At 60.5% G+C, this 112,679-nt stretch carries 105 protein-coding genes and 5 pseudogenes (2 of these 110 running past the window's edge); 56 read left to right on the top strand and 54 right to left on the bottom strand.

The features are described from left to right. Positions 1–1,324, top strand: partial view of a DNA ligase D gene (gene ligD, locus E3Z29_RS20190; RefSeq protein WP_134786742.1) — the 3' portion only. It extends 1,295 nt beyond the left edge of the window; 1,324 of the gene's 2,619 nt are visible here — the last part of the coding sequence; its start codon lies off the left edge, out of view; the stop codon is at positions 1,322–1,324. Here ligD and E3Z29_RS20185 read toward each other — a convergent pair whose 3' ends face one another. Both E3Z29_RS20185 and E3Z29_RS20180 read right to left on the bottom strand, forming a co-directional pair. Beyond that, entirely contained in the window at positions 1,325–1,747 is a 423-nt protein-coding gene (locus E3Z29_RS20185; RefSeq protein ID WP_134786741.1) for a hypothetical protein, read from the bottom strand. It lies immediately after the preceding gene. Positions 1,748–1,815: 68 nt separating this feature from the next. Then, positions 1,816–2,130 (bottom strand): DUF2388 domain-containing protein, encoded by a 315-nt coding sequence (locus E3Z29_RS20180; RefSeq protein WP_007962425.1) that lies wholly within the window; start codon positions 2,128–2,130, stop codon positions 1,816–1,818. Positions 2,131–2,320: 190 nt separating this feature from the next. Here E3Z29_RS20180 and E3Z29_RS29965 point away from each other — a divergent pair. The 3 genes and pseudogenes from E3Z29_RS29965 to mqo form a co-directional block, all read left to right on the top strand. Further along, positions 2,321–3,028, top strand: a pseudogene (locus E3Z29_RS29965) (MCP four helix bundle domain-containing protein); the annotation flags it as partial. Positions 3,029–3,070: 42 nt separating this feature from the next. Continuing rightward, entirely contained in the window at positions 3,071–3,934 is an 864-nt protein-coding gene (locus E3Z29_RS29960) for a methyl-accepting chemotaxis protein (RefSeq protein WP_372241225.1), read from the top strand. Between the two features lie 448 nt (positions 3,935–4,382). After that, a complete protein-coding gene (gene mqo / locus E3Z29_RS20170; protein WP_007962427.1) occupies positions 4,383–6,029 on the top strand; it encodes a malate dehydrogenase (quinone) in 1,647 nt (548 codons plus the stop codon). A gap of 69 nt (positions 6,030–6,098) precedes the next feature. On the opposite strand, the gene E3Z29_RS20165 is transcribed toward mqo, so the two are convergent. From E3Z29_RS20165 to E3Z29_RS20150, 3 genes are all read right to left on the bottom strand, one after another. After that, on the bottom strand, positions 6,099–6,530 hold the full coding sequence (locus tag E3Z29_RS20165; protein ID WP_098964502.1) for a nuclear transport factor 2 family protein: 432 nt from the start codon (positions 6,528–6,530) through the stop codon (positions 6,099–6,101). A gap of 607 nt (positions 6,531–7,137) precedes the next feature. Continuing rightward, on the bottom strand, positions 7,138–8,004 hold the full coding sequence (locus E3Z29_RS20155) for a CAP domain-containing protein (protein ID WP_134786739.1): 867 nt from the start codon (positions 8,002–8,004) through the stop codon (positions 7,138–7,140). 262 nt (positions 8,005–8,266) lie between these two features. Further along, positions 8,267–9,040 carry an alpha/beta hydrolase gene (locus E3Z29_RS20150; protein ID WP_134786738.1) on the bottom strand — a complete coding sequence of 258 codons (774 nt, stop codon included), beginning with the start codon at positions 9,038–9,040 and terminating at the stop codon, positions 8,267–8,269. 112 nt (positions 9,041–9,152) lie between these two features. Between E3Z29_RS20150 and E3Z29_RS20145 the strand changes: the two genes are divergently transcribed. Further along, positions 9,153–10,112: an aldo/keto reductase gene (locus tag E3Z29_RS20145; RefSeq protein ID WP_177416197.1), complete on the top strand. Its 960-nt coding sequence runs from the start codon at positions 9,153–9,155 to the stop codon at positions 10,110–10,112. A 4-nt stretch (positions 10,113–10,116) separates the two neighbouring features. On the opposite strand, the gene E3Z29_RS20140 is transcribed toward E3Z29_RS20145, so the two are convergent. Then, positions 10,117–11,010 carry a LysR family transcriptional regulator gene (locus E3Z29_RS20140; RefSeq protein WP_096796479.1) on the bottom strand — a complete coding sequence of 298 codons (894 nt, stop codon included), beginning with the start codon at positions 11,008–11,010 and terminating at the stop codon, positions 10,117–10,119. A gap of 97 nt (positions 11,011–11,107) precedes the next feature. On the opposite strand from E3Z29_RS20140, the gene E3Z29_RS20135 reads away from it, so the two are divergent. Beyond that, positions 11,108–11,584: a cupin domain-containing protein gene (locus tag E3Z29_RS20135; RefSeq protein ID WP_115985080.1), complete on the top strand. Its 477-nt coding sequence runs from the start codon at positions 11,108–11,110 to the stop codon at positions 11,582–11,584. Positions 11,585–11,765: 181 nt separating this feature from the next. On the opposite strand, the gene paoC is transcribed toward E3Z29_RS20135, so the two are convergent. The 4 genes from paoC to E3Z29_RS20115 form a co-directional block, all read right to left on the bottom strand. After that, the gene (gene paoC, locus E3Z29_RS20130) at positions 11,766–13,961 is read right to left on the bottom strand and encodes an aldehyde oxidoreductase molybdenum-binding subunit PaoC (RefSeq protein ID WP_134786737.1); all 2,196 of its coding nucleotides are present in this window, start codon (positions 13,959–13,961) and stop codon (positions 11,766–11,768) included. Further along, complete coding sequence (locus E3Z29_RS20125; RefSeq protein WP_134786736.1) at positions 13,958–14,914, bottom strand: xanthine dehydrogenase family protein subunit M; 957 nt, start codon at positions 14,912–14,914, stop codon at positions 13,958–13,960. The genes paoC and E3Z29_RS20125 overlap by 4 nt, the downstream gene beginning before the upstream one ends. Next, positions 14,911–15,534, bottom strand: coding sequence for an aldehyde dehydrogenase iron-sulfur subunit PaoA (gene paoA, locus E3Z29_RS20120; protein ID WP_097088855.1), 624 nt, complete (start codon positions 15,532–15,534; stop codon positions 14,911–14,913). Before paoA ends, E3Z29_RS20125 begins: the two co-directional genes overlap by 4 nt. A gap of 431 nt (positions 15,535–15,965) precedes the next feature. Continuing rightward, positions 15,966–17,720, bottom strand: coding sequence for an L-lactate permease (locus E3Z29_RS20115; RefSeq protein WP_134786735.1), 1,755 nt, complete (start codon positions 17,718–17,720; stop codon positions 15,966–15,968). Positions 17,721–17,961: 241 nt separating this feature from the next. Here E3Z29_RS20115 and E3Z29_RS20110 point away from each other — a divergent pair, with 241 nt between their 5' ends. Next, positions 17,962–18,168, top strand: a complete 207-nt coding sequence (locus E3Z29_RS20110) for a hypothetical protein (RefSeq protein WP_096796473.1) — start codon at positions 17,962–17,964, stop codon at positions 18,166–18,168. 45 nt (positions 18,169–18,213) lie between these two features. Here the strand turns inward: E3Z29_RS20110 and E3Z29_RS20105 are convergent, their stop codons facing one another. Further along, complete coding sequence (locus E3Z29_RS20105; RefSeq protein ID WP_098964487.1) at positions 18,214–18,486, bottom strand: hypothetical protein; 273 nt, start codon at positions 18,484–18,486, stop codon at positions 18,214–18,216. A 315-nt stretch (positions 18,487–18,801) separates the two neighbouring features. Here E3Z29_RS20105 and E3Z29_RS20100 point away from each other — a divergent pair, with 315 nt between their 5' ends. Both E3Z29_RS20100 and E3Z29_RS20095 read left to right on the top strand, forming a co-directional pair. Next, the gene (locus E3Z29_RS20100) at positions 18,802–19,881 is read left to right on the top strand and encodes a hypothetical protein (protein WP_134786734.1); all 1,080 of its coding nucleotides are present in this window, start codon (positions 18,802–18,804) and stop codon (positions 19,879–19,881) included. 2 nt (positions 19,882–19,883) lie between these two features. Further along, positions 19,884–20,237 carry a DUF1428 domain-containing protein gene (locus tag E3Z29_RS20095; protein WP_134786733.1) on the top strand — a complete coding sequence of 118 codons (354 nt, stop codon included), beginning with the start codon at positions 19,884–19,886 and terminating at the stop codon, positions 20,235–20,237. Positions 20,238–20,355: 118 nt separating this feature from the next. On the opposite strand, the gene E3Z29_RS20090 is transcribed toward E3Z29_RS20095, so the two are convergent. Beyond that, positions 20,356–20,550 carry a hypothetical protein gene (locus E3Z29_RS20090; RefSeq protein WP_098964483.1) on the bottom strand — a complete coding sequence of 65 codons (195 nt, stop codon included), beginning with the start codon at positions 20,548–20,550 and terminating at the stop codon, positions 20,356–20,358. Positions 20,551–20,655: 105 nt separating this feature from the next. Between E3Z29_RS20090 and thpR the strand changes: the two genes are divergently transcribed. Next, the gene (gene thpR, locus E3Z29_RS20085; protein WP_134786732.1) at positions 20,656–21,195 is read left to right on the top strand and encodes an RNA 2',3'-cyclic phosphodiesterase; all 540 of its coding nucleotides are present in this window, start codon (positions 20,656–20,658) and stop codon (positions 21,193–21,195) included. Between the two features lie 246 nt (positions 21,196–21,441). Here the strand turns inward: thpR and E3Z29_RS20080 are convergent. From E3Z29_RS20080 to E3Z29_RS20060, 5 genes and pseudogenes are all read right to left on the bottom strand, one after another. Continuing rightward, a pseudogene (locus tag E3Z29_RS20080) lies at positions 21,442–22,540 on the bottom strand (polyamine ABC transporter substrate-binding protein). Between the two features lie 223 nt (positions 22,541–22,763). Further along, a complete protein-coding gene (locus E3Z29_RS20075; RefSeq protein WP_134786731.1) occupies positions 22,764–23,636 on the bottom strand; it encodes an ABC transporter permease subunit in 873 nt (290 codons plus the stop codon). Next, a pseudogene (locus E3Z29_RS20070) lies at positions 23,633–24,552 on the bottom strand (ABC transporter permease subunit). Before E3Z29_RS20070 ends, E3Z29_RS20075 begins: the two are co-directional and overlap by 4 nt. Further along, positions 24,549–25,691: a polyamine ABC transporter ATP-binding protein gene (potA, locus tag E3Z29_RS20065; RefSeq protein ID WP_041073459.1), complete on the bottom strand. Its 1,143-nt coding sequence runs from the start codon at positions 25,689–25,691 to the stop codon at positions 24,549–24,551. Before potA ends, E3Z29_RS20070 begins: the two are co-directional and overlap by 4 nt. A 368-nt stretch (positions 25,692–26,059) precedes the next feature. Then, positions 26,060–26,821 carry a gamma-glutamyl-gamma-aminobutyrate hydrolase family protein gene (locus tag E3Z29_RS20060; RefSeq protein ID WP_097088867.1) on the bottom strand — a complete coding sequence of 254 codons (762 nt, stop codon included), beginning with the start codon at positions 26,819–26,821 and terminating at the stop codon, positions 26,060–26,062. 281 nt (positions 26,822–27,102) lie between these two features. On the opposite strand from E3Z29_RS20060, the gene E3Z29_RS20055 reads away from it, so the two are divergent. The 5 genes from E3Z29_RS20055 (at position 27,103) to E3Z29_RS20035 (ending at position 33,841) form a co-directional block, all read left to right on the top strand. Further along, entirely contained in the window at positions 27,103–28,479 is a 1,377-nt protein-coding gene (locus E3Z29_RS20055; RefSeq protein WP_027611689.1) for a glutamine synthetase family protein, read from the top strand. A 258-nt stretch (positions 28,480–28,737) separates the two neighbouring features. Beyond that, positions 28,738–30,228 (top strand): aldehyde dehydrogenase, encoded by a 1,491-nt coding sequence (locus E3Z29_RS20050; protein WP_134786730.1) that lies wholly within the window; start codon positions 28,738–28,740, stop codon positions 30,226–30,228. A gap of 51 nt (positions 30,229–30,279) precedes the next feature. Then, positions 30,280–31,563 (top strand): FAD-binding oxidoreductase, encoded by a 1,284-nt coding sequence (locus E3Z29_RS20045; protein WP_134786729.1) that lies wholly within the window; start codon positions 30,280–30,282, stop codon positions 31,561–31,563. 357 nt (positions 31,564–31,920) lie between these two features. After that, positions 31,921–32,469 (top strand): cupin domain-containing protein, encoded by a 549-nt coding sequence (locus E3Z29_RS20040; protein WP_003226097.1) that lies wholly within the window; start codon positions 31,921–31,923, stop codon positions 32,467–32,469. A gap of 238 nt (positions 32,470–32,707) precedes the next feature. After that, positions 32,708–33,841 carry a hypothetical protein gene (locus E3Z29_RS20035; protein ID WP_134786728.1) on the top strand — a complete coding sequence of 378 codons (1,134 nt, stop codon included), beginning with the start codon at positions 32,708–32,710 and terminating at the stop codon, positions 33,839–33,841. 80 nt (positions 33,842–33,921) lie between these two features. Here E3Z29_RS20035 and E3Z29_RS20030 read toward each other — a convergent pair whose 3' ends face one another. Further along, positions 33,922–34,209: a fructose-bisphosphate aldolase gene (locus E3Z29_RS20030; protein WP_134786727.1), complete on the bottom strand. Its 288-nt coding sequence runs from the start codon at positions 34,207–34,209 to the stop codon at positions 33,922–33,924. A 580-nt stretch (positions 34,210–34,789) separates the two neighbouring features. On the opposite strand from E3Z29_RS20030, the gene E3Z29_RS20025 reads away from it, so the two are divergent. Further along, positions 34,790–35,074 (top strand): hypothetical protein, encoded by a 285-nt coding sequence (locus E3Z29_RS20025; protein ID WP_134786726.1) that lies wholly within the window; start codon positions 34,790–34,792, stop codon positions 35,072–35,074. A gap of 77 nt (positions 35,075–35,151) precedes the next feature. Here the strand turns inward: E3Z29_RS20025 and E3Z29_RS20020 are convergent, their stop codons facing one another. Further along, positions 35,152–35,583: a hypothetical protein gene (locus E3Z29_RS20020; RefSeq protein ID WP_098964471.1), complete on the bottom strand. Its 432-nt coding sequence runs from the start codon at positions 35,581–35,583 to the stop codon at positions 35,152–35,154. A gap of 166 nt (positions 35,584–35,749) precedes the next feature. Between E3Z29_RS20020 and E3Z29_RS20015 the strand changes: the two genes are divergently transcribed. The 3 genes from E3Z29_RS20015 to E3Z29_RS20005 all read left to right on the top strand — a co-directional run bounded on the left by E3Z29_RS20015 (position 35,750) and on the right by E3Z29_RS20005 (position 37,740). Continuing rightward, positions 35,750–36,139 (top strand): hypothetical protein, encoded by a 390-nt coding sequence (locus tag E3Z29_RS20015; protein ID WP_134787602.1) that lies wholly within the window; start codon positions 35,750–35,752, stop codon positions 36,137–36,139. A gap of 15 nt (positions 36,140–36,154) precedes the next feature. Further along, complete coding sequence (locus E3Z29_RS20010; RefSeq protein ID WP_134786725.1) at positions 36,155–36,577, top strand: HD domain-containing protein; 423 nt, start codon at positions 36,155–36,157, stop codon at positions 36,575–36,577. 143 nt (positions 36,578–36,720) lie between these two features. After that, a complete protein-coding gene (locus tag E3Z29_RS20005; RefSeq protein WP_134786724.1) occupies positions 36,721–37,740 on the top strand; it encodes an AbrB family transcriptional regulator in 1,020 nt (339 codons plus the stop codon). Between the two features lie 160 nt (positions 37,741–37,900). On the opposite strand, the gene E3Z29_RS20000 is transcribed toward E3Z29_RS20005, so the two are convergent. Then, positions 37,901–38,677: an NAD(P)H-dependent oxidoreductase gene (locus E3Z29_RS20000; RefSeq protein WP_134786723.1), complete on the bottom strand. Its 777-nt coding sequence runs from the start codon at positions 38,675–38,677 to the stop codon at positions 37,901–37,903. A gap of 84 nt (positions 38,678–38,761) precedes the next feature. Here E3Z29_RS20000 and E3Z29_RS19995 point away from each other — a divergent pair, with 84 nt between their 5' ends. Both E3Z29_RS19995 and E3Z29_RS19985 read left to right on the top strand, forming a co-directional pair. Continuing rightward, complete coding sequence (locus E3Z29_RS19995) at positions 38,762–39,655, top strand: LysR family transcriptional regulator (RefSeq protein ID WP_177416196.1); 894 nt, start codon at positions 38,762–38,764, stop codon at positions 39,653–39,655. Positions 39,656–39,907: 252 nt separating this feature from the next. Further along, entirely contained in the window at positions 39,908–40,693 is a 786-nt protein-coding gene (locus tag E3Z29_RS19985; RefSeq protein WP_134786721.1) for a DeoR/GlpR family DNA-binding transcription regulator, read from the top strand. A 377-nt stretch (positions 40,694–41,070) separates the two neighbouring features. Here the strand turns inward: E3Z29_RS19985 and E3Z29_RS19980 are convergent, their stop codons facing one another. The 8 genes from E3Z29_RS19980 to E3Z29_RS19945 all read right to left on the bottom strand — a co-directional run bounded on the left by E3Z29_RS19980 (position 41,071) and on the right by E3Z29_RS19945 (position 49,280). Next, entirely contained in the window at positions 41,071–42,354 is a 1,284-nt protein-coding gene (locus E3Z29_RS19980) for an FAD-binding oxidoreductase (RefSeq protein WP_134786720.1), read from the bottom strand. A 150-nt stretch (positions 42,355–42,504) separates the two neighbouring features. Then, a complete protein-coding gene (locus E3Z29_RS19975; RefSeq protein WP_134786719.1) occupies positions 42,505–43,869 on the bottom strand; it encodes a glutamine synthetase family protein in 1,365 nt (454 codons plus the stop codon). A 465-nt stretch (positions 43,870–44,334) separates the two neighbouring features. After that, positions 44,335–45,678, bottom strand: a complete 1,344-nt coding sequence (gene chrA / locus E3Z29_RS19970) for a chromate efflux transporter (RefSeq protein WP_134786718.1) — start codon at positions 45,676–45,678, stop codon at positions 44,335–44,337. 419 nt (positions 45,679–46,097) lie between these two features. After that, the gene (gene moaE, locus E3Z29_RS19965) at positions 46,098–46,559 is read right to left on the bottom strand and encodes a molybdopterin synthase catalytic subunit MoaE (protein WP_098964456.1); all 462 of its coding nucleotides are present in this window, start codon (positions 46,557–46,559) and stop codon (positions 46,098–46,100) included. Positions 46,560–46,561: 2 nt separating this feature from the next. Then, the gene (locus E3Z29_RS19960) at positions 46,562–46,813 is read right to left on the bottom strand and encodes a MoaD/ThiS family protein (protein WP_003226078.1); all 252 of its coding nucleotides are present in this window, start codon (positions 46,811–46,813) and stop codon (positions 46,562–46,564) included. Further along, positions 46,810–47,295 carry a cyclic pyranopterin monophosphate synthase MoaC gene (gene moaC / locus E3Z29_RS19955; protein ID WP_134786717.1) on the bottom strand — a complete coding sequence of 162 codons (486 nt, stop codon included), beginning with the start codon at positions 47,293–47,295 and terminating at the stop codon, positions 46,810–46,812. Before moaC ends, E3Z29_RS19960 begins: the two co-directional genes overlap by 4 nt. After that, entirely contained in the window at positions 47,292–48,137 is an 846-nt protein-coding gene (gene fdhD / locus E3Z29_RS19950) for a formate dehydrogenase accessory sulfurtransferase FdhD (RefSeq protein ID WP_134786716.1), read from the bottom strand. Before fdhD ends, moaC begins: the two co-directional genes overlap by 4 nt. Positions 48,138–48,380: 243 nt before the next feature. After that, the gene (locus E3Z29_RS19945; protein ID WP_098964452.1) at positions 48,381–49,280 is read right to left on the bottom strand and encodes a LysR family transcriptional regulator; all 900 of its coding nucleotides are present in this window, start codon (positions 49,278–49,280) and stop codon (positions 48,381–48,383) included. Between the two features lie 285 nt (positions 49,281–49,565). Between E3Z29_RS19945 and moaB the strand changes: the two genes are divergently transcribed. Continuing rightward, positions 49,566–50,105 (top strand): molybdenum cofactor biosynthesis protein B, encoded by a 540-nt coding sequence (gene moaB, locus E3Z29_RS19940; RefSeq protein ID WP_098964450.1) that lies wholly within the window; start codon positions 49,566–49,568, stop codon positions 50,103–50,105. Next, complete coding sequence (gene glp / locus E3Z29_RS19935; RefSeq protein WP_134786715.1) at positions 50,102–51,307, top strand: gephyrin-like molybdotransferase Glp; 1,206 nt, start codon at positions 50,102–50,104, stop codon at positions 51,305–51,307. Before moaB ends, glp begins: the two co-directional genes overlap by 4 nt. Before the next feature lie 257 nt (positions 51,308–51,564). Here glp and E3Z29_RS19930 read toward each other — a convergent pair whose 3' ends face one another. Then, positions 51,565–52,464 carry a bestrophin family protein gene (locus E3Z29_RS19930; RefSeq protein ID WP_098964447.1) on the bottom strand — a complete coding sequence of 300 codons (900 nt, stop codon included), beginning with the start codon at positions 52,462–52,464 and terminating at the stop codon, positions 51,565–51,567. A 35-nt stretch (positions 52,465–52,499) separates the two neighbouring features. After that, the gene (gene moaA, locus E3Z29_RS19925; protein WP_134786714.1) at positions 52,500–53,498 is read right to left on the bottom strand and encodes a GTP 3',8-cyclase MoaA; all 999 of its coding nucleotides are present in this window, start codon (positions 53,496–53,498) and stop codon (positions 52,500–52,502) included. 357 nt (positions 53,499–53,855) lie between these two features. Here moaA and E3Z29_RS19920 point away from each other — a divergent pair, with 357 nt between their 5' ends. The 5 genes from E3Z29_RS19920 (at position 53,856) to E3Z29_RS19890 (ending at position 59,977) form a co-directional block, all read left to right on the top strand. Continuing rightward, positions 53,856–56,180 carry an FdhF/YdeP family oxidoreductase gene (locus tag E3Z29_RS19920; RefSeq protein WP_134786713.1) on the top strand — a complete coding sequence of 775 codons (2,325 nt, stop codon included), beginning with the start codon at positions 53,856–53,858 and terminating at the stop codon, positions 56,178–56,180. 106 nt (positions 56,181–56,286) lie between these two features. Beyond that, positions 56,287–57,690, top strand: coding sequence for a cytochrome ubiquinol oxidase subunit I (locus E3Z29_RS19915; RefSeq protein WP_134787601.1), 1,404 nt, complete (start codon positions 56,287–56,289; stop codon positions 57,688–57,690). Positions 57,691–57,693: 3 nt separating this feature from the next. Then, the gene (gene cydB, locus E3Z29_RS19910) at positions 57,694–58,710 is read left to right on the top strand and encodes a cytochrome d ubiquinol oxidase subunit II (RefSeq protein ID WP_134786712.1); all 1,017 of its coding nucleotides are present in this window, start codon (positions 57,694–57,696) and stop codon (positions 58,708–58,710) included. After that, positions 58,697–58,852, top strand: a complete 156-nt coding sequence (locus E3Z29_RS19905) for a DUF2474 family protein (RefSeq protein WP_134786711.1) — start codon at positions 58,697–58,699, stop codon at positions 58,850–58,852. The genes cydB and E3Z29_RS19905 overlap by 14 nt, the downstream gene beginning before the upstream one ends. Before the next feature lie 666 nt (positions 58,853–59,518). Beyond that, a complete protein-coding gene (locus E3Z29_RS19890; protein ID WP_098964443.1) occupies positions 59,519–59,977 on the top strand; it encodes a transposase in 459 nt (152 codons plus the stop codon). 571 nt (positions 59,978–60,548) lie between these two features. Here E3Z29_RS19890 and E3Z29_RS19880 read toward each other — a convergent pair. Beyond that, a complete protein-coding gene (locus tag E3Z29_RS19880) occupies positions 60,549–61,400 on the bottom strand; it encodes a CAP domain-containing protein (RefSeq protein WP_098964441.1) in 852 nt (283 codons plus the stop codon). 199 nt (positions 61,401–61,599) lie between these two features. On the opposite strand from E3Z29_RS19880, the gene E3Z29_RS19875 reads away from it, so the two are divergent. Further along, positions 61,600–62,220, top strand: a complete 621-nt coding sequence (locus E3Z29_RS19875; RefSeq protein ID WP_134786709.1) for a cell wall hydrolase — start codon at positions 61,600–61,602, stop codon at positions 62,218–62,220. Here the strand turns inward: E3Z29_RS19875 and E3Z29_RS19870 are convergent. Then, positions 62,217–63,104, bottom strand: a complete 888-nt coding sequence (locus E3Z29_RS19870; protein ID WP_027611719.1) for a LysR family transcriptional regulator — start codon at positions 63,102–63,104, stop codon at positions 62,217–62,219. The genes E3Z29_RS19875 and E3Z29_RS19870 overlap by 4 nt on opposite strands. Before the next feature lie 103 nt (positions 63,105–63,207). Here E3Z29_RS19870 and E3Z29_RS19865 point away from each other — a divergent pair, with 103 nt between their 5' ends. Further along, on the top strand, positions 63,208–64,596 hold the full coding sequence (locus E3Z29_RS19865; protein WP_134786708.1) for an MFS transporter: 1,389 nt from the start codon (positions 63,208–63,210) through the stop codon (positions 64,594–64,596). On the opposite strand, the gene E3Z29_RS19860 is transcribed toward E3Z29_RS19865, so the two are convergent. After that, positions 64,544–65,257, bottom strand: a complete 714-nt coding sequence (locus E3Z29_RS19860; protein ID WP_027611721.1) for a murein L,D-transpeptidase catalytic domain family protein — start codon at positions 65,255–65,257, stop codon at positions 64,544–64,546. The two genes, E3Z29_RS19865 and E3Z29_RS19860, sit on opposite strands and share 53 nt — an antisense overlap. Before the next feature lie 150 nt (positions 65,258–65,407). Between E3Z29_RS19860 and E3Z29_RS19855 the strand changes: the two genes are divergently transcribed. From E3Z29_RS19855 to E3Z29_RS19840, 3 genes are all read left to right on the top strand, one after another. Continuing rightward, positions 65,408–67,024 carry a murein L,D-transpeptidase gene (locus E3Z29_RS19855; RefSeq protein WP_134786707.1) on the top strand — a complete coding sequence of 539 codons (1,617 nt, stop codon included), beginning with the start codon at positions 65,408–65,410 and terminating at the stop codon, positions 67,022–67,024. Between the two features lie 380 nt (positions 67,025–67,404). After that, positions 67,405–68,313, top strand: a complete 909-nt coding sequence (glsB, locus tag E3Z29_RS19845) for a glutaminase B (RefSeq protein ID WP_003226050.1) — start codon at positions 67,405–67,407, stop codon at positions 68,311–68,313. A gap of 200 nt (positions 68,314–68,513) precedes the next feature. Continuing rightward, a complete protein-coding gene (locus tag E3Z29_RS19840) occupies positions 68,514–70,016 on the top strand; it encodes an aldehyde dehydrogenase family protein (RefSeq protein WP_134786706.1) in 1,503 nt (500 codons plus the stop codon). Between the two features lie 155 nt (positions 70,017–70,171). On the opposite strand, the gene E3Z29_RS19835 is transcribed toward E3Z29_RS19840, so the two are convergent. The 3 genes from E3Z29_RS19835 to cynS form a co-directional block, all read right to left on the bottom strand. Then, positions 70,172–70,831 (bottom strand): carbonic anhydrase, encoded by a 660-nt coding sequence (locus E3Z29_RS19835; RefSeq protein WP_134786705.1) that lies wholly within the window; start codon positions 70,829–70,831, stop codon positions 70,172–70,174. 12 nt (positions 70,832–70,843) lie between these two features. Continuing rightward, positions 70,844–71,080, bottom strand: coding sequence for a DUF2790 domain-containing protein (locus E3Z29_RS19830; RefSeq protein ID WP_097090279.1), 237 nt, complete (start codon positions 71,078–71,080; stop codon positions 70,844–70,846). Positions 71,081–71,162: 82 nt separating this feature from the next. Next, positions 71,163–71,630, bottom strand: coding sequence for a cyanase (cynS, locus tag E3Z29_RS19825; RefSeq protein ID WP_097090280.1), 468 nt, complete (start codon positions 71,628–71,630; stop codon positions 71,163–71,165). A gap of 119 nt (positions 71,631–71,749) precedes the next feature. Between cynS and cynR the strand changes: the two genes are divergently transcribed. Beyond that, on the top strand, positions 71,750–72,628 hold the full coding sequence (gene cynR, locus E3Z29_RS19820; RefSeq protein ID WP_098964429.1) for a transcriptional regulator CynR: 879 nt from the start codon (positions 71,750–71,752) through the stop codon (positions 72,626–72,628). Between the two features lie 185 nt (positions 72,629–72,813). On the opposite strand, the gene E3Z29_RS19815 is transcribed toward cynR, so the two are convergent. From E3Z29_RS19815 to E3Z29_RS19805, 3 genes are all read right to left on the bottom strand, one after another. After that, positions 72,814–73,143 carry a hypothetical protein gene (locus E3Z29_RS19815; protein WP_007966852.1) on the bottom strand — a complete coding sequence of 110 codons (330 nt, stop codon included), beginning with the start codon at positions 73,141–73,143 and terminating at the stop codon, positions 72,814–72,816. Between the two features lie 511 nt (positions 73,144–73,654). Next, complete coding sequence (locus E3Z29_RS19810; RefSeq protein ID WP_134786704.1) at positions 73,655–74,158, bottom strand: GNAT family N-acetyltransferase; 504 nt, start codon at positions 74,156–74,158, stop codon at positions 73,655–73,657. 208 nt (positions 74,159–74,366) lie between these two features. Continuing rightward, positions 74,367–76,298 (bottom strand): DNA topoisomerase III, encoded by a 1,932-nt coding sequence (locus E3Z29_RS19805; protein WP_134786703.1) that lies wholly within the window; start codon positions 76,296–76,298, stop codon positions 74,367–74,369. 278 nt (positions 76,299–76,576) lie between these two features. Here E3Z29_RS19805 and E3Z29_RS19800 point away from each other — a divergent pair, with 278 nt between their 5' ends. After that, entirely contained in the window at positions 76,577–77,983 is a 1,407-nt protein-coding gene (locus E3Z29_RS19800) for a serralysin family metalloprotease (RefSeq protein WP_134786702.1), read from the top strand. A 187-nt stretch (positions 77,984–78,170) separates the two neighbouring features. Further along, complete coding sequence (locus tag E3Z29_RS19795) at positions 78,171–78,539, top strand: DUF427 domain-containing protein (RefSeq protein ID WP_098964421.1); 369 nt, start codon at positions 78,171–78,173, stop codon at positions 78,537–78,539. Positions 78,540–78,688: 149 nt separating this feature from the next. Here the strand turns inward: E3Z29_RS19795 and E3Z29_RS19790 are convergent. Together E3Z29_RS19790 and E3Z29_RS19785 are read right to left on the bottom strand one after the other, a co-directional pair. Then, a pseudogene (locus E3Z29_RS19790) lies at positions 78,689–80,312 on the bottom strand (MFS transporter). Positions 80,313–80,437: 125 nt separating this feature from the next. Continuing rightward, on the bottom strand, positions 80,438–82,105 hold the full coding sequence (locus E3Z29_RS19785) for a GMC family oxidoreductase (protein WP_134786701.1): 1,668 nt from the start codon (positions 82,103–82,105) through the stop codon (positions 80,438–80,440). Between the two features lie 133 nt (positions 82,106–82,238). Between E3Z29_RS19785 and E3Z29_RS19780 the strand changes: the two genes are divergently transcribed. From E3Z29_RS19780 to E3Z29_RS19750, 7 genes and pseudogenes are all read left to right on the top strand, one after another. Then, entirely contained in the window at positions 82,239–83,123 is an 885-nt protein-coding gene (locus E3Z29_RS19780; protein ID WP_134786700.1) for a LysR family transcriptional regulator, read from the top strand. Positions 83,124–83,257: 134 nt separating this feature from the next. Further along, positions 83,258–83,383: pseudogene (locus tag E3Z29_RS19775) on the top strand (LysR family transcriptional regulator); the annotation flags it as partial. A 185-nt stretch (positions 83,384–83,568) separates the two neighbouring features. After that, a complete protein-coding gene (locus E3Z29_RS19770; protein WP_134786699.1) occupies positions 83,569–83,916 on the top strand; it encodes a metalloregulator ArsR/SmtB family transcription factor in 348 nt (115 codons plus the stop codon). 25 nt (positions 83,917–83,941) lie between these two features. Then, on the top strand, positions 83,942–84,412 hold the full coding sequence (locus E3Z29_RS19765; RefSeq protein WP_103368888.1) for an arsenate reductase ArsC: 471 nt from the start codon (positions 83,942–83,944) through the stop codon (positions 84,410–84,412). A 12-nt stretch (positions 84,413–84,424) separates the two neighbouring features. Further along, complete coding sequence (gene arsH, locus E3Z29_RS19760; RefSeq protein ID WP_098964416.1) at positions 84,425–85,123, top strand: arsenical resistance protein ArsH; 699 nt, start codon at positions 84,425–84,427, stop codon at positions 85,121–85,123. 72 nt (positions 85,124–85,195) lie between these two features. Further along, a complete protein-coding gene (locus E3Z29_RS19755) occupies positions 85,196–86,035 on the top strand; it encodes an AraC family transcriptional regulator (protein WP_134786698.1) in 840 nt (279 codons plus the stop codon). Positions 86,036–86,103: 68 nt separating this feature from the next. After that, positions 86,104–86,682, top strand: coding sequence for a LysE family translocator (locus E3Z29_RS19750; RefSeq protein ID WP_134786697.1), 579 nt, complete (start codon positions 86,104–86,106; stop codon positions 86,680–86,682). Here the strand turns inward: E3Z29_RS19750 and E3Z29_RS19745 are convergent. The 7 genes from E3Z29_RS19745 to E3Z29_RS19715 are packed head-to-tail and all read right to left on the bottom strand — an operon-like array spanning position 86,653 to position 92,974. Beyond that, positions 86,653–88,047, bottom strand: coding sequence for an ATP-binding protein (locus E3Z29_RS19745; RefSeq protein ID WP_134786696.1), 1,395 nt, complete (start codon positions 88,045–88,047; stop codon positions 86,653–86,655). The genes E3Z29_RS19750 and E3Z29_RS19745 overlap by 30 nt on opposite strands. After that, a complete protein-coding gene (locus E3Z29_RS19740) occupies positions 88,044–88,706 on the bottom strand; it encodes a response regulator (protein ID WP_098964413.1) in 663 nt (220 codons plus the stop codon). The genes E3Z29_RS19745 and E3Z29_RS19740 overlap by 4 nt, the downstream gene beginning before the upstream one ends. A gap of 11 nt (positions 88,707–88,717) precedes the next feature. Next, positions 88,718–89,362: a tetratricopeptide repeat protein gene (locus E3Z29_RS19735; RefSeq protein WP_134786695.1), complete on the bottom strand. Its 645-nt coding sequence runs from the start codon at positions 89,360–89,362 to the stop codon at positions 88,718–88,720. After that, the gene (locus E3Z29_RS19730; RefSeq protein ID WP_098964411.1) at positions 89,359–90,168 is read right to left on the bottom strand and encodes an SDR family oxidoreductase; all 810 of its coding nucleotides are present in this window, start codon (positions 90,166–90,168) and stop codon (positions 89,359–89,361) included. The genes E3Z29_RS19735 and E3Z29_RS19730 overlap by 4 nt, the downstream gene beginning before the upstream one ends. After that, complete coding sequence (locus E3Z29_RS19725; RefSeq protein ID WP_098964410.1) at positions 90,155–90,829, bottom strand: TenA family transcriptional regulator; 675 nt, start codon at positions 90,827–90,829, stop codon at positions 90,155–90,157. Before E3Z29_RS19725 ends, E3Z29_RS19730 begins: the two co-directional genes overlap by 14 nt. Then, the gene (locus E3Z29_RS19720) at positions 90,826–92,307 is read right to left on the bottom strand and encodes an AMP-binding protein (protein WP_134786694.1); all 1,482 of its coding nucleotides are present in this window, start codon (positions 92,305–92,307) and stop codon (positions 90,826–90,828) included. Before E3Z29_RS19720 ends, E3Z29_RS19725 begins: the two co-directional genes overlap by 4 nt. Next, a complete protein-coding gene (locus E3Z29_RS19715; protein WP_098964408.1) occupies positions 92,297–92,974 on the bottom strand; it encodes a thermostable hemolysin in 678 nt (225 codons plus the stop codon). Before E3Z29_RS19715 ends, E3Z29_RS19720 begins: the two co-directional genes overlap by 11 nt. A 207-nt stretch (positions 92,975–93,181) precedes the next feature. Between E3Z29_RS19715 and E3Z29_RS19710 the strand changes: the two genes are divergently transcribed. The 5 genes from E3Z29_RS19710 to E3Z29_RS19685 all read left to right on the top strand — a co-directional run bounded on the left by E3Z29_RS19710 (position 93,182) and on the right by E3Z29_RS19685 (position 96,587). Then, positions 93,182–93,730, top strand: a complete 549-nt coding sequence (locus E3Z29_RS19710) for a cytochrome b (RefSeq protein ID WP_098964407.1) — start codon at positions 93,182–93,184, stop codon at positions 93,728–93,730. Between the two features lie 189 nt (positions 93,731–93,919). Beyond that, positions 93,920–94,831 carry a tetratricopeptide repeat protein gene (locus E3Z29_RS19700; RefSeq protein WP_134786693.1) on the top strand — a complete coding sequence of 304 codons (912 nt, stop codon included), beginning with the start codon at positions 93,920–93,922 and terminating at the stop codon, positions 94,829–94,831. 64 nt (positions 94,832–94,895) lie between these two features. Then, positions 94,896–95,774, top strand: a complete 879-nt coding sequence (locus E3Z29_RS19695; RefSeq protein ID WP_167734156.1) for a tetratricopeptide repeat protein — start codon at positions 94,896–94,898, stop codon at positions 95,772–95,774. A gap of 107 nt (positions 95,775–95,881) precedes the next feature. Further along, entirely contained in the window at positions 95,882–96,094 is a 213-nt protein-coding gene (locus E3Z29_RS19690; protein ID WP_134786691.1) for a DUF4287 domain-containing protein, read from the top strand. Positions 96,095–96,107: 13 nt separating this feature from the next. Then, on the top strand, positions 96,108–96,587 hold the full coding sequence (locus E3Z29_RS19685) for a GNAT family N-acetyltransferase (RefSeq protein WP_134786690.1): 480 nt from the start codon (positions 96,108–96,110) through the stop codon (positions 96,585–96,587). 239 nt (positions 96,588–96,826) lie between these two features. On the opposite strand, the gene E3Z29_RS19680 is transcribed toward E3Z29_RS19685, so the two are convergent. After that, positions 96,827–97,366: a thioesterase family protein gene (locus tag E3Z29_RS19680; protein WP_027611744.1), complete on the bottom strand. Its 540-nt coding sequence runs from the start codon at positions 97,364–97,366 to the stop codon at positions 96,827–96,829. 504 nt (positions 97,367–97,870) lie between these two features. On the opposite strand from E3Z29_RS19680, the gene E3Z29_RS19675 reads away from it, so the two are divergent. From E3Z29_RS19675 to E3Z29_RS19660, 4 genes are all read left to right on the top strand, one after another. After that, a complete protein-coding gene (locus tag E3Z29_RS19675; RefSeq protein WP_096796364.1) occupies positions 97,871–98,233 on the top strand; it encodes a DUF6124 family protein in 363 nt (120 codons plus the stop codon). 138 nt (positions 98,234–98,371) lie between these two features. Further along, a complete protein-coding gene (locus E3Z29_RS19670) occupies positions 98,372–99,913 on the top strand; it encodes a DUF2235 domain-containing protein (protein WP_134786689.1) in 1,542 nt (513 codons plus the stop codon). Continuing rightward, complete coding sequence (locus E3Z29_RS19665; RefSeq protein ID WP_134786688.1) at positions 99,913–100,569, top strand: DUF2931 family protein; 657 nt, start codon at positions 99,913–99,915, stop codon at positions 100,567–100,569. Before E3Z29_RS19670 ends, E3Z29_RS19665 begins: the two co-directional genes overlap by 1 nt. Positions 100,570–100,580: 11 nt before the next feature. Then, positions 100,581–101,240, top strand: a complete 660-nt coding sequence (locus E3Z29_RS19660; protein WP_134786687.1) for a DUF2931 family protein — start codon at positions 100,581–100,583, stop codon at positions 101,238–101,240. Between the two features lie 148 nt (positions 101,241–101,388). Here E3Z29_RS19660 and E3Z29_RS19655 read toward each other — a convergent pair whose 3' ends face one another. Together E3Z29_RS19655 and E3Z29_RS19650 are read right to left on the bottom strand one after the other, a co-directional pair. After that, the gene (locus E3Z29_RS19655; protein WP_134786686.1) at positions 101,389–103,236 is read right to left on the bottom strand and encodes a UvrD-helicase domain-containing protein; all 1,848 of its coding nucleotides are present in this window, start codon (positions 103,234–103,236) and stop codon (positions 101,389–101,391) included. Then, complete coding sequence (locus E3Z29_RS19650; RefSeq protein ID WP_134786685.1) at positions 103,233–105,527, bottom strand: AAA family ATPase; 2,295 nt, start codon at positions 105,525–105,527, stop codon at positions 103,233–103,235. The genes E3Z29_RS19655 and E3Z29_RS19650 overlap by 4 nt, the downstream gene beginning before the upstream one ends. A gap of 191 nt (positions 105,528–105,718) precedes the next feature. On the opposite strand from E3Z29_RS19650, the gene E3Z29_RS19645 reads away from it, so the two are divergent. Then, the gene (locus E3Z29_RS19645; protein WP_134786684.1) at positions 105,719–106,975 is read left to right on the top strand and encodes an IS256 family transposase; all 1,257 of its coding nucleotides are present in this window, start codon (positions 105,719–105,721) and stop codon (positions 106,973–106,975) included. 117 nt (positions 106,976–107,092) lie between these two features. Here the strand turns inward: E3Z29_RS19645 and E3Z29_RS19640 are convergent, their stop codons facing one another. The 3 genes from E3Z29_RS19640 to E3Z29_RS19630 form a co-directional block, all read right to left on the bottom strand. Continuing rightward, complete coding sequence (locus tag E3Z29_RS19640; protein ID WP_134786683.1) at positions 107,093–108,199, bottom strand: DNA alkylation repair protein; 1,107 nt, start codon at positions 108,197–108,199, stop codon at positions 107,093–107,095. A gap of 2 nt (positions 108,200–108,201) precedes the next feature. Further along, on the bottom strand, positions 108,202–108,807 hold the full coding sequence (locus tag E3Z29_RS19635; RefSeq protein ID WP_134786682.1) for a glutathione S-transferase: 606 nt from the start codon (positions 108,805–108,807) through the stop codon (positions 108,202–108,204). A gap of 61 nt (positions 108,808–108,868) precedes the next feature. Further along, positions 108,869–109,777, bottom strand: coding sequence for a MurR/RpiR family transcriptional regulator (locus E3Z29_RS19630; protein WP_134786681.1), 909 nt, complete (start codon positions 109,775–109,777; stop codon positions 108,869–108,871). A 414-nt stretch (positions 109,778–110,191) separates the two neighbouring features. Here E3Z29_RS19630 and E3Z29_RS19625 point away from each other — a divergent pair, with 414 nt between their 5' ends. The 3 genes from E3Z29_RS19625 to E3Z29_RS19615 all read left to right on the top strand — a co-directional run. Beyond that, a complete protein-coding gene (locus E3Z29_RS19625) occupies positions 110,192–110,596 on the top strand; it encodes a TraR/DksA family transcriptional regulator (RefSeq protein ID WP_003225981.1) in 405 nt (134 codons plus the stop codon). A gap of 248 nt (positions 110,597–110,844) precedes the next feature. Continuing rightward, positions 110,845–112,449 (top strand): methyl-accepting chemotaxis protein, encoded by a 1,605-nt coding sequence (locus tag E3Z29_RS19620; protein ID WP_134786680.1) that lies wholly within the window; start codon positions 110,845–110,847, stop codon positions 112,447–112,449. A gap of 112 nt (positions 112,450–112,561) precedes the next feature. After that, positions 112,562–112,679, top strand: the 5' portion of a protein-coding gene (locus E3Z29_RS19615) for a hypothetical protein (RefSeq protein WP_007966907.1). It continues 83 nt past the right edge of the window; 118 of the gene's 201 nt are visible here — the first part of the coding sequence; the start codon lies at positions 112,562–112,564; the stop codon falls past the right edge of the window.

Raw genomic sequence — 112,679 nt, 5'->3', positions numbered from 1 at the left:
CTTCGGCGCGCTGTTGTTGGGCCTGCACGATCGCGACAGTGGCGAGTTGCGCTATGCCGGCAAGGTCGGCACCGGTTTCAACGAAACCACACTGAAAAGCATCCTCGCCCAGCTCAAGCCGTTGCAAGTGAAGAAGGCTGCGGTGGTCAATCCACCGAGCGGCTTCGAGGCCAAAGGCGTGCACTGGCTCAAACCGAAACTGTTGGCAGAAGTGGCGTTCGCCGAAATGACCAAGGACGGTTCGGTACGTCACGCCGTGTTCCATGGTCTGCGCAATGACAAACCGGCCAAGGCGATTACCGAGGAGCGCGCGAAACTCGTGAAGACTTCAGCGAAAGCCACCCCGTCGAAAAAAGCTGCCTCGTCGAAGAAAGCTGCAGAATCAAAGAAAGCTACGGAGCCGAAGAAAGCCGAAGCGGCGCCATCACAGCTCGGACTCGCCAGCGGCAAAGTGCGCATCACTCACCCCGATCGGGTGATCGATGCGGTCAGCGGCACCACCAAGATGCAACTGGCCGAGTATTACGCCAGCGTTGCCGAGTGGATCCTGCCGCAGCTCAAGGATCGCCCGGTTGCGCTGGTGCGGGCGCCGGACGGCATTGCCGGCGAACTGTTCTTTCAGAAAAACGCCGAGCGTCTGGCGATTCCCGGCATCACCACACTGGACAAGGACGTCACCGGGCAACCGGTGATGCTGATCAACAATGCCGAAGCCTTGATCGGCGCAGTGCAGATGAGCACGGTCGAGCTGCACACCTGGAACGCCACCACCGTCGATCTGGACAAGCCTGACCGTTTCGTCCTCGATCTCGACCCGGATCCCGCGCTGCCGTGGAAAAGCATGGTCGAAGCCACTGCGCTGACCCTCACCGTGCTGGATGAACTGGGGCTCAAGGCCTTTCTCAAGACCAGCGGCGGCAAAGGCATTCACCTGGTGGTGCCGTTGACCCGCAAGCATGGCTGGGACGAGGTCAAGGATTTCAGCCATGCGATCGTCAGTCACATGGCCAAGCTGTTGCCGGAACGCTTTTCCGCGGTGTCCGGGCCGAAAAATCGTGTCGGTCGGATCTTCATCGACTACCTGCGTAACGGCCTGGGCGCCACCACCATTTGTGCCTACGCGGCGCGCACCCGTGAGGGACTGCCGGTGTCGGTACCGCTGTTTCGCGAAGAAGTGGGGGAGATCAAGGGTGGCAATCAGTGGAACATCAGCAATGTCCATGAGCGTCTGAACGAAGTCGGCGATGAGCCGTGGGCCGACCTGAAGAAAACCCGCCAGAGCATCACCGCCGAGATGCGCAAGCGGGTTGGCTTGAAAAAATGATCAGGTGTCGCGCAGCAAGTCGTGGGCGTTGAGCAGTTCGAAGGCGATTTCGGGATGGTTGTTCAAGCCCCGACGAATCGCGGCCGGGATTGACTTGCGGGTCTTGCGGCACAGTCCCGGCAGCGCCTCGATCTGAATCTCGATGCCGAGCATGCTGCGCACTTCATGAAAGCCCGGGGAGATTTCCACGCGCAGGCCCAACTGCTCGTGCATGCGCTGTTGCAGATGCCGCAAATCCGCGAGGTCCTTGAGTTGTTCCAGCCGTGCGAGGAGGATTTTTTCCTGCTCGCGGGTCAGGCGCAGAATGCGCAGATCCGTGCCCGGCGTTTCCAGCAACGCGTCGCGCCCGCAATCGCAGGCGCCGGGCGGGCAGGGTGAGCGCAAAGGCGCAGGAGGCGCAAGAGTCGTCATGGCCTCCATCATAGAGGCCGTCAGACGGTTTTGCCTATGCGCCCTCAGCTGCCGTCCATCGGCCGCTGCGTCCCTGGCAACTACTGATTCAGGCCTTCGTAATGCACCAGAATCGCGTTGGCGAGGTCTTCATCGCTGGCATTGAGGCCGGGGTTGTCGTGCCGCACCTGTTGCAGTACCGACTCAAGATAAACCCCACGGATGGCCCCGCCGCTGGCGACGAACGCTGACAGGTCGTCGCGCGCCGGGATCACCATTTTGTGATCCTTGAAGGTCGAGTACAGCGACGCGGAAACGCCCGCCGAGGTGGCGACATCGCCGGCGTCGACGCGGGCCAGAGCCGAGCCGACAGGGAGGCAGAGCAGGAGAGAAGAAATGAGCACTAACTTGCGCATGACGATGTTCCTCCACAAGCGCGAAGCAAAAAGGAAGGACTACATAATCTCAGAGGTGCGACCTTTGCCGGAGTTCCGTTCGAACACGCGGATACTTGCTGAAACGCTCTGAAGCGGCACATCTGCACAAATAAGCTTAACTGAAATCCTGAAAGGCGCATTCCGGCGCGCCTCAGGGGAGGAACCCACCGTGTCGATCAAATTGCGTTTGCTGCTGCTGATTGCCACCAGTCTGTTGACGGCGCTGATCGTGAGTCTGGTCAGCTATGTGGGGAATACGCGCATGTCCGCAGCGGTGAACGACAACGCGGTGAGCATGACCGCGCTGCGCAATCACATGGAAGCCGACATGATGCACGATGCACTGCGAGCCGACGTGTATTCGGCAATGCTGGTGGGCCTGGGCAAAAGTACCGGCACGGCCGCAGAGGTGCAGGACTCGATCAACGAGCACGCCACGCATTTTCGCGAAGTGCTGGATGAAAACCTCAAATTGCCGGTCAATCCCACGATCAGGGCCGCTCTGGAACACGTCAAGCCCAGCCTGGATACCTACATTGCGGCGGCCGAGCGGATCGTCGGCCTGGCACTGGATAACCCGGACAGCGCGCAACGGGAGCTGGGCACGTTCAACAGCGCCTTCAGTCAGCTTGAAGAGCAGATGGCGGCCCTCAGCGAACTGATCGAAAGCAACACCCGTGACACCAGCCAGGCCACCGAAAGCGCCATTCGCAACGCCAACATCGCCCTCGGCGCAGTATTGCTCGCCAGTCTGCTGCTGTTATTGGCGCAAGGGCGTTGGGTGACCCGCAGCATCATGGGGCCGCTGAAATCCGCTAACCAGATCGCGCAAAGCATTGCCCACGGCAACCTCAGCGAACCGATCAGCGAGCCGACCGGCAAGGACGAGGCCAGTACGCTGATCCGCAGTCTGGCGACCATGCAGCGTGACCTGCGCAACATGATCGACGTCGTGCGGCGCAATGCCCATGGGGTCAGCGGCATGAGTGAGCAGTTGAGCCACGGTTGCCATCAGGTCGCTGACAGCAGTCAACAGCAAAGCGCCGCGGCCGGCACCATGGCCGCTGCCGCCAGCCAGATGACCGCCAGCATCGAGGAAATCACTCGTCATGCCGAACGCGCGCTGGGCATGGCCAATCAGGCCGAGTCGCTGGCCAAGAGCGGCGGACAGGTGATCCATCAGGTGGTCAGCGACATGGACGACATCGCCCGCTCGGCGCAACAGTCGGCGCAGGTGATCCGTACGCTGGATCAGGAATCCGAAGGCATCTTCAACATCATTCAGGTGATCAAGAGCATCGCCGACCAGACCAACCTGCTGGCACTCAACGCCGCCATCGAGGCAGCGCGGGCCGGCGAGCAGGGCAGGGGCTTTGCCGTGGTTGCCGACGAAGTGCGCAGCCTGGCGGCACGCACCAGTGCCTCAACCCAGGAAATCGCTGCGATGGTCGCACGCATCCAGCACAGCACCCGCGAGGCGGTCAGCAGCATGGAGGCCGGCGTGGCCCAGGTCGACAAGGGCATGGCGGTCACGGCCGAAGTCGAACGGGCGATTCGCGAAATCCTCGACGCCACCCTCAGCACCACGCAACTGGTCAACGACATCACCCGCACCATCGGCGAGCAAAGCCAGGCCAGCAACGAAATCGCCCATCAGGTGGAAATGATCGCCGGGATGTCCGAGGGCAACAGTAAAGTGATCGGGCAGACGGCCAATACCACCGATGAACTGTCGAGTCTGGCGGGGGCGTTGGCGTTGTCGGTGGATCGGTTTCGGTTGTAGCGCCGCCATCGCGAGAGCAGCCCATTCCCTGTAGGAGTGAGCCTGCTCGCGATGGAGCCAGCCCAGCCACCACAGGTTTCTGAATCATGTTCAGCCCAAACCGGCCGATAACGCCCAGAGCGGAAAAAGACTCTCAAGTCGGGAACAGACGCGCGGGTTTGCCCTGACGTGATATTCTTCGCGCCAACTTGGTTTGACCTTATTCGGTTTGCCTGCCTTTGGGGCGGGCTGACGGAATCCCTGTCGCTCAAGTAGCTGAAGCCAATAATGATAAGAAGTCAGTTCAGAAGGGACATTAACTGAGGTCGATGCGGTACGTCGGCCTTGTGTGCCCACCCGTCAAAATTGAAGTGTGCCGGAATCTGCGACGCGAGCCTGAGCGTCATCAAAGCGGATCGCATACAGATAACAGCGGCGGGCGGAAGGCGTTTTATCATAGGTGCAACGGATGTTTAAGAAAGTGAACACAGCCTTGCTCGGGCTGGCTTTGGCGATGGGGATGTCGTCCGCCAATGCTGCAGAAGCAAAGAAAGTCGACGTTCTGCTGATCGGCGGCGGCATCATGAGCACCACCCTGGGTGTGTGGATCAATGAGCTGGAGCCAAGCTGGTCGATGGAAATGGTCGAGCGCCTCGATGGCGTCGCCCTGGAAAGCTCCAACGGCTGGAACAACGCCGGTACCGGTCACTCCGCCCTGGCTGAGCTGAACTACACCCCGGAAGACGACAAAGGCAACGTGACGATCCCGAAAGCGGTCGAGATCAACGAAGCGTTCCAGGTGTCCCGTCAGTTCTGGGCCTGGCAGGTTCAGCAAGGCGTTCTGAAGAACCCTCGCTCGTTCATCAACACCACGCCGCACATGAGCTTCGTGTGGGGCGATGACAACATCAAGTTCCTGAAAAAGCGCTACGAAGCCCTGCAAGCGAGCCCGCTGTTCGCCGGCATGCAGTACTCCGAAGACCCGGCTGTGATCAAGAAGTGGGTCCCGCTGATGATGGAAGGGCGTGACCCGAACCAGAAAATCGCGGCCACCTGGAGCCCGCTGGGTACCGACATGAACTTCGGCGAAATCACCCGCCAGTTCGCCGGTTACCTGCAGACCAAGCCTAACTTCGACCTGAAGCTGTCGAGTGAAGTCGAAGACATCACCAAGAACGCCGACGGCACCTGGCGCGTCAGCTACAAAAACCTGAAAGACGGCACCAAGACCGAAACCGACGCCAAGTTCGTGTTCATCGGCGCTGGTGGCGGCGCTCTGCACCTGCTGCAGAAGTCGGGCATTCCTGAAGCCAAGGAATACGCTGGCTTCCCGGTCGGCGGCTCGTTCCTGGTGACCGATAACCCGGCCATCGCCGAGCAGCACCTGGCCAAGGCCTACGGTAAAGCTTCGGTTGGCGCACCGCCGATGTCGGTTCCGCACCTGGACACCCGTGTTCTGGACGGCAAGCGCGTCATCCTGTTTGGCCCATTCGCGACCTTCAGCACCAAGTTCCTCAAAGAAGGCTCGTACCTGGACCTGCTGACCAGCACCACCACCCACAACATCTGGCCGATGACCAAGGTCGGCATCAAGGAATACCCGCTGGTCGAGTACCTGGCCGGTCAACTGATGCTGTCGGATGAAGACCGTCTGAACGCGCTGAAGGAATACTTCCCGAACGCCAAAGCCGAAGACTGGCGCCTGTGGCAAGCCGGCCAACGCGTGCAAATCATCAAGCGTGATGAAGCCGCTGGCGGCGTGCTGAAACTGGGCACCGAAATCGTTGCTGCACAAGACGGCTCCATCGCCGGCCTGCTGGGCGCATCGCCAGGCGCGTCGACCGCTGCACCGATCATGCTGAGCGTGCTGCAGAAAGTCTTCAAAGACAAAGTCGCCACCCCTGAATGGCAAGCCAAGCTGCACCAGATCGTTCCAAGCTACGGTACCCAGCTGAACAACGATCCGGCCAAAGTGGCACAAGAGTGGGCGTACACCGCCAAGATCCTCGAACTGCCAACTCCACCGGTGATCGGTCAGGCTGCTGCCCCGGCTGCACCTGCAGCTGAAAAAGCTGAAGCACCGAAGGAAAATGCTGCACGTGACATGGCGCTGTAACTAGACGCCTGATGCACAAAAGCCCACTGAACCGGTAATGGTCAGTGGGCTTTTTTGTGGCGCCTGATCCTACTTTGGTTTCGCGCTTGCCAGATACGCACCAAGCCGCCGCCCCATCTCTTCGCCGAGGGCCTGCAACCCGCTCAACGGCCGCACCATCACCTCGAACTCTACAATTTTCCCGCTCTCATCGAAGCGAATCATGTCGATCCCCTTCAGCTCTTTCGCCCCAACCTTGGCACTGAACTCCAAAACCACATTCAAACCATCGGCAGTCACCAGTTCGCGGTGGTATTTGAAATCTTCAAACACGTCGAACACGGTGTTGAGGATCATCGTCACCACTGGCGCGCCGGGGTAAGGCGAGTGGGCCATGGGCGAGCGGAACACGGCATTGGCATCGAGCAGTTCGGGCAAGGCCTTGAGGTTGCCGGTGCGGATCATCTCGTGCCAGCGTTTCAGGGATTCAGCGGCGTTGGGGTGCAGGTTCAGTTCGGACATTGACCACTCCTGGAATTGTTGTTGTTCTTCGCGCGACGGCAATCACTCTAGTTCAAAGCGGTGGATCTCGAACCGTTGTGTGCCGATCTGAATACCAGAGCATGGGCGGAGCGGATCAGATTGGCATCTGATCCGTATTTTTCTGTTGGATCTGCCTCTGTAACCGGCTCAGTCAGGCGCTCAGAATAGCCCGGCAATTCGGTCACCCGCGGCAGCCCTTCATCCCGAAGCGCCCGGTGCACCGCAAGCTCAACATTAAGGAGAGCAGCATGAACAAGATGGCGATTTTCCTCGGTGGGTTTCTGACGTTGACCATTCTGATCGGAATGCTTGCGACGATTTCCCCGGTCTGACCCCGGCAGCACTCCACCAGACTCCAGCGCCCTTTTTTATCGAAGGGCGCGGCTGTTTCTACTTCGCTGTAACTTCTCGCATCACACCGAACTGGACTGAACCGGGAGGCGGCGCAAGCGATTGAGGGTGTCTGTACCGGCCTCTTCGCGAGCAAGCTCGCTCCCACATGGATTTGTGAACAACACAGATCCAGTGTGGGAGCGGGCTTGCTCGCGAAGGGGCCAGTAGCGTCACTGAAAAGCTCTCAAGCGAATCAAGGCGCACCAAACACCATCGTCCAGTAAACCCCCTCATCACTGCGCGCCTCACTGGCGAACCCGGCACCGACCTGAGTGAACATCGGGTTCATCAGGTTGGCACAGTGCCCGGGACTGGCCAGCCATCCGGCCATCGCCTTGGCCGGTGAGCTCTGCCCGGCGGCGATGTTTTCGCCGATCTGCCGTCCCCGATAACCCGCCGCCCGGGCGCGATCCGCCGGCAGGTCGCCGTCCGGGTCGCGATGGGCGAAGTAGTTGCCGTAGGCCATGGCTTTGCTGTGGCCTTGTGCGGCGGCGCCCAGTGCGGCGTTCCAGCTCAGGGGGCGGGCGGCGGCGAAGCGTTGGCGCCCGCACATCCGTGGTCGCGCCCGGGCGGCGTTGACCTGCGCAAGCAAGGCCTTGCCGACGCTGCGGTTGTCGCCGACGCGACTGTCGAGCACCGGTTGCGCCAGCACCACTTGCCATTCACCACGGGAGCGGCTGACGCCGATGTCGGCGTACTGGGCGTCAAGCAGCGCGCTGCAGTGGCTGTCTTGTAACTGCTCAAAGGCATCCTCGGCATCCCCGGCCCCAATGATGCGGATACTGCGTACCGCCACCGCCGAATACCCCGAAGACTTCAATCTTTCGCGCAAGCCTCCGCCGTAGCCATAGCCGATCGGCAGCGCCAGATTCGATTTCAGCGACAGTGGCGCCAGGCGCTGGGCCGGGCGGCGGTCGCAGCGTTGCGGATGGGCGCGATAGTCGTTGATCGCGGCCACCAGTTGCCGCTCTTCGCTGGCGTGGGAGGTCTCGGTGAACAGTGGGGCAAGGATCAGCAGGCACAGCGAAACGAAGCGTGATGAGCGAACGACATGGCGCATGGGACGGCAGACTCAGGGAAAAGGACAGTGCTGAAGTGGGCAGCCGCGGAATACGGCGCCACTAGGACTGGGCTTTTTGCACTTGGTTCATGCTGGCCACCTGGCTTTTTTGCAGGGCTGATGCGGGGCAGGCGAGCCGGACTTTGTGTTGTCTGAACTGGCGTCTTCGCGAGCAAGCTCGCTCCCACCTTGGCAATGCGTACCTCTGTGGGAGCGAGCCTGCTCGCGAAGGGGCCAGTGCAGCCAACGCAATAATCGGCTATCAGCGATCAAGCACTTCCTGCATCCACTGCAGATACTGCACCCGCTCGGAAATCGAGTTGTGCCCCGAATCCGGCACCACCCGCAGCGTCGCCACGCCTTTGGGGAAATGCGTCAGCAGCCGTTGCGTACTGTCTCGTGGAATCACTTCGTCATCGCTGGCCGCCAACAGCAACGTCGGCACGCGAATGTGCGCGGCATAGCGGCCCGACTCGAAGCGATCCTTCAGCAACCATTTGACCGGAAACCACGGGTATTGGCGGACGGCAATTTCTTCGAGGCTGTTGTACGGCGTCACCAGAATCAATCTGGTCGCCGGACGCTGACTCGCCAGCCGCACCGCCACCCCCGATCCCAGGCTGCGGCCGATCACGGCAATCTGCGGATGGCTGGCGTACACCTGATCAAACAGCGCCAGCGCATCTTCGGCAATCGCTTCTTCCGAAGGTGAGCCGCCGCTGCCACCGAAGCCCCGGTAGTTCAGCAAAAACACCGCGTAGTCGGGAAAAGCCTCACTGAACGACGGCAGATTGCGCGACACATCCTCGGCATTGCCGCCAAAGTAGATCAGCGCTTTTGGCCCGGCATGCGCGCGCGTGGTCACCCACACATCGGCATCCGGCATCGCCAGTTTCAGCCGCGAATCTTCCGTAGTCACGGCGTTGTCAGGCTGGGGGAAATAGATCAGCGAGCGCTGAAAAATGAACAGCGCCCCGCACAGCAACAGGTAGAGGGCGATGAGCAAGGCGACGAGTGACATCAGTTTTCTGGACATTCGACTAACTTTAACGGGGCGCGGGTGTTCGCAGTCGCAGTGTAGTCCAGCGAATCGGGCCGGCAGCCGTCGCACATAACGTGCAACAGATTCACGCAGCAGGGGAACCCGCATGAGCCACACTGAGGGTTGTTCCCGGCGCCGCTTGCTCACGCTGGCTGCCGGGGTTTCGGCGGTCCTGACCTTTGACCGGGCGTTGGCCACTGCCAACACACCGACTGCCACTTCGCCGAGCCAGGCAGGAGACCAGACCATGCAGACCCGCGCCATCCCTTCCAGCTCCGAGCTGTTGCCCATAGTGGGCGTGGGCACTTATCGCGGTTTTGACGTTGCCCCCGGCGATCCGGCTTACAAGTCATTGCCAGCAGTGCTCGACGAGCTGTTCAAAAAGGGTGGCACGTTGATCGACAGCTCGCCGATGTATGGCCGCGCCGAGCAAACCACTGGCGAGCTGCTATCGATCCACGAACCGCGCTCGCCGGCATTTCTGGCGACCAAGGTCTGGACCCGCGGGCGCAAGGAGGGCATCGCGCAGATGGAGCAGTCCTTCCGTCTGCTGCGCACCGAACGCATCGACCTGATGCAGATCCACAACCTGCTGGACTGGCAAAGCCATCTGCCAACCCTGCGCGAATGGAAAGAGCAGGGGCGCATTCGCTACATCGGCATCACCCATTACACGCCGTCGGCCTACGATGAAGTCGAAGCAGTGCTCAAGGCCGAACAACTGGATTTTTTGCAAATCAACTACGCCCTCGATGACCGTGGCGTGGAGAAACGCATTCTGCCGCTGTGCCGTGAACGCGGGGTGGCGGTGATCTGCAATCGGCCTTTTGGCGGCGGCGGGTTGCTCGCCCGTCTCAAGGTCAAGCCGTTGCCGGCCTGGGTCTCGGACGTGCAGGTCAACAGCTGGCCGCAACTGGCGTTGAAGTTCCTGCTGTCGCACCCGGCGGTGACTTGCGTGATTCCCGGCACCGGCAATCCGCGCTACATGGCCGACAACGCTGGCGCCGGATTCGGGCCGATGCTCACCGATGCGCAGCGGCATCAGTTGATTGCGCTGCTGGGGTAGGCGGTCAACCGCGATAGCGCAACGCCTCCACCAACAGCGCAAACGCCGGCGCAGCCTGGCGTCGGCTCGGGTAGTACAGGTGGTAACCGGCAAACGTCGGGCACCAGTCTGCCAGCACTTGCACCAGACGCCCGTCAGCCAGATACGGCGCGACGATATTTTCCGGAATGTAGCTGAGGCCGAAACCGTCGACTGCGGCGTCGAGTAGCGGGTAGACGCCATTCAGCGTGACTTGCCCGGACACTCGTACCTTGAGGCTTTCGTCACCCTTTTCGAACTCCCAGGTGTACAGCCCGCCGTTGGTGGGCAGGCGCAAGTTGTTGCAGGCGTGGTCAGTCAAATCTCTTGGCGTTTGCGGGCGTGCACGGTTGGCGAAATAGGCCGGCGAGCCGACCACCGCCATGCGCATGTCCGGGCCGATGCGGGTGGCGATCATGCCTTGGGCCACGTCTTCGCCCAGCCGAATGCCGGCGTCGAAGCCTTGTCCGGCGATGTCGACGAAACCGTAATCGCAGATCACCTCGACGGCGATGTCCGGGTACTGGGGCAGGAATTCCTTGAGCACCGGGCGCAGCAGCCAGTTCAGCGAATGGTCGGTGGCGCTGATGCGGATCCGGCCGGCCGGGGTTTCGCGCAGGTTGCTCAGGGCCGCCAGTTCCTGTTCGATCTCTTCGAAGCGCGGGCCGATGGTCTGCAGCAAATGTTCGCCGGCCTCGGTGGGTGAGACGCTGCGCGTGGTGCGGGTCAGCAGGCGCAGGCCCAGACGCGCTTCAAGGGCGCGGATGGTATGGCTGAGCGCCGATTGCGAGACGCCGAGTCTGGCCGCGGCTTTGGTGAAGCTGCGCTCGCGGGCCACGGCGAGGAAGGCGAGCAGGTCACTGGCGTTTTCTCGAAGCATTAATGAGTGTCCTGCATAAGTTTTTTCGAATTCTAGTCGATTATCTGAAGAGTACGGCTCGGTAAAGTGCGGCTATTGATCACCGGAGACCATCGCCATGAACCCGATTGCCGCTTCTGCACTGACCCTGTCCTTACTTGCGGGTGAGGCCCAGGCCAACGAATCCCCGCGTGTCATTGTCACCCCCAACGGCTCGCAACCCTCGGCCCAAGGCCCGGCAGACTGGTTCACCGGCACTGTGCGTGTTGACGCGCCGTTCAAGGGCAGCGATGCCGCGCGTGTCAGCGGCGCCACGGTGACCTTCGAACCCGGCGCACGTACGGCGTGGCATACCCATCCGTTGGGTCAGACGTTGATCGTCACCGCCGGTTCAGGTTTTGTTCAAGAGTGGGGTCAGCCGGTTCGACAGATCCGTCCCGGCGATACGGTGTGGATCGCGCCGCAGGTGAAGCACTGGCATGGCGCCGCGCCGACCACGGCGATGACTCACATCGCGATTGCCGAAGTGCTGGACGGTGAAGTGGTGGAGTGGATGGAGCAGGTGAGTGCTGAGCAGTATTTGCGATCCGAGTGACGCGGTTCCCTCACCCCAGCCTTCTCCCGGAGGGAGAGGAGGCCGATTGGGGGATGTCTGTGAGCACTACGCTGAGTCCATAATCGACACGACCTCTCATGTCGGCGCATCGCATAAGACAACTCGGTCAGTCCCCTCTCCCTTTGGGAGAGGGTTAGGGTGAGGGGCTTTTCCAGGTTGCTCAGGTCATCTCCGGCAACGAATCGAGGATCTTGTCCAGCGTAATCGGATACTCACGCACCCGCGCCCCGGTGGCGTTGTAGATCGCATTCGCTACCGCCGCGCTCACGCCGCAAATCCCCAGTTCCCCCACACCCTTGGCTTTCATCGGCGATGAAATCGGATCGGTCTCATCGAGGAAAATCACCTCCTGATGCGGGATGTCGGCATGCACCGGCACCTCGTATCCGGCCAGATCGTGATTGACGAAAAAGCCCAGCCGTTTGTCCACCGCCAGCTCTTCCATCAGCGCCGCACCGACGCCCATGGTCATCGCGCCGATCACCTGGCTGCGTGCGGCTTTCGGGTTGAGAATCCGTCCCGCCGCGCACACCGCGAGCATGCGCCGCACGCGGACTTCGCCGGTCGCTGCATCCACCGCAACCTCCACGAAATGCGCGCCGAAAGTCGATTGCTGATACTGCTTGGCGAGGTCGGCGAACTCGATGCTGTCCTCGGCCTCGACCACGCCATCTTTTGCCGCATCACGCAGCGGCAGAGTCTTGCCGCCGGCGCGCACCTGACCGTCAGCAAACTCGACGTCACTACCGCTCATGCCCAGCTTCGTCGCCACCGCTTCACGCAGTTTCATGCACGCGGCATACACCCCGGCAGTCGAGCAATTGCCGCCGAACTGGCCACCGGAGCCGGACGATACCGGGAAGGTCGAATCCCCCAGATGCACGCTGACGTCCGCCAGGTCCACGCCCATCATCTCGGCCGCGGTCTGCGCAATGATCGTGTAGCTGCCGGTGCCGATATCGGTCATGTCGGTTTCCACCGTGACCTTGCCGTCGCGCTCCAGCCGCACCCGGGCGCCGGACTTCAGCAGCAGGTTGTTGCGAAACGCGGCGGCGACGCCCATGCCGATCAGCCAGCGACCTTCGCGACGGCTGCCGGGAGTAGCATTGCGCTGGTTCCAGCCGAATTTCTCGGCACCGGTCTGCAAGCATTCGATCAGGCGTCGCTGGGAAAACGGACGCTCGGTTTTCACCGGGTCGACCTGGGTGTCATTGAGGATGCGGAACTGCACCGGGTCGAGCTTGAGCTGCTCGGCCATTTCGTCCATGGCGATTTCCAGCGCCATCAGCCCCGGTGCTTCACCCGGCGCGCGCATGGAGTTGCCTTCGGGCAGATCCAGCGGCGCCCGGCGCATGGTCACCCGGCGGTTTTCTCCGGCATAGAGCAACTGACTCGGCTGCGCGGCGACTTCGACCTTGCCGTCCTTGAGGTTGCCCGACCAGCCTTCGTGGGCGATGGCGCTGAGCTTGCCGTCCGCCGTGGCGCCCATCCGAATGCGCTGGATCGTGGCCGGGCGGTGGGTGGTGTTGTTGGCCATTTGCGGGCGGGCGAGGGCGACTTTCACCGGGCGGTTGGCCAGGCGCGCACCGAGGGCGGCGAGGATTGCGTCGGCACGAATGAACAGTTTGCCGCCGAAGCCGCCGCCAATGTACGGCGAGATCAGGCGCACGTTTTCCTTGGGCAGGCCAAGGGTCGTGGCGACATCGCCGACGCTCCAGGCGATCATCTGGTTGGAGGTCCATAAGGTCAGATGATCACCTTTCCATGCGGCCAGCGTCGCGTGCGGCTCCATCATCGCGTGGGACTGGTCGGGAGTGGTGTAGGTCTGGTCGAACTGCACCGGCGCAGCGGCGAAGGCCTTGTCGAAATCGCCGTGGGTGACGTCGGGCAACTCGTCGTCTTCGACGCCTTGGTCAAGCACGTTGGCCAGTTCGAACTCGCCTTTGGCCGCGACGTAGTCGACCTTGACCAGTTGCGCTGCGGCGCGGGCCTGTTCGAAGGTCTCGGCGACCACCAGCGCCACGGCCTGGTGATAGTGCTGCACCTCGGGCCCGGCGAGCAGCGGCGCCGAGTTGTATTGGCCTTTGCCAAGCTTGCCGGCATTGGCGGCGGTGACGATGGCCAGCACGCCGGGCGCCGCTTGTGCAGCGTCGAGATCGATGTGGCTGATGCGGCCCTTGGCGATGGCCGAGCCGACCATGAAACCGTAAGCCTGATTCGCCACGGCCTGATGTTGCTCGTAAGCGTAGGGCGCTTGGCCACTGGTTTTCAGCGGGCCTTCGATGCGGTCGGTGGGTTTGCCGACGACCTTGAGCTGGTCAATCGGGTTGGTGGTGGCGGGCGTGTCGAACTTCATGCTTGATCCCTCGCTTGCGCCAACACCGAGCCGAGCGTGCGCTCGACCAGGGTCAGTTTGAATTGGTTGTCGTGGGTTGGCGTGGCACCGTCGAGCAAGCGTTCGCTGACGGCTTTTGCGCCTCTGGGCAACAACGCGTCGGCGTCTTCGACCCGCCACGGTTTCGGCGCAATACCGCCGACTGCCACGCGGCCACTGCCGTCCTTTTGCAGGATCAGACCGACCGATACCAGCGCGAAAGCGTACGACGAGCGATCGCGCACCTTGTGATAAATGTGCGTGCCGCCAACCGGGGCGGGCAGGGTTACCGAAGTGATGAACTCGCCGGGCGTGAGGCTGGTTTCGATGTTCGGGGTATTGCCTGGCAGTTGATGGAAATCGGCGATGGCGATGCTGCGGGTGCTGCCGTCCGGCTTCACCGTTTCCACCTGCGCATCGAGGGCACGCATGGCAATCGCCATGTCACTCGGGTGGGTCGCGATGCACGCGTCGCTGACGCCGATCAGCCCCAATTGCCGACTGACCCCGCCAATCGCCGCGCAGCCACTGCCGGGCTGGCGTTTGTTGCAGGCCTGATTGACGTCGTAGAAGTACGGGCAGCGGGTGCGTTGCAGCAGGTTGCCGGCGGTGCTCGCCATGTTGCGCAACTGGCCCGAGGCCCCGGCGAGCAGGGCGCGGGACAGCAACGCGTAATCCTTGCGCACGCGGCTGTCAGCGGCCAGATCGGTGTTGCGCACCAGCGCGCCGATGCGCAATCCGCCTTCAGGCGTGGCTTCGATTTGATCGAGGCCCAGGTGGTTGACGTCGATCAGGTGCAACGGGGTTTCGATGTCGAGTTTCATCAGGTCCAGCAGGTTGGTGCCACCGGCGATGAACTTCGCGCCTTCGACCTGCGCCGCCAGCGTTGCGGCTGCGGCGGGGGAATCGGCGCGGCTGTAATTGAACGCTCTCATGCTGGCACCTGCGCGACTTCAGTGATGGCTTCGATGATGTTCGAGTAGGCGCCGCAGCGGCAGATGTTGCCGCTCATGCGTTCCTGGAATTCGCTGGCGATCAGTTGCGGGGCTTCGGTCAGGCTCGGGCTGACGTGGCTGGGAATGCCCTCGCGGATTTCCTTGAGCACCGCCACCGCCGAACAGATCTGCCCCGGCGTGCAATAGCCGCACTGGTAGCCGTCATGCTTGATGAACGCGGCCTGCATCGGGTGCAGGTTGTCGGGCATGCCCAGGCCTTCGATGGTGGTGATCTCGCTGCCTTCATGCATCACCGCAAGCGTCAGGCAGGAGTTGATCCGGCGGCCGTCGGCGATGACGGTGCAGGCACCGCACTGGCCGTGGTCGCAGCCTTTTTTGCTGCCGGTCAGGTGCAGGTGTTCGCGCAGGGCATCGAGCAGGGTGGTGCGGTTGTCCACCTCAAGGGCTTGGGGTTTACCGTTGACGTTGATCGTCAGTTTGGCCATGGCGGGCTGCTCCAGACTGGCCGCGTAGGCCTTGAGGCTAATGAAGGGGGGCATTGCAAACGCGGTGGCGGTCACCGCGCCGAGGATCAGGAATCTTCGTCGGGAAATCGTCATGCTTCGATTCCTCTCTGGCTTAATCAGGACGGCAGGGATTGAAGGGCCCAAACGGGCGCGCCGGCATGTTTACCGGTCTCGTTCTTGGAATGACCTGCGCGGAGGGGAAAAGGTTTTTGCGGATTTGCGCTATAGAGTTATGCGCATGGCTCATCAATCTTCTGATCGACATAGCCAAATTTGGGGGGCATGCCTATCAATGTGGAAGGGGAGCTTGCTCCCGAAGGCGTCGGAACAGTTCGTCTATGAGTTGAATGACACACCGCTTTCGCGAGCAAGCCCGCTCCCACATTGGGAATGCATTCCAATGTGGGAATGGGTTTGTTCCCACGGAGAATGCAATCCTGGTGGGGAAATAGCTTGTTCCCAAAGGGCAATGCAGTCCAAATGTGGGAGCGGGCTTGCTCGCGAAGAGGCCCCTGCAAGCGACATCAATGCCCGCCAACCACCATGTGCGTAAACGGCGCCACATACGCCTGCAATGTCACCAGCCCGCCCACCAGGATGGCCAGCACGATCGAGTGAAAGAACACGTAGCGCAGAATCTCGCCCTCATGCCCATACCAGCGGGTGGCGGTGGAGGCGACCACGATCGATTGCGCATCGACCATTTTGCCCATCACCCCGCCGGAGCTATTGGCTGCGGCCATCAGCACCGGGCTGATGCCGAGCTGTTCCGAGGTCACCCGTTGCAGTCCGCCGAACAGCACGTTCGAGGCCGTGTCCGAACCGGTCAACGCGACGCCGAGCCAGCCGAGCAGGGTGCCGAACATCGGGTAGAACACCCCGGTCGCGGCAAACGCCAGACCCATGGTGGCGTCCAGTCCGGAATAACGCGTGAGAAATCCTAGCGCCAGCATCGCGGCAATGGTGATCAGCGAAAAGCGCACCACCCACAACGTGCGCAGGTATTGCTTGATCAGTTGCGGGATCGAATAGCCCATTAGCAGCCCGCCGACAATCGCCGCCAGCAGGATGCCGCTGCCGGTGGCAGTGAACCAGGTGAACTTGTAGATCGCCTCTTCGGCTTTCGGCGCCGGCACCACCGGCGGGACTTTCTGCACTTGCAGGTGCAGGGTGGTGAAGGTCAGCGCCGGCGAGAAAATCGGGTTGGCCTCATTCAGCGGTTTGCCTTGCGCATCAAGTTTCACCGAATGGGTTACCGGATCCAGCGCCGGGCGCACGTCGAAGACGTTCTTGAAGCCCTGGGTGCCCCAGGCAAACACGAACACCGTGAGGATGATCCACGGCATCCACGCACGCATCACCGCCGGGCGCGCCTGATCGCGGAATGCGGCGCTGGCGGTGACTGTTTCTTCCTCGACCCTGGAGTTGTCGACCCGCCCGGACAGGGCGGCTGAGGTGTACACCGTCGCCGGTTTCCAGACCCGCAGAAACAACGTCAGGCAGGCCATGGAAATCAGCGCGGCGATCACGTCCACCAGCATCGGCCCGTGGTAGTTCGACACGAGGAATTGCGGCACCGCGAAGCTGACCCCGGCCACCAGAATCGCCGGCCAGATCTCCAGCATCTTGCGCCACCCGGCAAACGCCCAGATCAGCCAGAACGGCACCAGCACCGAGAAAAACGGCAGCTGTCGACCGACCATCATCGACAGCTCCATCTCGTCCAGCCCGGTGACCTTGGCCAGGGTGATGATCGGCGTGCCGAGGGCGCCGAACGCCACCGGTGCGGTGTTGGCAATCAGCGCCAGCCCCGAGGCGGCCAACGGCGAAAAACCGAGGCCGATCAGAATCGCCCCGGTCACCGCCACCGGCGTGCCGAACCCGGCCGCGCCTTCGAAAAACGCGCCGAAGCAGAACGCGATCAGCAGCAACTGCAAACGCCGGTCATCAGTGATCCGAGCGAGGGAGTCCTGCAGCACTTTGAATGAGCCGTTCTCGGTGGTCAGGCGATGCAGAAAGATGATGTTGAGCACGATCCAGCCGATCGGCAGCAAGCCATTGGCCGCGCCGAACAGCGCGGCAGAGCCGGCCATGCTCGCTGGCATGCCGAAGGCGAAGATCGAGATGAGCAGGGCCGACGCCAACGCCAACAGAGCGGCCAGATGCGCCTTGACGTGAAAGAACGCCAGCGCCGCGAGCATCACCACCACCGGCACCGCAGCCATGAGCGTGGAGATCAACGGGTTGCCGAACGGGTCGTAAATTTGCTGCCAGACCATGGTCCGCCTCTGCTTGTTGTTATCGAGGCGCAGATCCGTTGCGTGGGAGTCGCTAAGCAGCAGTATAGGTGGCATTTCGCCGCCGCCCGGATGCCGGTGGCGGGCCGATCAACGGTCGTGGTCGGGCAGTGAATCAAAGTCCTTTTGTCCGGTCGTATCAGCGGCTGCGCGCACTGCGTCCTGAAGGCGCGGGCAGTGACAGCCGTTCCGTGGTCAAGACCTTGGTGTTAGGGAAGTTTGAATGAAGCGTGCAACAACCTTGCTGTTGACAATATCCGCCGCTGTTTTGCTGGCTGGCTGTGTGGCGGACTTTGATGATGATCATCGCCACGGACGACATTACGACCGTGATCACGGTCGCTATTACGACCATGACCGGCGTTGGGATGACCGCGACGATGGTCGTCGCGACGGGCGTCGTTACTATCGTGATCGCGACGATGACTGAGTAGAAATCAAAAGGGCGTTCCCGCAACGGGAACGCCCTCGGCGATTAAAAATGAGCGCTCGCCCGGACGCTGGAATGCGCAGGCGCGGTGGCCTCGAGATCCAGCAAATGGGTGGCGAGTATGTCGCTCAGAAAGCGGAACTGATCGTTGATGCCGACCACTTCATTGCTGAAATGATTGCTCGCGGCGGGCATCAGCACATCGTCGAAATCTTCGTTGAGCAGCAGCGCCTGGGTCTTGCGCGAGACGACCTGCTGGTCGTAGTAGTTGCTGCCGAACACCGGGAAGCTCACGGAGAGGGTGATGGTGCGAATCATGATGGGTACTCCTCGTTGCGTCTCGGATGGGTGAATCGTGCCTTCGCCGGGCGGCGGGCGGAAGGCAATCGTGGCGATGGTGAATATCGACGGCGTTGATGGTTGATGCTTCCCCCTGTGGGAGCGGGCTTGCTCGCGAAGGGGCCGGCACAGCCAACATCTTCATGGCTGACCCACCGCTTTCGCGAGCAAGCCCGCTCCCACAGGGGGAACGCATTTCAAAGTGAGAGCGCCCGTCCGGCCACAAACGACAAATGGCCCAATACCCGCACCTATACTCAAATCTGTTTTCCTCCATTCAAGGACTCCACCACCGTGAACCTGCGTGCGCTGAGCCTCGCCGCACTGTGTCTGCTGGCTGGCTGTGCCTCCTCGGCGCGGGCCCCGGTGGCGCCGCGAGCGGTGGTGGTATCGCCGGCGACCTGGCAGCAGATCGATCGCGACATCGTCAGCGCCTCGCAGCAATCCACCGAGCAAGTCAAAGTATTTGCCCGTGGCTCGATGGAACATTGGCGCACTCGCGTCTATCAGCAAACTGAAGAAAATTTCATTCCGTGGTTCAGCAGCTACTGGACCCAGGAATGGCTGTCGATGAAGGTCAGTTGGTACACCATCAGTGCCGGCGGCGAGCAGGATGCGTCGGCCAAGCGCCTGGCGAGCTATCTGCTTGAGCAATATCAGGAAAGAGTGCTGGAACCGGTGGCGGTGGAGATCGATCCGGACGCGATCCTCGGTCAGGCCACGGCGTTCTACGCGCAACTGATGGCCCAGCAGATGCCGCTCATCGCCCAGCGTTACGGTGTGCCGGTGGCCCAGCTCAACGGGCGTCTGCAGAAAGTCCCGGCGATTGCCCTCGGCCCGCCGCCGGCGCGGGATGCGTCGCTCTATCAAATCATCAGTACCGAGCCGCTGAACACCTTGCCGGCGTATGCCGCGCTGATCGACAAGATCCACACCGAAGGCGGCAGCAAGGGCATCGCTTCGACCGACGCCGGCATGGCCCCCGTGGCCAAACGCGCCAGCCAGCGGATGGAGGCGGAAATGGCTCCGCGCGGGGCGGCCAGTGCGGTGGCGGCTGCGGCGGGCAAGTTGGTCGGCGGGGTGATCTCGATCGGTGTGGCGGGCATCCGCGCGATCATCCAGGCCAGTGACCGGCCCGACAGCGAAGCGCTGATTCGCAGCAGCCTGGGCAGCACGTTCGACAAGGCCTGGGCGAAACTGCTGCAGAACCCGACCACCGGGGTCATGGCCGGAACCCTGCATATCGCCGGGCAGGTCGAAGGCAGCCTTGGCGGGGGCGAACAACCGTCGGTCGGGCAGGGCGTGAATCGTGTCGAATGGCAGCCGCCGCAATCGACTACCCGGCAGATTGAACCCAACGTGCAAGGAGAGTGATCATGGCTTACATCGATATTTTTGTAGCACCCGTGCCGAATGCCAATCGCGAACAGTACAAAAAACACTGTGAGATCGCCGCGAAACTGTTCAAGGAATACGGAGCGAAGGAGGTGGTTCAGTGCTGGGGCGATGACGTGCCGGACGGCAAAGTCACGTCATTCCCGATGGCGGTAAAACTCAAGGACGGCGAGACGGTGTCGTCCGGCTGGCTGATCTGGCCCGACAAAGCCACCCGCGATGCCGGCATGGCAAAGATGATGGACGACCCGCGCATGCAACCGGACGTCAACCCGATGGGGTTTGATGGGCAGCGGATGATCTTTGGGGGCTTCAAGAACCTTCTTGAATCCTGAAGACCAGCGCAAATCCATTGTGGGAGCGGGCTTGCTCGCGAAGGGGTCGGCACAGCCACTATCTTCATGGCTGACCCGCCGCTTTCGCGAGCAAGCCCGCTCCCACAATGGCCTGTGGTCACTCTGGAGAGGGGGTGATTCGGCAGCTTTTGCGGTGGCGGATTTCTTCTGCCGTGGGCCGTTCGCGGACGAATTCGAAACGCGGTTCACCTTCGCTGTAATGCACCAGCCAGCCCCATTCCAGCTCGGTTTCATCCTGCCCGGGGCTGGGTGGCCGGGCCCACCACGGTTCTTTGCTGAGGATCTCGCGCATGGCGACCTCCGGTTCGATGGCAATCCTTGAACTATAGCCGGGCGTCGCCAGTCGTCAGAGAAGCCTGTGTAGAATCGGCTGATCGACGAGCGAAGGAGTTGGCCCATGACCGATGATGCGCGCAGGGATGAACCGTTCAAGCGACTGTTTTTTGCCCTCGACTGCCCACCGGTGCAGCGCAAGGCCATCGCTCAGTGGCGTGGCGAGCTGGGGTTGCGCGCCGGTAAACCGGTGCCGGCGGATAACTTTCACCTGACGCTGCTGTTTCTCGGTGCTGTGCCGCTGGCGCAGATCAATGAAGTTTGCGAGGCCGCCGGCAAGGTGCGCACGCCGGGTGAGCCATTGAAGATTGCGCTGGATCGCCTGCAGGTCTGGCATCGGGCGGGGATCCTGTCGCTGGCGCCGGAGCAGGCGCCGCCGGCCCTGTTGCGTCTGGTGTATGCGCTGGAGCAGGCGATGCTGCCGTTCGGCTTCGAAGAATCACCACGCGAGTTTCGCCCGCACCTGACCCTGGCCCGTGACTATCGAACAGAGGCGCCGGAGGCCACTACGCCGCCGGAGTTTTTCCTGCGCGCCGAGCGCTTTGCCTTGTTCGAATCGCACAAGGGTCGCTATCGAATCCTGCAGGATTGGCCATTGAATTGAGCGCAGAAAAAAAGGCGCCCGAGGGCGCCTGAAATTCACCTGAGCCGAGGGAGCCAGGTGAGGCCGTTCATTGCAGGGTGCAGCGGTGGTAAGGCGCTGCGTGAACGGAAAACTATCAGTTCTTTGTGTCACAACACAGACCCACTGTAGGAGTGAGCCTGCTCGCGATGACGTCGGCACATTCAGCATCATTGCTGCCTGACATACCGCCATCGCGAGCAGGCTCACTCCTACAGGGTTATTCGGTTATTTACCGAGCTTCACCCGGGTCCAGCCGCGGGTCATGATCCGCTGGGTGGCAATCGGCTGATCCGGCACCGCATACAACGTCGCCATTACCGCCTGCGATGGATACGAACCCGGATCGTTGCGGATCGCTTCGTCCACCAGTGGCGTCGCCGCCGAGTTGGCGTTGCTGTAGCCGTTGCTGTTGGTGATCTCGGCGATGATGTCCGGGCGCATCAGGAAGTTCATGAACAGGTAGGCGTTCTCGACGTTCGCCGCATCGCGCGGGATCGCGACCATGTCGTAGAAACTGCCGGCGCCTTCCTTCGGAATGCTGTAGTCGATCTGCACCTTGTTGCCGGCTTCCACCGCACGGGCCTTGGCCTGCAGCACGTCACCGGAGTAACCGACCGCCACGCAGATATTGCCGTTGGCCAGGTCCGAGATGTACTTCGAGGAATGGAAGTACGCCACGTACGGGCGGATCTTCATGAACAGTGCTTCGGCTTCGAGGATGTGCGCCTTGTCCTTGTCGTTCACCGGGTAGCCCAGATAGTGCAGGGCGGCCGGGATCATTTCGGTCGGCGAGTCGAGGAAGCTGATGCCGCAGGCTTTCAGCTTCTCGGCGTTTTCCGGCTTGAACAGCAAGTCCCAGGAGTTGGTCGGGGCCTTGGCGCCGAGCACTTCCTTGACCTTGTCCGGGTTGTAGCCGATGCCGATCGAGCCCCACATGTACGGGAACGCGTGAGCGTTGTCCGGGATCACTGGCGGAGGCGTTTTTCAGCAGCACCGGGTTGAGATTTTTCCAGTTCGACAGCTTGGATTTGTCCAGTGGCTGATAGACCCCGGCCTTGATCTGCTTGGCCAGGAAACTGTTGGACGGCACGACGATGTCGTAACCGGATTTGCCCGCCAGCAAACGCGCCTCGAGGGTCTCGTTGCTGTCGAACACGTCGTAGGTCACCTGGATGCCGGTCTCGTCTTCGAACTTCTTGACGGTGTCCGGCGCGATGTAATCGGACCAGTTGTAAACACGCAGCACCTTGTCGTTGGCCTGGACGCCCGTGGCGATTGCGCCCATTAAGGACAGTGTCAGCAGAGTCCTGCCAAACATTTTCATCGGTGAAACTCCATTCTTTTTATTCAAAAAACACAAACCGGGTGTACGTAAAACCTGTGGCGAGGGAGCTTGCTGTGGTGAGGGGATTTATCCCCGATGGGTCGCGAAGCGGCCCCAAGCCAGGCCCTTGCGGTGTAACAGGGACACCGCATGCAATGGTTTGGCGACTGCTTCGCAGCCGATCGGGGATGAATCCCCTCACCACAGTGTTCATCGTTGTTGCTTAGGCCGTCGCGGTGCGTTGAGGCTGCCACGCCTCATTCGCCGTCTGATCCATCGCTTCCTGAATCGCCTTCTTGCGGTTGGCTTCTGCCTTGCGGCCGAAGTACCAGACCAGGAAGGTCACCAGCGACACCGCGAGCAGAATCAGGCTGGCCACGGCGTTGATCTCAGGCTTCACGCCCAGACGCACCGCCGAGAACACTTCCATCGGCAGTGTGGTCGAACCCGGGCCGGAGACGAAGCTCGCCAGCACCAGGTCATCCAGCGACAGGGCGAACGACATCATCCCGCCCGCTGCCAGCGACGGCGCGATCATTGGAATGGTGATCAGGAAAAACACCTTGAACGGCTTGGCCCCCAGATCCATCGCGGCTTCTTCGATCGACAGATCCAGCTCCCGCAGGCGGGCGGAGACTACCACCGCCACATAGGCGGCACAAAACGTGGTGTGGGCGATCCAGATGGTGACGATGCCACGCTCCTGTGGCCAGCCGATCAGTTGCGCCATCGCCACGAACAGCAGCAACAGCGACAGACCGGTGATCACCTCAGGCATTACCAGTGGCGCCGTCACCAGACCGCCAAACAGCGTGCGACCCTTGAAGCGCGTCACTCGCGTCAGGACGAAGGCGGCGAGGGTGCCCAGTGCGACGGCGGCAATCGCGGTGTAGCAGGCGATTTCCAGCGAGCGCACCACCGAGCCCATCAGTTGCGTGTTGTCGAGCAGGCCGACGTACCACTTCACTGACCAGCCTCCCCATACCGTCACCAGTTTCGAGGCGTTGAACGAGTAGATCACCAGAATCAGCATCGGCAGATAGATGAACATCAAGCCGAAGATCAACATGAACTTGGAAAAACCGAAGCGTTTCATCCCCGTGCCTCCATCTCTTTGGCCTGACTGCGGTTGAACAGCAGAATCGGCACAATCAGGATCAACAGCATCACCACCGCCAGCGCAGACGCCACCGGCCAATCGCGGTTATTGAAGAACTCTTGCCACAGCACGCGACCGATCATCAGCGTCTCCGGGCCACCCAGAGCAGTTCCGGAATCACGAACTCGCCGACCACTGGAATGAACACCAGCATGCAGCCGGCGATGATGCCGTTCTTGGCCAGCGGTACGGTGATTTTCCAGAAGTTGTTGAAGTTGCTCGAACCCAGATCCGACGCGGCTTCCAGCAGGCTTCCATCGTGCTTCACCAGGTTGGCGTACAGCGGCAGCACCATGAATGGCAGGTACGCATAGACCACGCCGCCGATATACACCGCGGTGTTGGTGTTGAGGATCTCGATCGGGTGATCGGTGAGCCCGGTCCACATCAGAAACGCATTGAGCAGACCGTTGTTGCTGAGGATGCCCATCCACGCATACACGCGGATCAGGATCGCGGTCCAGGTCGGCATCATGATCAACAGCAGCAGGACGTTTTGCGCTTCCTTGCTCGCCTTGGTGATTGCGTAGGCCATCGGGAAACCGATCACCAGGCACATCATCGTGCTCAGCGCCGCGACCTTCAGCGAACCGAGGTAGGCCGACAGGTACAGCTCGTCTTCGCCGAGCATGGTGTAGTTGCCGATGTTGAGCATCAGCTGGAATTTCTGTTCGGCGTAGGTGTAGATCTCCGAGTACGGCGGTATCGACAGCGCAGCCTCCGAGAAGCTGATCTTCATCACCAGGAAGAACGGCAGCATGAAGAACAGGAACAGCCAGATGAACGGGATGCCGATGACGAACTTTCGCCCGCTGGGCACCAGGCGCAGGAATTGCTGATTGAAGGTTCTCATGAGCGCAGTACCACGCCGCTGTCGTCTTCCCACCACACGTAGACCTTGTCGTCCCAGGTCGGACGCGCGCCACGGCGTTCGGCGTTGGCCATGAACGACTGGACGATCTTGCCGCCCGGCAGTTCGACGTAGAACACCGAGTGGCCGCCGAGGTAGGCGATGTCATGCACTTTGCCTTCGGACCAGTTGTAGCGGGTCTCTGGCTTGAGCGTGCTGACGAGCATTTTTTCCGGGCGGATCGCGTAGGTGATCGACTTGTCTTGCACCGAAGTGCTGACGCCGTGGCCGACGTAGATCTTCTGCTGCAGGTCCGGGCTGTGGATGATCGCGTGACCTTCAAGGTCTTCCACCACGGTGCCGTCGAAGGCGTTCACGTTGCCGATGAATTCGCAGACCATGCGGCTGACCGGTGCTTCATAGATGTCGACCGGGCTGCCGATCTGGGCGATCCAGCCCAGGTGCATGATCGCGATGCGCTCGGCCATGGTCATGGCCTCTTCCTGGTCGTGGGTCACCATCACGCAGGTCACGCCGACGCGCTCGATGATCTCGACCAGTTCCAGTTGCATCTGCGAACGCAGTTTTTTATCCAGGGCGCCCATCGGTTCGTCGAGCAGCAACAGCTTCGGACGTTTCGCCAGGGAGCGGGCGAGGGCCACGCGCTGGCGCTGACCACCGGACAACTGATGGGGTTTGCGTTTGGCGTATTGGGTCATGTGCACCAGGCGCAGCATCTCTTCGACGCGGGCGTCGATTTCGCTGGCTGGCAAACGGTCCTGCTTGAGGCCGAAGGCGATGTTCTGCGCCACAGTCATGTGCGGGAACAGCGCGTAGGACTGGAACATCATGTTGATCGGCCGCTCGTACGGCGGCATGTCGGTGATGTCCACACCGTCGAGCAGAATCCGCCCTTCGGTCGGCCGCTCGAAACCGGCGAGCATGCGCAGCAGGGTCGATTTGCCCGAGCCGGAGCCACCGAGCAGGGCGAAGATTTCGCCCTGATGGATCTCCAGGGACACATCGTCCACTGCCGTGGTTTCGTCGAACTTCTTGGTGACACGATCGACTTTCACCAGAACCTTTTTCGGTTGCTGGTGGCCTTCAAGTGCCTTCCGGTAAGTGCTGGAGGCGTTTGCCATGTGAAACTCCCAACAGGTTTCGTTCGCTCGGCCAACGTGGCCGGGCTTAAGTGGATTGCAAGCCTGTAAGCGCAATTTCAGTCATTACATATCCCCTGTAGGAGTGAGCCTGCTCGCGATGAGGCCATGTCAGTCGACATCTCTGTTGACTGGTCTATTGCTATCGCGAGCAGGCTCACTCCTACAGGGGGAATTGCGCATGCTTAACTGACCTTGCGCTGCCGAGGGCTTGTTCGGCGCCGCCTTCCTGGCTGCCTGGGTCGTACTTGTTGTTATTACGGTTTGTTGTTTTCACGGATGACGGATGCGCACACGCGCAACCGCCGACCCCGTGGGGGCAGTAAACAGTTTTGAAATCCTGGGTTGAGTCAGCGCTGGTTGCGTCGCGCTGCCCGTTGCCGGCAGGCCGCGCCGAATGCCTGGAAAATCTTCAGGTAGTTCGGGTTGTCCAGCACCTGCCATTCCGGGTGCCATTGCACGCCGAGGGCGAAGGTCGGGCTGTGCTCGACCGAGATCGCCTCGATCAGGCCATCCGGCGCCACCGCTTCGGCACGCAGGCCGGGCGCGAGGCGGTCGATGCCCTGACTGTGAATCGAGTTGACCTGGAACTCGCCCGGCAACGCCAGCGCTTCGAACACGCCGCCCGCCAACACGCTCACGGCATGCGCCGGTGCGTATTGCACGGCCACGTCCGGGCTGTCGGCTTCACGGTGATCGAGCATGCCCGGCAGCTCGTGCACCTTTTGGTGCAGGCTGCCACCGAACGCCACGTTCATTTCCTGGAAGCCACGGCAGATGCCGAGTACCGGAACGCCCGCGGCAATGGCTGCACGCAATAAAGGAAGGGTAGTGGCGTCCCGCGCCGGATCGTGATCCGTACCGGGTTCGCTGGCCGGGCCTTGATAGTGGAAGGGCTCCACGTTCGAGGGTGAGCCGGTCAGCAACAGACCGTCGAGTTGACCGAGCAGGTCTTCGATTTCAGTCAGTTTGCCAAGGGAAGGAATGACCACTGGAAGACCCTGAGCGCCAACGCTGACAGCACGTACGTACTTGTCGCCGCTGATGTGATAGGGGTGCAGGCCAATCTGTTTGACGCACGCAGTAACGCCGATCAATGGCTTGAATGCCATTTTTATTCACCTCGAAGTTTGACACTTGAACGAGCTTTTCCGGAGCTTAGCCTCGTTGATTTTAATTAACAACTGCCATGTAAAAAATTCTAAACGCCGTTCATCCAGCTTCATGATTCCAGGCCTTGCGGCGCCTGCATTGGCACGTGAGTGTTAAAAAAAGCCCGAAAAATAAACGCTGAACGGCCAGGTGTTCGCTATTGACTTCACTTTGCCTTTCGGATTGACTGGCTCGGCGAAACAGCGGTGAACATAATAATTAACAGCTAAATAGGTGCATCATGTCGGTCCCTCTGCGTGCCGTTCAACTCAACGAAGCAAACGCATTCCTTAAGAAACATCCTGAGGTTTTGTACGTCGACCTTCTGATTGCAGACATGAACGGTGTGGTGCGCGGCAAGCGCATCGAGCGCACCAGTCTTCACAAGGTTTACGAGAAAGGCATCAACCTGCCGGCCTCGCTCTTCGCCCTCGACATCAATGGCTCCACGGTGGAAAGCACCGGCCTGGGCCTGGACATCGGCGACGCCGACCGCATCTGCTACCCGATCCCGGGCACCCTGAGCATCGAGCCGTGGCAGAAGCGCCCAACCGCACAGTTGCTGATGACCATGCACGAGATCGAGGGCGAGCCGTTCTTCGCCGATCCGCGTGAAGTGCTGGCCAACGTGGTGCGCAAGTTCGATGAACTGGGCCTGACCATCTGCGCCGCGTTCGAACTGGAGTTCTACCTGATCGACCAGGACAACGTGAACGGCCGTCCGCAGTCGCCACGTTCGCCGGTCTCCGGCAAGCGCCCGGTGTCGACTCAGGTGTATCTGATCGACGACCTCGACGAATACGTCGACTGCCTCCAGGACATTCTGGAAGGCGCGAAAGAGCAGGGCATTCCGGCTGACGCCATCGTCAAGGAAAGCGCCCCGGCGCAATTCGAAGTCAACCTGCATCACGTCTCCGACCCGATCAAGGCCTGCGACTACGCGGTGCTGCTCAAGCGTCTGGTGAAGAACATCGCCTACGACCACGAGATGGACACCACCTTCATGGCCAAGCCGTATCCGGGCCAGGCGGGCAACGGTCTGCACGTGCACATTTCGATCCTGGACAAAGAAGGCAACAACATCTTCGCCAGCGAGGATCCCGAGCAGAACGCCGCGCTGCGACACGCGATCGGCGGTGTGCTGGAGACCCTGCCTGCGCAAATGGCGTTCCTGTGCCCGAACGTCAACTCGTACCGCCGCTTCGGCGCGCAGTTCTACGTGCCGAACTCGCCGAGCTGGGGCATCGACAACCGCACTGTTGCAGTCCGTGTGCCAACCGGTTCGGCCGACGCCGTGCGCATCGAGCATCGCGTGGCCGGTGCCGACGCCAACCCGTACCTGCTGATGGCTTCGGTACTGGCCGGTATTCACCACGGCCTGACCAACCAGATCGAGCCGGGCGCGCCGGTTGAAGGCAACAGCTACGAGCAGAACGAACAGAGCCTGCCGAACAACCTGCGCGACGCACTGCGCGAGCTGGACGACAGCGAAGTCATGGCCAAGTACATCGACCCGATGTACATCGACGTGTTCGTCGCGTGCAAGGAAAGCGAGCTGGCCGAGTTCGAGAACTCGATTTCCGACCTTGAGTACAACTGGTATCTGCATACGGTGTGATGGTTTCGGCCCTAAAAAGCCAAGAGCTCCTCACCCTAACCCTCTCCCGGAGGGAGAGGGGACTGACCCGGGGATGCTTGGGAAATCCTGCGACCTGAACCTGCTTTACCGAATCCATAATCGACTCGGTCATTCAGGTCGGCGCAACTCCCGAGACAACTCGGTCGGTCCCCTCTACCTCAGGGAGAGGGCTAGGGAGAGGGCAGCTATCTCAAGCCAGACACGACACCCCCAATTCCCCCTTGTCGAGCCACAACAATGACAACCACACGCAACGACTGGGAACAACGCTTCCAGTCCCTGAGCATCGAATCCCGCGCGTTCATCAACGGTGAATATCGCCCGGCGATCAGCGGCGCCACCTTTGAATGCCTGAGCCCCGTCGACGGCCGTTTTCTCGCCTCCGTGGCCAGCACCGATGAAGCCGACGCCAACCTCGCCGTCGAAGTCGCGCGCCAATCGTTCAACTCCGGCGTGTGGGCCAACAAAGCCCCGGCCGAGCGCAAACGCATCCTGATCCGCTTCGCCGATCTGATCCTGCAACACCAGGAAGAACTTGCGCTGCTGGAAACCCTCGACATGGGTAAACCGATCAGCGACTCGATGAGCATCGACATCCCGGCGACCGCCAATGCGATCCGCTGGAGCGCCGAGGCCATCGACAAGATCTACGATGAAGTTGCCGCCACGCCGCACGATCAACTCGGTCTGGTGACCCGCGAGCCATCCGGCGTAGTCGCCGCGATCGTGCCGTGGAACTTCCCGCTGATCATGGCCAGCTGGAAATTCGCCCCGGCCCTGGCCGCGGGCAACTCGTTCATTCTCAAGCCTTCGGAAAAGTCGCCACTGACCGCGATCCGCATCGCGCAACTGGCACTGGACGCGGGCATCCCGAAAGGCGTGTTTAACGTGTTGCCGGGCTTCGGCCACACCGTCGGCAAGGCGCTGGCGCTGCACATGGACGTCGACGTGCTGGCCTTCACCGGCTCCACGGCGATTGCCAAACAACTGATGATTTATGCCGGCCAGAGCAACATGAAACGCGTCTGGCTCGAAGCCGGTGGCAAGAGCCCGAACGTGGTGTTTGCCGACGCTCCGGACTTGCGCGCGGCCGCCCAGGCTGCGGCCGGTGCGATCGCCTTCAACCAGGGCGAAGTGTGCACTGCCGGTTCGCGCCTGTTGGTCGAGCGTTCGATCCGCGAGCAATTCATCCCGCTGCTGGTGGAAGCGCTGCAAGCGTGGAAACCGGGGCACGCACTGGATCCTGCGACCACCGTCGGCGCGGTGGTTGATCAGCGTCAACTGGACAACGTGCTGCGCTACATCAGCATCGGTCGCGAGCAGGGCGCCGAGTTGATCGCCGGCGGCCAGCGCGCCCTCGAAGAAACCGGTGGCCTCTACGTGCAACCGGCGATCTTCGACGGCGTGACCAACGCCATGACCATCGCCCGCGAAGAAATCTTCGGCCCGGTGCTGTCACTGATCACCTTCGACACCGTTGAAGAAGCGCTGCAGATCGCCAACGACAGCATCTTCGGTCTCGCCGCCGGCGTCTGGACCAGCAACCTGAGCAAGGCGCACACCTTCGCCCGTGGCCTGCGCGCCGGCAGCGTCTGGGTCAATCAGTACGACGGCGGCGACATGACCGCGCCGTTCGGTGGCTTCAAACAGTCGGGCAACGGTCGCGACAAATCGCTGCACGCGTTCGACAAGTACACCGAGCTGAAAGCGACCTGGATCAAGCTCTAACTCTTTTACAACGGTGGTCGCTCCTAAGGGCGACCCTCGGAGAACAATAAAATGAAGCAACAACACGTCAACAGCTACTACGCCGCCACCCGCAACGAAGTCATCGACTTCCCGATTCTTGAAGAGTCGGTCGAGTGCGATGTCTGCATCATCGGCGCCGGCTACACCGGCCTGTCCTCGGCGCTGTTTCTGAGCGAGGCCGGTTATAAAGTCACGGTGCTGGAAGCGGCGAAAGTCGGATACGGCGCCAGCGGTCGCAACGGCGGGCAACTGGTCAACTCCTACAGCCGCGACGTCGATGTGATCGAAGAACGCTACGGCGACAAGACGGCGGAAATCCTCGGCAGCATGATCTTCGAAGGCGCCGATATCATCCGTTCGCGGATCAAGGAATACGACATCAAATGCGACTACCGCCCGGGCGGGATCTTCGCGGCGATGAACAAGAAACAACTCAACGGCCTGGCCGAGCAGAAGCGCAGCTGGGAACGTTACGGCAACAAGAACCTGAAGATGCTCGACGCTGCCGACATCCGTCGCGAAATCGGCTCTGACGCCTACGTTGGCGGCCTGCTGGATCTGCAGGGCGGCCACGTGCATCCGCTGAACCTGGCCCTCGGTGAAGCCGCGGCCATCGTGCGTCTGGGCGGCAAAATCTACGAGCAGTCGGCAGCCGTGGAGATCAAGTACGGCGAGCCGAACGTCGTGCGTACTGCCAAAGGCCAGGTGCGCGCCAAGTACCTGCTGATCGCCGGCAACGCCTATCTGCCGCAAGGTCTGGACAACCGCGTGACCGCGAAAAGCATGCCGTGCGGCTCGCAGATCGTCGTCACCGAACCGCTGACCGAGAAGCAGGCGCGCAGCCTGATCACCAACAACTATTGCGTCGAAGACTGCAACTACCTGCTGGATTACTACCGCCTGACGGCCGATAACCGTCTGCTGTACGGCGGCGGCGTGGTCTACGGCGCCCGGGAACCGGACGACATCGAACAGCTGATCCGCCCGAAGATCCTCAAGACCTTCCCGCAGCTCAAGGACGTGAAAATCGACTACCGCTGGACCGGCAACTTCCTGCTGACCATGTCACGCATGCCGCAATTCGGCCGCATCGAGAAAAACGCCTACTACATGCAGGGCTACAGCGGTCACGGCGTCACCTGTTCGCACCTTGCCGGCAAACTGATTTCGGAAATGATCCGTGGCGACGCCGAACGCTTCGACGCCTTCGCCTCACTGCCGCACATGCCAATGATCGGCGGCCGCACCTTCTCCGCCCCATTGACCGCCCTCGGCGCCGTCTACTACTCGCTGCGCGACCGCTTCGGCATCTAGTTACCTCCCCGGCGGCGGCCCCGAATAGGCGCCGCCGGTTTTTTCACTTGACCGGCAACACCACAAACCCTGTGGGAGCGAGCTTGCTCGCGAAAGCGGCCTATCAGTAAAAGCGATGTTGAATGTGCCGCCCATTCGCGAGCAAGCTCGCTCCCACAGGTCTTGTGCCTGACCCGCAATTACCCCCAGCAGGCTCATTTCACCCACCGTCCATCGAACCTGCTGAGCAACACCGGCAAACGTGATTTAATAGCCGCCTTTCACGGTTCCGGGACACGGGAGCAACGTGATCCGCGCCTTGCGCGGCACCCGCCACCCACCCCCATTACCCTTAAGTACTACTCACATAAGGCTGTCATGGATACGGGTTCTCGACTCAAACTAGTACGCGAAAGCTACAAACTCTCCCAGCGCGAGCTGGCCCGGCGTAGCGGCGTGACCAATGCCACCATCTCCCTGATCGAACAGAATCGCGTCAGCCCCTCCGTCAGCTCGCTGAAAAAGCTGCTCGAAGGCATCCCGATGTCCCTGGCCGACTTCTTCACCTTCGACCAGCCCCCGCGCGAACACCAATACGTCTTCCGCGCCAACGAACAACCCGACCTGGGCCGCCACGGCCTGCGCCTGCTGCTGATCGGCGCCTCGGTGCCGAGCCGCCAGATGCGCTTGCTGCGTGAGCAGTACGCTCCGGGCGCGAGCTCCGGGGAAGAGCCGATCGTGCATGCGGAAGGTGAGGAGTGTGGGTTGGTGACCCGTGGCACGGTGGAGTTGACCGTGGATGGGCAGGTGAGCGTGTTGAATGCGGGGGATGGGTATTATTTTCCTACGACGTTGCCGCATAAGTTTCGGAATATCGGGGCGGATGAGGCAGAGATAATTAGTGCGAATACGCCGGCGAATTTTTGAATAGAACCTATTCAATTTTCGGTGCGCTCATCCAAGAAACCGCAGAAATGCGGTTTTTTTGTCCCTCTGTATCACGCTAGTTAGTTTTAAATAGAAGTAGTAGTATGTCCTTGTGCCATTATCCGGATCCAAGAATCTAAGAAAGTGAGCAATAGGGTTGTGAAAATAGGATGTCATTTTTCGTAGAGATTCAAGTGTGGAGAATAGCTACCGCTACGAATTTTAACTAAGGTTATGGATGATTTTTGAGAATCGTATGAGAGAAAAATTTCTAAAAAAATTTGTTTATCTGGATATGCTTGTTTATTCGGAAGAAAAGGGTGAAGTTGAGGGTTGGCTTGTCAAAGAAATTGACTTTTGGAAAGATATATTGTCTCGCTGTTACCCAAAAGGTGTTGTAGCGGGAGTTGAAAATTCGGAGGTTGTGGAGTATCTCCATGATTTGGAAGAAATTAAGGCTGGCGTAAATAAAGCAAATGGCAGTCTTAAAATGTTTGGTGTCCGGATCAAAGAAGTAAATGTAAGTCGAAAACTTCCTTGTTTTGATGAGGAGCTATCAACTGACTTCAGATCCTCCGTAGTTAGCGACGAAACTCTAAAGATGGCTCTTTTTGTTTATAGGGCATCTTTGATCTCATCGGCTGTTACTTTGGAAAATTTTGTTGATCATTGGCAGACAGGAATTGCTGACGAAATTAAGTCGAGTAAACAATCTACATTTGTTGAGTTGAATAAGCATCAAAAAGCTATTAATGATCGTTCGGATGAGTACCTTAAGGCGATTGATGACGATGGGAATGCAAAATTAAAGTTTATTCGCGATGAGGCGGAAAAGGTAAGGAGTGCAGCGATCGAAAGTATTAAAGATTTCGAAAGCATAGCTACTGGTAGTATTGTTTCCAGCGAGCCGGTGAAATTTTGGAATGATAAGAGAAAGCATCATAGATTAAGGGCTGTGATGTTTTCGGCTGGTTCGCTTCTGTTGATTGCGGGGGTGATCTATCTCTTGGGGAAGTTGTTATATGTGGCTTACTCTTCAGGCACTCAAAAGACCGAGTTGTTTGATTTGACGATGCCTGATCACTACCTTGTTACGCTTGCTATTTTGTTAGGGTCGGTGGGTGTTTGGATTCTACGAGTTCTTATTAAACTGATGATGACGAATCTGACTCTGGAGAGTGAAGCTCTCTCGAAGTTGACCGCGATTAAAACATATGTGGTGCTTAGTAAGTCTAAACTGAGTGAGGAGACGGTCAACGGATTTCATAAATCGCTTCTTCAGTCTGGGCCGGCAGATTTCTCGGTTGATGGTACGTCGCCTGAATTGGTAAAAATTGTGGAGTTGATATTGCAGAAGAAAGAAAAGCCATAAAGTTCAGGTTGGACGACTGAAAATGTGACTGTAGAAAAGGTGACAGGTCGATTTGTATGCGTCTGTCACCTTCAAGTTTTCTAGCCTGCGATATCAAATCCTCGGTGCTCTATAACTCTAAACATATCACTCACGTCCTGAATTAAAATTCTGGCGATGGTGGTAACTGTGTTGATGTCGTGTTCGGCGTGATCGGGAAGGTGGATGCTGGTCATGAGGTCGAGGTATTTATGCACGGCGTTCAAACGTTCGCCGACGCAGGCGTGTAGATCGCGCAGCGGAGCATTGGCGTCAATGAAGAGGACGGGCTGATCGGTTGCGGGATGGGACATATTCGAGTACTGGCGGAGCGGTTTATCCATCGGCATAAGTGAAACTTCCTCGTATCTGGGAGAGAAGCTACTGCCGTTCGCTGCGAGTCGAAGGGTGGTAGCCGTGTGCAGGTTCGCAGACCGAGGATACGAGGAACCCGGCAGACCCGGAGGTCTCCCACACACAGCCACCATTGAGCGGATTTCGGGCGCTAGTGCGACCGCCACCGTTTTTAGGGGGCGTTAGGTTACTACACGTATCGTCAGGGCTGCGAAACCCTGGTGCTGAATTTGCTCAGCGACAACCCCACTCTAGGCAGCAATTCCAACCGTGACAACCGACCTGTAGGACGTGATAAGCGAACCCGTGGCGAGGGAGCTTGCTCCCGCTCGGCGACGCAGTCGGCGTAATTCGCGGCCTGCGGCACATCCGGGAGAAACGGACTATTCGGTTTTGGGGCCGCTTCGCAGCCCAGCGGGAGCAAGCTCCCTCGCCACATGAGGTGCTTTCCTACGAAGTTTTCAGATATCGAAATTGGGCGAATCTACCGGTCGATAACCATTCGTCCGACACTCCGCACCTTCGCCACACACCTTCTTCCAATGCTGTAACTCCCCACGCAGAGGAAGAGCCACCATGTTGAACCATAAAATCACGGTGTTGACCCTCGCGGCGTTGCTGTCCGGCAGTTCGCTGTATGCGATCGCGGCCGGCGATACGCCCACCCCAACGGTAAACGACGGCAACAGCCAGACTCGCGACCCGGCGTCCCCTGCCACCAATGCCGATCCGGATGCCAATTCGCTGCCTAAAGGTGGGGATGGTGGCAAGACCGACAATGGGCCGGTGCCTTCTGCCTCCAAGCCCAGCTCCGCGGGTCAACTGTCCGGTAGCAGCAGTGGGGGTAACGGCGGTGGTTAACGGATATTGCGTACTAAAAAGCCCGGTCTTTAGAGCCGGGCTTTTCTTTGCCTGTCGCTAACACAGATATCAAACGCTTACTTTGCCTTCCATTGGCCCCCACCATTCTCACAATCAATTCGCGCCTGGGCCAGATGATCCACGTCGTAGTAATACGTGGTCACTTGGGCGTTATCGGGGATGTTCAGCGCCTTGGCGTTCTTGTCTTTGCTGGTGGAGTGCGGGTTGGCCAGGGATTCCTGGGTGATCGTGGCGATACACGTGGCCTGATAGTGGTCGGCACAGTGGTCGACCTTGGTTTTCTTACTGTTGAGCATGTCTTTGCTTTCATTGCTGCACGACCAGTCGATGGAACTGACGGGCATGCCTTCGTATTCGTAGCAGCTGTGGGTTTCCACCGCTGGCACCGAAGCGCTGGAGGATTGGGTCTGGACGTCGCAGCCCTCGGCCATGACGCAGGTGGGGATGACGGCGAACGTGGCGATCAGAAGCAGGAAGCGAATGTTCATCGGGGTTTCCTCTTCAGGGGCGCCGAGTCTGATCGAAGCTTTTGGCGCTTTAAAGTTTCGAGGCGACCAGACGGAGGGAGGTTCCATCGGGTTTTTGATTTGCTCGTGTGGCGTACACTGCGAAACAATCGGAAACATTAAGCGCCCAAGGATTGGAACATTGCCCATGATCGAAATCGGCAGCCGCAATAACGCGCTCCCCTCGCAGCATCCCTTTCACGACATCTATCTGTTTCACATTGACCCTGCAAAGCCAGATTCGCCTTTCTGTTTCGAGCAGTCGATGTCTGGCGGGCACATGGAACACGGCGGTGCGCGGTGGTTGGCGCTGGATGAGCTGGACGCCTGGCCGGGCGAGTGGCGTGAACACCTGAGAAAGGCTGACTGCGCGTGGGTTGCCGAGTTGATCGATGCCCATCCAAATGCCGATCAAGCCACACTGGTGTCGATCATCCTTCAGCGTCATTCCGGATCAGCCAAGCCAGTCGGGCGCCTGAAAGCGATCGGCAGCTGGCTCAAACGCAACATCCACGTTGGCGGCCGCTATGGCGTTTAACCCACGGAGACTCGCATGACTCAAACCCTCGAACGCGCTATCGCCATCGCCGCCACCGCCCATGCCGGGCAGGTCGACAAGGGCGGTGCGCCGTACATTCTGCATCCGCTGAAAGTCATGTTGCGCATGAGCACGCTGGAAGAAAGCATCGTCGCCGTGCTGCACGATGTGGTCGAGGATTGCGGTATCAGCCTCAATGATTTGCGTAAGGAAGGCTTCAGCGAAGAGGTGCTGACGGCGATTGAGTCGGTGACCAAAGTGCCGGGCGAATCCTACGAGGATTTCGTCGAGCGCGCGGCGCAGAACCCGATTGGCCGGGTGGTGAAACTGGCGGATCTGGAGGAGAACAGCGACCTGTCGCGCATTGCCTCGCCAAGTTGGGAGGATCTGGAACGGGTCGAAAAGTATCGGCGGGCGATCGGGCGGTTGCGCACGTAAAAACGAATCCCCCCTGTAGGAGCTGCCGAAGGCTGCGATCTTTTGATCTTGCTTCTAAAAATCAAAGTCAAAAGATCGCAGCCTTCGGCAGCTCCTACAGGGGAGTGGAATACCTCAGGGAAATAGCCAGGAAGGCGAAGAATATGAAATCGATTCTGTGTTTGTTGATCGCTGCCGCTGTCGGCGCTGCGTTGCAGGTCAGCGGTGTCCCTCATGGCTTGTTGCTGGGGGCGATTCTTGTCACCGCATTGGTCGCCACCAAGTTCGGGTTTGCCCCCGCGACGCCTTATGGTTTGGGCTACATCCAGGTCACGCTGGGCATCGCCACCGGGCTGATGTTCGAGGCGTGGGACAGTGTGACGGCGTCGGCGATGTTGCCAAGCCTCGGCGTTCTGCTGATATGCCTGACCGTGCAGATTGCCCTCGCCGGATGGTGGCTGACCCGCGGCGCTGGCTGGAATCGCACCGATGCGCTGTTGGCGGTGTACCCCGGTGCATTGGCGGCGGTGTTCGATTTGCTGGAGTCGGAAAAGGCTTCGAGCAAAGTCATCATCGTGCACTTGATGCGCTTGTTGCTGATCACGCTGCTGGTGAGCTTTTTGATTCCCGGGCAGGCCTCGGTGGCGGTGGTTGAAAGCGCTCCGTTGAGCACGGGCATGGCGTTGACCGTGCTGGCGCTGATCGGCTTGAGCATCGTCATCGGGCGACTGCTGTTGGTGATCGGCGTGCCGGCGCCGTTCATGTTGACGGCGATTCTGCTGACGGCGGTGTTTGTGAAATCGGGATGGCTGCACGGCTTTCACATGCCGGACTGGAGCCTGAATCTGGCGGCGCTGATTCTTGGCGTGCGGATTGGCTCGCGCTTTCAGGGACTCGGTCTTGCGGAATTGGGGCGGCACGGGCGGACGGCGCTGGTGTCGGTCGGCTTGATGATCGTGGTCGCGGCGGCGTTTGCCGAAGTGGCGGCGCGCTGGCTGGGCAGTGATCCGCTGTCGCTGTGGCTGGCGTACATGCCGGGGGCGATCGAGACGATTGCGATTGTCGCCTTCGCCGGTGGTCTGAATGTGGTGTTCATCCTGACTCACCACCTGGCGCGGATGGTCTTGCTGCACTTTGCGCCGGCGTTGTTGGTGCAGGTGCGGCGGGCGCGGGAGGAAGTCTGAAGCACATCCCCCTGTGGCGACGGAGCTTGCTCCCGCTGGGCTGCGCAGCGGCCCCAAACCCCGATGCCACGGTGTTTCAGGTGTACCAAAATCGCAGGTTTTGCGACGACTGCGTCGCCGAGCGGGAGCAAGCTCCCTCGCCACAAAGGTTCAGTGATCTTTACAAAGTGTGGGCGGCGAACCCTTGCTCACCCGGAGCAATATCATCCTTGAGCGTCAACGCCGGGATCTCGTAATCCCCGGCATTCTGCTGCCGATACGCTATCGGCCGCGTGCTCCACAACTCATCCAGACGCGTGCCCAGTGCCTCGCAGGTCTCGGCAAACCGCGCTTGATCCATGCGGCTGGCGCGGTACACCAGGAAGGGCGGCACCACGTCGAAACCGGGGTAGAACAGCACGCCGTGCTGAATCGGAAACAGCAAATCATCAATCGGCCCGTTGATCCCGCGTGGGCTGTAATGCGAATCCCAGCCTCCGGTGGTGACCAGCAGCATCGCGCGTTTGCCTTTCATCTTGCCTTCGCCGTAGCGCTCGCCCCAGCGCGCATCGGAGTGTTCGCCGACACCGTAGGCAAACCCGTAGGCATACACGCGCTCGACCCAGCCTTTGAGGATCGCCGGCATGGTGAACCACCACAGCGGGAACTGCAGGATCAGCGCGTCGGCCCATAGCAGTTTTTCCTGCTCGCGGGCGATGTCGGCGGACTGCCGGCCCTGTTGGTAAGCCAGTTTCGAATCGATCGAGGCGTGGAATGGCCGGCTTTCATCGCGATCGGGCGCGTCATCGGCGTCGATCGTGGTCTTCCAGTTCATCGCATACAGGTCGGAGACCTGCACGGTGTGGCCGGCGGCTTGCAGACGCTGGACGGTGAAGTCCCTGAGCGAGCCGTTGAGCGAAGTGGGTTCGGGGTGGGCGTAGACCAGTAGCACATTCATGTTGCAACTCCTTGGTTGAATGCAGGCAGGATCAATCCTTGATCGGTATATTGGAAATGAATGTCTGATATGTCAGGTATAGCCATGAATAATTTACGACGTCTGGATATCAACTTGCTGTTGACCCTAGACGTGTTGTTGGCAGAACACAACGTAACCCGCGCCGCAGAGCGCTTGAGCCTGTCGCAGCCGTCGGTGAGCGTGCATCTGGCCAAGCTGCGCGAAATCTTCGGCGATCCGCTGTTGCTGCCCGGGCCACGGGGCATGCGGCCGACGGCGCGGGCCGATGAATTGCGCGAGCCGTTGCGCGAGGCGCTGGAAGCACTGGAGCGCGCGGTGGCGCCGGCCAGCGCGTTCGATCCGGCGCAGGCCAGGCATGTCTGGAAAGTCGCGGCGACGGATTACGGCGAATCGACAGTGGTGCTGCCAGCGCTCAGCGGTTTGCGCCTTCAGGCTCCGGGCACGCGGTTGGCAGTGCTCGATCTGATGCCGGCGCAGTTGGCCAGGCAAGCGGAGCAGGGCGTGTTTGACCTGGCGCTGCACATCACCGAAGAGGCGCCGCTGGATCTGCATCAACGGGTGCTGTTCACCGAGCATTACGTGTTGGCCGGGCGTGTCGGGCATCCGGGGTTGAAGCGTAAGCCGACTCGCGAACAGTTCTGTGCGCTGGAACACGTGATGGTGTCGCGCGAGGGCGGGGGCTTTTTCGGGGTGACCGACAAGGCGCTGGCCGAGGTCGGCCTGGCGCGCAAAGTGGTGCTGTCGGTGCCGCATTTTCTGATGGTGATGTCGGTGCTGGCGAGTACCGATCTGGTGGCGATGCTGCCGTCACGCTTGGTTCGCGACAACCCGGCGTTGCAGGTAGTCGATGCGCCGTTGCCGGTGCCGGGCTACGAAATGGCGATGTTCTGGGGCGAGCGCGCGCATCGCGATCCGGCACACAAATGGTTGCGTGAGCATCTGGCGGCGTCGGTGTGACGGATCAGGCGTGGCCCAGCGCAATCGCAAAAGACACCACGATCATGCACGCAAACGCAAAATTGAGATTCATCAGCTGTTCATCCTGAGCCTTTTTAAAGTGAGGCCATTCTGAACAGGCTGAATGCAAAGAAAAAATTCGGCATGTTGATTCCAATGATCGAAACAATTGATACCCGCCGATTTGTGTTTGCCCAAAGCTTTCGCTAGTCTCGGCAAAACCTGCAACTACAAGCATAAACAGGCAAAACCATGCACGATCATTCGGTCACCGAACTGCCATCCCTGCGCCGGCAGAAAATCCTCCTGATCCTCGAACGCGACGGCAAGGTCATGGCCTCCGAGTTGAGCCAGCACTTCGCCGTGTCCGAAGACACTATCCGCCGCGACCTCGCCGAACTGGACAACGCCGGGCTGGTGCAGCGCGTGCATGGCGGGGCGCTGCCAAGGCCCAAGGACAGCGGCAAGGATTACTTCACCCGGCTGGAAGAGACCGATGAGGTAAAAGTGCGGCTGGCGCAGTTGGCGGCGCAAAAGGTCGAGGACGGGCAGATTGTGCTGTTCGATTCCGGTTCGACCGCGTTGCAGGTGGCGCGCTCGTTGCGCGCGGATATCCAGATCACTGCGGTGACCGCCGCGCCGATGACGGCGATTGCCTTGTCGGAATACGAGGGCGTGAAAGTGATTCTGGCGGGTGGGCAACTGAACCCCCGCACGATGTCGGCCAGTGGGCACGAGGCGGTGCGCATGCTGGCCGGGATCAAGGCGGATCTGGCGTTTACCGGCGTCTGTGCGATTCACCCGGAGGTGGGCATCACCTCGCTGCATTTTGATGAAGTGCCGGTGAAGCAGGCGCTGCTCGACAGCGCGGCGCGGGTGATTGCGGTGACCACGGCGGACAAGCTCGGCGCGGTGGAGCCGTTTGTGGTGGCCGCGTGTACGCGCCTGCATACGCTGATAACCGAGCGGCACCTGGCGTCGGGGAGTGTCGAGGATTATCGGCGGTTGGGGATTGTGGTGGAGCAGTTGCCTGATTGAGATTTGTAGTGAGGCTGCTGGCGCCTTCGCGAGCAAGCCCGCTCCCACATTTGGAATGCATTTCAATGGGGGGGGGGGCAGTTGCCGGACTGAGATTTGTATAGTGAGGCGGCTGGAGCCTTCGCGAGCAAGCCCGCTCCCACATTTGGAATGCATTTCAATGGGGGGGCAGTTGCCTGATTGAGATTTGTAGTGAGGCTGCTGGCGCCTTCGCGAGCAAGCCCGCTCCCACATTTGGAATGCATTTCAATGGTGGAGCAGTTGCCGGAGTGAGATTTGTAGTGAGGCTGCTGGCCTCTTCGCGAGCAGCCTCGCTCTCACATTTGGAACGCGTTTCCCTTGTAGGAGTGAGCCTGCTCGCGATGGGGCCGGTGCGATCAACGCAACTTTTCAAGCATCTGGTAATACCACATCCCCGCCGCCAGCAGCGGATTGCCCAGCAAATCCCCCATCGGCACCCGAATATGCTGGCACTGCGCAAAGGTGTCGAACTGTTCCATCTGCCCGGTGATCGCGCGGCTCATGATTTCGCCCATGATGTGGGTGGTGGCGATGCCGTGTCCGGAATAACCCTGGCAATACCAGACGTTGTCCGAGAGCTTGCCCAGTTGCGGGATGCGGTTGATCACGATGCCCATCGCGCAGCTCCACTGGTAGTCGATCTGCACCCCTTTGAGCGCCGGGAAGGTCTGCTCGATGCACGGGCGCAGTTCGGCGGCGATGTCCCGTGAATCCTTGCCGCTGTAGTTGGCGCCGCCGCCGAACAGCAGGCGCCCGTCGGCCGTGAGGCGGTAGTAGTCGAGGACGAAACGGCAGTCGTACACCGCCAGGTCTTCGGGGTTGATCTGCCGCGCCAGATCGCCCAGCGGCGCGGTGGTGACGATGCCGCCCATGGCCGGGAAAATCTTGCCCTTGAGCTGACCCGGTTCGAGCTTGTGATAGACGTCACCGGCGAGCATCACTTGATTGGCGTCGATCTGGCCGTGGGCGGTGCGCACGCCTGGCGTCTTGCCGTGAATGATTTCCAGCACCTCACTGTTCTCGAAGATCAAGGCACCTAGACTTTCCGCCGCCCGCGCTTCGCCGATGCACAGGTTGAGCGGGTGCAGGTGCATGTTGCGGGTGTTCTTGATTGCGCCGTGGTAGAGATCGCTTTGCAGCAGGTCGCGCACCTGGCTGCGGTCGAGCAGACTGACTTCATCACCCAGGCCGCGGCGCACGGCTTCGTCGTAATCCTGGCGCAAACCGTCCATGTGACTTGGCTTGTAGGCGGCGTGCAGATGGCCGTGTTTGAGGTCGCACTGGATGCCGTACTTCTCGACCCGCTGCCGGATGATTTGATGACCGCGCCAGCGCAGATGCCAGATGAAATCGTCGACTTCATCACCGAGTTTCGGGCGCATCTGTTTGCGCATTGCACCGTCGCCGGAGAGGCTGCCGGTGACTTGTCCGCCATTGCGTCCGGTGGCGCCCCAGCCGATCTTGTGGCTCTCGACGATGGCGACTTTCAGGCCTTTTTCGGCGAGTTCGACGGCGGTGGCGACGCCAGTGAAACCGCCGCCGATGATCACCACATCGACCTGATGCCGGCCCTGCAGGGTCGGGTAGTCGGTGTCCTGGTTGAGGGTGGCGGTGTAGTAGGAATTGCAGCGTTGGGTCATGTCGGTGTCCACACAAAATTCGGGAGTCAGGGTGCAATCCCCTGTGGGAGCGGGCTTGCTCGCGAATGCAGTGGGTCAGTCACTGAAATATTGACTGTGCCGACGCCTTCGCGAGCAAGCCCGCTCCCACAGGGGGGATGGTGTGAGGCTTCAGGCTTCGGTCAGATACCAGCGCCAATCCTGTTCACCCACCTCGGCCATGAACTGCCGGTACTCGGCACGCTTCACCGCCAGATACACCCCGAGAAATTCCTGCCCCAGGGCATCCCGTGCCCACACCGAATTCTCCAGCGCCTGCAGCGAGGTCAGCCAATCGGTCGGCAGTAATTCCTTGGCTTGTGCATAGCCGTTGCCCTCGACCGGTGCGCCCGGATCCAGATCCTCGCGGATGCCACGATGGATCCCGGCAAGGATCGCTGCCGCCGCCAGATACGGGTTGGCGTCGGCGCCGCAGATGCGGTGTTCGATGTGCCGGGTGTTGGCCGGGCCGCCCGGTACGCGCAGGCTGACGGTGCGGTTGTCGACGCCCCAGGTCGGCGCCAAAGGCGCATAGCTGTTGGCCTGGAAGCGGCGGTAGGAGTTGGCGTTGGGGCAGAACAGCAGCAGCGAATCGAGCAGCGAGGCGAGCATGCCGCCAATCGCGGTGCGCAGCAGCGGGGTACCGGCCGGGTCTTCGGAAGCAAACAGATTGCGCCCTTCGGCATCGGCGAGGCTGACGTGCATGTGCATGCCGGTACCGGCCAGATCATCGAACGGCTTGGCCATGAACGTCGCCCGCATGCCGTGCTTGTGCGCCACCGCTTTGACCAGGCGTTTGTAGCGCACCGCCTGATCCATCGCGAGCAACGCGTCGCCGTGTTCGAGGGTGATTTCCACCTGGCCCGGGGCGTATTCGGAGATCGCCGTGCGCGCCGGAATGCCGTGCAGTTTGCAGGCGCCGTAGAGGTCGGCGAGGAACGGTTCGATCTGCTCCAGTTCACGCAAACCGTAGACCTGGGTGTGTCGCGGTCGGCCACCGTCGGCGTCCAGCGCCGGTTGCGGACGGCCGTTGTGATCGCGTTTGGCGTCGAGCAGATAGAACTCCAGCTCGCACGCCATCACCGGGTGAAAACCCTCGGCCTTGAGGCCGTCGATCACCTTGATCAGTAGATGACGCGGGTCGGCGATGCTCGCCGGCATTCCCTCGCTCGGGTGCATGCTGACCTGCACCGCCGCCGTCGGAATCTGCCGCCACGGCAGGCGCACCAGACTGCCTTCGAGCGGGTAGGCGCGGCAGTCGATGTCGCCGACGTCCCACACCAGACCCGAGTTTTCCACGTCCTCGCCCTGCACGGTCAGGCCGAGAATGGTGCTGGGCAGCGGGCGACCGCTTTCGTATACAGCGAGCAGTTCTTCGCGGTGCAACAGCTTGCCGCGCGGCACGCCGTTGGCGTCGAGGATGAACAGCTCGATCATGTCGATATCGGGGTTCTGTTCAAGGAACAGGCGTGCGTCTTCGATGGCTGCGAATTTCATGGTCAATCACTCACGATGGCGCCGCATGGGCGCGCAGGATCGGGCCGGACGCATGTAGGGCGTCCCGGCAGGGATATCAAATGGAGATCAGTCAGACGTGACACAGAACCTTTGAGGACTGCTGCGCAGTCCATCGGGGATAAATCCCCTCACTACAGTCATGCATCCATCGTTTTTGTTGACTGAGAGAGTCAGCAGGCGATATCCGGCGGGCGTGCGGAGTGACGCAGCTTGGAACGGCGCAGGGCCATGGGGAGATTGACGATGCGATTCATGCGCGGCCCCTGTGACAGAGGGCGCACACAGCGGAGACGTTCAACCTTTCTGGTTGTTGTGGTGACGTGCTCATAACGCGTGTTTCCGTTGGCGGAAAACGTCGGTGGCGGGGCAGGCCCGCCGACCGGTGTGCCCGGATAGTAAGGGGGAATTCGCGGGCGTGTAAACGGGAGATTCGCAGGCCAGGATTCAGCGCATCAGATGAAAGCCCAGCCCGGCAATGGCGCAAACGATCAACACTTCAATCACGCCGCGTTTGAAAATGAACAGTGCCAACGCCGCCAGCAGCGCCAGCCCGATCGAAAACAGATCCGCATGCCCGGCGAAACCGTTGGGCCAGAACACGTGATAAGCGAAGAAACACGCCAGGTTCAGAATCACCCCGACCACCGCAGCGGTGATGGCGGTCAGCGGTGCGGTGAACTTCAGTTCGTTGTGCGTTGATTCCACCAGCGGCCCGCCGGCGAGGATGAACAGGAACGAGGGCAGGAAGGTGAACCAGGTCACGAGCGTCGCCGCCAGTGCGCCAGCGGCGAATGCATGTTCCGCACCGAACGTCGGTTGCACATAACCGCCGATGAAACCGACAAACGCTACCACCATGATCAGCGGCCCGGGCGTGGTTTCGCCGAGGGCGAGGCCGTCGATCATCTGCGTCGGCGTCAGCCAGCCGTAGTGCCCGACCGCGCCCTGATAGACGTAGGGCAACACCGCGTAAGCGCCACCAAACGTCAGCAATGCGGCCTTGGTGAAGAACCAGCCCATTTGCGTGAACGTGCCGTCCCAGCCGAACAGCGCGGTCAGCAGGCCCATCGGTAAACACCACAGCGCTGCGCCAACCAGCAGCAGACGCCACAGTTTCGGCAGGCTGAATCGCGCATGCTCAGGTGTCGGTGTGTCGTCATCGATCAGCGCCGGGCCGAAGGATTCGGCACTGCTGCGCTGCCCGCCATTGTCGAAGCGCTGCAGCGCCAGGCGTCCGCCGAAATAGCCGAGCAATGCCGCACCGAGGACGATCAGCGGGAACGGCAGATTGAAGGCAAAGATCGCCACGAATGACGCCCCGGCGATCGCCCACAGCCAACTGTTTTTCAGCGCCCGCGAGCCGATACGGTGCGCGGCGTGCAAGACGATCGCGGTCACCGCCGGTTTGATTCCGTAGAAGATCCCGGCCACCACCGGCACATCACCGAACGCGATGTACACCCACGACAGCGCAATCAGGATGAACAACGACGGCAGCACGAACAGCGCCCCGGCGATCACCCCGCCCCAGGTGCGATGCAACAGCCAGCCAATATAGGTCGCCAGTTGCTGGGCTTCGGGGCCGGGCAGCAACATGCAGTAGTTGAGTGCATGCAGAAAGCGCCGCTCGGAGATCCAGCGCCTGCGCTCGACCAGTTCCTGATGCATGATCGCGATCTGCCCGGCCGGGCCGCCGAAACCGATGCAGCCGAGCTTGAGCCAGAAGCGCCAGGCCTGGCGCAGGGTGACGGGAGCGGGGCGGGGCAGGTTGTTGGGCGCTGTGCTCAATCGAAACTCCGGAGTTTAATCCTGGCGGAGTGGCTATCTAATCAGACTTTCAACCCTCACCCCAGCCCTCTCCCAGAGGGGGAGGGGCCGACCGAGGTGTCTGGCGTCATCCATCGACCTGAGAGATCGAGTCGATTATGGATTTGGTCTTCAGCCATACGCCTGCGCGTGAAGGGGCCGACCGAGGTGTCTGGCGTCATCCATCGACCTGAGAGATCGAGTCGATTATGGATTTGATCTTCAGCCATACGCCTGCGCGTGAAGGGGCCGACCGAGGTGTCTGGCGTCATCCATCGACCTGAGAGATCGAGTCGATTATGGATTCAGAACCAATCTTTCAATTCGGTGAATTTCTTCAATATCCCCCAATCAGTCCCCTCTCCCTCGGGGAGAGGGCTAGGGTGAGGGGCTCTTGATCTTCAGGCATGCGCCAGACTCCAGCGCAGCGCCGCATTCTGATCACTCTCCCGCGCCTCGACCCAATGCGAACCCTGCGCCGTGCTCTCGCGCTTCCAGAACGGCGCGCGGGTCTTGAGCACATCCATGATGAACGCGCAGGCTTCGAACGCCATGTGCCGGTGCTTGCTGCTGACGCCAACAAACACGATCGGCTCGCTGACCGCCAGCGCGCCGACCCGATGCACAATCTCCACACCCAGCAGCGGCCAGCGCTCGCGTGCCTCGTCGGCGATCCGTTCGAGGGCTTTTTCGGTCATGCCCGGATAGTGCTCGAGGAACAGCTCGTTCACGCTCTGGCCAATGTTCAGATCACGCACATAGCCGATGAAATTCACCACCGCGCCGACCCGTGGATTGCGCGCATGCAGGTCGGCGGTCAACTGGCCGACGTCGAAGCTTTTGTACTGAACTCGAACCGTCATGCTCAGCCCCCGGTGACCGGTGGGAAAAACGCGATCTCGTCGAAGTCTTCGATCGCCGCGCTCGGTTGGCACAGCTCTTGGTTCAACGCACACATCAGGTTGCCGGCGCCAAGCACTTCGCGCCATTCCTCGCCGCGGGCCATGAGCAATTGCCGCACGTCTTCGATGCAGGTCAGGTTGTCGCTCAAAGGGATTTTTTCACCGCCCAGATTGAGGCGGTCACGGTAGCTGGCGAAGTAGTTGATCAGGATCATTGCGCGTCCTCCCATTGAAAATGTCCGGAGCGGCCGCCCTGTTTGCTCAGCAGGCGGATGTCGCCGATGACCATGGCCCGGTCCACCGCTTTGCACATGTCATAGATCGTCAATGCGGCGACGCTGGCGGCGGTCAGGGCTTCGAGTTCGACGCCGGTCTGGCCGGTGAGGCGGCAGGTGCTAGTGATCTGCACGCGGTCCGGTTCGCAGGCCTTGAGTTCAACGTGAATCGAGCTGAGCAGCAGCGCATGGCACAGCGGGATCAGTTCGTGGGTGCGTTTGGCCGCCTGGATTCCGGCGATGCGCGCCACGGCGAAAACGTCGCCCTTGGGGTGACCGTTGGCCTGGATCATCTGCAGCGTTTCCGGGCGCATCTGCACCCAGGCCTGCGCCGTGGCTTCGCGACGGGTCGCGGCTTTGTCGCTGACGTCGACCATGTTGGCGCGGCCCTGATCGTCGAGGTGGGTGAAGGTGTTGCTCATGGCGAAAGCTCCTGGATCGGGCTGTAGATTCGGGGGGCGTTGCGGTGCGGAACGTGGATCAGATTCAGGTGATGCTTGAGCGCCCAGCGCACGGTCATTGCGGTGGGGGCGGACAGGCTGACAAGGGTGCCAAGTCGGGCGCGCACGGCTTTGTGGATCAGCTCCAGGCTGCAACGGCTGGTGACCACCACGAAGCCCTGGCGCGCATCGACGTCAGCGATTTGCATCGCGCCGATCAGCTTGTCGAGGGCGTTGTGCCGGCCAATGTCTTCGCGGCACAACAGCGCCTCACCGCTGGCATCGAAGTACAGCGCCGCGTGCAGGGCGCCGCTGCTGCGGGCCAGTTGCTGAGCCTGTTCGATGCGTTGGCGGATACCGTCAAAATGCGCGGCCGGCGGCAGGGCGCAGGGTTGCAGAATCTGCAGTTGCGGCAACGCCTGCTCCAGCGCCTCGACGCCACAGATGCCGCAGCCGCTGGTGCCGGCCATCTGCCGACGATGATCTTTCAGCGCCCAGAACGCGCGACTGGATATCTGCACCTCGGCCTGACAGGCCTGATCGAAATGGCTCAGGCGGATGTCGTAGATCTCGTCGACGCTGTCGATGATCGCGTTGCTCAGGCTGAAGCCCCGGATGAAATCTTCAAGGTTGCCGGGCGAGACCATCATCACCGCCTGGCTCAGGCCGTTGAAGGTGATCGCCAGGGCGATCTCCGCGGCCAGGGCGACGTGCGAGTGCGGGGCGTGCGGCAGGTATTCGCGAAACGCCACCTGTGACGGTTGCGGTGCGGGGGCGTTGGGTTCGGTGTTGGATTCGGTGTTGGATTCGACGTGGCAGAGCATCTTGAAAAGTCCCGAAGCGCTGAAGTGGGTTCAGGCTACGGGGGAGTCAAAAGTGCGTCCAATCGCTTGTTCTGATCTGGTGATTGGGTGGGTCGATCACCGCTGTCATATCCGAAATGTGTGTGGCTGTCCGGGCCTCTTCGCGGGCAAGCCCGCTCCCACATTTGAAATGCATTCAACCTGTGGGAGCGGGCTTGCTCGCGAAGGCGGCCAGGCGTCCAACAGCAATGTCTGGATAGTCACTCAAACAACCGGCACCTCACCCCCAAACATTTTCCGCGCCTCGGCAAAGCACTTCTCGGCAATCGCCGAACGCGGCTCGGTCTTGCGCATTACCAGCCCCAGCGGCGCCAGCACGCTGGCATCCGGCAGTTGCATGAACGACAGGTGTTCGATCGGCTCTTCCAGCCCGCTGTCCAGCGGCATGATCGAGCAGCAGAAGCCCTGGTGAATCGCCTGCAGCAATTGATACGTCGAATCGCTTTCCAGGATCGGCTGCGGATTGAGCCCGCGACTGCGGAAGCTCAGGTCGATGGATTTGCGGTAATGCATGCCGGTGGTGATCATCCCCAGCGGCAGTTCGGCGGCGTCTTCCCAGCTCATTTCCGAGCCTTCGAAATGGTAGTGACGGTTGTCGTAAAGCAGACCGACGCGGGTTTCGCCGATCTCGAAAAAATCGAAATAGTTCGGGTTGACGTGGTCGAGGTAGCACACCCCCAGATCCAATTGGTTGTTGCCCAAACCGGCGATGATCTCGTCGGAACTCCCCGACGACAGGCTGAATTTCAGCTCCGGATAGGTCCCGGACAAACTCTGAATGTAATTGACCGGGTTGAAATTGCTCAGCGGCACCAGACCCAGGCGCAAGCTGCCGACCAGTTGCCCGCGGCACGCCGCAGCTTCGGCGAACAGGCCGTCATGCGCGGCCAGCAGTGTGCGCGCCCAGGCCAGCACCCGTTCGCCGGCCTGGGTGAAACCCTCGAAGCGCTGACCGCGATTGACCAGCACCAGATCCAGCTCATCTTCCAGATTGCGCAGACGCATCGACAGGGTCGGCTGGGTGATGTGGCAGCGGGCGGCGGCCTGGCCGAAGTGTCGGGTTTCGTCCAGTGCGATCAGGAACTTGAGTTGTTTGATGTCCACGAAGGCACCTGCTCGTTGAGAAATTGAATGGAGTATTGACGCAGATGCGCGCAGCGCACGGAAAACGCGAGGTGCGACGATCTCATTTGACCGTGTTTGCGTCCAATCGGAAGCATTGAAAAGCCTATCGATCAGCTCTATCGCCCATGGTTTCAAACGCTTTGGCCGAGGTCAACGGCGCCGATAGAGCAGCTCGATAATGTGGTTGGCCAGAGTGATTAGACAGTACTCATAAGTGGCACTTAGGCTGCTCGGCAATCTGATTGACTACTGCCGGAGATTCCCATGAGTGCGAAAGCGGATGCCCTGTTTGTCCCCCTGAACATAGCCGTACTGACCGTCAGCGATACTCGCGATTACGCGAGCGACACGTCCGGCCAATTGCTGGTCAGCCGCTTGCTGGAGGCCGGCCATACCCTGAGCGAGCGCAATCTGCTCAAGGATGACCTGTACAAGATCCGCGCCCAGGTCGCGCACTGGATTGCCGACGACAGCATTCAGGTGGTGCTGATCACCGGCGGCACTGGTTTCACCGGGCGCGACAGCACGCCGGAAGCGGTGGCCTGTCTGTTCGACAAGCAGATCGACGGGTTTGGCGAGTTGTTCCGCGCCATTTCGATTCTCGATATCGGCACCTCGACCGTGCAAAGCCGAGCGCTGGCCGGGCTGTCCAACGGCACGCTGGTGTGCTGCCTGCCGGGTTCGACCGGTGCCTGTCGCACAGCGTGGGAAGGTATCCTCGCCGAGCAACTGGATAACCGCCACCGCCCGTGCAACTTTGTGCCGCACCTCAAATCAGTCGCTGCCTGTGGGCCGCGCGGATGAGCAAGGCAGGGTTGATGCCGGTCGAGGACGCCCTCGACCAGTTGCTCGGCATGGCCAATGAGCAACGTCTGGCCGATAGCGAAACTCTGCCGCTCGACGAGGCACGTGGGCGGGTGCTGGCCAGTGATCTGGTCGCCTCGCTCGACTTGCCGCCGTGGCCGAATAGCGCCATGGACGGTTATGCCTTGAACCTGGCCGATCTGCATCGTCAGCCGCTGAAGGTGTCGCAGAAGGTCTACGCCGGTCTGGCACCGGACGCGTTATTGCCCGGCACCTGCGCGCGGATCTTTACCGGCGCACCGTTGCCACCTGGCGCTACCTGCGTCGAGATGCAGGAGAACGTCGAAGTACTCGAGGACGGCCGCGTACGCTTTTTGCAGCCGCTGAAAGCGGGGCAGAACATTCGCGCGCAGGGTCAGGAAAACCGCGTCGGCGACATCCTGCTGCGTGCCGGCAAACGCCTCGGGCCGTTCGAACTGGCGGTCGCCGCCGGGCAGGGGCTGGCACAGTTGCACGTGGTGCGGCGCCCGCGCGTGGCGCTGCTGTCCACCGGTGACGAACTGGTCGAGCCGGGCCTGCCGCTGCGTCCCGGCAGCATCTACAACAGCAATCGTGTGCTGCTCGGCCACTGGCTGAAGGAACTGGGCTGCGAGGTGATCGACGCCGGGATCCTCCCGGATCGTCCGGCGCAGACGCGGCTCAAACTTGAGCAACTGCAAGTGGCGGCTGACCTGATCCTGACCACCGGTGGTGTGTCTGCCGGCGATGCCGATTGCCTTGGGCAGGTGCTGCGCGAGGACGGCAAACCGCTGCTGTGGAAGTTGGCGATCAAGCCTGGCAAACCGCTGACCGTGGGCCATTTCGGCACGGTGCCGGTGATTGGCCTGCCGGGCAATCCGACCTCGGCGCTGGTGACCTTCGGCCTGCTGGCGCGGCCGTACCTGCTGCGCATTCAGGGCGTGGAAGAGGTCATGCCGTTGAGCTTCACGGTGAATGCCGGGTTCGCCTGGAACAAGGCGGGCAGCCGTCGAGAGTATCTGCGGGTGCGGCTGGAGGCGGGGCGCGCGGTGTTGTATCCGAACCAGAGTTCCGGCGTTTTGCTCGGAGCGACCTGGGCCGATGGGCTGGTGGAGGTGCCGGAAAACAGCACCCACGGCATTGGCGATCCTCTGCGTTTCATTCCCTTCAGCGAACTGTTCTGACCCCGACACAAATCAGAACTGTGGGAGCGAGCCTGCTCGCGAAGGCGGCATGTCATACAACATCAATGTTGACTGACAAGCACTCTTCGCGAGCAGGCTCGCTCCCACATTTGGATGTGTGATGATCAGCCATTCTGCGGGGTTTACCTGGAACCTGTAGGAGTGAGCCTGCTCGCGATGACGGCGGCACAGTCAATATCTTTACTGACTGGGAGACCGCTATCGCGAGCAGGCTCACTCCTACAGAGGGAGCGAGCTCAGCTCAGCACATAGTCCACCGGCAGCAACATCGGCGGCAGGTCGGTTTCGCCCAGTTCGCTGAGAATGTCACGCTCGATGGTGCGCACCAGCGAGTCAGTCGCCAAATCGTTTTCGTCGCGGCCGAACGGGTCTTCCAGTTCATCGGCAATCGCATCCAGACCAAAGAACGTGTAGCTGACAATCGCCGTGAACAGCGGGGTCAGCCAGCCCAGCGGTTCGGCCATGGCGAACGGCAGCAGGATGCAGAACAGGTAAATCGTGCGGTGCAGCAGCAGGGTGTAGGGGAAGGGCAGCGGGGTGTTCTTGATTCGCTCGCACACCGCTTGCGCCTGGGTCAGGCTGGTCAGGTGATTGGCCAAGAGCATGTAGCGCCACTCAGTCAGTTCACCGCTTTGATGCAGATCCGAACATTGCTGGCCGACCTGCTGCAGAATCCGTCCACTGTAGTCCGGCACCCGCGCATCGTGTTGCGGGGTGATCCACTTGCTGCTGGCCGCCGCTTCGCTTTCCCGGCGCAATCGCGCATTCAGCGCATGAGCAAACCCGCAGAGGTTGAGCAGCAACGGCTTGCGCTGCGCCGATTCGCGGATGACATGGGTTTCGCGAATCACCGAACGGATGTGCACCAGCACATCGCCCCAGGCCTTGCGCGCTTCATACCAGCGGTCGTAGCAGGCGTTGTTGCGAAAATTCATGAAGATCGACAGTGACAGCCCGAGCAAGGTGAACGGCGTGGCGTTGACCTTGGTGAAGTTGCTCGGGTGGAGCATTTCAATCAGCACGATGGCAGAAGCCAGCAGGGTGACCATCAGGGTGCGCAGGGCGATGCGTTTGGCAATCGAACCCTTGAGGGTGAAGAGGATGGCGAATTGGTTGACCTTGGGTCTGATGATCATGCTGGGCGATCCCGGTTACGCAGGGTGAGGGCGGCTCAGCCGCCGGTCATGTTCATGAAGCGCACGACCTGAACGTCGTCGTTCACTTCGAAATTGTGCCGATACGGCTTGAGTTTCATCGCTTCGATGATGGCCTTCTCCAGCCGCTCTGGTTGCCCCGGATGAGCGCGCAGCACGGCTTTCAGATCCACCGAATGCTCGTTACCCAGACACAGTAGCAGGCGCCCCTCGACAGTCAGCCGCACCCGGTTGCAAGTACCGCAGAAATTGTGGCTGTGCGGCGAGATAAAGCCCAGACGAATGTCTGGCGCCTCGGCCAGCCGCCAGTAGCGCGACGGGCCCTGGGTCGACTCGGCGGAGTCGATCAGGGTGTAGCGCTTGGCGATTTTTTCGCGCACCTGGGCGCTGGAGAAAAACGTCTCGGCGCGGCTGTGTTCGCTGATGATCCCCAGCGGCATTTCCTCGATGAAGGAGACGTCGAGCTGGCGGTCGATGGCAAAGCTCACCAGATCGTTGATCTCCTGATCGTTGCGCCCCTGCATCACCACCACGTTGAGTTTGGTTCGGGTGAAACCGGCCTTGCGCGCCGCATCGATGCCGCTGATCACCTGTGCCAGATCACCGGTGCGGGTCATTTGCTTGAAACGATCCGGGTCGAGGCTGTCGAGGCTGATGTTCAGTCGCTTGACCCCGGCGTCGAACAGCGGCGCGGCGAGTTTGCCCAGCTGCGAGCCATTGGTGGTCATGCACAGTTCACGCAGGCCGGGCAGGGCGGCGATCTGCTCGCACAGCTTGACCACGCCCGGACGAATCAGCGGCTCGCCGCCGGTCAGGCGAATCTTGCGCGTGCCCAGCGCCACGAAGCTCTGCGCCAGTTGATAGATCTCCTCCAGCGTCAGCACTTGCTGGCGTGGCAGAAACTGCATGTCCTCGGCCATGCAATACACGCAGCGGAAGTCGCAGCGGTCGGTGACCGACATGCGCAGATAGTCGACGCGGCGGTTGTAACCATCGATCAAGACACGCTCTGACATGACAGCCTCGCAGAAGTGGGTAGTCCGCATGGACGGAACCGGTTAGCGCAGATTATGGGCAACTTCAGATCTCGTCCAATCACTGTTTATGACTGCTTGATTGAGCGCGTCGATGATCAATTATTTTCTCTGGAAAGTTACCGCTTTAGTTTCGCAACACCCCGTAAATAAAGGGTTTTTCGCCGTGATAGAGGGTTTCGATAATGTGGTCATAAATAGCGATTAGACAATGTTTTGTAACGGTTCATATCCTTGCTCCGGCAACTGAAACGACCACTTTATTGCTGTGCAAAGTCGGCCGTCGCTGTTTAACCAAGATCAGGTTCATGCCTGTGTGCATCGTCATGGAGATGTCCCATGTCACAAGTCGACCGTTACAAACCTTACAAGGGTGCCGCTGCCGGTTGGGGGGCTGTGATCAGCCTGACCAAAAGCTGGCTGGGCAGTGAAAACGCCCTGAAAAACATCCGCGCCATGCTCAAGACCAATCAGAACGGCGGCTTCGACTGCCCGGGCTGTGCCTGGGGTGAAGCACCCGGTGCGAGCATGCTCAAGTTCTGCGAGAACGGCGCCAAAGCGGTGAACTGGGAGGCCACCGGGCGTTTGGTCGACCCGGCGTTCTTCAACAAGTACACGGTGTCGAGCCTGGCCGAGCAGAGCGACTACTGGCTGGAATATCAGGGCCGTCTGACCCACCCGATGCGCTACGACGCGCGGATCGACCGCTATGTGGAAACCACCTGGGAAGATGCGTTCGCGCTGATCGCCGAACACCTCAAGGGTCTGAAATCGCCGCACGAGGCCGAGTTCTATACCTCGGGCCGGGCCAGCAACGAAGCGGCGTTTCTCTATCAGTTGTTCGTCCGCGCCTTCGGCACCAACAACTTCCCCGACTGCTCGAACATGTGCCACGAAGCCAGTGCGGTGAGCATGGGCGAGACGCTGGGCGTGGGCAAGGGCACGGTGGTCTATGAGGATCTGCACCACGCCGACGCGATCTTCGTCATCGGCCAGAACCCCGGCACCAACCACCCACGCATGCTCGAACCGCTGCGTGAAGCGGTGAAACGCGGCGCGCAGGTGGTGTGCATCAACCCGCTGAAAGAGCGTGGCCTGGAACGTTTCCAGAACCCGCAGAACCCGCTCGAGATGCTCAGCAACGGCTGGGAAGCGACCAACACCGCGTACTTCCGCCCGGCCCTGGGTGGCGACATGGCGATGATTCGCGGCATGGTCAAATTCCTTCTGCAGTGGGAGCGTGAAGCCCAGGCCAGCGGTGGCGAACCGGTGTTCGACCATGCGTTTATCGCCGAGCACACTTCGGGTCTGGACAGCTACCTGGCAGAAGTCGACGCCACGACTTGGGAGCACATCCTCGAGCAGTCCGGCGTGCCGTTGCACGACATCGAACTGGCCGCGCGCATGTATGGCCGCGCCAAGAGCGTGATCATGTGCTGGGCCATGGGCCTGACCCAACACGTGCACTCGGTGCCGACCCTGCAGGAAGTCATCAGCCTGCAACTGTTGCGCGGCAACGTTGGCCGTCCGGGTGCCGGTCTGTCGCCGGTGCGCGGGCACAGTAACGTGCAGGGCGACCGCACCATGGGCATCAACGAACTGGCGCCGAAGGAGCTGATGGACGCCCTGGAAAAACGCTTCAACTTCAAAGTGCCGCGCATGCACGGGCACAACACGGTGATGGCGATCGGTGCGATGGAGCGTGGCGAAGCCAAAGTGTTTATCGGTTTGGGCGGCAACTTTGCCCAAGCCACGCCGGACACCCCGCGAACCCACGAAGCGATGCGCAAACTCGACCTGACGGTGCACATTTCGACCAAGCTCAACCGCAGCCATCTGGTCACCGGTCGCGACGCATTGATCCTGCCGTGCCTCGGTCGCACCGACATCGACATCCAGGCCGAAGGCCCGCAAGGCGTGACCGTGGAAGACACCTTCAGCATGGTGCACTTGTCGTTCGGTCAGTTGAAACCGAAGTCGGCGCACTTGAAGTCCGAGCCGGCGATCATTGCCGGGATTGCCGCCGCGACCTTGGGCAAGCATCCAATCGACTGGGAGTGGGCGGTGGGCGATTACGGACGCATCCGCAACCTGATCGGCGATGTGATTCCGGGCTTCGAGAACTTCAACGAAAAACTGCTGACCCCGGGCGGCTTCCACCTCGGCAACGATGCCTCGGATCGGGTCTGGAACACTGAGTCGGGCAAAGCCCAGTTCACCCCGTGCGTGCTGCCGGAACACCTGATCAGCGAAGGCGTGCGCAACCTGCCGGTCAAGCCGGATCTGATCCTGCAGACCATGCGTTCCCACGATCAGTACAACACCACGCTGTACGGCCTCGACGACCGTTATCGCGGGGTCTACGGCATGCGCGACGTGATCTTCGCCAACGAACAGGACATCCAGCGTCTCGGTTTCGAACCGGGGCAGAAGGTCGATCTGGTGGCGCTGTGGGATGACGAGCGCGAGCGCCGGGTCAGCGGGTTCACCCTGATCGCCTACGACATTCCGCCCGGTCAGGCGGCGGCGTACTACCCGGAAACCAACCCGCTGGTGCCGCTGGAAAGCTATGGCGACCGGACCTACACGCCGACCTCGAAATTCGTCGCGATTCGCCTCGAAGCGGCCAAGGTCAGCAACCTGATCCCGTCATCGCTGGCCTGACCCGCAACTTATAAAAACACTGGCAATTTCACTGGCTGCAGGCGTTCGCGCCTGGCGGTGGCCCGGCGACGTGCTGCCGCTTTTCAGCCTGGATGAGGACATCATCATGCTCAACATGGAGGCACTGGACCTGGCGCGAATTCAATTCGCGTTCACGGTTTCGTTCCACATTATCTTCCCGGCGATCACCATCGGCCTGGCGAGTTTCCTCGCGGTACTCGAAGGCCTGTGGCTGAAAACCCGTGACGACACCTACCGCGATCTCTACCACTTCTGGTCGAAGATCTTTGCCGTCAACTTCGGCATGGGCGTGGTCTCGGGGCTGGTCATGGCGTACCAGTTCGGCACCAACTGGAGCGGCTTTTCCGACTTCGCCGGGAGCATCACCGGGCCGTTGCTGACCTATGAGGTGCTGACGGCGTTCTTCCTTGAGGCCGGTTTCCTCGGGGTCATGCTGTTCGGCTGGAACCGCGTCGGTCGTGGCTTGCACTTCTTCGCCACGGTGATGGTCGCTATCGGCACGCTGATTTCAACCTTCTGGATTCTCGCGTCCAACAGCTGGATGCAGACGCCGCAAGGCTTTGAAATTGTCGACGGTCGGGTGATGCCGCTGGACTGGCTGGCGATCGTGTTCAACCCGTCGTTCCCGTTCCGTCTGGCGCACATGGCGATCGCCGCATTCGTCGCCACGGCCTTCTTCGTGGGCTCGTCGGCGGCCTGGCATTTGCTGCGCGGCAACAATACCGCGCCGGTGCGCAGGATGTTTTCCATGGCGTTGTGGATGGCGCTGATCGTGGCACCAATTCAGGCGGTGGTCGGTGACGCCCATGGTTTGAACACCCTGGAGCATCAACCGGCAAAAATCGCCGCCATCGAAGGCCACTGGGAAAACGCCGACAATGGCCCGACGCCGCTGGTGCTGTTCGGCATCCCCGACATGCAGGCGGAGAAGACCCAATATGCGCTGGAAATTCCGTACCTCGGCAGCCTGATCCTGACCCACAGCCTCGACAAGCAGATCCCGGCGCTCAAGAGCTTTCCGAAAGAGGATCGGCCGAACTCGACCATCATCTTCTGGAGCTTTCGCGTGATGGCCGGGCTGGGCATGTTGATGATCCTCGTCGGTGTGCTCGGTCTGGCGCTGCGCCGTGGCGGCAAGCTCTATCAGCATCGCGGCTTCCAGCGTCTGGTATTGCTGATGGGGCCGAGCGGGTTGATCGCGTTGCTGGCCGGCTGGATCACCACCGAAGTCGGGCGTCAGCCGTGGGTGGTTTACGGCCTGATGCGCACCCATGACGCCGCGTCGCACCACTCGGTGGCGCAGATGAGCACCTCGCTGTTGCTGTTCGTGGTGATCTACTGCTCGGTGTTCACCGTGGGCATCGGCTACATGATGAAACTGGTGCGCAAGGGCCCGCAGCCGCATCACGAACATCCGCCGGAGGGCGATCAGTTGCAAACCCCGCGCCGGCCTATTTCGGCGGCTACCGTCCCGATGAAGGAGCACTGAGTCATGGGTATTCAAGGTATCGATCTCTCGTTGATCTGGGGTGTGATCATCGCCTTCGGGGTGATGATGTACGTGATCATGGACGGCTTCGATCTGGGCCTGGGGATCCTGTTTCCGCTGATCCGGGATGAGCAGGAGCGCGACGTGATGATGAACACAGTCGCCCCGGTGTGGGACGGCAACGAAACCTGGCTGGTGCTCGGTGGTGCGGCGTTGTATGGCGCCTTTCCACTGGCCTACGGGGTGATTCTGGAGGCGCTGTACCTGCCGCTGATCCTGATGCTCTGCGGGCTGATTTTCCGTGGCGTGGCGTTCGAGTTTCGCTTCAAGTCGTCAGCGCAAAAGCGTCACTGGTGGGACAAGGCGTTCATCGGCGGTTCGCTGCTGGCGACGTTCTCCCAGGGTGTGGCGATCGGCGCGTACGTATCGGGCATTCCCGTGGTGAATCGGCAGTTTGCCGGTGGCGGCCTGGACTGGCTGGCGCCGTTTCCGCTGGTGTGCGGCGTCGGTCTGGTGGTGGCTTATGCGCTGCTGGGCAGCACCTGGTTGTTGGTCAAGACCGAAGGCATGCTCGAGTCGCGGATGCGTCTGTTCACCCGGCCGCTGGCGTGGTTGCTGACGGCGATGGTGGTGGTGATTGGTGCGTGGACACTGAAGTTGCACCCGGAGCTGGCCACTCGCTGGTCGACCAGCGGGCACTTGATGGTGTTCGCCGTGTTGGTGGTGCTGGCACTGCTGGCGTTGTTCGGGCTGCTGCGTACCTTGCGTCAGCGTCACACCCACTGGCCGTTCGTGTTCACTTTGGTGTTGATGCTGCTCGGTTACATCGGCCTGGCGCTGAGCATCTGGCCAAACATCATCCCGCCATCGGTGAGCCTGTGGGCGGCGGCGTCTCCGCCTTCGAGCCAGTTGTTCGCCTTGATCGGCGCACTGTTCATCCTGCCGGTGATCCTGATGTACACCTTCTGGAGCTACTACGTATTCCGCGGCAAAGTGAGGATTGGCGATGGCTACCATTGATTCGCGTGAGGTCAAAACCAGCCGCTGGTACCAGCGCCTGGGCTGGTTGTTGCTGATTTGGCTGGGCAGTGTAGTGTCACTCGCCGTGGTGGCGAGTGTGCTGAAACTGGCGATGTATGCAGCAGGAATGAGGACCCACTGACAATAAAAAAACCGGAGCCATGACTCCGGTTTTTTTGTGCCCGCAATTCTGAACATCACTGATGCCCCCAGTGGGAGCGGGCTCGCTCGCGAAGGCGTCAGGTCAGTCGACATTGATGCTGAATGTGCCGGCCCTTTCGTGAGCAAGCCCACTCCCACCCTTGATCGCGGCCAGCCGCAAATCCTTCATCACCGACGATCCCTTGTGGGAGCGGGCTTGCTCGCGAAGGCGTCAGGTCAGCCGACATTGATGCTGAGTGTGCCGACCTCTTCGTGAGCAAGCCCACTCCCACCCTTGATCGCGGCCAGCCGCAAATCCTTCATCACCGACGATCCCCCAGTGGGAGCGGGCTTGCTCGCGAAGGCGTCAGGTCAGTCGACAATGATGCTGAATGTGCCGGCCCCTTCGTGAGCAAGCCCACTCCCACCCTTGATCGCGGCCAGCCCCAAACCCTTCATTCACCGACGATCCCCCAGTGGGAGCGGGCTTGCTCGCGAAGGCGTCAGGTCAGCCGACATTGATGCTGAGTGTGCCGGCCTCTTCGTGAGCAAGCCCACTCCCACAGTTGATCCGGTGCGCAGACACATTCTGCCAACAAACATGTTCGGCGCACTGTGATGGCTGATCTAGCCTTTTTCTGAATTCAACCATGGACAAGGCAAAGGAATGCCCAAACGTTACTCATCACATCGCCTGCGAACCGGCCGTCATTGCGAAGAAAATCAGATCTACCTACTAACCGCCAATACCTTAGGGCGTGAGCCAGTGTTCACGGATTACAGGCTCGGCCGGTTGGTTGTACATCAGTTCAGGCAGGCGCAGGAGGAGGGGTTTGCCGAGACATTGGCATGGGTTGTCATGCCGGATCATTTTCATTGGCTGATCCAGTTGCAAAAGGGAACACTTGGACAATTGATGTGCCAGGTCAAATCCCTGAGTACTCGTTCAGTGAACACAGCAGCCGGTAGAACCGGGAGCCTTTGGCAGCACGGTTTTCATGATCATGCATTACGTCGAGAGGAGGACCTGGTGAAACTGGCCCGCTATGTAGTGGCTAATCCACTGCGGGCCGGACTGGTAAAAAAACTCGGTGACTATCCGTTATGGGATGCGATCTGGGTTTGAACTCAGGATGCGCATTCACCGCATTACTTCAGAATAAATGCGATCCCTGTGGGAGCGGGCTTGCTCGCGAAGACGTCAGGTCAGCCAACATTGATGCTGAATGCGCCGGCCCCTTCGTGAGCAAGCCCACTCCCACACTTGATCGCGGCCAGCCGCAAATCCTTCATTCACCGACGATCCCCAGTGGGAGCGGGCTTGCTCGCGAAGGCGTCAGGTCAGCCGACATTGATGCCGAATGCGCCGGCCTCTTCGTGAGCAAGCCCACTCCCACACTTGATAGCGTCCAGCCGCAAATCCTTCATTCACCGACGATCCCCAGTGGGAGCGGGCTTGCTCGCGAAAGCGTCAGGTCAGTCGACATTGATGCTGAATGTGCTGACCCCTTCGTGAGCAAGCCCACTCCCACCCTTGATCGCGGCCAGCCGCAAATCCTTCATTCACCGACGATCCCCAGTGGGAGCGGGCTTGCTCGCGAAGACGTCAGGTCAGTCGATATTGATGCTGAATGTGCTGATCCCTTCGTGAGCAAGCCCACTCCCACCTTGGGTCTTCGGTGTTTTCTGAAGGCGGGCTATTGCGCCCCAAACATCGCCGTCCAGTAGATCCCGGCGCTGCTCTTTGGATCGGTCGCGTAGGCGGCGCCGAGTTCTTTGTATTGCGGGTTCATCAGGTTGGCGCAGTGGCCGGGGCTGGCGAGCCAGCCGTCGACGACCTTGCGCACGGTGTCTTGCCCGGCGGCGATGTTTTCGCCGACCAGTTGGCCGCTGTAGCCGGCCAGTTCGGCGCGGTCGCCCGGGGTGCGGCCGTCGCGGTCCTTGTGGTCGAAATAGTTGTTGTTGGCCATGTCGCGGCTGTGATCCTGGGAGATCGTGCCCAGGCTCGCGTTCCAGGCCAGTGGCCCGGCCGCGGCAAAGGCCTGGCCGCCGCATTGACGCGGTTGGGCGCGAGCGGCGTTGAGTTGTTCGAGCAACTTCTGGCCTTCGCTTTGCGCATCGCCGAGCTTCGCCGACAGTAGAGGTCGCGCCAGCACAATACGCCAGTCACGATCAGCGCGGCTGACCCCGACATCGACGAACTGCGGGTCCAGCACCACCTGACAGAAACTTTCCTCAATCGCCTTCATCGCCGACGCTGCATCCCGTGGGCCATTGAGGGTGATCGCCTGCACGTTGACCATCGGGTAACTGGCGCTGGCCATGGCCTGTTGCAGATCGACCGCACCGGCGGCCGGCAGTCTCAGCCGTGGATCGGCCGACAGCGGTGGCAGTTCACTGGACGCCTGGCTGCCGCAGCGCTGCGGTTGGCTGCGGTAGGCATTGATCGACTCGATCAGTTGCGACTCGTCGGCAGCCATGGCCGAGGCGGCCACGGCCAGGCCCACGGACAGCGCGGCAAAACGCAAGACGGATGGCATGAAGCGCATGGAAATCTCCCTTGAGCTGAGTGCGCTCATGATGCGCGAAAGGCCCCCGGTCAGTGCAATGTCTTTTTCTTCATCGAGCGGTTTTTTCTGCGGAACGTTACGTCGGTATTTGCCGTCTACACTCTCCGAAGGCCCCGGGAACCGGGCGTCTCCCCCACGAAACACCTTGCCCGGAACGGGCGCTGCCGGAAGAACTGACATGGGATTGAAATGGTTGGCTGGCTGTTTCGCATTAACCCTTATGGCCGGCGTTGTGAACGCCACCGATCAGACCCCGATCAAGGCCAAGGCCGAAGAGAAAGCCCAGGTGCTGGAAGAGAAGGCCGCCGACAAAGTCAGCGCGGCGCCAGCACCCAAATCCGAAGCGATCACCCCCACTGAAGTGCAGGCGGTTGACCCCGCCGGCACCGCGCCGCTGGACGATCCGATCACCTGCCTGGCGCGCAGTATCTACTGGGAAGCCAAGGGTCGCGACACCCCGGAAATGGAGGCGGTGGCCAATGTGGTGATGAATCGCCTGGGGCACGACGGCTTTCCCGGCACAGTGTGCGAAGTGGTCAAGCAAGGTTCGGAAACCAAGAGCTGCCAGTTTTCCTGGTGGTGCGATGGCAAGGCCGATCAGGTCAAGGAAGACGCCGAATACACCCTGGCCAAGGACATCGCCGGCAAGGCACTCAACCGCCAGTTGCCGGATCGCACCCATGGCGCACTGTACTTCCATGATCGCCAGGTGCATCCGAGCTGGGCCAAGGAGTACAAAAAGACCGCCGCGGTCGGCAAATTCCTGTTCTATAAGCCGGCCGGCGGCGATGCGCGTTAGACGCAGACTTCCCGTACACAGTTGCGCAGCCAGCGGTGCGCCGGGTCGGCGTCCATGCGCGGGTGCCAGAGCATCGACACGCTGATCGGCGGCATCCTGAAGGGCAGGGCGAAGCTGTGCAGGCCCATGCGTAGCTTGCTGGTGTGACGCTCCGGAACCGTGGCGATCAGGTCCGATTCGCGGACCAGCGTCAGCGCCGCCGAAAAGCCGCCGAATGACGTGACGATATCCCGCGTCAGACCTGCGGCGAGCAACGCTTCGTCGACCGGGCCGCTGCTGCGCCCGCGCCGTGAGATCAGAATGTGCTGGCCGCCGGCAAAACGTTTGCTGCTGATCTTGCCCGAGCTCAACGGATGGCCCTCACGAACCACACCGATCCAGTGATCCTCAAACAGAATGCGGCTGTGCAGCGTCGGGTCGGTGCTGTCGTCGACCACGCCGGTCTCCAGATCGACCCGGCCTTCGCGCAGCGGCGTGCTGTCCTTGTCGGCTTTCTGCACAAAGCGCAGGCGCACGCCGGGTGCTTCTTCAGCGATGCGCGCGAGCAGCGCGGCGGCGAAGGTTTCGACAAAACCGTCGGTGTTGCGCAGGGTGAAGGTGCGCTGCAATTGGCCGGGATCGAGCACTTCGGCGGGACGCAACACCGCCTCGGCTTCCTGCACCAGAGCGCTGACCCGCTCACGCAATTCCAGCGCACGCGGGGTCGGCACCAGACCTCGGCCGGCGCGCACCAGCAACGGATCGCCAGTGGTTTCGCGCAGCCGGGCCAGGGCACGACTCATGGCCGACGGGCTCAACCGCAGAATGTGCGCGGCGCGGGCGACGCTGCCTTCGCGCAACAACACGTCGAGGGTGATCAACAGGTTCAGATCCGGTGTGCTCATGACATGGCGTTCCGTGCAGGTATCAAGTGCAAAGCATGCGTCTTGCGCCTTGCCTTGTCGAGACGCAGGCTATGCCGTCTGACCTTTGCACCAGGAGCGCCCGATGCCCGGATCCCCCTTGCCCCCTCAAGCCCGCTGGGCGCTGACCAGTCTGGCGCTGTCGATGTTGATGCCGTCGCTGGACACCAGCATCGCCAATGCCGGATTACCGACCTTGGCTGCAGCGTTCGATGCGACGTTTCAACAGGTGCAGTGGATCGTGCTGGCGTACCTGCTGGCGGTCACCACGTTGATTGTCAGTGTCGGGCGCCTGGGCGATGTGTTCGGGCGGCGACGCCTGCTGCTGATCGGCATCGGCATTTTTACCAGTGCTTCGCTGTGCTGTGCGCTGGCGCCGGGGCTGGGCTGGTTGATCGGCGCGCGGGCCGTGCAGGGCCTTGGCGCGGCGATCATGTTCGCCTTGACGGTGGCGCTGGTGGCGGATGCGGTGCCCAAGGCGCGAGCGGGCAGCGCGATGGGTTTGCTGGCAACCATGTCGGCCACCGGCACCAGCCTCGGGCCATCGCTGGGTGGTCTGCTGATCGCGCATGTCGGCTGGTCGTCGATCTTTGTCCTCAACGTGCCGTTGGGCCTGCTCAACGCGTGGCTGGTTTATCGATATCTGCCGGCGGATCGCCCGGCCAAATCGGCAGTCGCGTTTGATTACCTCGGCACCGTGGTGCTGGTATTGACGCTGGCCGCCTACGCGCTGGCGATGACGCTCAATGGCTACACGCTGATGTTGCTGCTGGTCAGCCTGTGCGGAGCAGGGGTGTTTGTTGCGGTCGAGATGAACGCCAGGGCGCCGCTGATTCGTTTGTCATTGTTCGCCGATGCGCGACTGAGCAGCAGCCTGGCGCTGACGTTGCTGGTGACTACGGTGATGATGACCACGCTGGTGGTCGGGCCGTTTTACCTGAGCCGGGGCCTGGGACTGGGCAGCAGCGTGGTCGGCCTGGCATTGTCGGTCGGGCCGCTGCTGGCGGCGTGCGGCGGGGTGCCGGCAGGGCGTCTGGTGGATCGCTTCGGTGCGCGGCGGGTGGTGCCGGGGGCGTTGTTCGGGTTGGCCGGTGGTTGCAGTTTGTTGGCGTTGTTGCCGATGAGTCTCGGTCTGCCGGCGTATCTGCTGCCGATGGCGGTCATTGCCAGCAGTTACGCGTTGTTCCAGGCGGCGAACAATACCGGGTTGATGGCGACGGTCAGTCAGGATCAGCGCGGTGTGGTGTCGGCCCTGCTCGGGCTGTCACGCAATCTCGGACTGATCACCGGCGCGGCGGTCATGGGTGCGGTGTTTGCCTTCGCTACGGGCGACCCGACGCAAGCCCCGGCCGAGGTCATCGGCAGTGGCTTGCACAGCACGTTCGGGGTTGCGGCGGCGCTGATGGTCGTCGCCCTGATCGTCAGCTGGCGTGGGTACTCAAGATGCTCGCCACTTGCTGCGGCTGGCAGTTGAGGTACGGCGAGGACTTCAGCCAGCGCTGGTCCGGGTACCAGGAGAACATGAACTGGCCGTCCTTGAGTTTATCGATCACCTGCTTCGCCACTTGCGGGCGCACCGCCGGGCAACCCTGGCTGCGACCGATACGGCCCTGACGCTTGCTCCACAACGGATTCACGTAGTCGGCGGCGTGGATCACGATGGCGCGGTCGCGGGCCAGGTCATTGAAGCCCGGTTCCAGACCGTCCATGCGCAGCGAATAACCGTGGGTCCCCTCGTAACTTTCCTGGGTGCGGAACAGACCGAGGCTGGATTGGTAACTGCCTTCGCGGTTGGAGAACTGGGTAGCGAAATTTTCCCCGGAATTTGAACCGTGGGCGACCAGATCGCGCAGCACCAGTTTCTTTCTGTTCAGATCGAAGATCCACAGCCGGCGGGCGGTGGAGGGCTGCGAATAATCGATGATCGCCAGGTGGCGTGAGGGCCTCGCGCCATTGTTCACTGCGCATTGCATGGCGCTCAAGGCACCTTTCAGCGCTTGGGGATTGAGTTCCGGCGCGGCGTGGGCGAGGCTGGTGAAGAGAACCGGCGATGGTTTGCCGGCGGCGAAAGCTGGGCTGCTCACGACGACGAGGGTCGCGGTGGTCAGCAGAAGTCGGCGCAAATACGTCAACATTTATAAGGTGTCCTCACTTGCTACTTATTTGGCACTTTGGCTCCTGACTCCCAGTCATACCCGACAGACCCCTGTTTCGAGCCTGACTGTTCAGCGCACCTGATGTAAGGTTGACCGTCATTCAGACGGCCACGGATTGGAGTAAAGCAGTTGTTCAAAAAGTACGCATGCTACTTGAGCATTTGTTTGCTCGCTGCGCCGTTTGTCGCTTGCGCCGATGAGCCGCTGCCACCGTTGCAGACCCTGCCGACGCCGCCGGCGGAAATGCCGCTCGAGCCACAAAGTCCGCTGCAAGCGGTGCTGATCGGTTTACCCCAGGCGTGCCCGGCGATTGCCGCGCACCTGAGTGGCGCGGCGCTGACGCAACTGCAAGCGTTCTATCAGCAGCAGGACTGGCTGCCGGTGTGGGCCAGCGAGTCCGGGCGATTGCCGGCCTTGCGCGCGCAGTTGCAGCTGTTGGCCGATGATGGCCTCAATCCCAAGCGCTACCCGGTGGCGGCCAATCCGCCGCAGGACGGCGAGTTGTGCGCCGATATCGACATCAGCCGCTCTTATCTGCAAGCCCTGCAGGATCTGCATTACGGTCGTCTGCTGCAATCGCATTTCGAGCCGCTGTGGCATTCCGATGACACCCCGCGTGATCGTCAGGCGGAACTGCTGGCGATCGCCGTGCCCGGTCTGCACGACATCAAGACCGCGTTCGATCTGGCGCGTCCGCGTCTGGCGCAATACCAAAGCCTGCGCCACCTCTACGCCAGCCAGCGGCTGCAAGCCTTGCCGCACTGGCAGTCGGTGGGCAACGGCCCGTTGCTGCGCCCGGCGATGGAAGACAAACGCGTGCCGGAACTGGCCCAACGCCTGTTCAACGAAGGCTATCTGACTCACGCCATCGGTACGCCCGGCAATGCCTATGAGGGCGTGCTTGTGGAAGCGGTGAAGAGCTTCCAGGCCAACCATTCGTTGCAGGCCGACGGGGTAGTCGGGCCGGGGACGATTGCCGAGCTCAACATCAGCCCGCTGACGCGCCGCGAACAATTGCGCGTCAACCTTGAACGTTTCCGCTGGCTGGCCCAGGACATGGAGCCCGACGGTTTGCTGGTCAACGTCGCTGCCGCCGAGTTGACCCTATATCAGGCCGGCGTGCCGGTCTGGCAGACCCGTACCCAGGTCGGTCGCGCCGAACGGCAGACCCCGTTGCTGAAATCCCGGGTCACGCGCCTGACGCTGAACCCGACCTGGACCGTGCCGCCGACCATCTGGAAAGAAGACAAGCTGCCGGCGATCCGCAAGGATCAGACCTTCCTCAGCCGGCAGAATCTGCAGGTGCTCGACGCCCATGGCCAGCCGTTGGCCGCAGCGGATATCGACTGGGACAACCCCGGCAACATCATGCTGCGCCAGGAGGCCGGGCCGCGTAATCCCCTGGGGCAACTGGTGATCCGCTTCCCCAACCCGTTCGCGGTGTACCTGCACGATACGCCGAGCAAGGCCCTGTTCGACAAAGGCCCGCGCGCGTTCAGCTCCGGCTGTGTGCGGGTCGAGCACCCGATGCAACTGCGCGACCTGTTGCTGACCCCGGCGGAACGTACGCGCACCGACACTTTGCTCGCCACCGGCAGCACCCACGAATTCCGTCTGTCGGCACCGGTGCCGATCCTGATGACCTACTGGACGGCGCAGGTCGGCAAGGATGGGCAGGTGCGTTATGCGCCGGATATCTACAGCCGCGACAGTGCGCTGCTCGCCGGTCTCGACGGCGCACACTGAGTTCCGGATTTGCAGCAGCCCCCCCTGTGGGAGCGGGCTTGCTCGCGAAAGCGTCAGTTCAGTCAACATCAATGCTGACTGTACCGGCCCCTTCGTGAGCAAGCTCACTCCCACACTTGATCGTGGCCAGCCCTGAATCCTTCATCAACCACAGCCCCAGTGGGAGCGGGCTTGCTCGCGAAAGCGTCAGGTCAGCCAACATCAATGCTGACTGTGCCGACCCCTTCGTGAGCAAGCCCACTCCCACCCTTGATCGTGGCCAGCCCTGAATCTTTCATCTACCACAGTCCCCTGTGATAGCCAGTGTGATTCGTGGCAGTTGCGCAGCGTCTAGCCCCAGTGTCCCCGCAATCCCATGGGGCGAGACTTCGGAACCCGGCATGCAAGCGCTGTTGAACGAGATTCTTGACGCTGTCCGGCCCTTGATCGGGCAGGGCAAAGTGGCTGATTACATTCCCGCCCTCGGCACCGTGCCGGCCAATCAGCTGGGCATCGCCGTGTATGGCAACGACGGCGAAATGTATTGCGCCGGTGATGCCGAGACGCCGTTCTCGGTGCAGAGTATTTCCAAGGTGTTCAGCCTGGTGCAGGCGATCGAGCATTCCGGCGAGGCGATCTGGGAGCGCCTGGGGCACGAGCCGTCCGGCCAGCCGTTCAACTCGCTGGTGCAACTGGAGTTCGAACGCGGGCGCCCGCGCAATCCGTTCATCAACGCCGGGGCGCTGGTGATCTGCGACATCAACCAGTCGCGTTTCGCCGCGCCAGCCCTGTCGATGCGCGACTTCGTGCGGCGCCTGTCGGGCAATCCACAGGTGATCGTCGACGGCAAGGTCGCCGAGTCCGAATACCAGCATCGCGCCCGCAACGCGGCCATGGCGTACCTGATGCAATCGTTCGGCAACTTCCACAACGACGTCGAAGCGGTGCTGCGCAGCTACTTCAGCCACTGCGCGCTGCGCATGAACTGCATCGATCTGGCCCGGGCGTTCTGCTTCCTCGCCAACGACGGTTTCTGCAAACACAGCGGCGAACAGATCCTCACTCGGCGCCAGACCCAGCAGGTCAACTCGATCATGGCCACCAGCGGTCTGTACGACGAGGCCGGCAACTTCGCCTATCGCGTCGGCCTGCCGGGCAAGAGCGGGGTAGGCGGCGGGATCGTCGCTGTGGTGCCCGGGCAGTTCACGGTGTGCGTGTGGTCGCCGGAACTCAACGCTGCCGGTAACTCGCTGGCGGGGATGGCGGCGCTGGAGATGCTCAGTTCGCGGATTGGCTGGTCGGTGTTCTGAGCCAATCTTTTAAACACCACGAAACCTGTGGGAGCGGGCTTGCTCGCGAAGAGGCCAGCACATTCAATATCCATGTTGATGGTGCCGACGCCTTCGCGAGCAAGCCCGCTCCCACAGGTTCGGTGGTGTTTGTAGAAGGTGTGTTTCAGCGCAGAATCCGCTACATTTTCCGGCCGCCCCTCATATGGTGAATCCGCTTCATGTCTCTTGCGCTTGAACGTCTAGTCGCTGGCACGCCGATCCCTTTCGCTGGTAACCGCGTGACCGTGGTCAGCCCCGAACTGGCGGCGCGGTTTCAGCCCGGTGACCATCTGCTGGTCGAGCAGGTGAGTGGCGAGCTATTGCTGATTCCGGTGGTCGATCAACAAGCGGCTGCGGTGGCAATCGAGCGTGCGCAAACGGCGTTCAGCGCGCTTTCGGCGGTGTCCGACGAAGCCATCAGCCACTTCTTCGATCTGTTCGCGCAACGCCTGGAAACCGCGGAGTGCTGGAACCTGATCGAAGCCGCCAACCTGGCCGACATCGAACGCGCCAAGGCCCGTGGCCGCTCGACCACCCGACTGCTCGCCGACGAACGCATGCGCCGCGACATGATCGCCGGTCTGCGCGCCTGGCGGGATGCGCCGGCCACGCGCGGCAAGGTCATCAGCAGCGTCGAACACGACGGCTGGAAGGTCGAGCAAGTGGTGTCGCCGCTGGGCATCGTGGCGTTCGTGTTTGAAGGGCGGCCGAACGTGTTCGCCGATGCCGCCGGCGTTCTGCGCACCGGTAACACCGCGGTATTGCGCATCGGCAGCGATGCATTGGGCACCGCGCAAGCGATCGTCACTCACGCGCTGAACCCGGCGCTGGCCGATGCCGGTCTGCCGGCGGGCGCGGTGTCGCTGGTGGAAAGCGTCAATCACGCCGCCGGCTGGGCGATGTTCGCCGACCGGCGTTTGTCGCTGGCGGTGGCCCGGGGTTCGGGCCGCGCGGTCAGCCAGTTGGGCATCATCGCCCAGCAGGCGGGCACGGCGGTCAGCCTGCACGGCACTGGTGGCGCGTGGCTGATTGCCGATCGTGACGCCGACGCCACGCGCTTCGCCGCCGTGGTGCGTAATTCGCTGGATCGCAAAGTCTGCAACACGCTGAACGTCTGCCTGATTGAACGTGATCGTGCCGTCGAGCTGATCCCGCTGTTCCTCAATGCGCTGCAGCAGGCCGGCAGCGCACGCGGTCAGGGCTGCAAATTGCACATCGTCACAGGCAGCGAAAGTTACCTGCCGGCTGAGTGGCAGAACGCGACGGTCGAGGTCTATCGCGCCGAGGGTTATCAGACCGAAGCTCTGGCCGAAGCGTTGGCGGAATCAGAGCTGGGCCGCGAGTGGGAGTGGGAAGAAACCCCGGAAGTCAGCCTGATGATTGTCGACGAACTGGATCAGGCGATCGCGCTGTTCAACCGCTACAGCCCGCAGTTCACGGTGTCGCTGATCAGCGAGGATGCTGCTGCGCAAGAGCGTTTTTACAACGCGGTGAACGCGCCGTTTGTGGGTAACGGGATTACCCGTTGGGTCGATGGCCAGTACGCGCTGAACAAGCCGGAACTAGGGCTTTCGAACTGGGAGAGCGGGCGCCTGTTTGCGCGCAGTGCGATTCTTTCGGGGGATGGGGTGTTTACGGTTCGTAGCCGTATGACCCAGATCGACCTCAGCGTAAAGCGCTGAAAACGCCTTATCCCGATTGATGCACACCGGTCCTGTGGCGAGGGGATTTATCCCCGATGGGGCGCGAAGCGGCCCCAAGAGATCGGGCCTGCTGCGCAGTCCATCGGGGATAAATCCCCTCGCCACAAGTTCCTCTTCACCTCAGCGGATTTGTATCAGGCGGCTGCGCTGGCGTTTGCCTGAATGGCACAAGTCGCCGGCTGCTCAGCCAGCGGCACAAACGTGCGGCGATCCGCCGCCAGCGCATCGATCGAGCCGGTCTCGATGTCATACACCCAGCCATGCAGGTTCAGCAGGCCTTTCTCCTGGGCCAGGCGCACGCTCGGGTGGGTCTGAATATTCGCCAGTTGCGCGATCACATTTTCCCGCACCATCGAACTCAATTTCGCCGCGTCACTGGCATGCGGCCGCGCCTCGTTCACCACTTTCGCCGACTCGGCATGTTGCAACCAGCCGCTGACGGCGGGCAGATGATCCATGCATTTGCACTGGGCAATCGCGGTCATCGCGCCGCAATCGGAGTGGCCGCAGATCACGATGTCCGTCACCCCAAGCACCGCCACCGCGTATTCCACCGTCGCCGACACCCCGCCCGGATGCGGGCTGTAGGACGGCACGATATTGCCTGCGTTACGGATCACGAACAGCTCGCCGGGTTCTTGCTGGGTCAGCAGTTCCGGCACCACGCGGCTGTCGGAACAGGTGATGAACAAGGTGCCCGGGGTTTGAGTGGTCGCCAAGTGCTTGAACAGCTCGGTGCGTTGCGGAAACGCCTCGTTCTGGAACTTCAGGAAGCCTTCGATCAGGTTTTTCATGGTGTTGTCCTCTCAGTTCGAACAGCCGGTGCCGAATTCGCTGTATTGAAGAATGTGTTTTGCGCCGTGGCTGTCGAGGTAGGTCATCTCGACCGGTACAACGCCGCAGACGTCGGCGACCGGGGTGATGTTCACGATTTCAGCAATATCCAGAGTCATGCCGTAGCGGTAGGCAATCGCCTCTTCATCAGCCTGGGCCTGGGCGGCAAGGCCGGCGAGCAGGGTCAGGGTCAACAGAATTTTGTGCATGGGGCAGCCTCCAGGCAGATGTGGTGACGACTTGGCAATTGAGGTTTGGATGGGCCCGCACGCGGGGTGCGGGCCGGGTGGATCAGAACGGACGCAGCGGCAGGAACTTGCCGTCGAGAGTGACCACGGCGCGGGAGCCGCCTTCCGGGTCTTCGACTTTCTTGATGTCGAGCTTGAAGTTGATGGCGCTGATGATGCCGTCGCCGAACTGCTCGTGAACCAGGGCTTTGAGGGTGGTGCCGTAGATCTGGATCATCTCGTGGAAGCGGTAGATGGTCGGGTCGGTCGGCACGCCGCTGAGGCTGCCGCGCAGCGGGATGATCTGTAGGGCGGCAACGGCGTCGGCGTCCAGTTCGAGTTTGTCGCCAACCACTTGCGCGGCGTCTTGTGGCAGCGGGTGCTGGCCGAGTAGGGCAGCAGTGACGTAGGCCAGGCTCAGGCCGGTGCCATCGGCAAGATCCTGCCATGACAAATTCTTGCGGGCCTTGATGTCGAGAATGCGCGTGGTCAGGGCCAGGCTGGCATCGTTATAGGCGTGGGACTGTTGCATGGTGTCACTCCTTTCAAGGTTGGCTTGCTGTGTGGGAGCAATCTTCTGCCGATTGATCCATAGCGTCCAAGACCGATATACAATGCTTTGCATAAGCTCTACCTATAGATGGTGATCCCATGTTGTTGCGACATTTGCGATATCTGCTGGCCGTGGCCGATCACGGTGGCTTCACCCGGGCGGCGGAGGCGTTGCATGTGTCACAGCCGACCTTGTCGCAACAGATCCGCCAACTGGAAGAAAGCCTCGGGGTGAACCTGTTCGACCGCACCTCGCGCACCGTTAAACCCACCGATGCCGGTGAGGCTTACATTGAGTGTGCGCGGCGCGTGCTGGTGGAGTTGGAGGCGGGCAAGCGGGCGTTGCATGACGTTAAGGATCTGTCGCGGGGGCGCTTGCGGCTGGCCATGACGCCGACGTTCATGGCCTATTTGGTGGGGCCGTTGGTTCGCGATTTTGCGGCGCGCTATCCGGGTATCCATCTGCAGATTTTCGAGCTGTCGATGGACGACATCGAGGCGGGGCTGGCGGACGATTCGCTGGACATCGCGATTGCCTTTACCCCGGTGCGCCACCCGGACATTGAGTGTATTCCGGCGTTTACTGAAACCCTGGGGATCATGGTCGGGCGCGAGCATCCGCTGTACGACAGCAGTGCGGTGCTGACATCGCGTGATCTTGCGCAACTTGATTTCGCCTTGCTGGCGCCAGATTTCATCACCCGGTTATCGATCGATGAGTATTTCCGTCAGCAGGGGATCACGCCGCAGGTGCGGATCGAGGTGAACTCGGTAAGTACGTTGCTGGAGGTGGTGCGGCATTCGCCGATGGCGACGATGTTGCCCGAAGCGATTGCCAGCGAAGACCGGGCGTTGCGTCGCTTGAGCGTCGAGAACGAAGCGCCGCAGCGTGGGGCGGCGTTGTTGCGGCGGCAGAATAATTACCACAGTGCGGCGGCGCTGGCGTTTGTGAATCTGGTCCTGCAAACGAAAATCTGACCAACAACACAGCCCCCCTGTGGGAGCGGGCTTGCTCGCGAATGCGGTGTCTCAGTTGAGGTGATGATGACTGACCCGGCCCATTCGCGAGCAAGCCCGCTCCCACAGGATTGTGTGTGAATTGCGGATATAAAAAGGGCCTGCTTCTGTTGGAAGCAGGCCCTTTTATTTATTGAAGTTGTAAATCAGTAGAACCGGTCAATCACCCGAACTTCATTCTTGTTCTGCATCGAATCCCACGCCTGCTTCAGCGTCTGCAGCACATTGCCGATGAAGTCCTTGTCGGCCGCAGCTTTCTTGCCGACATAACCGTGGCCGCGGCGGTACATCTTCAGGCGGGCCAGCAGGTTCTGGTTGCTGCGGTCGAATTCTTCTTCACCAGCGTGGGGTGACAGGCAGTCGATATGCACCTGACCCGACTTGCTGATCCAGAGAATGTGGCTGTCGTGGCTGTCTTTTTGCGCAGCGAACATACGAGCCAGTTCTTCGATAGTAGGTTGATTGTTCAGATTCATGATGTTTGCCCCTTGACCAGTCTGGTGATCTTTCAAAGTTGATTCGCTAATACAGGTAGCCCATCGGTTAGTTGATCCCTGGCACCGAAACCAGGACGTCAGCGGTCGCCCGTGTGAAGTACGGGGTCATGCGTCTGTTGCATGTAGTCGTGTTGAATAACTGCTACGCAATAGCGTCACAACGAGGAGAAGCAGCGAAAATCGGGAGGCTCCTTGACGACGTTTTCAGGGTCGACCACAAGCGTCTTGAGAATTTTCGCCAGCGCTTCTCGTCCTTGTACTGGACGTTCAGGCCAGGTCAGCTTCTTCAATCTGCCTTGTGGGCAGCGTGTATCCGGAAAAAACAACTCGGCGGTCAGACGAGCTTGCTCAAGCGTGTTACCGATGTTCCCGATCGGGGAACGTCTTCATCATGCAAAAGCAAAACGGTGCCGTCAACGGTTTTGTAGTGATTATTTTTGTTCACTACATATTGTCGGACAAAGCTGTTTTGGAATGAGAAAAGATCCGTTCAGGCAACGGATGCGGGGGCGCGCAGGACGTAGAAGGTGCAGGGGTAACCGTCCACGGCGCGCTGTTGGCGGGTGAATGCGCCGCCAGTCAATTCGGGGATCAACCTGGCCCAGAAGCGCTGCGCAGGCAGGTTGGCGTCGATGTGGAAAATCTGCCATTGACCGGGCAGACGGCTCAAGAGGGCAGAGACGACAAACTGCGCGACGCCTTGGCCACGATAGCGTCGGGAGAGGAAAAAGTAGCCGATGTTGTGTTCGGCGCCGTCGATGTGGGTTTCGTCATCCACGGTCACGAAGCCGGCCAGTTCACCGTCGACGCAGATCAGGAACGGTTGGGTAGCTGGATTGCGCCAGTAGTCGTCTTTCGGCTGAATGCTGAAGAAGCCATGTTCGCCGAGCTTCAGTGGTAGCCATTGGCTGAAGTCGTACATGTAGAACTGCATGAGGTTTTCGATGGTTTGCAGTTCGTCGCGGTGGGCGGGGTGCAGTTCGATAGTGGGCATTGGGGGGAATTCCTGAAGATTGCGACTTCAGTATTGTCGACTCATACCTTGTGATGAGGGGATTTATCCCCGATGGATTGCGCAGCAGTCCTCTTGTTTAAGTAAAAGCTGGGGCCGCTTCGCAGCCCATCGGGGATAAATCCCCTCACCACAGAGTCCCTCACCACAGAGTCCCTCACCACAGAGTCCCCCACCACAGGACTGATCATTACTTCGCTGTGCGTTTGGCTGCGCTGGCAGTTTTGCTTCGGGTCGATTTACGCTTTTTCTTCCACGGCGCCGCAGCCTTGCCGGCCGGTGGCGGGCCGCTGATGGTCAGGCTCAGCGCCGAACAGCGGCTGACCTGCTTGCTCATCCACGCCGCCTGTTTGGTGACGAACTCCTCCAGGCTCATTTCGCCACTCTGCACCATGTCCAGCGCCTGTTCCCAGATGGCGGTGGTGCCGGGATCGGCAATCGCCCGGGGCACGGCGTCGATCAGGCTGAAGGCCGCCGGCGTCGCGGCCAGCGCCTTGCCGTTCTTCACCAGATAACCGCGATCCAGCAGGCCCTGAATGATTGAGGCGCGTGTCGCTTCGGTGCCGATGCCGGTGGTGTCCTTGAGTTTCTGTTTGAGCAACGGATCTTCCACCAGTTTGGCGACGTTCTTCATCGCCTTGATCAGGTCGCCCTCGGTGTAGGGCTTCGGCGGCTGGGTCCACAGATCCTTGAGGTTCACGCCGGCCACGGCGCAATCGATACCCTGGCTCAGCGCCGGCAGGGTTTGCGGGCCTGGCGCTTCACGGCCCTTGGCCGGGGCGAGGGCTTCGGGCAAGGCGCGCTTCCAGCCCGGTTCGATGATCTGCTTGCCGACGGCACGCAACGCTTCCCCGGCGCAATCGAAGTCGGCCTGGGTGCGATCGTATTCATGGTTGGGCAGAAATTGCGCCAGATAACGCGCACGAATCAGGGTATAGACCGCCCGGTGTTTGCCGCTCAGGCGTTCGAGATTTTTCGCCGCGGCGGTGGGGATGATGCCGTGGTGGGCGCTGACCTTGGCGTCGTTCCACGCCCGCGAGCGGCGCTGCGGGTCGAGGTGACCGTTCAACGCGTCAAGGCTAGGGTCGGCCTGACGCAATGCGGCGAGTATCCCCGGTGCCTCGCTGTGCTGGCTCAGCGGCAGAAAGCCGCAATCGCTGCGCGGGTAGGTGATGACCTTGTAGGTTTCGTAAAGGGCCTGGGCGATGTCGAGAGTTTCCTGGGCGCCGAGACCGAGTTTCTTCGAGCAGACCTCCTGCAGGGTGCCCAGATCGAATGGCAGCGGTGCCACTTCACGCATGCGTTCGGTGCGCAGTTTGACCACTCGCGCACTGGCGGCGCTGTTCAGAGCGGCGGCTGCCTGCTGGGCCAGTGCCTGATTCAGGCAGCGATCCTGATCGTCGCAAACGTCGGAGGGCGCACGCCATTGCGCGGTGAACGGCGTGCCATCGTGCAACAGTTGCACATCGATCGCCCAATACGGCACCGGCACGAAATCGGCGATGCTGCGGTCGCGATCCACCACCAGCCGCAGTGTCGGCGTCTGCACCCGGCCGACCGGCAGCACACCCTGATAGCCGGACTGCCGGCCCAATAGCGTAAACAGGCGACTCATGTTCATGCCGATCAGCCAGTCGGCCCGCGAGCGCCCCAGCGCCGAGTGGTACAGGCTGAAGGTTTCCGCCCCCGGCTTCAGCGCGGCCAAAGCCTTGCGAATCGACGCTTCATCCAGCGCCGACAGCCACAGGCGACGGATCGGCCCGCGATAGCGGCAGTGCTCGACCAGTTCCCGGGCGATCATTTCGCCCTCACGGTCGGCGTCGGTGGCGATGATCAGTTCGCTGGCCTCGCCGAGCAGGCGCTTGACCGCTTTGTACTGGCTGGCGGTGCGCGGCTTGACGGTCATTTTCCATTTGTCGGGAATGATCGGCAGATCCGCCAGCACCCAGCGCTTGTAGCGGGCGTCGTAGGCATCCGGCGGCGCGGTTTCCAGCAGGTGGCCGATGCACCAGGTCACTGTGACGTCCGTTCCCAGCCAGCAGCCGTCGCCCCGACGCTTTGCGCCGAGCACGGCCGCAATGTCTTTGGCCTGGGAAGGTTTTTCACAGAGGTACAGCCGCATAACCACCGTCGTCGTTCAGTTCCTGGAGGTGCACAGAATGGCCGCAGTTGGCGCCCGGAGCAACTTTTATCTGTATGGATATACAGATCAAAACATTGCCGGAGATGACCGGTATTACCGGGACGTCGCGAGCGGCTATCGAGAAATCGATTGGCAGGGCAGTTGACGCCCGTGTCAGGTTCACCGGGCTTTTCAGAAACGCGAGTGAGCGGACGATCTCGCTAGTGGATCGCCGTGCTCGACGCGTACTGCCAACTCTGAAACAAGGAAGTCCCACCATGGCTCAAGCCAAAGCAAAATCCAGCAGCGCCTATGACGAAGTGAACGCCTTCAGCCACCTGTACGACCGCGGGGTCGGCCTGGTCAACGGCAAACCGTCGTTCACCGCCGATCAGGCAGCCGACGAAATCCTGCGCAAAAACCTGTCGTGGCACGACAAGAACGGTGACGGCAAAATCTCCCTGACCTACACCTTCCTTACCGAGAAACCGGCAAACTACAACCCGAACCTAGGCAACTTCAGCCAGTTCAGCGCTCAGCAAAAGGCTCAAGCCATACTGGCCATGCAATCCTGGGCCGACGTGGCCAAGGTCACGTTCACTGAGGGCAAGGGCGGCGACGGCCACATGACCTTCGGCAACTACGACGTCAGCACCGGCGGCGCAGCGTTCGCCTACCTGCCGAGCGGCGGCAGCTATGACGGTCAGTCGTGGTACCTGATCAACAATCAATATCAGGTCAACAAGACTCCGGACACCAACAACTACGGGCGTCAGACCCTGACCCACGAAATCGGCCACACCCTTGGCCTGTCGCACCCGGGCGCCTACAACGCCGGCAACGGCAGCCCGACCTACAACGACGCCAAGTACGCCGAAGACACCCGTGGCTACAGCCTGATGAGCTACTGGAGTGAAGCCAACACCGACCAGAACTTCAGCAAGGACGGCAGCGGCGCCTACGCCTCCGCGCCGTTGCTCGACGATATCGTGGCGGTGCAGAAACTCTACGGTGCCAACTATGAAACTCGTGCCGATAACACCTGGTATGGCTTCAACTCTAATACCGGACGCGATTACTACACCGCGACTTCGGCCTCTTCGAAAGTGGTGTTTTCGGTATGGGACGGTGGCGGTGACGACTGGCTGGATTTCTCCGGCTTCACCCAGAACCAGAAGATCAACCTCAATGAGGGTTCGTTCTCTGACGTTGGCGGGCTGGTCGGCAACGTATCGATTGCCTATGGCGTGACCGTGGAGAATGCGGTTGGCGGTTCGGGCAATGACCTGCTGATCGGCAACTCGGCCGTCAACCATCTGTTCGGCGGAGCCGGCAACGACATCCTTTACGGCGGTGGCGGCGCGGATGTGCTGTGGGGCGGCGAGGGCGCAGACACCTTCGTCTTCGGCGCGGCCAGCGACTCGACCAACAACCAGCCGGACTGGATCATGGATTTCAAGAGCGGCGTGGACAAGATCGACCTCTCGGGCATCGCCGCGTTTGCCACGGGGGCGGCGTCACTGAACTTCGTTAGCAGTTTCACCGGCCACGCGGGCGATGCGATCCTGACTTACTACGCGCAGAACGGTCAGACCGGGCTGCTGGTCGATCTGACCGGGCAGGGGCAGGTTGACTTTGCCGTGGGTGTGGTGGGGCAGGCGGTGGCGACTGATATCGTGGTTTGATGTGAAATGACAGGGCCAACCTGACGCTTGTGGCGAGGGAGCTTGCTCCCGCTCGGCGGCGAAGCCGTCGCAAAACCTGAAATCGCGTTATACCTGATGCAGCGCGATTTCCGGATTTGGGTCTGCTATGCAGCCCAGCGGGAGCAAGCTCCCTCGCCACAGTTCATTTGTCCCTGGAGAAACCCCAATGAGCACCACCGGCCTCAATCCCGTCATCACCCTCGAAGAACTCCCCGGTTGCCTGCTGGTGAAGTTCCACGGCATCCAGGTCGCGGCGTCCTCGCATGTGCTGGTGCTCCATGAGGCCAACTACCCGCCGGTGTACTACGTGCCCCGCGAGGACATCGACGAGAAATACTTCGCCCGCACCGACCACACCAGTTACTGCCCGTACAAGGGCGATGCCAATTACTTCAGCCTGCAAGTGCCGGGGCATGAGGGGGCGAATGCGGTGTGGACGTACGAGAAACCGAAGATCTCGGTCGATGCGATCAAGAACTATGTGGCGTTTTATCCGGATCAGGTGAAGTTTGAGGTGATCAAGGCTGACGCTTAGTTACTGGAGGAAGAGATTTAATTGTGGCGAGGGGATTCATCCCCGATGGACTACGTAGTAGTCCCCTTTTTCACGGGGGGCGCTACGCACCCCATCGGGGATAAATCCCCTCGCCACAGGTTTTTTTACCAAAGGATCATGTTTCAGATTCAGTTCTTATCGAGATCGATATTCTTCGTCTCCCGCAGACAAATCATCCCCACCACCAGGCTCACCCCGGTAATCAGCACCGGGTACCACAGCCCATAGAAAATATCCCCGGTGTACACCACCAGCGCGAACGACACCGTTGGCAGGAAACCGCCGAACCAGCCGTTGCCGATGTGATACGGCAGGGACATCGAGGTGTAGCGGATGCGGGTCGGGAACAGTTCGACCATCAGCGCCGCGAGCGGGCCGTAGCACATGGCCGAGATGATGATCAGTGCGACGATCAGCGCCACGATCATCGGTTTGTTGATCTGTTGCAGGTCGGCCTGTTGCGGGTAGCCGGCGAGGGTCACCGCGCCGCGCAGGGCCGATTCGTCGTAGCCGTCGATTTTCACGTCGCCGACGCTCACCTGCACGCCGCTGCCCGCCGGGGCGGCGACGCTGGAGTAGGGCAGGCCCTGCTTGACCAGGAAGGTCTTGACCTTGTCGCACGGGCTGTCGAATTTGGCCTTGCCCACCGGGTCGAACTGGAAGGTGCAGGTGGCCGGATCGGCCAGCACGGTGATCGGCGCCTGACGGCTGGCCTGATCGATAGCCGGGTTGGCGTAATGCGCCAGGGATTTGAAGATCGGGAAGTACAGCGCAGTGGCCAGCAGCAGCCCGAGCATCAGCACTGGTTTGCGTCCAACCTTGTCCGACAGCCAGCCGAAAATGATGAAGAACGGCGCACCGATCACCACACTGATGATCAGCAGGCTGTTGGCCACCGCCGGGTCCATTTTCAGGAACTGGGTGAGGAAGAACAGCACGTAGAACTGCGCAGCGTAAAAGGTCACCGCTTGCCCGGCGTTGATGCTGAACAGCGCGATCAGCACGACCTTGAGGTTCTCCCATTTGCCGAAGGATTCGCGGATCGGCGCTTTCGAGGCTTTGCCTTCCTCTTTCATTTTCAGGTACGCCGGCGACTCGTGCAGGCTCAGGCGGATCCAGGTGGAAATGCCTAGCAGCACGATCGACAGCAGGAACGGAATACGCCAACCCCAGACTTCAAACTGATCGCCAGTGAAGTAGCGGCAACCGAGCACCACCAGCAGCGACAGCAGCAGGCCGAGGGTTGCAGTGGATTGAATCCAGCTGGTGTGGAAGCCGCGTTTGCCGATCGGCGCGTGTTCCGCCACATAGGTCGCGGCGCCGCCGTATTCACCGCCCAGGGCCAGACCCTGAAGCATGCGCAGCACCACCAGAATGATCGGCGCGGCAATGCCGATGCTGGCGTAGGTCGGCAGCAGGCCGACGCAGAACGTGGCGATCCCCATCAGAATGATGGTCGCGAGGAAGGTGTATTTGCGCCCGATCATGTCCCCCAACCGACCGAACACCAGCGCCCCGAACGGCCGCACGATAAACCCGGCGGCAAAGGCCATCAGCGCGAAGATGAACGCCGTGGTGTCGTTGACCCCGGCGAAAAACTGCTTGCTGATCACCGCCGCGAGGGCGCCGTAGAGGGAAGAAGTCATACCACTCGAACACCGTCCCCAGGGACGAGGCGAAGATGACTTTCTGCGTGGCGTTGCTGGTGCTGGCGCCGCTCGCGGCGTCCAGCGGCTGAGCGTGTTCTGACATATCGGTATCCCTCACAGTGATTGTTTTTGTTGTTCCACTGGTGTTGCGTGTCCGGGTGTTGCGCGATGCCTTGAATGCTGTTGATTCCTGTGGGAGGGGGCTTGCTCCCGAAGGGGCTGTGTCAGTCAAATCATGGGTGAATGACACTCCGCTTTCGCGAGCAAGCCCGCTCCCACATTGGGGCTGTGAACAGGTCCTGAAAGGATCATCTGCGCCGCCTTCTCGGCAATCATCAGCGTAGGCGAACAGGTGTTGCCCGAGGTGATGCGCGGCATGATCGACGCGTCGGCGATGCGCAGGCCGGGCACGCCATGCACGCGCAATTGCGCATCGACCACCGCTTCCGCGTCATTGCCCATGCGACAGGTGCCGACCGGATGGAAAATCGTCGTGCCGATGCGCGCGGCCGCTTCGTGCAATTGCTCCTGGCTTTGCAGGTTGTCGCCGGGCAAATATTCCACCGGTTTGAACGCTTGCAGGGCCGGGGCGCTGACGATGCGTCGGGTCAGGCGGATCGCGTCGGCGGCCACGCGCAGGTCTTCAGGATGGCTGAGGTAGTTCGGTTGAATCAGCGGTGCTTCCTGCGGATCCACCGAACGGATGTCGATGCGGCCACGGCTCTGCGGACGCAGATCACACACCGACGCGGTGAACGCCGGGAAGCTGTGCAGCGGCTCGCCAAAACGCTCCAGCGACAGCGGCTGCACGTGGTATTCAAGGTTGGCGGAAGTCTGCTCCGGCCCGGATCGGGCAAACGCCCCGAGCTGGCTTGGCGCCATCGACAGCGGCCCGCTGCGGTCATACAGATAGCGCAGGCCCATGCCCATCTTGCCCCAGACGCTGCCGGCGATCTGATTCAGGGTGCGGGCGTTCTGCAGTTTGTAGATCAGGCGCAGTTGCAGGTGATCCTGCAGATTGCCGCCGACCCCCGGCAGCTCATGAATCACCCCGATGCCGAGGCGTTCCAGTAACGGACGCGGGCCGATCCCGGAGCGTTGCAGAATGCTCGGCGAACCCACGGCGCCAGCGCAGAGGACGATTTCCTTGCGCGCCTTGAAGCTTTTCACCTGGCCTTCGTGACGCGCGCTGACTTTTGAAGCACGGCCGTTTTCCAGCAGCACCCGATCCACTTCAACCCCGGTCAGCACCGTCAGATTGGTCCGCTCGCGAACAGGTTTGAGAAAAGCCTTGGCCGCGTTCCAGCGCACTCCTGATTTCTGGTTGACCTGAAAGTAGCCGCAACCCTCGTTGTCGCCCTGGTTGAAGTCGTCGATGCTGGCGATGCCGCTCTGTTCGGCGGCACTGCGAAACGCGTCGAGAATCGGCCATGACAGCCGCTGTTGCTCGACCCGCCATTCACCCTTGGCACCATGAAATTCAGCGGCGCCGGCAAAATGGTTTTCGCTCTGTTTGAACAGCGGCAGCACGTCGTTCCATGCCCAGCCCGGATTGCCCTCGGCGGCCCAGCCGTCATAGTCGCCAGCCTGGCCGCGCATGTAGATCATGCCGTTGATCGAGGAGCAGCCGCCGAGCACTTTGCCGCGTGGGTAGCTCAAGCTGCGACCTTGCAGGCCGGGTTGCGCTTCGGTCTTGAAGCACCAGTCGGTGCGCGGGTTGCCGATGCAGAACAGGTAACCCACGGGGATGTGAATCCATGCGTAGTTGTCGCGTCCGCCGGCTTCGAGCAGCAACACCCGCTGCTGTTTATCCGCCGACAGTCGATTGGCCAGCAAGCACCCGGCAGGGCCGGCGCCGACCACGATGTAGTCGTATTCTTCAAGGGAAGTCTGCATTCCCTGACCTCGCTTTTTGTTTTTATTGTCGGACACTCTAGTTGTTAGCTTTCGTTAAAAGAATGTTAGTTTTTGCGCAGCCGCTGTGCGTTTTCAAACAGCCTGGATTGACGATAGCTGACAAGGACACCCCATGTTCGACTGGAACGACCTGCGGTTCTTTCTGGAGTTGCAACGCAGCGGCCGCCTGCTCACCGCTGCCCGGCGCTTGAACACTACTCACGCCACCGTGGCCCGACACATCGAGGCCATCGAAAAAAGTCTCGGCACCGCGCTGTTCGTCCAGCACGCCCAAGGCTATGAAATGACCCCGGCGGGGGAGGCGCTGCTCAAGCACGCCGAAGCCATGGAGAACGTCGCGCTGCTGGCCCAGGAAGAAATCACCCAGTCAACCGCGCCGCTGGGCAAGATCCGCGTCGGCGTCACCGAAGGGCTGGGCATCAAGTTTCTCGCCAGCCGGATGATCGGCCTGTTCGAACGTTATCCCGGGCTGGAAGTGGAACTGGTCGCCGTGCCGCGCTTTGTCAGCATCCTCAACCGCGAGGCGGAAATCAGCATTCATCTGGAGCGCCCGGCGGCCGACATGCTGGTCACGCGCAAGCTCACCGACTATCGGTTGGCGCTCTATGCCAGCCAACGCTACCTCGACAACGCACCGCCGTTGCGCAGCCGCGAAGACCTCGGGCGGCATGCGTGGATCGGTTATGTCGATGATCTGCTGTTCAGTCAGGAACTGATGTTCCTCAACAGCTTCTGCCGCAGTCCGCGCGTGGTGTTCCATAGCACCAGCGTCATCGCCCAGCAGGAAGCGGCGCGCTCGGGATTGGGCATTGCCGTGCTGCCTTGCTACATGGCCGCGTCGGACCCGGATCTGGTGGCGTTGTTGCCGGATGACAGCATCGAGCGCAGTTACTGGATCAGTACCCGGCGCGAGCTGCACAAGTCGGTGCGGCTGCGGGTGGTCTGGGATTATGTCGTCGGCCTTTGCGAGGCGGAGCAGGAGCTGTTGCGCGGCTAGTCCTGCCCCGCACAAATCCCCCTGTGGGAGCGGGCTTGCTCGCGAAAGCGGTATGTCTGTGACGTAGATATCGACTGACACTACGCCTTCGCGAGCAAGCTCGCTCCCACAGGGTTCTGCGGTTGCTGCCGGATGACAGCATCGAGCGCAGTTACTGGATCAGCACCCGGCGCGAGCTGCACAAGTCAGTAAGGTTGCGGGTGGTCTGGGATTATGTCGTCGGTCTTTGCGAGGCGGAGCAAGGCCTGTTGCGCGGCTGATCCTGCCCACACAATTCCCTTGTAGGAGTGAGCCTGCTCGCGATAGCGGTGTATCAGGCGACTTCTGCTTCACAGTCATGCCGCTATCGCGAGCAGGCTCACTCCTACAAGGGATCGCATCTGGGGTTGAATAATATATGGATATCCGTATATTCGGTTTTCCATATGTTCGAACCCGCACTCCTATGCTCACCCCCACAGAACTGTTCAAAAGCCTGGCCGATGAAACCCGTGCCCGCGCCACCTTGCTGATTGCCGAGCAGGGTGAGCTGTGTGTCTGCGAGCTGATGTGCGCCCTCGACGACAGCCAGCCGAAAATCAGCCGCCACCTCGCGCAACTGCGCAGCAATGGGTTGTTGCTCGATCGCCGTCAGGGTCAGTGGGTCTATTACCGGCTCAACCCGGAGCTGCCGGATTGGGTTCACCAGATCCTCAAAGTCACCGCGACGGCCAACGCCGATTGGCTCAAGGACAATGCCTGTCGCCTGCACAACATGGATGGCCGTCCTGCCCGCGAAACCGCGTGCTGCTGAATTTCTAATATCCCCGGAGCTATCCATGCGTGTCCTGTTCATGTGCACGGCCAACAGTTGCCGCAGCATCCTTTCCGAAGCCATGTTCAATCATCTGGCGCGCGAGGGTTTCGAGGCGGTGAGCGCCGGCAGTTTCCCCAAGGGCCAGGTGTTGCCACGCAGCCTGACGACGCTGCAACAGGCCGGTATCGCTATCGACGGTTTGTACAGCAAAGGCAACGACGCCTTTGAAGGCAACCCGCCGGACATCGTCATCACCGTCTGCGACAAGGCAGCGGGCGAAACCTGCCCGGTGTACTTCGGCCCGGCGATCAAATGTCATTGGGGGCTGGAAGATCCCTCTGATGTGAGCGGTGACGAGGCCGCAGTGGATGCCGCGTTCCGTGCCACGCTGGCGATCATCGAGCGCCGCTGCGCAACCTTCCTCGGTCTTCCTTTCAAATCACTCAGCCGCGTTGAGCTTCAGCGCGAACTGGATCGCATCGGCTCCCTCTGAGCCGGAGGACGTATGTCAGAGCACCTGCCCAATCTTGATCACAGCCTGTTCGAAGGCCGGATCACATCACCTTCGCACGAACACAAACCGCGCATCCTGCTGCTCTACGGCTCGACCCGCGAACGCTCCTTCAGTCGTCTGCTGGTGGAGGAGGCCGCACGCTTGCTGGAGCACTTCGGTGCCGAGACGCGCATCTTCAATCCGTCCGGTCTGCCGTTGCCTGACGACGCCCCGGTCGACCATCCCAAAGTCCAGGAACTGCGCGAGCTGGTGCTGTGGTCGGAAGGTCAGGTCTGGTGTTCGCCGGAACGCCACGGCGCGATGTCGGCGGTGTTCAAGGCACAGATCGACTGGATTCCCCTTGAGCTCGGTGCGGTGCGTCCGACCCAGGGCAAAACCCTCGCGGTGATGCAGGTCTGCGGCGGTTCGCAGTCGTTCAACGTGGTCAATCAACTGCGCGTGCTGGGGCGCTGGATGCGCATGTTCACCATCCCCAATCAGTCTTCGGTGCCCAAGGCGTTCACGGAGTTCGACGAGGCGGGGCGGATGAAACCGTCAGCGTTTTATGACCGCGTGGTTGATGTGATGGAAGAGCTGGTGAAGTTCACCGTGCTGCTGCGCGAGCGCCAGGATTTTCTGGTGGATCGTTATTCCGAACGCAAGGAAAGCGCCGAGCAGTTGATGGCGCGGGTCAATCAGCGCTCGATCTGAAATGCACAAACCTTCTAGCCTCAACGCGCCGATTGTGGATTACTGGCCCCAGCCCACCACTGTACGCACGCCATGAGCAACTGGATCGACCTTGCCCGCGACCGGGAGACCGGCATCGAAACCCTGCACGCGCATTTCGCCGGGCATGCGCACGCCTACGATCCGCACTGGCACGAAACCTACCTGATCGGCTTCACCGAGCAAGGCGTGCAGCGCTTCAACAGCCGTCGGGCGCGGCATGACAGCACGCCGGGCAAGGTGTTCATGCTGGAACCCGGCGACATTCATGACGGCGATGCGCCGAGCCCGGACGGCTTCACCTATCGCATGCTCTATCTGCAACCGGCATGGCTGGAGCAAGCGCTGGACGGTTTGCATCTGGGCAGTTACGGCAGCGGCTTGCCGGGGATCGGCAGTGTGCTCAACGATGATCCCGAACTGGCCCGGGCCACCTTGTTTGCCTTCAATGCGCTGCATCAGCAGGACGTGCGCATGGTGCGCGATGTGGCGCTGGATGCCTTGCTCGAACGACTGGCGATTCATCTGTACCGGCGACCGCAACCGACCGCTGCCAACCGCGCGCCATTGATTGCCCGGCAGGCACGCGATTACCTGGTGGCCTACCACGAGCAAGACATCAGCCTGCAAACCCTGGCCGACGTCTGCGGCACCGACCGTTTCCGCCTGACCCGCGCGTTCAAGGCCGCTTATGGGCTCGCCCCCCACGCGTGGTTGATCCAGCTGCGCCTCAGCCGTGGCCGACAGATGCTCGCCGCCGGCATGCAGCCAGTGGAAGTCGCCAGCCGCCTCGGCTTCGCCGACCAAAGCCATCTGGGCCGCTGGTTCGTGCGTGCCTACGGCATCACGCCGGGCGCCTATCAGCAGCGCGCCATCGGCACGTTTCGACGCTGAACAAACGTTCAAGACCAACACGCTGCTCAGCCATCACAGTAGGCCCTGACTTTCTACAGGGCCGTGCCATGCTTGCGTTCATCCTCTTTGCTTTCGTTGCCTCGATCACTCCGGGGCCGACCAACCTGATCGTCCTCAGCACCAGCGCCCGACGCGGCTGGCGGCCGTGCCTGCCGATCATTCTTGGTGCGGGGCCGGGCGCCGCGTCGTTGGTGTGGGTGGCCGGCGCTGGCGCCAGTACGCTGATGCTGCCCGGTGTGCGCCCGGTGATCAGTGCGCTGGGGATGGGCTGGATGCTGTGGCTGGCGTGGCAGATTTTCACCGCGCCGGCCACCGCCATCGATCCCGCTGCCGGCGAGGAAAAAGCCGAACTGGGCCTGCTCGGCGCCGCGCTGTTGCAATGGGTCAACCCCAAGTCGTGGATGATGGCGATCGCCGTGATCAGCGTATTTACCGCACAAGGGCAGGGCTTGAACGCGTTGTGCCTGGCGTTCTTTCTGGTGTCGTTGCCGTGTCTGGCGCTGTGGGCGTTGCTCGGTCGCGGTGCGGCGCGCTGGTTGAGCAATCCGGCGCAGTTGCAGTGGCTGAACCGGATTCTGGCGGTGTTGCTGGTGGTGTCATCCGCCGCTGCGTTGCTGCACAACTGAGCCAAGAGGCATCGACAAGGTGGCGCGCAAGCCGCCCTCAGGCCGGTTGACCAAGGTAATCCGCCCGCCCAGACGCAATGCGATGGTGTTGACGATGGTCAGCCCCAAGCCCGCACCTTGTGTGTTGCCGCGGCTGTAAAAGCGTTCGAACAGACGCGCCCGATCCGCTTCGTCTATTCCCGGGCCCTGATCCTCCACGCTCAGCAGGCACCAGCCCTCGGCCTGGCTCAGTTTGACCGTGATCACGCCGTGCTCCGGCGAGAAGTTGGCGGCGTTGGTGATCAGGTTGCCCAGGGCAATGTCGATCGCAGCGGTACTGGCCATGACGTGGAACGGTTGTTCGCCGTCCTCGAAGGCCAGTTCCAGGTGTTTGCTCAACAGCCACGGCGTCAGTTGCACGAGGCTGTTGCGCACGGTTTCGTTGAGATCGATGCGCTGCAACGGCGGCGGGTTGGATTTCGGTTCGAGGCGGGCCATGGTCAGCAACTGGTTGACCAGACGGCTGGTGCGGTCGACGCCGGAAATCAGAAACTGCAACGACTCGCGGCGCTCCTGTTCGGTACCGGCCTCCAGCAGGTTTTGCGCATGCACCCGCAGCACCGCCAGTGGCGTGCGCATCTCGTGGGCGGCGTCGGCGATAAAGCGCCGTTCGCGGCCAAGCACCTCCTGAATCTGCGCGAGCATGCGGTTGAGCGCTGCCTGCATCGGTTCCAGTTCGCTGGGCAGCGGCGTCAGTTGCAGCGGCTCCAGCGAGCCGCTGTGTCGGGCGCGCAAGGTTTGCGCCATGTTCGCCAAGGGCCTGAGTCCCCAGCCGATCGCCAGCCAGACCATCGCCGCGAGTATCAGGCTGCCGAGCACGTTCGGCCACAGCGTGTGGCGCACGATGCGATCAACCAGATCGGCGCGCACATCATCGCGTTCGCCGACCCAGATGCGCAGACCGTTCCGCGGGTCTTCGAGCATGAAGGCGCGCCAGTGACGGTTGTTCAAGTCGACCACATCGCTGAAGCCCGGCTTCGTCGGCGGGGCGGTGAACGACGGGGCACTGGCGGTGTGCACCAGCACCTCGTTTTTCGGGTTCCACACCTGGAAGGCGATCTTGCTTTCGTAAGGATGGCCGTCGACGCGTGGCTTGGCTTCGCCGAGCGCCTGATTGAACGCCTGATACAACTGCGAGTGATCCTTGCTCGCCATCGGCATGCGCATCACGCCTTGCAGCAGGCGAGCGTTTTGCGCCAGTTGCGCGTCGTAGACTTCGGCGATTTCGTGGTTGCTGTCGTGCAGGTTGAACACGCTGAGCACCGCAAGACCGGCGAGCAACAGCCCGATGATCAGCGTCAGCGTACGGCGACGAATCGAGGTCATCGACGCTCCTCCACCAGATAACCCACACCGCGAATGGTGCGGATCAGGTCGGTGGAGAATTTTTTGCGCAGGTGATGGATGTGCACTTCCAGGGTGTTGCTCTCGGCTTCTTCGTTCCAGCCGTAAAGCAACTGGATCAGTTGGTCGCGGGTCATCACCCGGCCCGGCGGCGAGAGCAATTCATGCAGCAACTGATATTCCTTGGGCGTCAGCGCGACAGGTTGACCCTGATAGCTGACCTGCTGGGTGCCGGGGTTGAGGCTGATCCCGGCGTGTTCGATCAGCGCCTGGGCGCGCCCGGCACTGCGACGCAACAAGGCGCGCAGGCGTGCCTTGAACTCATTGAGGTCGAAGGGTTTGACCAGATAGTCGTCGGCGCCGGCGTCCAGCCCGGCGATGCGGTCTTCGGTGGCATCGCGCGCGGTGAGGATCAGCACCGGCAGGTTCGAACCGCTGTCGCGCAGACGACGCAGCACTTCGAGGCCGTCCATGCGCGGCAGGCCCAGATCGAGTACGGCAACGTCAAAGGTTTCACTGAGCAGCGCATGCAACGCGCTGCTGCCATCCTTTAACCAATCGACGGTGTAGCCCTCGCGCCCCAACGCCTGATGAATGCCTTCACCGAGGGCTACGTCATCCTCAATCAGTAATAAACGCACGCGGACTCCTGTCAGTCGAGTTTCTTGTTCACGTCCACCAGCAGGGCGGCGATCTCTTTGCGGCGCCCGGCGTCAGCGGTTTCCCGGCCCGGGCGCGGGGCGGCCTGCTGGGCCTTGAGCAGCGCGACCCTGGCTTCAGCGTAGCGCTTCTGACGGTAGAGGTGATCGCCCCAGAAGTACAGACTGTCGATGCCCTCCGGATTCAGTTGCAGCGCTTGCTTGAGCAGTTGCTCGGCCTTGTCGCTGTCGCCGAAACCGATCGGCCAGCCCGGGACGCGATCATACAGCGCGGCGAGGCTGGTGTAGGCCGAGCCTTGCAAGGCTTTGGGGTCGAGTGTCAGGGCTTTTTCCAGATCGGCCTTGGCGTCCTTGGCCTTGCCCAATGCACCGAGTCCGCCCTGAGCGCCGGCCCAACTGCTGGTGACGATGCCTTTCCAGATCCACGCTTCGGCCACTGCCGGACGCTGGGTGGTAAAGGCAGTGGCTTCGGACGACAACTGCTCGAACGCGGCGGCGCGCTGTTTTTCTGCCACTTCATATTGGATGTGCGCCCAGCTCTGCTGGATGCCGTTGAGGCGTTGCTGATCGGCAGGCTCAAGCGCCCAGACGCTTGGGCTGAGGGCGGCGAGCAACAGGCATGCGGAAAGTCTTTTCATGATTTTGGCGGCTCGTTGTCAGGTTTCTCACTGAGGCGGCGAATCAGCGGCAACTGCTTGCGCAGGCCTCGATCCACCAGATGTGGCAGCAGATTGTTCAGGCGTACGAAGAAGCGCTCCGGCCAGCCCAGATACAGGTCGCGGCGGTCGCCGGCGATCGCGTGGATCACCGCCGAGGCGACGGTTTGCGGGTCATCGACGTTGGCCTTGAGCGCATCGTTCAAGGCTTGCGCCGCCGCACTGTTCATCGAAGTGCGCGTGGCCCGGGGCGCGACGTAAAGCACGTTGACCCGGGTGTCGGCCAGTTCGCGGCGCAGCGCTTCGGAGAATCCGCGCAGGGCGAACTTGGTCGCGCAATAACTGGCGTAACCGGGGTAGCCGATCGAGCCGTAAGTGGAACCGACGTTGACCACCATCGCGCTGTCAGCCTGTTTGAGCAGTGGCAGCAGCAGTTTGGTCAGGCACATCGGTGCGCTGATGTTCACCGCGAGCATTGCGTTGATGTCGCTGTCATCCAGCTGTTCAAGCATGGCGAAATGATTGACCCCGGCCGCGTTGATCAGCAGGTTGATGCCGCCAATGGCTTCGGCGGCGGCCAGCACTTTGCGCCGGTCGCTGAGGAAGGTCAGGTCGGCGGCGACCCAGCACAGCGAATTCGGGTAGCGCTCAAGCAACGGCGCCAGCGCCTGCTCATGCCGCGCCACCGCCAATACCTGGGCGCCGGCGGCGCACAAGGCCTCGGTGATGGCCATGCCGATGCCGCCACTGGCGCCGGTCAACACCACCCGCGCATCACGCAGCTGCATGTTGAGCCTCCGCATCACGCGGCAGGCCACGGAACATGTCGGTGTATAGGCGATAGACGACTTTCGAGGCGTGGATCACTGCTGCCTGATCGTCTGGATCTTCCAGCTTATTCATCAAGCGGCGATAGGTTTGCATGTGCTCGATGTCCAGCGAACCGTGCGAGCTGAGGTAGCTGAACGCGGTGTCCGGCAGCGCCAGACGTTCGCGAATGCTGCCCGCCGCATGGGTGGCCAGGGCGATGCTGGTGCCTTCAAGCACATTCACCATGCCGAACAGGCCCACCGGATTACCCCGGGCGATCAAGTCGTAGAGGAAGCTGACCATCAATTCGATCGGCAGCGACGGCTGGCCCTCGCGTACCGCATCGCGGTCACCGCCACACGCGGCGATGTCGTTGAGCACCCACTGTTCATGGCCGTATTCGTCTTCGATGTATTCGCAGACGGCCTTGCGCAGCCACTCCAGCCGTGTCGGCAGGCGCGCGCCGCAGGCCATCATCAACGGCACGGTGTGGCGCACGTGGTAATACGCCTGAGCCAGAAATGCCCGATAGCTTTGCAGGCTGACCTTGCCTTGCAGGGCATCGAGGATGATCGGCAGGTTGAACAGCTCGTGGCGTTCCTGCTGCGTGGCTTCTTGCAGGGTGTCGAAAAAACTCATGATGCGGACTCCTCGGAAACAGCGGATTCAGTCAATTGGGCGTGGTACAGCGCGACAATCGCCTCGCGGCGCGGGCGACCATTGGCGGTGAGCAAACCATTGGTGGCGGTGAACGGTTGCGGCAGGCGCGTCCAGCGGTGCACCTGGGCGTAATCGGGCAAGGCTTCGTTGGCTTCGGCGACCGCTGCCGCCAGCTCCGCGTCGCTGCAATCGGCACGGTGCGGCCAGAGCAAGGCGTGGTTGTGCGGCAGAGCCTCGCCGTAGACGAAGGCCTGGGCGATATGGCGGCGCTGGGTCAGTTCCGACTCGACCCATTCCGGGTTGACGTTGCGCCCGAAACTGGTGACGAACTGGTGCTTCTTGCGGCCCTTGAGGTAGAGGAAACCTTCGGGGTCGAACTCGCCCAGATCGCCGCTCGGCCACCATTCATCAGCGTATGGCGCGTCCCCCAGATAACCGAGCAGCGCCGAGCCCTTGATCAGTACTTCGCCGTCTTCGGCCAGGCGCACTTCAACGTGCGGCAGCGGCTGGCCGACGCTGCCCGGACGCCGTGCGCCGGGGCGATTGAGGCACACCACCGAGGCGCATTCGGACAAGCCATAACCTTCGAAAACCGGCAGGCCGACACGCTGCGCTCGGTGCAGCAAGTCCTCCGAGACCCGCGCACCACCGACGGCGGCGAAACGCAGTTTTTGTGGATCGAAGGCTTTCTGTTCGGCAGCGCTGACCAACATCAGCAACAGTTGCGGCACCAGAATCAGACTCTCCGGCGCACGTCCGGCCAGATAACCCAGCAGGTGCGGTACATCGACGCCGCTGGCGCCCTGTATGCCCAAGGTTTTCTGGCTCGGCAGACTCAGCGTCGCACCGGCGTACAGCGCGGCGTAGCAGCCGAGGTTTTCCAGCAGAATCGCCAGCGGCAACAACGCCAGATGGTGCTGTGGATCGGTGGATTTGCTCGCTTGATCCAGCTCCCGCGCCACACGCAGCAGACTGTCGGCACTCAGGCACACGCCTTTCGGTGTGCCGGTGGTGCCGGAGGTGAAGGTCAGTTTGGCGGTGCCGGCCGGCAGGCGACTCGGGCCGCTGAACTTGCGGCACCAGAACTCGCCGCGCTTTTCGTAACCGGCGGCGAGCAGCTCGGCCGCCAGCTCCGGTTCGGCAATCACCCGTTCGGCCTGGCTCTGTTCCAGACAATGGGCACGTTGCGCGGGGCTGAAAAACGGCGGCAGCGTCACGCAGGTCAAGCCCTCGAACAGCACGGCCAGATCCCACAGCATCGCATCGACGCCGTTATCCAGTGCCAAGGCGATCACCTGCGCCTGTTCATCGCGCAGGCGCTCTTGGCGATACAGCACCTCGGCGTAAACAGTGGCGTAATCGAGTTTCAGCGTATCGCCCCACAGCGCGGTGCAGTTGTCATTGCGCCGGGCATGGTCGCGCAGGGTTTCCTGGAAGCGTTGCAGTTCAAGCGACATGGCAGGCTCCTTCAATCGAGGTCGGCAGTCCCAATCGAGTGAACAGGCCGATATTGCGCAAATGGATGAAGCCGGCGCGGATGTTACCGACGTGCACCCACGGCTTGCTTTCGTAATAACTGCCCCAGTGTTGACGCTCGTCACCCAGGCGATCCGGGTCGGCGGCGCATAATGTCACTGGCTTCAGACCGAGCCGATGGAAGCTGTTGACCAGCCCGATGTTGCCGGTGAACGTCACCCATTCCAGGCCGCCCATGGCCAGCAGGTAGGTGATGGCGATGATGCTCATGCGTGCGCTGCCGGTGTCGCTGGCGGCGAGGTTGCCGACTTCGACGATGCCGGTGCGATCCACCGGACGATCCGCCGCAGCGCTGATCAACGGTTCGATCGGTTCATCCAGATAGCGCTCGAGAAACAGCGGCTCTTGATGTGCACGACGTACACCGGCCACCGCACACAGCTCACCGTCGCCGTTGTGCATGCCGAACAGCTCGGGCATAAAGTGCCGAATGTCGGCGCCGTGGGCTTTGCGAAAACGCTGCTGGATGAAAGCTTCGAAAGTCTCTCGCAGCGCGTCGTCGGGCAAGGCGCCGGTCAACGTCATCTGCGGCGTTTCGGCTTGACCGAAGCGCAGGGGAAGGGGAATGTTCCAGTCGAAATCGGGCATGGGCAGAACGCCTCCCTCAATGATTTGAGCGCAGTATCGGAGGCGTTTCTTAACGAAGTCTGAAGGTGAAAAAAGGTTAATCAACGGGCAATCTTCAGATTGTCTTAAGACTGCAAGGGCAGGGTGGCACCGTCGGTTCGCCCTGCAACCGGATCGAGACTGTCGAACGAATCGACCGTCACTCACGACAATCACGAGGCGCTACTTATGACCCGCGACACCGCCGTAACCCGTTATGGAAAACTGTCAATTACGTTGCACTGGCTGATGCTGGCGCTGTTCGTCGGCGTCTATGCCTGTGTCGAAATCAAGGGCTTCATGCCCAAGGGCAGCGAAGCGCGCGGCCTGCTGATGGGCTTCCACGGCCTGTTCGGCGCGAGCATTTTCGTCCTGGTGTGGGTGCGTCTCCTCGGCCGCTTGAGCCCACGCCCGCCGATCACTCCCAAGCCCCCTGCCTGGCAGACTGGCATCTCGCACCTGATGCACCTGGCGCTGTACGTGCTGATGATTGCCACGCCGATCCTCGCCTGGCTGATGCTCGCTGCTGCCGACAAACCGTTCCCGTACTTCGGCTTCCACGTCCCGGCACCAGTCGCCATCGACCCGGACTTCGCCAAACAGCTCAAGTACTGGCATGAAACGCTGGGCAGCGCCGGCTACTGGCTGATCGGCTTGCACGCGGCGGCGGGGCTGTTTCACCACTACTGGGTGCGGGATAACACGCTGGTGCGGATGTTGCCGGGGCGCACGGAATAACCTTGATCTACCTGTAGGAGTGAGCCTGCTCGCGATAGCGGTAGACCCGTCAGCACGGATGTCGACTGAACAGACGCCATCGCGAGCAGGCTCACTCCTACAAGTTTTGTGGTGTGTTCAAGTGTTCGACGCTTCAGGTTTTGCACCTGCCTGCCGATGAAATCTGCACGATTTTAACGGATGCCGTTCATGAACAAGGTTGTTGCTCTACTGGCGCTCACCGCCCTCATTGCAGGCTGCAAAACCAACAGCGCTTATACCCAGGTCGCGGATTTCCCCGCTCTGCGTTGCTTCGCCTACTGGGACGATAAAGCCATCACCTCGCTGGAAGTCAGCTACATCCGCGACCTGAGTCAGAGCGGTAACCTGCCGTGCACGATCATGCTGGGCAACCTGTACGAGAAGGGGCGCGGTGTACCGCAGGACTTTTCCAAAGCCAAGGCCCTCTATCAATCCGTAGCCGGTAAAGACGCCAGCGCCTACGGTCAACTTGGGCGCATGGCTGAAGAAGGCATCGGCGGGCCGGTCAATGACACCGATGCGCGGCAGTTTTATCAGCGTGCCGTGAGCAAGCCCGAGCAGCAGCGCAGTGAAGCCAAACTGGCCAAATACATGGAGGACGGGCGCGGTGGTCCGCAGGATCTGCAAGGCGCGCTGACGCATTACTTCAACGCCACGCAGTATCTCGGTGATGACGCGTGGCAAGGCATCGAACGCCTGCGCGCCAAAGGCTTGCCTCTGACGATCGAGCAGCAACAGCGCTACAACAATCTCTTTGTCAGCAGCGTGCAAAGCGGCCTCAAGAAACGCATCACCGCCATAGAGAAGTCTCTGGAGAACAACGTCAATCCGACGTCTGCCAGCAAGCCAGTGCAGGTACAGCTGGAGTACACCCCGGGCGCATCGGCCCCGGTGGTTTCGATACGGCAAAGCTCGGGCGATAGCGCCCTTGATCAAAGAGTCATGCAAGGCTTCAGCGATTATCGCTTTCCCGGTGACCCGATCATGCCACCGGGCCAGAAGAGCTATCAGGCGATCCCGATCGTCAGGACGGACGGCAAGAGTCCGCGGCAGAGATTTGACGAGAGCAGAAAGAACTGAGTCTTCCCTCGATTGAATCAGCTCCAACCGTGGCACCTTAAATCGATATGAACGGATGACCCTCATGAACAAGGCAGTTGCTATTCTGGCCCTCACGATCCTCGTTGCAGGCTGCAAAACCACTCCACCCACTCCTCAGGAAGCAAGTCTCACCGGCACTCGCTGCCTGCTGTTCGCCAAGGTGAGTGACCTTTCCGCCGATCGCGTCGACTACATCCGCGACGCCAGCAACAACGGCAACCTCAACTGCAAGCTTGCGCTCGGCGCTTTGTATGAGTTTGGTCGTGGCGGTTTATCGGCGGATGTGCGCAAGGCGCGCTCCCTGTATGAGTCTGTCGCTACGGTGGACGGCGCCGGTTATAAGCAACTGGCGCGCATGGCCGAGGAGGGCCGCGGGCAGGCGCCCGACGCTGTCGAGGCGCGACGGCTTTATCAGTTGGCGCTCGCACACCGAGAAAGCTTCAACAGTGAGTTCGCGCTGGCCCGGTTGATGGAAGAGGGCCGAGGTGGCCCGCAAGACCTGTCCGGGGCGCTGACGCATTACCTCAACGCCACCCAGCAAATCGATGACCAGGCGTGGGCCGGTGTGCAGCGGGTCCGCGCCCAGGGGTTGACCCTGACTGCCGAACAGACACAGCGCTACAACGAAAAATGGTACGACGCTGTTAGCACCAGTCTCGCAAGTACGGTGTACGACACCGAGTTGCTGTTGAACAGACAGATCAAACCCGGCACCGCGAGTAAACCGGTCACGTTGGAGGCGAAAGGCAAACCCGGTTCGCTGGTGCCGCAACTCACCTTGGTCGAAAGTTCTGGCAATCACGACGTGGACCAGGCCGTACTCAAGGCCCTCAGCGAATACCGCTATCCCGCGCTGCCGATCCTCAAAGCAGGGCAGGAATCGTGGTCATCCGAATTCCCGGTGAAGGTCGGCGTGAACTGATCGGGCTGGCCGGGCCACTTGCCGGAACAGCGTCCCGCGTCCACTCTATGACCTGCCGACAAGGAGCGTCCGCCGACCCTCCGTCGTGACCCAAGGGAGCTGGCAGCATGAGCGAAGACAACAAGGTAAAAGGCCCGGCGTCGTACTTTCCCGCTATCGAAAAAAAATATGGCCAGCCTATCGACCACTGGCTGAACCTGCTCGCCGGCATCACCGACAAGAAGCACATGGAACTGGTGGCGTGGCTCAAGGAGGAACACGGCATGGGCCACGGTCATGCCAACGCCTTGGTTGCGCATCATCTGACGGTTAAAAAGTGAGGGCAGAGCAGCGATGAATTTCTCCCACCGGCCAGTGACGGCCGACGACGTCAACACCCTCTGCAGCTTTCCGCAAGGCGAACAAGAGCTGTTCTTCATGTTCCCGAAAGCGAGCTTCCCGCTGACGGAAGAGCAGATGCACACCGCGATCAGCCAGCGCTTCGACTCCACGGCGTTCTTGGCCAACGGCGAGTTCGTCGGCTTCGCCAACTTCTACCGTGCCGAGCACGACGGCGTCTGCTGTATCGGCAACGTCATCGTCGCGCCATACGCCCGGGGCCAGGGTGTCGCTCGCTACATTGTCGAAACCATGACCGCCGTCGGCTTCGAAAAGTATCAGGCCAGGGAAGTGCAGCTGTCCTGCTTCAACGAAAACACCGCAGGGTTGCTGCTCTACCCGAAACTCGGCTTCGTGCCGTTCTCCATCGAAGAACGCCCGGCACCGGGCGGCAGACGCGCAGCCCTGATCAACATGACCCGCCACCGCCAATAGCCATCCCCCAATCCCTGTGGGAGCCGGGCTCGCCCGCGAAGACGCCAGCCCGACCAAACGCCCTCCCAAGTCTGACCCAAAACCTGTGGGAGCGAGCCTGCTCGCGAAGACGCCAGCCCAGTCAAAACGAGTTCCCGAGCCTGACCGCGAACCTGTGGGAGCGGGCTTGCTCGCGAAGACGCCAGCCCAAACGACACCGTACTGCATCCATAAACACGATCATCCAGGCACCCGATGACTCAAACCTCCTCACCCCTAAGCTGACGGCTCATCAGATCACAACTCGCCGACCACGACGTCAGCCACTCCGGCATCTCGGGTGACTGTTCAGGCAACCCCAACTCCCTGACAAACTCACCCGGCGCAATCGTGCCTTTCGCCGAACGAAACAGCCCACGCATGACCACCACGCCGATCACCCGTCCCTTGCTCACGAAGCGATGCTCCATGAAGCTCCATTTGTCGTCCCAGCCAAGCATCCGGCTGTGAATTTCAAACGCTTCAAACAGCTTCAGCTCACGCCGAAACTTACCCCACGTATCGCCAACGATCGGCAACGCTTTAGCACGCAGCGCCACCCGAAACGCGCCACTGCGCAACACAAAATCCATGCGCCCGACGTCAGCCAGGGTGAAGTAGCGACCATTGGTGACGTGCCGATTCAAATCAAGATCCAGCGGCCACACGCGCATGCGGATAACGGTGGATTCCAGCGCATTGACCGGTTTGCGCCACGGTCGGCGAAAAAGCATGCAGAGCAGTCGAAACCACAGATTCATCAGTACGTCAGCCAGTTGAAAAGAGCGCTGCACTCTAGCGAGCCGGGCGATGGCGAGGTAGGTGCGTAAATGACTTTTTTGGACGGAACGGTGCATTCCGATCATTGCCGGGTGGGTGCTGGATCGGTAGCCCGTTCAACCGACGGATCAACAGGAAATAATCGCGGTGTTTAAACGAAGCCTGCCGTTACCACCGAAGCCCTACAACGCCTTGCGCCATCGCCTACGAGTACGCCAGAATCCGCCGGCTTGTGCGTCTAGGGCGCGGGTTCTATCGTCTGTCGGTCGCTGAAAAACAGTGATCGGGTTTGGTAGCCCGCCATAACTAGTCGCATTGCGCACCGTTCGCAGACCTCATCAGGTCGCTGCTCAATGGTGGCCATGCGCAGGACACCTTCGGGTGTGCCGGGTCCTAGTTACCGGTCTACCAACCCGCGTGTGGCCGCCACCCTTCGTTTGGTAGCGAAGGTGAAGGCTCCTCTTTCAATAACTAGGAGTTTCACCATGATCAAACCAACACCCAACCCGCCAGAAACCGACCTCGCATCGCCCTACGAATCCCTCGATTCCAAAAAGCTCCACGAAGCCGCCGAACGCGCCCTCGACCATTACCTGTCCCCGGCCACCCAAATCATGGCCAGCCCCCACAAACCCGAACCCATGTACCTCGCCAACCCGAAGTGCGACACCGAATCCCTGCTCGCCAACGCCAGCGAAACCCTCGGCTCCGCCAGCGAAATGCTCAACAACTTCGCCGCCATGCTCGACACCTCCCACCGCAAAACCGCACTGGGCATCGCCCAGGTCGTCATGCTCGGCGAACTCGCCGTAAACCAGGCCCTCGACAACGTCGAAATCGCCCACTGACCACCCCGTGCGACGAGCCAAACCCTCGTCGCACCCAGCAATTTCAACCGAGCTGGCACAGAGCCACGCCTTGCGCCTCCAGGCCTCGGCTGTCACCCTTCGGCCCGTTCTTCAAGGATCAGAACAAGGAATCAAGGATTGAGTGGCTACGTTCCCAACCCCCCGAAAAACTACCGCTACGAAGAAGCCAAACCCGTCGATATTCATGCCCAGCGTTGGGCTGAGTATGAGAAGCATGGGAAAGAGCCTGCGCGCGAGCCTGAGAAAATCGGCATTGCGTTGAGGATTGGGGTTTTCTTTGATGGTACTGGTAATAACGCGAATAACACGGCAGCAGGGCTGCTGTGTGGTGCGCAGCATCCGATTGCGCCGCAGGATATTCCTGCGAGTTGCATGCCTTACATGAGTGATCCGGATAGCAGCTACGGTAACGATGTCAGCAACGTGAAAAAGCTGAGCGACTTGTATGACGCCGTACCAGACGCTGTAGGAGAGGGATTACATAAGAGCACTTCACGTGTCATCTATATCGAAGGCATCGGCACACGAGCGGGTGAAGAAGACAGCAAGTTCGGCGCTGGCACCGGTCGTGGAGAAACGGGTGTAGCGGGGCGAGTCGAATCCTCGTTCCCAAAAATTCAACAAACGATCAGCCGAGTTTTGGTCGATAACCCGGGCAGTGAAATCAGTTCCCTGACCTTTGATGTATTTGGGTTCAGTCGCGGCGCTGCGGCTGCTCGCCATTTTGCCAATGAGCTTGTCCGCTCTAGCCGTGGGCCGCTGGGTACAGTCCTGCGTAACCTGCCCAGAGCCTTCAGCCCCAAGTTTATCGACCAATACAAAAGCGATATCAATGTGGGCTTTATTGGCTTGTTCGATACCGTTCCCTCAATTGCAGGTTGGTCCAATCTGGGGAACATCAAAAGCTCCATTGCGACGGGCATCAAACTGTATCTGGATCGTCGCTTTTTTACCGACGTCGTCCAATTGTCTGCCCGAGATGAATGCCGGGCCAACTTCGCCCTCAGTCGTGTCAAAGCAGATCACCTGGAAATTACCCTGCCGGGTGTGCATTCCGACATTGGTGGCGGTTACCTGGAGGAGGCAGAGGAGTGTGTCCTTGTCACGCCTATGCAAACACTCATCGTGTCTCTAAATACAGATGTGACCACTACCTCGATTTATCGCGATGCCGTGAATGCCAAAAGCCAATGGCTAGCTAAAGGCTGGCCTGCTGACATGCTCGAAGTCGTAACACCTGAGGCGTTATCAATGCCGGATAGCCCACAGGACAGATTGAGTCCAAGGCAGAAGCGCGTGTACGCCGCACTTCAACTCAAACGCCCCGTGAGTGGCTTGTTATCCAGGGTCTATCTGCGGGTGATGCATCGTTTGGCGAAAGAAAAGGGAGCTCGTTTCAACGACATTCCAGACACTCCGGATCTCGCCATTCCCCCAGAGCTTCAAGCCATGTGTGATCGGTTTTTAGCAGGTAACTACAGCACCACACCGCAAGAAGAACAATTGCTCAAACTCAAGTACATTCACACGTCCGCCAACTGGAACCATCCACTTGGTCGAAGGGACGGCAGCGGCATCAATGCGGTTTACATCAATGCCCCCACGGAGGACGCAATCCGTGTGCAACACCCCCACGTACCCGACTGGACGCTTTGGTGATGAAAGTTCTTGTAACTCTGCTGTGCGCATTATTCATGGCTGGATGCCAATCTGCTGATTCCTTATCGGCGAAAAACGACCCGAAATCGGATTCGTGGGAGCTTGCGTTCACCGAACCCTATTACATGAAGGTTTGGGTTGAGGACAGTGCCGTCGAAGACATAAACGGCAAGCTATTCACGCGGACGGGAGGAGGCACAGCCGCTGGTGGTGAACCAGAGAATGGCAAAGAGTCCGCGCGCGGTTGGCATGCGGTGGGTGCGGCTTCGAAACCAGTGATTGGCGCAGGCTTGCCCAAACGCATTTACGTGCGCTGGCAATCCATCGTCGAGCCGCAGACCTATAAGGTTTGGGTAGATGTGCCTGAAGAGGCGAGGCAACTGATGGTGCAATCGGTCAGTGAGCGGTGCCCGGAAACACCGGAGGAACAGGCCAGCTACAGCGCATCTATTTATCTGGGATTGGCTCCAGGGGGCGTTGTACAAGTTTTTGTTCGAGACGAGTGCCATCGCCCTGTCAAAGCCGCCAGAGCGCAGGCAGAGGTTGAGCAGCTGGGGCCTAGCCAAGGAAAGAACCAAGGGCGCTATGCGTATCCCGTCAGCGAAAAGTCCAAGCGGTATATCGATAAATTCGGCATACCGTACGGGAGTTGGTAATCCTTAAACCAATGAAACAACTCATAACGATACTTTGCGTTTTGTTGATCTCAGGGTGCCAAGAAACTGATCCACTCTCAGCCAAAAATGACCCGAAGTCCGAATGGTGGGAGCTGGCATTTACTGAGCCGGACTACATGAAGGTCTGGGTTGAAAACAGTTCTGTTCAAGACATTAACGGCAGGATTTTCTACAAAACCGGCGGCGGCACCGCTGCAGGGGGAGAGCCTGAAGATGGAACAGAGTCAGCCCGGGGATGGACTGGCGGGGTTGGCGGCAGCGGGAGGAGGGTGATAGGAGCAGACCTGCCAGTTCGAATCTGGGTCCGTTGGCAATCAATCGTCGAACAGAAAACTTGGCAAGCATGGGTAGATATTCCGGAAGAGGCCAGGCAGTTGATGGTGACGTCCGTCAATCAGCGCTGCCCGCGAACTCCCGATCGGCAGGCAAGATTCATGGCATCGATTTATCTCGGCCTGGCTCCCGGTGGCGTCGTGCAGGTTTGGGTAAGAGACTCATGTCATCACCCAGTCAAGGTCGCGCGAGCACAGGCGGAAATTGAACCACTGGGGCCGAGCCAAGGTAAGAACGAAGGACGGTACGCATATCCTGTGAGTGAAAAGGCTAAGCGGTATATCGACAAGTACGGCATTCCATATGGAAGTTGGTAGTCGTGACAAATACTTGAATGGACCCTTTGTAATGAAAGCAACGATTGCACTGCTGGGCGTTTTATTGTTGTCTGGCTGCCAAATAGGAGGACCAGAAACTATGGAACGAGTTGATGCCAGCCCACTGTGAACCAAATCCAAGGATGCCTCACAGGATTTCGACCTCGCTTTCCTGAAACCAGCCAGCAGCAACTACGTTTTGCTTGGCCAGTGTCGGCTGGGATGTGTATACGACAATCGCCAAGCTCCTTTCGGCCCGACTACAGGTCACGTAAAGCAGCCTACGAGTACGGGCTAGTGCGTTGTCCTTGCCGTCACGTTCGTTGTCCCGGTCAGTCTTTGTTGGTTCTTTCACACCCAGCAATTTGTCGTAGCTGAATAAGAAGCCGCCTGCCTCCTCATCGTTGATGACAACCATGACCCGTGGAAACTCCAGTCCCTTTACGCCTTGATGTGTGCCATAGGGTGAAAGGCCATCCGCATAACTCGCAAAGGCGGCCAGCTCCGAAAATGGACGCTCAAGGAATAGCTGGTAGGCGTAGTTGGTCATCGCGTTCGTATCTTCAGGGTCTGGAGCCTCACCAGGAGCTCCCGACACCATTGCCCCAACCAGAGTCTCAGGGACATCAAGCAGTTGGGTTTGCAACAGAAGCGTTGCTACCTCGTTCAGTGTCGGATCGTTTTCTTCGAAAAGGGCGAGCAGGGCATGCGTCGCGTCCTCTACACGCTGCATGTGGGCCGATTGATCCCCTGTTGATTGCATAGTGTCCATGCTGAGCAAGGGAGAGCGAGAGCGCACGGCTTCAAGTAGAAGGAAGTGATCGTCCTTTGCAGTAAGGATGGGAAAAACGCCTTCGCTGAAAACGCGAAGTGCGGGCAGGGTTCCATCCAGCAAGCCTGTTTGAAGGTGCTCAACCGCGTATAGGGGCGTGAACAGCTTCTCGAATCCCATACGCCGTCCAGCCATCTTGTGTTCGAGGATCAAGGTTTTTCGACCTTCAGGGCCGGTCGCCCATTCACCGTCGTCGGTGATTGCAGCCATCGAATGAGCGACGCTCTCCTCAAGATTTTGTGCATGTTCTTGGCTTTGATTAATGCAGTACATGCGCACTACACCCTCAATGGCATCAGGCTTTGGGATCTGCTGATGAGTGTCTGCAGTGCTTCGAATCACGTTGATAAGACCTACCACTCTACGAGGGCAGCGGCGATTGACGAACTTTTCAGGCTTTAGCCAGACACCCGGTATCGCTTTATCGAGGCGCGTTACTCCATGGCTGTAAATTTGTTGCATGGTATCGCCTAGTAGTCCCAGGCAGAAACGTGTCTGCGCCAATTGCTGGACTTTCAGAAAAGCCTCCATTACTGGAGCGTGCGTATCTTGGCTTTCGTCGATCAATACAACTGGGTAGCGGTCTATTAGAACATCCAGCAAGGGGCGCTCAGGAACGAATGCTGCAGTTAACTTGATGACCTCATCGTGATTGAGTGCTTGCCGCTCTCTGTTGTCACCTATGGGGCTGTAGATGAACTTCGTAATCTCGTCGAGATTCTCAAGTCTGCGTGTTTTGCTTTGTAGCTTCCGTCTGTTTGCTCGAGAGGTTTTATTGTCGCCTTTCGAGCGTGCTAGCTCGCCCTCGATTTTCTCAATGTCTTGAGCAAGTTTGATCCTTAGCCACTCTCTAATCTCGTTGTCGAATCCTTGGATTAGGCGCCAGGCGAACGCGTGGATGGTCGAGACTTCCACGAGTGGATCAAACTCCAGCCTCCGTAGAATTTCGTCACAGGCTGCGTTGGTGTAGGTGATAACTGCAATGCGCCGGCCCTCAAACGTCAGGCGTTCTCGCTCGCGGTTTTTGAGTTCGCGGATCGCCTCGACGAGTGAGTGGGTTTTTCCTGAGCCAGCACCTGCGTAAAGAAAAAAACTCTTCGGGTCTGTCAGATTTAGGCAAGCCTGCATAATTGTGTCGGCATCTGCGATAGCTCCCTCGCTCATGGCGTCACCTCCGCGACCTCGGGGGGAATGACCAAAAGCTCCTTCTGCTTGCTTCGCAATTTGGATTCAAGCCACTTAAGACCTTCACTAATGTATTCAGGGATTTCTAGGGTGAGGAAGTTTTCATCACCCAATACTTGCAATACGAAATCTGCCTTCTTTCCTTCGCGTAACTCGTTGAAAAACCCTTCTCCGACGGCTTCCGATGTTTTCGCTTCATTCAAAACCTTTACGAAAGCCTTCATCAGACCAGTGCCGTTTGTCTTTCCTGCAAAGTGACCAGCGTTGCTAAGAACAAAGCTGTCTTCAAAGGTATTTGGAAGAGCTTGTATTGCTTTATCAGTAGCGGGTAGATGGGTGGAAATAGGAGTTTGATAGGCGATGCGTACTGAGTACAGGTCGTCGATCTGGTGCTCTTTTTGGTTCGCTGGCAGCTCAAGCAACTCATCCACTGTGCTGCCCAGATGCATCAGTTTCATCCAGCTCCGCAATGTCGGGTTGTTCGTAATCTGATCTGCGTTTCTTTGCACCGGTTTTGCAGCTTTATTAAGCCCTGCATCGAGGTCTGTAATAACCAGGGTGAGGATGCCAAGGGCGTCTATTAAAGGCCTTAGTCGGTGTGCGTGACTGCCACCGATATCGAGGGTTGTGATGTAGCAGCGATCAAGGAATGGAAACTTATTCCGCAAAAAATGCGGCAGCATCATTCGCTCTGCTGAGCCCTCTACCAAGATGACGGCGTCGGCGAAGAATATGTCTGCGTGCTGTGCCCGCAGATACCTAGTTACGAACTCCTTCGTCTTTGTTCCCCCGCCGAACACGTTAGAGAGATTAGACACTGTCGACACCGGTACACCGATGCCATACATCCCAGCTGGTAGTCGCCTGAAATACCTAAGGTTCTGGTACTCCACTTCATGTGTTACATGGCTGGAGTGCGTGCTCACCAAAAGCTGAGTCTTCAGATTTGGGTAGCGTTCAAGCAAAGCGTCTCTGCATAGAACTTGGTAGGCGTGCCGCACGAACACTTGTTGCACTTGGACATGAAGGTGGGCTTCAGGCTCTTCGATGAGTACGAGGTGGATGGGCTCGACGCGGTCTATTACTTCCGTGCTGGCGGCCCTGGTTTTTCTCAGCCACTCGTCTCTGAAACCCATCATCCGGAAAATCATAGATATCAGGTTTTGATATCCCAACCCGTTAGCGGTCTCTGGTAAGTGAAGAGGAGGGGCTCCTGGGGCGCCTTGGATTGAGTCCAACTCAAACATGACGGCCGCTTCATGGTTCATGCCGTCAGTTGTTGCCAGGCGACTTGCGACTTTGATGCGTGGGTCATTGCGGCCCGGGTAGCCCAATCCCTCGACCTCTCTAATAGCAGGTTCGAAGCTGCTACCTAGCTTCGTATCGAATGCCGACTGGGCTGCTTCTATCGCGCGTAATGCTTCGAGGTCTGAGATATCTGGGCTGTCACCTGGATCAAGGTGTCGGGAGTAATAGGATCTGAGCTGTTCCGAGAGTTTTCGAGCGCCACTGGGTCTAGTGCTATCGCCTTGATTTTCGTCCGAATGGTCGCCGAATCCACGTTGTGCATTGATTTCATGTACTCGAATTAATCCGCTGAGAGGATTACTTTCCAAGGGAAGGGCAGTGGGGCTCAATTGCTGCATTTGCGCCATTCGAGTCGACTTGTCAGGTTTCTCAAGTTGTTTTGGATCTAGGCGGTACCAACGGATCTTGAATTTATCCCCCAGTCGACGGTTCAAGTAATCATGAAGGTTCTGCGGCCATAGTGTCAGCGGTCTACCGGGCGGGTCTTCCTTCCCTAGAGCGTCCTCAAGCTCTGCAACCCTCGCGCGCTCTTTGCGATAGTCCGTGTACAACGCACTCATGTCATCTGGTTCAAGTAGAAAGCGCATACCCACAAGCCCCCCGCGCCATTCAAAGCTGGGAATGAGATCGCGGATGAAGTGGAACTCTCCTTGATTTGCCGAAACCCAAATATCCAGACTAGGGAGCCAGTCGGCCCAGTCCTTGGCTATAGGTATTTCAAAGTTTGCTGGTGGGTTCTCCCACTCCTTACCAATAGCGTCCAGCTTGGCGAGATGACAAAGAGTCAGATCCTGGAGCCGAAAAGCAGAAGCCTTCGAGACCAAAAATCTCCTGAGTGCCAGCATGGCGGAGGATTTGCCGCTGTTGTTTGCACCTACAAGCAGCGTGGTCTCATTAGCGAAGTCAATTCGCACAGAAAGCAGCTTTCGGAAGTTAGATATCTCTACGTGCTGGATGCGCATGGATCGTCCTTGAAAGCTCAAAGGGTGTCAGTTTGCTATCAAATATAGCTAGCCGCCTATAACAATCAAAAGAGAATGGACAGATTAAATTTGTAGCTCTAAACGACTGTTTTTGGCCGAAAGCAGCCCCATCCGTAACGGGAGTGTCATAAATTTTGTGTTCGGGCATAACATGTCGCAGAGGTGCATGTATGCCGACCAAAAAGAGACCGGCCCGAGAGGCCCAGCGTGACCTTCCTTCCATTCCCCAAGAGCTGATCGACCAGTTCGTCAGCGGCCCGATGAGTGCCGACGCTATTCAGGATGCCGCGATGGCGTTTAAGAAAGCGCTGATCGAGCGAGCCCTTGGCGCCGAGATGGGGCACCACCTTGGTTATCCTCAGGGCGCGGAGCGCCCTGAGGATTCGAGTAATCAGCGTAATGGCAGAAGCAGCAAGACCGTGCTGACCGAAGACGGCCCGTTGCGTCTGGATATTCCCAGAGACCGCGACGGCAGTTTCGCCCCGATCCTGATCCCCAAGCACGAGCGCCGTTTCACGGGTTTCGACGACAAAATCATCGCCATGTATGCCCGTGGCATGAGCGTTCGCGAGATTCGTGCTTTCCTCTCGGAACAGTACGGCACAGATGTCTCTCATGACTTCATCAGCTCCGTCACCGATGCGGTTCTGGAGGAAGTCAGTACCTGGCAGCAACCGCTTGAGCCCATGTATCCGGTCATTTTCTTCGATGCTCTGCGGGTCAAGATCCGTGACGAAGGCGTGGTTCGCAATAAGGCCATCTACTTGGCTCTGGGCGTGCTGCCGGATGGGACCCGAGATATTTTGGGGATCTGGATCGAGAACACTGAAGGTGCCAAGTTCTGGATGAAGGTCTTCAATGACCTCAAAACCCGGGGCGTCGAAGACGTGCTGATCGCGGTAACTGACGGGCTCAAAGGTATGCCGGAGGCTTTGAGTGCGGTGTTTCCAGAGACAACGCTGCAGACATGCATCGTCCATTTGATCCGCAACAGCCTTGATTACGCGGCGTGGGACAAGCGCCGTGAACTGGCCAAGGCCCTTAAGCCGATTTATCAAGCTCTCAATGCCGATGTCGCCGAACAGGCTCTGGACGCCTTCGAAGCGGGGCCGTGGGGCAAGCAGTATCCGACGATAGCGGCGGCTTGGAGACGCGCCTGGGAGCGGGTTATCCCATTTTTCGTGTTCCCACCCGCGATACGCAAAGTGATCTACACCACCAACGCGATCGAAAGCATCAATTCGCAGTTACGCAAGATCATCAAGACAAGAGGCCACTTTCCAACCGATGAGGCGGCGACAAAACTGATCTGGCTGGCGCTGAAAAACATCACCGCCAACTGGGGCAGCGCCGCCCATGACTGGAAAAGCGCCATGAATCAGTTTGCGGTTTTATATGGAGACCGATTCATCAGGCCGAACTGGTGAAATGAAGGCCTGCCTGACGGCAGGCCATTACCGGCCCGCACACAAAAAATCTGACACTCTCTCCGTAACTCCCTGTCAGTCCGAGCACTGCCAGATCAACGGAATCCATTAGCAGTATCAATCAGCAACAATCTCAAACGCAGCACTCCCCAAAACCTCCCCATTAACCAAAACCCTAACCCCATGCCGCCCCACAAAATGCTTCCGCGTCGTAAAATCCCGAATCACCTGCCGCCTCCCCACAACCACCTCCTCAAACCCCGCCAACTCCACCGTCTTCAACTTGAAAACCTTCCCCGACACCCCGCCATTCGCCTTCACATAGTCAATCGCATAATCAATCACCAATCGCTGCTCATGCGCCACCGTCGACTTCACCGTAAACGACAACGTAATCGCTTCCCCCAACCTCACCACCGCCGGCTCAACCCGCACGTCCAGCAACTCAACCTCAGCCTTGGCGCCCGCACCAATCACCGTCAGCGCACGCAGATCGCCCTGTTTGATCAAGCTGCGCAACGCATGCTTGGCAATCCACGCCGTGTGTTTGTTCTCCAGTGGCCAGCTTTCAATCGTGTCCAGCACCCATTCCGGATGTTCCTTGGTCACGTCATTCAGATGGTTCGCCACGGACTTGCGTACGTACAAGCTCTCGTCGGCTTTCAACCGATCGAGGATGCCGGCGGTCAGTTGCGGGTTGGCTTGCACGGCTTCCAGGCGGAATGACCAGGGCAGGCGAGGGCGGGTGCCTTCGCTGGCGAGGCGGCGGATGTGGTGGTTTTGGTCTTGGGTCCAGTCGTGCATGAGTTCCAGCGAGCGTTCGAGGTCGCTGCGCAGGAAGTGGCGGATGGCGAATTCGGAGGAGCCGAAGGTGGTGAAGTATTTCAGTGCTTGCATCGAGGTATCGAAGGCGTGGCCGCCGTAGCTGGCGACGTAGTGCGGCAGGCACATGCTGACGAATCCGCTGTTGAGGCGGGGGGCGAGTTCGCGCAGGACTTCGAGGGAATCTTCGTAGTCCAGCGGCAGCACGGCGTGCAGGCTTTCGCTGACGCGGGCCATGCGTTGCATCACCGACAATTCCGCCAGCCCTTGGTTGGCGTGCTTGAGAAACGCCTTGGCCTTGAACGCCGGGTACACGGCGCTCATTTCGCTGGCGATGTGTTGCAGGCGCTCGGCGTTGAAGATTTCCTTTAACGCCGGGGTGGCGGTGTCGGTGGTGCTCATGGTCAGGTCATCGGGGTGCTGACGAACGCTTCGAGGGTTTCGGCGTACGCGGTGTATTGGGCGATGTGCGGGTAGCGGCGGGTGTCGATCTGGTCGGGAACGACGAGGTCGGTGAAGCTCCAGGCGACGGCGAGACTGATGCCGGCCTGGGTGAGGGTGCCGTCGGTGGGCAGGCCGGTTTTTTCCAGTTCCTGTTCGAGGGCGGTGAACGCGGCGGCGAGTTGGCCTTCGACGCGTTCGACCCACGGTTGGTATTGAATGTCGGCCGGGCGCAGGTTGCGTTCGTAGTAGAGCTGCACGGCTTTTTCGCAGGCGGCGAGGCTGAGGCCGATCAGGCGCAGGGCGTGGGCGCGTTGTTTGAGGTCGGTCGGCAGCAGGCTTTTGCCGCTGGCGGCTTCTAGGTAGTCGAGGATGAGGGTGGAGTCCATCAGGACCACGCCGTCATCGAGGATCAGCGTAGGCGCCTTGACCACCGGGTTGATCTGCTGGAATTGCTCGAAGTGGCGGAACACCGAGACCGATTCATGTTCGAGGTCGATGCCGAGGCGTTTGGCGGAGATCGCCACGCGGCGCACGTAAGGGGAGTCCAGCATGCCGATCAGTTTCATGACGCGTTCCTTCAAGTCGAACCGGTGGGAAGGCATAACCTAGCCGAGCCTGAGGTAAATGTCAGTCGTCAAAACCGGCTTGTTCGTGAATCTCATCCACATTCAATTCCAGCCGATACGCCACCGCCACAAATAACGCCTGACACAAACACAAGGTCGCACTCAGCGAACGGAACGCCAATGCGCTGCCCTCATTCACCAGCAGCAGGCTGTTGGCGTTTTTGGCCAATGGCGAGAGGTGGCTGTCGGTGAGGATCAGGGTGTTGGCCTGTTGCTGGCGGGCGTAGCGCAGGCAGTGCTGGGTTTCCTTGGCGTAGGGGGTGAAGCTGATGGCGATCACCAAATCGCCGCTACGCACGCTGCGCATCTGCTCGCGATAACTGCCGCCCAGCCCGGAAACCAGGTGAATGCGCTTGTGAGTATGTTGCAAGTTGTAAACGAGGTAGTCGGCGACGGCGAAGGAGCGGCGCACGCCGACGACATAGATGTTGTCGGCGTTGACGATCAGGTCGACGGCTTTTTCGAACGCGACGTCGTCGAGTTCGCGGCCCAGGCGTTCGATGCCGGAGCGGGTGGCGTCGATGCATTCGCGGGCGAGGTCGCCGTCGCTGGCCTGCTGCGACTGGTTGGCGATCATGCTGCGGATGCGTTGCTGGTAGTTGTGCACCGGCGAGGCTTTGTGGGTGTAGGCGGCGCGGAATAGCGCCTGCATTTCGCTGAAGCCGCTGAAGCCGAAGCGTTGCGAGAAACGCACGATGGCGGATGGGTGCACCTCGCATTCCCGGGCGATGTCGCTGATGCGATCGACCATGATCCGGTCGCTTTGCTGGCTCATGTAGCTGGCGATGCGCTTGAGTTGGCGCGGCAGGGTGTCGTATTCCTCGGTGATCAGTTGCAGCAGACGCTCGGCATTGATCGGGGGGCTGGCGAGAGGGCGCTCGTCGTTGGCCGGCAGATCGGGGCGGGGCATAAGTCTTCCTTCAGGCTGATCAAATCACACAAAGTGCTGGGTTGTGGCTGATGTTAGGAGGGCTTTTGGGGTTCTGCTTGGCTGAAACGATGCACCGGGAGTAGAAAAATTCGCGATGAGACGCCAGCGGTTAGCCGTTTGTCTTCTATATACAGCCGTTGGACTGAATTTCTTGCTATAAACGCACTCCGATGACCGCCATGAAGCCTGTGTCAGACCCGTTTACGGCTGTTGTCGGACAAATTCCCGGTATTTACAGTTGCTGAGGCCTCAAACGGGCCTTAGACTGCCGCCCCTTCGTAAATTGAGTGCCGGGTGGCGTTTGCAATAAACGATGCCTTTTCGTCGACCGGACACGGTTCGCCGGAACGCTCCCTATTTCGCCTTAATGCACGTTTTTTTATAGAGATATCAATGACAAAGGACAAGTTGCTGGCCATGCCGGCAGATGACTACATGAATGCCGAGCAACACGCTTTCTTCACTGAGCTGTTGCAGAACATGAAAGTCGAAACCCACGAGCGCATTGAGCAAAACCGTATCGCCATCGAAAGCCTGGACACTCCGGCCGACCCGGCGGACGCGGCTTCGGTTGAAGAAGAGCGCACCTGGCTGGTGAACGCGATCGATCGCGACCAGCGCATGCTGCCGCAACTGGAACAAGCCCTTGAGCGCATCAAGGAAGACAGTTTTGGCTGGTGCGACGACAGCGGCGAGGCCATCGGCCTGAAACGCCTGTTGATCAGCCCGACCACCAAGTACTGCATCGAAGCTCAAGAGCGTCACGAGCAGATCGACAAGCACCAGCGTCAGGCCTGATTCCATGGCTGCCCCCTGAATCGGGGGCGCCTGCAAAAGATCGCAGCCTTCGGCAGCTCCTACAGAGGTTCACGTGAACCCATGTAGGAGCTGCCGAAGGCTGCGATCTTTGCTTTTGCTCGTCCGCGATATTTTGCGCGTCGTTCCATTGACCTGCTGCAGACTCCACGACTAACGGACCATGGATAATGGCGTTCTAGTGGCGTTTAATGCAGTCACAACAATGAGAACAAGCGTGGGGTGTTGAAATGACGAGAGATGGATCTCTGGTTGGGGCTTTGCCCGCACCAGTGCTGTTGCCGAAAAACCGCTGGATCGCTCCGACCCTGCAAAGCATCGCCCTGATGCTGTTGCTCGCCGGCATGACGCTGGGTGGATGGTCGCTGTACATCGGCCTGCCGCTGGCGGTGCTGATTGTCTGGTTGCCGCGCCTGCGCTCGCGGGCCACCCCTGATGCTGCGCCTGTCGATGCCGGTAGCGCGATTTCTGAACTCACCCGCGATCTTTCCTACACCACCAGTCATAACGCACTGTCAGCCGCCGGTGTGGCGTTTTCCGTCAAGCAACTGGCGGGCAAACTCGAATCGCAACTCGACGCGGCGGCGCAGATTGTCAGCAACGCCGAAGTGATGATCGCCACCGAACACGCCACTTCGCAGCTCAGTCGTGAAGCGCTGGACGCCGCCAGCGAAGCGCATCACAGCAGCGCGGCGGGGCGCACCGAACTGGTGGATTCGATTGCGCGCATGCATCAACTCAGTCAACGCGCCAACGCCAGTCGTGAGCTGATCGAAGCCCTGAGCCTGCGCAGCGATGACATTCAACGGGTGACCTTGGTGATTCAGTCCATCGCCAGCCAGACCAATCTGCTGGCCCTCAACGCGGCGATTGAAGCGGCGCGGGCTGGCGAGCATGGCCGTGGTTTTGCGGTGGTGGCGGATGAGGTGCGCGGTCTGGCAGCGCGGACGGCCTCGGCGACCGGCGAAGTCGGCGAAATGGTTGCCGACATTCAGCAGCGTACGGCGCAAGTGGTGGAGCAGATCCGCGAGCTGTCCAGCGATCTGCAGACCGGTGTCGAGCAGGTCGAGAACACCGGCCAGCATCTGGAAAACATCGCACGGCTGGCGGCCGGGGTGGAAACCCAGGTCGGCGAAATCGCCCGTGGCGCGGAAACCAATCGCGAGCAGCTCGACAGTTTGTTCAAGGCCATCGAGCAGATGCGCAGCGATCTGGCGATCAGCGATCAACAAACCCGGCGTCTGGCCGAGGCCGCTGTGCAGATGGAAGGGCAGGCGGAAACCATCAGCGAGCGTCTGGCCGAAGTCGGTCTGGATGACTATCACCAGCGCGTCTATGACCTGGCGCGTGAGGGCGCGAGTCAGATTGCGGCGCGGTTCGAGGCGGATGTCGAGCAGGGGCGGATCAGCCTTGAGGATTTGTTCGACCGTCAATATCAACCGATTCCCGGGACGCAGCCGGCGAAGTTTCAGACCCGTTTCGACCGCTACACCGATCAGGTGCTGCCGGCGATCCAGGAGCCGTTGCTGCCGCGCCATGAGGGGTTGGTGTTCGCCATCGCCTGCACGCCGCAGGGTTATGTGCCGACGCACAATCTGGCATTCAGTCAGCCGTTGACCGGTGACCAGCAGATCGACGCGGTGGGTAATCGTACCAAACGCAAGTTCGCCGACCGCACCGGGATTCGCTGCGGCAGCCATCAACAGGCGGTGTTGCTGCAGACCTACACCCGTGACACCGGGGAGCTGATGCACGACTTGTCGGTGCCGATCATGGTCAAGGGCCGGCATTGGGGCGGTCTGCGCCTGGGTTACAAGCCGGAGAATCCGCGCTGATCGATTGTTACCGCTCGCGCAATGAATCTGTGCACGGGCGTTGCTGTTTCCTCTGCGACGAAGTCATTAACATGGCCGTTAGTTAGGTAGCTAATGAAGTCGAGAGGTCAGTATGTGCAGAGTCGATGTCGCGGTGATGATTGGCAGTGGTGTGCCCGCCGGATTGCGCGCGATGGGCCAGAGCGTCTGCTGGGTGGTGTTGCTCAATGGTGAGCGGCGTGGCACCGCGT

Source organism: Pseudomonas sp. S150 (assembly GCF_004526365.1).
In the GTDB taxonomy this organism is placed as follows: domain Bacteria; phylum Pseudomonadota; class Gammaproteobacteria; order Pseudomonadales; family Pseudomonadaceae; genus Aquipseudomonas; species Aquipseudomonas putida_A.
This window is presented reverse-complemented; position numbering and strand designations above follow the sequence as displayed.

Coding starts and splice junctions, on each gene's coding strand:
- E3Z29_RS19930 (WP_098964447.1), bottom strand. CDS start 52,464: ATGATCATCAGACCCAAGGTCAACCAATTCGCCATCCTCTTCACCCTC.
- E3Z29_RS19725 (WP_098964410.1), bottom strand. CDS start 90,829: ATGAGTTTTTTCGACACCCTGCAAGAAGCCACGCAGCAGGAACGCCAC.
- E3Z29_RS19675 (WP_096796364.1), top strand. CDS start 97,871: ATGATCAAACCAACACCCAACCCGCCAGAAACCGACCTCGCATCGCCC.
- E3Z29_RS19860 (WP_027611721.1), bottom strand. CDS start 65,257: ATGTTGACGTATTTGCGCCGACTTCTGCTGACCACCGCGACCCTCGTC.
- E3Z29_RS19975 (WP_134786719.1), bottom strand. CDS start 43,869: ATGAAATTCGCAGCCATCGAAGACGCACGCCTGTTCCTTGAACAGAAC.
- E3Z29_RS19830 (WP_097090279.1), bottom strand. CDS start 71,080: ATGCACAAAATTCTGTTGACCCTGACCCTGCTCGCCGGCCTTGCCGCC.
- E3Z29_RS20185 (WP_134786741.1), bottom strand. CDS start 1,747: ATGATGGAGGCCATGACGACTCTTGCGCCTCCTGCGCCTTTGCGCTCA.
- E3Z29_RS19865 (WP_134786708.1), top strand. CDS start 63,208: ATGCCCGGATCCCCCTTGCCCCCTCAAGCCCGCTGGGCGCTGACCAGT.
- E3Z29_RS20155 (WP_134786739.1), bottom strand. CDS start 8,004: ATGCGCCATGTCGTTCGCTCATCACGCTTCGTTTCGCTGTGCCTGCTG.
- E3Z29_RS19720 (WP_134786694.1), bottom strand. CDS start 92,307: ATGTCGCTTGAACTGCAACGCTTCCAGGAAACCCTGCGCGACCATGCC.
- E3Z29_RS20095 (WP_134786733.1), top strand. CDS start 19,884: ATGGCTTACATCGATATTTTTGTAGCACCCGTGCCGAATGCCAATCGC.
- E3Z29_RS19785 (WP_134786701.1), bottom strand. CDS start 82,105: ATGCAGACTTCCCTTGAAGAATACGACTACATCGTGGTCGGCGCCGGC.
- fdhD (WP_134786716.1), bottom strand. CDS start 48,137: ATGCTCTGCCACGTCGAATCCAACACCGAATCCAACACCGAACCCAAC.
- E3Z29_RS20050 (WP_134786730.1), top strand. CDS start 28,738: ATGACAACCACACGCAACGACTGGGAACAACGCTTCCAGTCCCTGAGC.
- E3Z29_RS20115 (WP_134786735.1), bottom strand. CDS start 17,720: ATGGTCTGGCAGCAAATTTACGACCCGTTCGGCAACCCGTTGATCTCC.
- potA (WP_041073459.1), bottom strand. CDS start 25,691: ATGGCAAACGCCTCCAGCACTTACCGGAAGGCACTTGAAGGCCACCAG.
- E3Z29_RS20145 (WP_177416197.1), top strand. CDS start 9,153: ATGAGCCACACTGAGGGTTGTTCCCGGCGCCGCTTGCTCACGCTGGCT.
- glsB (WP_003226050.1), top strand. CDS start 67,405: ATGCAAGCGCTGTTGAACGAGATTCTTGACGCTGTCCGGCCCTTGATC.
- E3Z29_RS19800 (WP_134786702.1), top strand. CDS start 76,577: ATGGCTCAAGCCAAAGCAAAATCCAGCAGCGCCTATGACGAAGTGAAC.
- E3Z29_RS19730 (WP_098964411.1), bottom strand. CDS start 90,168: ATGCAGCTGCGTGATGCGCGGGTGGTGTTGACCGGCGCCAGTGGCGGC.
- E3Z29_RS19765 (WP_103368888.1), top strand. CDS start 83,942: ATGCGTGTCCTGTTCATGTGCACGGCCAACAGTTGCCGCAGCATCCTT.
- E3Z29_RS19890 (WP_098964443.1), top strand. CDS start 59,519: ATGCCCAAACGTTACTCATCACATCGCCTGCGAACCGGCCGTCATTGC.
- E3Z29_RS19755 (WP_134786698.1), top strand. CDS start 85,196: ATGAGCAACTGGATCGACCTTGCCCGCGACCGGGAGACCGGCATCGAA.
- E3Z29_RS19630 (WP_134786681.1), bottom strand. CDS start 109,777: ATGCCCCGCCCCGATCTGCCGGCCAACGACGAGCGCCCTCTCGCCAGC.
- moaE (WP_098964456.1), bottom strand. CDS start 46,559: ATGACGGTTCGAGTTCAGTACAAAAGCTTCGACGTCGGCCAGTTGACC.
- E3Z29_RS20140 (WP_096796479.1), bottom strand. CDS start 11,010: ATGCTTCGAGAAAACGCCAGTGACCTGCTCGCCTTCCTCGCCGTGGCC.
- E3Z29_RS19700 (WP_134786693.1), top strand. CDS start 93,920: ATGAACAAGGTTGTTGCTCTACTGGCGCTCACCGCCCTCATTGCAGGC.
- E3Z29_RS19780 (WP_134786700.1), top strand. CDS start 82,239: ATGTTCGACTGGAACGACCTGCGGTTCTTTCTGGAGTTGCAACGCAGC.
- E3Z29_RS19655 (WP_134786686.1), bottom strand. CDS start 103,236: ATGAGCGAGGGAGCTATCGCAGATGCCGACACAATTATGCAGGCTTGC.
- E3Z29_RS19685 (WP_134786690.1), top strand. CDS start 96,108: ATGAATTTCTCCCACCGGCCAGTGACGGCCGACGACGTCAACACCCTC.
- E3Z29_RS19995 (WP_177416196.1), top strand. CDS start 38,762: ATGAATAATTTACGACGTCTGGATATCAACTTGCTGTTGACCCTAGAC.
- E3Z29_RS19870 (WP_027611719.1), bottom strand. CDS start 63,104: ATGAGCACACCGGATCTGAACCTGTTGATCACCCTCGACGTGTTGTTG.
- E3Z29_RS19645 (WP_134786684.1), top strand. CDS start 105,719: ATGCCGACCAAAAAGAGACCGGCCCGAGAGGCCCAGCGTGACCTTCCT.
- E3Z29_RS19770 (WP_134786699.1), top strand. CDS start 83,569: ATGCTCACCCCCACAGAACTGTTCAAAAGCCTGGCCGATGAAACCCGT.
- E3Z29_RS20025 (WP_134786726.1), top strand. CDS start 34,790: ATGTTGAACCATAAAATCACGGTGTTGACCCTCGCGGCGTTGCTGTCC.
- E3Z29_RS29960 (WP_372241225.1), top strand. CDS start 3,071: ATGCAGCGTGACCTGCGCAACATGATCGACGTCGTGCGGCGCAATGCC.
- E3Z29_RS19640 (WP_134786683.1), bottom strand. CDS start 108,199: ATGAGCACCACCGACACCGCCACCCCGGCGTTAAAGGAAATCTTCAAC.
- E3Z29_RS19695 (WP_167734156.1), top strand. CDS start 94,896: ATGAACAAGGCAGTTGCTATTCTGGCCCTCACGATCCTCGTTGCAGGC.
- E3Z29_RS20075 (WP_134786731.1), bottom strand. CDS start 23,636: ATGAAACGCTTCGGTTTTTCCAAGTTCATGTTGATCTTCGGCTTGATG.
- E3Z29_RS20000 (WP_134786723.1), bottom strand. CDS start 38,677: ATGAATGTGCTACTGGTCTACGCCCACCCCGAACCCACTTCGCTCAAC.
- E3Z29_RS20180 (WP_007962425.1), bottom strand. CDS start 2,130: ATGCGCAAGTTAGTGCTCATTTCTTCTCTCCTGCTCTGCCTCCCTGTC.
- E3Z29_RS19620 (WP_134786680.1), top strand. CDS start 110,845: ATGACGAGAGATGGATCTCTGGTTGGGGCTTTGCCCGCACCAGTGCTG.
- E3Z29_RS19915 (WP_134787601.1), top strand. CDS start 56,287: ATGCTCAACATGGAGGCACTGGACCTGGCGCGAATTCAATTCGCGTTC.
- E3Z29_RS20060 (WP_097088867.1), bottom strand. CDS start 26,821: ATGGCATTCAAGCCATTGATCGGCGTTACTGCGTGCGTCAAACAGATT.
- E3Z29_RS19665 (WP_134786688.1), top strand. CDS start 99,913: ATGAAAGTTCTTGTAACTCTGCTGTGCGCATTATTCATGGCTGGATGC.
- moaB (WP_098964450.1), top strand. CDS start 49,566: ATGAGTGCGAAAGCGGATGCCCTGTTTGTCCCCCTGAACATAGCCGTA.
- E3Z29_RS19750 (WP_134786697.1), top strand. CDS start 86,104: ATGCTTGCGTTCATCCTCTTTGCTTTCGTTGCCTCGATCACTCCGGGG.
- E3Z29_RS19635 (WP_134786682.1), bottom strand. CDS start 108,807: ATGAAACTGATCGGCATGCTGGACTCCCCTTACGTGCGCCGCGTGGCG.
- glp (WP_134786715.1), top strand. CDS start 50,102: ATGAGCAAGGCAGGGTTGATGCCGGTCGAGGACGCCCTCGACCAGTTG.
- thpR (WP_134786732.1), top strand. CDS start 20,656: ATGACCGATGATGCGCGCAGGGATGAACCGTTCAAGCGACTGTTTTTT.
- E3Z29_RS19840 (WP_134786706.1), top strand. CDS start 68,514: ATGTCTCTTGCGCTTGAACGTCTAGTCGCTGGCACGCCGATCCCTTTC.
- E3Z29_RS19810 (WP_134786704.1), bottom strand. CDS start 74,158: ATGCCCACTATCGAACTGCACCCCGCCCACCGCGACGAACTGCAAACC.
- E3Z29_RS20090 (WP_098964483.1), bottom strand. CDS start 20,550: ATGCGCGAGATCCTCAGCAAAGAACCGTGGTGGGCCCGGCCACCCAGC.
- E3Z29_RS20125 (WP_134786736.1), bottom strand. CDS start 14,914: ATGAGAGCGTTCAATTACAGCCGCGCCGATTCCCCCGCCGCAGCCGCA.
- cynS (WP_097090280.1), bottom strand. CDS start 71,630: ATGCAACAGTCCCACGCCTATAACGATGCCAGCCTGGCCCTGACCACG.
- E3Z29_RS19715 (WP_098964408.1), bottom strand. CDS start 92,974: ATGCCCGATTTCGACTGGAACATTCCCCTTCCCCTGCGCTTCGGTCAA.
- moaC (WP_134786717.1), bottom strand. CDS start 47,295: ATGAGCAACACCTTCACCCACCTCGACGATCAGGGCCGCGCCAACATG.
- E3Z29_RS20035 (WP_134786728.1), top strand. CDS start 32,708: ATGATTTTTGAGAATCGTATGAGAGAAAAATTTCTAAAAAAATTTGTT.
- E3Z29_RS19625 (WP_003225981.1), top strand. CDS start 110,192: ATGACAAAGGACAAGTTGCTGGCCATGCCGGCAGATGACTACATGAAT.
- E3Z29_RS19880 (WP_098964441.1), bottom strand. CDS start 61,400: ATGCGCTTCATGCCATCCGTCTTGCGTTTTGCCGCGCTGTCCGTGGGC.
- mqo (WP_007962427.1), top strand. CDS start 4,383: ATGTTTAAGAAAGTGAACACAGCCTTGCTCGGGCTGGCTTTGGCGATG.
- arsH (WP_098964416.1), top strand. CDS start 84,425: ATGTCAGAGCACCTGCCCAATCTTGATCACAGCCTGTTCGAAGGCCGG.
- E3Z29_RS19920 (WP_134786713.1), top strand. CDS start 53,856: ATGTCACAAGTCGACCGTTACAAACCTTACAAGGGTGCCGCTGCCGGT.
- E3Z29_RS20040 (WP_003226097.1), top strand. CDS start 31,921: ATGGATACGGGTTCTCGACTCAAACTAGTACGCGAAAGCTACAAACTC.
- E3Z29_RS19690 (WP_134786691.1), top strand. CDS start 95,882: ATGAGCGAAGACAACAAGGTAAAAGGCCCGGCGTCGTACTTTCCCGCT.
- paoC (WP_134786737.1), bottom strand. CDS start 13,961: ATGAAGTTCGACACGCCCGCCACCACCAACCCGATTGACCAGCTCAAG.
- E3Z29_RS20020 (WP_098964471.1), bottom strand. CDS start 35,583: ATGAACATTCGCTTCCTGCTTCTGATCGCCACGTTCGCCGTCATCCCC.
- E3Z29_RS19680 (WP_027611744.1), bottom strand. CDS start 97,366: ATGAATCTGTGGTTTCGACTGCTCTGCATGCTTTTTCGCCGACCGTGG.
- E3Z29_RS19795 (WP_098964421.1), top strand. CDS start 78,171: ATGAGCACCACCGGCCTCAATCCCGTCATCACCCTCGAAGAACTCCCC.
- E3Z29_RS19835 (WP_134786705.1), bottom strand. CDS start 70,831: ATGAAAAACCTGATCGAAGGCTTCCTGAAGTTCCAGAACGAGGCGTTT.
- E3Z29_RS19905 (WP_134786711.1), top strand. CDS start 58,697: ATGGCTACCATTGATTCGCGTGAGGTCAAAACCAGCCGCTGGTACCAG.
- cydB (WP_134786712.1), top strand. CDS start 57,694: ATGGGTATTCAAGGTATCGATCTCTCGTTGATCTGGGGTGTGATCATC.
- cynR (WP_098964429.1), top strand. CDS start 71,750: ATGTTGTTGCGACATTTGCGATATCTGCTGGCCGTGGCCGATCACGGT.
- E3Z29_RS19745 (WP_134786696.1), bottom strand. CDS start 88,047: ATGACCTCGATTCGTCGCCGTACGCTGACGCTGATCATCGGGCTGTTG.
- E3Z29_RS20005 (WP_134786724.1), top strand. CDS start 36,721: ATGAAATCGATTCTGTGTTTGTTGATCGCTGCCGCTGTCGGCGCTGCG.
- E3Z29_RS20165 (WP_098964502.1), bottom strand. CDS start 6,530: ATGTCCGAACTGAACCTGCACCCCAACGCCGCTGAATCCCTGAAACGC.
- E3Z29_RS20045 (WP_134786729.1), top strand. CDS start 30,280: ATGAAGCAACAACACGTCAACAGCTACTACGCCGCCACCCGCAACGAA.
- E3Z29_RS19875 (WP_134786709.1), top strand. CDS start 61,600: ATGGGATTGAAATGGTTGGCTGGCTGTTTCGCATTAACCCTTATGGCC.
- paoA (WP_097088855.1), bottom strand. CDS start 15,534: ATGACGATTTCCCGACGAAGATTCCTGATCCTCGGCGCGGTGACCGCC.
- moaA (WP_134786714.1), bottom strand. CDS start 53,498: ATGTCAGAGCGTGTCTTGATCGATGGTTACAACCGCCGCGTCGACTAT.
- E3Z29_RS19985 (WP_134786721.1), top strand. CDS start 39,908: ATGCACGATCATTCGGTCACCGAACTGCCATCCCTGCGCCGGCAGAAA.
- E3Z29_RS19960 (WP_003226078.1), bottom strand. CDS start 46,813: ATGATCCTGATCAACTACTTCGCCAGCTACCGTGACCGCCTCAATCTG.
- E3Z29_RS20055 (WP_027611689.1), top strand. CDS start 27,103: ATGTCGGTCCCTCTGCGTGCCGTTCAACTCAACGAAGCAAACGCATTC.
- E3Z29_RS19805 (WP_134786703.1), bottom strand. CDS start 76,298: ATGCGGCTGTACCTCTGTGAAAAACCTTCCCAGGCCAAAGACATTGCG.
- E3Z29_RS20105 (WP_098964487.1), bottom strand. CDS start 18,486: ATGATTCGCACCATCACCCTCTCCGTGAGCTTCCCGGTGTTCGGCAGC.
- E3Z29_RS19815 (WP_007966852.1), bottom strand. CDS start 73,143: ATGAATCTGAACAATCAACCTACTATCGAAGAACTGGCTCGTATGTTC.
- E3Z29_RS20135 (WP_115985080.1), top strand. CDS start 11,108: ATGAACCCGATTGCCGCTTCTGCACTGACCCTGTCCTTACTTGCGGGT.
- E3Z29_RS19735 (WP_134786695.1), bottom strand. CDS start 89,362: ATGAAAAGACTTTCCGCATGCCTGTTGCTCGCCGCCCTCAGCCCAAGC.
- E3Z29_RS20150 (WP_134786738.1), bottom strand. CDS start 9,040: ATGTCCAGAAAACTGATGTCACTCGTCGCCTTGCTCATCGCCCTCTAC.
- E3Z29_RS19980 (WP_134786720.1), bottom strand. CDS start 42,354: ATGACCCAACGCTGCAATTCCTACTACACCGCCACCCTCAACCAGGAC.
- E3Z29_RS19660 (WP_134786687.1), top strand. CDS start 100,581: ATGAAACAACTCATAACGATACTTTGCGTTTTGTTGATCTCAGGGTGC.
- E3Z29_RS20010 (WP_134786725.1), top strand. CDS start 36,155: ATGACTCAAACCCTCGAACGCGCTATCGCCATCGCCGCCACCGCCCAT.
- E3Z29_RS19710 (WP_098964407.1), top strand. CDS start 93,182: ATGACCCGCGACACCGCCGTAACCCGTTATGGAAAACTGTCAATTACG.
- E3Z29_RS20110 (WP_096796473.1), top strand. CDS start 17,962: ATGAAGCGTGCAACAACCTTGCTGTTGACAATATCCGCCGCTGTTTTG.
- E3Z29_RS20015 (WP_134787602.1), top strand. CDS start 35,750: ATGATCGAAATCGGCAGCCGCAATAACGCGCTCCCCTCGCAGCATCCC.
- E3Z29_RS20030 (WP_134786727.1), bottom strand. CDS start 34,209: ATGCCGATGGATAAACCGCTCCGCCAGTACTCGAATATGTCCCATCCC.
- E3Z29_RS19650 (WP_134786685.1), bottom strand. CDS start 105,527: ATGCGCATCCAGCACGTAGAGATATCTAACTTCCGAAAGCTGCTTTCT.